Here is a 115,343-nt window from a genome sequence, read left to right on the forward strand (position 1 = left end):
ATCGCTTGGCATTGCGCCCTGCATACTATGCCAGATGGCTCCACTCTCTTTACCGTAACTGCGTACGCAATCCATCACCTGATCGTACATCCTTTCATGGCACAGGGTAGAAAGCTTGTTATAAAAGCTGAGAGCCAGCTTACGTGCATCCGGGTTAGAAAAATAATAACGGCCAACGCGCGTATAGAGCCCTTTCAAGCCATTAAGAATCAGACCATAAATCGGGTTGCCAGAAGCAAAAGCCAGACCACGGAAGATTTCGTAATCGAGATGATTGAATGCATCTGCTTTATCTTCAACCTGCGTGGCTTTCGCCAGCACTTCCTGCGCCTGCTCCGGGTGGTTACGCACCGCAGCCCGGATAAAAATAGAAGCAATATTGGTACGCACGGCAAGTAGGTTATCGATCAGTTGTGGGACACTGTTATGATCGAGACGGGCTAAAGTTTCCAGAATATTAAGGCCAGACGTTTCCCAAAAATTGTTTACTTTGGTCGGTTTGCCATGCTGGATGGTCAACCAACCATCACGAGCCAATCGCTGTAAAACCTCACGCAATGTGGTGCGTGTCACACCAATCAGTTCTGAGAGTTCACGTTCCGCGGGCAAAATAGAGCCAGGGGGGAAGCGATTATTCCAAATACTTTCAATAATATATTCTTCCGCGAAACCGGCAGGACTCTGCGCCTTTATAACCATGTGTTTGACGTTCCGTAGCGACAATAAGCTGTAATAGTAATTGGCAGATCATACCAGATCACCGAGGCATCACATAGCAGGAGAAAAAAACATTAAACGAAAGTGTGCATAAGCTGGCAAAAAATATGCGATAACACCGCACTGCAGAAATTTCTGCCATAAAACACACCTTGGATTGCATCCTACCCGCAGCGATTGCTAGGGTATATGCCTGTCATACTTCAAGTTGCTTGAGAGTTGGCTGCACAACTGTCACCTACAAGCAACTCGAATTATTTTGGGTATAACGCGTTAACTCTCTTGAAGGTTTTGCGAAAACAGCATGGATATGACAATACGCTCAGCATTAGTAAAAAATTTCCTCGGCTCTTCCCCCGATTGGTACAAGCTGGTCATCATCAGTTTTCTGGTGATTAATCCACTAGTGTTCTTCCTGATCAGCCCGTTTGTTGCGGGTTGGCTATTAGTGATCGAATTTATCTTCACGTTGGCCATGGCCCTGAAATGCTACCCATTACAGCCTGGTGGTCTGTTAGCCATTGAAGCTGTTGTGATAGGTATGACGAGCCCCGAGCACGTCAGCCAAGAGATTGGCAACAATCTGGAAGTCCTGCTGCTGTTGGTGTTTATGGTGGCTGGCATCTATTTCATGAAGCAGTTGTTACTGTTTGTGTTTACCAAGCTGTTGCTCAATATCCGTTCTAAAATGTTGCTGTCGTTGGCATTCTGCGTCGCTGCCGCCTTGCTTTCCGCCTTCCTTGATGCACTGACGGTGGTTGCCGTCGTGATCAGCGTTGGCACTGGATTTTATTCTATCTACCATAATGTAGTCTCCAAAGGTGCCGACAATAATCTTGACGTCAGCGACGATAGCGCCATTGACAGCCCTGACCACAAACAGACGCTGGAGCAGTTTCGGGCCTTTTTGCGCAGCCTGTTGATGCACGCTGGTGTCGGCACCGCGCTCGGTGGCGTTATGACCATGGTGGGTGAGCCCCAGAACCTGATTATCGCCAAAAGTGCTGGATGGAGCTTTGGCGAGTTCTTCCTGCGGATGGCACCGGTTACCCTGCCGGTATTTATCTGCGGGCTACTGGTTTGCCTGTTAGTGGAACGTTTTGCCGTATTTGGTTATGGCACAAAGTTACCAGAGCGCGTGCGGGACGTGCTGAAAGAGTTCGATCAGAAAGCTACAGCCAAACGCAGCCGCCAGGAAAAAATGAAACTGGTAGTGCAAGCCTTGATTGGCATCTGGTTGGTGATTGCGCTGGCTTTCCATCTGGCAGAAGTCGGCTTGATTGGTCTCTCGGTGATCATTCTGGCCACCGCTCTGTGCGGCATCACCGATGAGCACGCCATTGGCAAAGCATTCCAAGAAGCCCTGCCCTTTACGGCCTTACTGACGGTGTTCTTTACCGTCGTAGCGGTGATCATTGAACAACGGCTGTTTACCCCAGTGATCGAGTTTGTTTTGCAAGCAGAGCCTTCCGCGCAGCTTTCTCTGTTCTACCTGTTTAACGGCCTGCTCTCTTCAGTATCTGACAACGTTTTTGTTGGTACGGTCTATATTAATGAAGCCCGTGCGGCGCTGGAAAACGGGACACTTTCAGCCAAACAGTTTGAAATGCTGGCGGTGGCCATCAATACCGGCACCAATCTACCTTCGGTGGCCACACCAAACGGCCAAGCCGCGTTCCTGTTTTTGCTGACTTCAGCGTTAGCACCTCTGGTACGCCTGTCTTATGGCCGCATGGTGTGGATGGCACTGCCTTATACGCTGGTCCTGACGTTGGTCGGCCTGCTCTGCGTGCAGCATACGCTGGCTCCAGCCACTGATTTACTGGCGCAATGGCACTGGCTGACTCAGCCATCGCTTGACGCACTGGCAGCGCCCACGGCACATTAACCGCCATCATCCCCTGCGGCCAGTGACTATTTTTCACTGAATGACGTTCAGATAGCTGGCAGCGGGGATGAATTGGTTTACACTGCCGGTTCAATTGCTTACTGCATGGAAGAACAAATATATGTTGCAATTCTTTAACCGTTGCTCACAGGGGCGCGGTGCTTGGCTGCTGATGGCCCTGACTGCTTTGGTGCTGGAGTTGGCTGCTCTCTATTTTCAGCACGTAATGCTGCTGCAGCCTTGTGTGATGTGTATCTATGAACGCGTCGCGTTGTTCGGGATTTTCGGAGCCGCGCTGCTGGGTGCAATCGCCCCCAAGACGCCGTTGCTGCGCTATGCGGCTATTTTGCTGTGGATATACAGTGCCTGGGCTGGCTTACAGTTGGCCTGGAAGCACACCATGATCCAGTTACACCCCTCACCGTTCAATACCTGTGATTTCTTCGTCAGCTTCCCGTCCTGGTTGCCGCTCGATAAATGGGTGCCAACCGTATTCCACGCTTCAGGCGATTGTTCTGTGCGCCAATGGCAGTTCCTGTCTCTGGAAATGCCGCAGTGGTTAGTGGGGATCTTTGCTGCCTATCTGTTGGTTGGCGTGTTGGTACTGCTCAGCCAATTTGTTCGCCAGCGTCGCCGGGATCTATTTGGCCGCTAAAAACGCCCTTCAGCAAAAATGGTGCCTTTTTAGGCACCATTTTTATTTACACGCCTATGATTGCCAAACCGCTTCACATCAGGTGTGAGTGAAAAAATAAACGAGCACAATCAGCACTCCGGCTACGGCAAACAGACGTACCATCTTCATCATTGAATTCTCATTACTGAACGGGACTAGCCGACAAACTACCTAACATTGTAGCCAAAAAGAAGCTTACGTCGGGATTTGTAGCGTAATTTACATAACATTAAGTTGTGTTTTCCCCAATCCCAGTCAAGCGGCAAAAAACGAGCTTCGATGAACCTGCTCAGCCATCCTCGCCTACAAGCAACTCGAATTATTTGGGGTATATAAGTTGGTAGGAAATATGTTTCTGAAATGTATTTTTTTAATATTCACTGATATAAAAGAACCACTTTTATTCATTGCATATATGTGTTTCTCAAGCCGATTAAGATTAAACTTAATAAGTACGACTAATAAACCGCTCTAAAACTAACCTTAAGCTATTTATTTATAGCATTATTTACTCTTTGTTTAATTTCGTCTAACAGTTATGTTTATAAACCGCGTATCATGTAGATAAATACCAGACTGTTTTTCACCACATCGAGCCCTATCTCTTAGACAGATGGCCCCTGTGAGAAAGGCGTGTACTTTCGTGAGGGAAAAATGCCAGAAAATGAGATTAATCGGGAATCCGCCATCGTAACGCTTCCTTATCAGGATTGGAGTGCAACGTCACCTTCATCTATAGACGCCGTTGCCGCACTTGAGCAGGGTAAGGTGCTGTTTTTCCCTCATTTGGCCTTTAATCTGACCGAAGCTGAGAAAACGTTGCTAACCCCCGAGTTAGTTGATCCTAAACGTAAAAATATCAGCTATCAGCCAGAGCAACAAAAATTGACCGGTGTCGCCATTGAAGGCAAGCACGAAGCCGTGCAGAAGTTGCTGGCTCGCCATCATAGGGCCTGCCAGGCATTAGTGCTCTCGATCTTGCCTGAATATCGCCATACGCTGCATACACCAACCAATAGCCTGCGTCTGCACCCTATTTCCGCATGGAAGGCCAGCAACTCATGGCGCAAGGATGACACCCGCCTGCATGTCGATGCTTTCCCTTCACGCCCTAATTACGGTGAGCGTATTCTGCGGATTTTCACCAATATCAATCCCGCAGGTGAAAATCGCCACTGGCGTGTCGGTGAGCCGTTCCCAGAATTGGCACAACGCTTTCTGCCACGCCTCGGGCGCTACTCCCCTTTCATCAGTTGGTTGCAGGATAAAGTCGGCATTACCAAAACCCGTCGCAGCCATTACGATCATCTGATGTTACAGATGCATGACGCGATGAAAGCCGATCTGGAATACCAGAAGAATGGGCCACAGCAGGCTATTGAATTCCCGCCGGGCAGCAGTTGGATTTGCTTTTCCGATCAGACACCGCACGCCGCCATGTCTGGGCAGTTTATGCTGGAGCAGACGTTCCTGCTCCCAGTGGCTGCGATGAAAACACCGCAAAATTCACCACTGAAAGTGTTGGAAGCGCTGCTGCACAAACCGTTGATTTAGCTTGTGCCATGATGACTGTTCAGAGAAACGCGAACCTGTCAGTGGTTACTTGGCCCAGCTAGGTTTGTTCAAAATGTGATCCTGCCAATCCACAACTTCGCTTTCGTGTACGGCGATATGACGCACGGTAATACGTTCACCGTGCATCGCCGACTTTGAGCCGCTGATCAGTGGGTGCCACGGATAAAGGGGCTTGCCCTCGCCAATCAAACGGTAAGCACAGGTGAGTGGCAACCACTCGAACGTCGTCATGTTTTCACGCGTCAGCTTGATGCAGTCCTCTTCCAGTTCAAACCGGCGCTCATAGTTACGGCATTGGCAAGATTTGATATTGAGCTGATCGCAGGCAACGTTGGTGAAATAGATCTCATCGGTATCTTCGTCGATCAGTTTATTCATGCAGCATTGGCCACAACCGTCGCACAGCGATTCCCACTCTGCTTCAGACATTTCTTCCAGCGTTTTCTGCTGCCAAAAAGGGAGTTGTGACATATCTACATCCAAAATAGGTAAATGAATATACCCTTCATACTTCAAGTTGCTTGGGTATAGAACACCTGCAAACAGGTTTAGGCGGGCACTATATAGGCACTCACAGCAAAAGGCCACTTTGATAACCAACGCGTTATCCGTTGTTGTAATGATTCTGCCTGCAACAATGCATGTTGCAGGCGGCAAGGAATCAAATCACCCGGGTACTGAGTGCTTTGCCATTAAGAGAAATCTTGAGCATATCGCCAGAAACCATCGGCCCGACGCCCTGCGGTGTACCCGTGAGAATAATGTCACCTGCCCGCAGGGTGAAAAAGCGGCTCATATAAGCAATCAGCGGCAAAATAGGCGTAATCATATCACGGGTATTACCCTGCTGACGCAATTGGTCATTGACGCTCAGCGACAGCTCAGCATTTTGCGGATCGCCAAACTCCGCTACCGGAATAAAACCAGAGATCGGGCAAGAACCATCGAATCCCTTGGCCTTCTCCCACGGTTGGCCTGCCTTTTTGAACCCGGCCTGTAGCTCACGCAAGGTCAAATCCAATGCCACACCGTATCCGGCGATGGCCCGCGCCACGCGATCTTCATTAGCCTGCTTCAGCGGAGTACCGATCAGAACCGCCAACTCAACCTCGTGATGTACCGAGCCCAAACCTTTCGGGATCGCTACCGGTTGGCGAATATCACACAGCGCCGTTTCAGGCTTGATAAATACGACCGGTTCAGGCGATGCCACACTGCCCATTTCCTTAACATGATCAGCATAGTTGCTTCCGACACAGACCACTTTATTTGCCGGAAAATCGAGCAACGAACCTTGCCAGTCTCTATGTTGATACATACACCTCTCCCAACCACAGTGTCATGGCCTGGCGTCTAAGCCCGCCTCGAACGGCGAACCACCCCAGGCCTCCTTTATGGCATCAGGCATTATCCCAACACCAATCGCGAAGTAATACGAGCATGTACTCACCTGCCACTATCCTATACTAAAAATCTGTTGAGGCTTATTTCTTCGTCTCAGACAAATGCAGGTTTAATAAATTTTCTACCGGTGGAGGAAACTGCAGATAAAACCCATCCTGTTTCAACGCTTCTTTCACCGCTTCAATATCTGCCGAGGCTAATCTCTTGCGTTCATCGAGGGAAAGCATCATCGCAAACTGAGGCGTCCCAAAACTTTTCATCAAATCTTCCGGCACGCGAGAGAAATCGTCTTTTTTTTCGACATAAAGATAAGTTTGATCACGTTTTGGGCTTCTATAGATCACACAAAGCATTTTTTTAACTCTATTTAATTGAGGCAGCGTCTTGCCTGGATATAACTCTGACTATAACATGCTTATAGTACTTCGGAATATCGCACCCCGAGTGGTATTCCGGGGATTTAAAGTTGCTGAGACTGAGTCAGGATAGATGTCACAATCGCCAATTGAGCTAAAAGGCAGCAGTTTTACCTTATCGGTTGTTCATTTGTATAATTCAGAACCCGAGGTAATACGTCAGGCACTGCAAGAAAAGGTGGAGCAAGCTCCCGCTTTTCTTAAAAATGCCCCTGTTGTAGTCAATGTTGCTACGCTGAACGGCGATGCAAACTGGAAAGCACTTCAACAGGCTGTCACGGCTGCCGGTTTGCGCGTGGTCGGTATCAGTGGTTGCAAAGATGAACGGCAAAAACGGGCTATCGCCCGTGCTGGATTGCCATTACTGAATGAAGGCCGAGGGCAAAAAATAGCCCCTGCCGCCGCAGCACCATTGCCAGACAATACCCCCGCCAAAACGCGTATCATCAGTGCTCCTGTCCGTTCCGGCCAACAGATTTATGCCCGCAACAGTGATTTGATCGTTACCAGTAGCGTTAGTGCTGGTGCCGAATTGATTGCCGATGGCAACATTCACATTTACGGCACCATGCGTGGCCGTGCACTGGCTGGCGCTTCTGGCGATGCTCAGTGCCAGATTTTTTGTACGCACCTGGGTGCAGAACTCGTCTCTATCGCAGGGCAATACTGGTTGAGCGATCAAATCCCGCCCGAATTTTTCGGGCAGGCAGCGCGGCTCAGCCTGTTGGATAATGCTTTAACCATACAACCTTTAAATTAAGCCCTTTTGACAAGGAATCCATTTCATGGCACGCATTATTGTTGTTACATCGGGTAAAGGGGGCGTTGGCAAGACCACATCAAGCGCGGCGATTGCTACCGGCTTAGCCCAGAATGGCAAGAAAACCGTAGTGATCGACTTCGATATCGGTCTGCGCAACCTTGATCTGATCATGGGCTGTGAACGCCGGGTAGTTTATGATTTTGTTAACGTTATTCAGGGTGATGCCACGCTGAATCAGGCGTTAATCAAAGATAAGCGCACCGAAAACCTCTACATCCTGCCCGCTTCACAAACGCGTGATAAAGATGCACTGACCCACGAAGGGGTTGAGAAAATTCTCAACGAACTCGACGAGATGGGATTTGAATTTGTCGTGTGTGATTCTCCGGCAGGTATTGAAACTGGCGCGCTGATGGCGCTTTATTTTGCCGACGAAGCCATCATCACCACTAACCCGGAAGTGTCTTCAGTACGTGACTCTGACCGTATCCTTGGCATTCTGGCTTCCAAATCACGCCGTGCCGAAAAGGGGGAGTCGCCCATCAAGGAACACTTACTGTTAACCCGTTACAACCCTGGCCGTGTCAGCCGTGGCGACATGCTGAGTATGGAAGATGTGCTAGAAATCCTGCGTATTCCGCTGGTTGGCGTCATTCCAGAAGATCAGTCTGTATTACGCGCCTCTAACCAGGGTGAGCCTGTTATTCTTGATAATGAGTCAGACGCTGGTAAAGCTTATGACGATACCGTTCACCGCCTGTTAGGAGAAGAACGCCCATTCCGCTTCATCGAAGAAGAGAAGAAGGGCTTCCTGAAACGCCTTTTTGGGGGATAAACCATGGCTTTGTTAGACTTCTTTCTGTCCCGCAAAAAATCAACAGCCAGTGTAGCCAAGGAGCGGCTGCAAATTATCGTCGCAGAGCGTCGTCGTGGGGACAGCGAACCCCACTATCTGCCTGATTTAAAACGCGACATTCTTGCGGTAATTTGTAAATACGTTCAGATCGACCCTGAAATGTTGCATGTACAGTTTGAACAGAAAGGGGATGATATTTCGGTACTTGAATTAAACGTAACACTACCGGAATCGGAAGAAACACCTAAATGATCGCAGCGCATTAATTACCCCCTGTCTATTTCCGCAGGGGGTAACTGTATATATATACATGCGTGAAGTTGGCAATTAGAATAACGGTTTATCTCCTGCAAGGCCCGTTATCCCATAATCTGAAGAGATTATTTGAAGCAGTTTTACACGTCCTACTTCCTTATTCCCAAGAATGGGAGCAGACCAGAAACGCGCCTGCCCTCATGTTCCGGTTAACGATTAGTAATTCTTTAGAATATCCTGCAAAGGTGCAGCCAATAAGCTACCACGCCAGCCACTGATTAACTCCGACTGACTCTCGCTGCCTTTCAGTTTCCAGTGCCAGTTCAGTAATTGGTTAATCTGGCGACGTGAAGCCAATAATTCGCTGCTTAAACCGCTCTTTTCACTGACTTCAGTGATGGCTGCTTTGATCTCCTTGAATACCTTCTTATAACCCGGCTGATCGATCAGGTTAGCGATAGGCTCAGGCAAGGCAGACTCATCAAGCGCGTTAGCTTCGGCTACCAATGCCAGCAGCGTTTTGCCATGGTAACGAATCTCTGGCCCGCTCAGCCCCAGTGAGTCAAGTTCCCCTAGCGACGTTGGCATATAGCGGGCAACGGCCCACAGGTTCTCTTCACGCACCACAAAGTTCACCGCCAGATCACGCTCACGAGCCTGGCGCAGACGCCATTCAGCCAGTTTCTGCAAGCAGGCTAACTGACGCGGTCGTAATTGCCAGGCATTGGTGATTTCGCGGTAGGCCAATTCAGGGGCCAAACTTTCACTGCGGCGCTGGCATAACAGTAGACATTCATCATGCGCAGCCGCCGTGCAGCCCGCTTGTTCCGTCTCTTGTACTAATTGCTTGGCCATGGGCAACAGATAGAACACATCGGCTGCAGCATAAATGCACTGCCGCTCCGTCAATGGGCGCGCCAACCAATCAGTGCGAGATTCGCTTTTATCCAGATCAACCTGCATATACTCCGCCACCAGCTTGGCAAAGCCGCAAGACAGTGCATGGCCACTAAACGCGGCCAAAATCTGGGTATCAATCATGGGCGTCGGCAACGTTTTAAAGGCGTTGAGAAACACCTCCAAATCTTCGCTGCCAGCATGCAGGAACTTCACCACGCGGTTATCGGCCAATAGATCGATAAATGGCTGCCATTGTTTGATAGGGAGTGGATCGATCAGAGAGAGTTGTTCACCGTCGTATAACTGGATCAGGCCTAACTGCGGATAGTAGGTACGCGTTCTTACAAACTCAGTGTCCAGCGCAATCTGGTCATGGTTTCTCGCCTGCTCGCAGACCTGCTGCAAGCCAGTATCGGTAGTGATCAACTGATAATTCAAAACGTCATTCTCTTTATCGTTTACCCACGAACCTGCATGAAGGAAATGGGTATTTCATGAATCATACACAACAACGCCGGTATTAACCGGCGCTGTTGATCAGGAGTTGTAACGACATCACCTAGGCAGCATCAACCGCTGCTGGTTTTTTTTGTTCGTCACGCAGTTCTCGACGCAAGATTTTACCGACATTCGATTTCGGTAGCTCGTCTCGGAACTCAACAATTTTTGGCACTTTATACCCGGTAAGATGACGGCGGCAGTGAGTCAACAACTCCTCACTGGTAAGCGAAGCGTCTTTCTTCACTACGCAAATTTTCACCGCTTCACCAGATGCCCCGCTCGGCACACCAATCGCCGCACACTCAAGGACTTTCGGATGCTGGCTCACGACATCTTCGATTTCATTCGGATAAACGTTGAAACCAGAAACCAGAATCATATCTTTCTTACGGTCAACGATGCGAATAAAACCCTCATCATCCACCGTCACGACATCGCCAGTGGCAAGCCAACCCTCTTTCAACACCTCATCGGTTGCATCCGGCCTCTGCCAATAGCCTAACATAACTTGTGGTCCCTTGACCCAAAGTTCACCGGCTTTACCAGCAGGAACATCTTTACCCTCATCATCCACTAAACGAATATCTGTAGAAGGCACCGGCAGGCCAATACTACCACTATAGTGCTTCAGATTGTGTGGATTCCCTGACACCAGCGGTGAACATTCGGTCAAGCCATATCCTTCCAGCAAATGCTTGCCCGTCAGTTTCTCCCACCGTTCGGCCACCGCTTTCTGCACCGACATCCCACCACCGACTGACAGCCGTAACGAAGAAAAATCGAGTTTCTGAAAATCCTCATTATTCAGCAACGCATTGAACAGGGTATTTACCCCGGTCATGGCCGTAAACGGATATTTGGCTAACTCTTTCACCATTCCAGGGATGTCGCGTGGGTTAGTAATCAGCAAGCTGCGCCCACCCAACTCCACAAACAGCAAACAGTTCACCGTTAAAGCAAAGATGTGATACAGCGGCAGCGCCGTCACCACCAGTTCTTGCCCATCACGCAGCAAAGGTGCATAGGCCGCCTTGGCCTGCGCCAGATTGGCCTGCATATTGCGATGGGTCAGCATCGCGCCTTTGGCTACGCCCGTGGTCCCACCGGTATATTGCAAAAAGGCCAGATCGGTGTTGACGACATCCGGCTTGACGTATTGCAAGCGGCGGCCTCGCTGTAATGCGCTCCGAAAGGAGATCGCGTCTGGCAGATGGTATTTGGGCACCAAACGCTTGATATATTTCACCACAAAGTTCACCAGCGTGCCTTTGGCGGCTGAGAGCTGATCGCCCATACGCGTCAAAATAACGTGTTTCACCTGCGTTTTGAACACCACTTTTTCCAGCGTATGGGCAAAGTTGGATACGATCACAATGGCGCTGGCACCGCTATCGTTCAACTGATGTTCCAGTTCACGCGGGGTATAGAGCGGGTTGACGTTCACCACCACCATCCCGGCACGCAGAATACCAAACAGAGCGATCGGATATTGCAGCAGATTTGGCATCATCAGGGCGACACGATCACCCTTCTGCAGCCCCAGCTCATTTTGCAGATAGGCAGCAAACGCCCGGCTACGCTCCTCCAATTTGCGAAAGGTCATCACCTCCCCCATATTGATGAACGCGGGTTGATCTGCATAACGTGTCGCTGCATTTTCAAATACTTCAATCAGTGATGTGTAGTGATCGGCATCAATCTCTGCCGGAACATCCGCTGGGTAACGTTTTAACCAGACCTTATCCAAGCTATTACTCCTGAAATTTTTGCTAATTATTATTGCAGCCCCCGAGTTACGGCCGGGCTTTAACAATATTTTAACTCAGCGTACCAGTTTGAGTTTTAAACAATACTCAGGTTGCGATATAGGTCACTAATTGCTAATTCCCGCTTGCGCAGAAAACATAAGGCGGCTTGCAAGCCGCCTATCAGAATGACCAAATTTAGGGTACAACCAAGGTTTGTATCCGGGCTGGCCCTGGATTGTACCAGCCGGGGCCACCACCCCAGCCCGGGCCCCAAGGATCATGACGTGGGCCCCAAGGCCCCCATGGCCCCATCGGTTGCGGAGGCATAACAACCTGTTGAGCGATACGCCAACGTTTGAAACCCGTCGCATTCATCGTGACAAACCGGTATGGGGTCATGCCAATTTTGCCTTCCTGAACGCCGGTAATCGGCCCCACCACCGTGATCAACTGCCGATTGAAATCAACCGGATCAAGGAAGCCGTTAACCGAAGCCAGCAACCGACCTTGCGAAGGTTCCCCTAAAATAGGGCGCGCACCGCTATCCAGCGGCACGGCAGCGATCTCCAGTACCGTCCGACCACGCTCATTGGTCATGGCAACGACCGTACCGCCAAAGCGAGCTTCAGCACCGATAAACAGTTTTGGCGCATTCTGCACGGTAGAGAGTTGATCCACCGGCGTTGCACTCGTTCCCTGAATAGCGTCTGGAATGGTGATACAGCCGGAGAGTGCCAACACACTACTAGCAATCGCCAGAGTTAATAGTTTTTTACTCAAAGTGCGGGTCAGCATCGTCGTAATCTCCTGAATTGGCGGTAACTTCTAATGGCATTCCTTAGCGCAAGCTGCAGGTGGATATATTTCCGACATCAGCGACAACACTATAATAATAGTACAATTATTCGCGTCCAGGCAGTTTCTTCCAGGTCACTTCATTGCGCAGATAAGTTGGCTCGGCATTTTCAACGCTCACTGCCAGGCCCTGCTGCCAGGCTTGCAACGCCAACGGCAACATATCTTCAGCCTGTGGCAACAGCATCTGCCCGTCCGCCAGGTTGATGGCTGCGCCTGCGACCAGATCAGGATAAGTTTGCCAACCGGTGCCGACATGAGCCCAATTGCCCTGCAAACCTTGCGCACGTGCTAATGCCTGTGGCGGTGACAACACCGCTTCGCCTTCGCTCTCTGACCAGCGGCCATCCTGCTGACGCTCGAATTGCCCCCAGTAAACCTCTCCCATTCGCGCATCGATCGCCGACAGCACGCGCTGCGCGCCGGTCATCCGCCAAGCACCTTGAGCCATGGTTTGCAAAGTAGAGATCCCGAGCATCGGAAGATCGGCTCCCAACGCCAAACCCTGAGCAATACCAATACCGATACGCACACCGGTAAAGCTGCCCGGCCCACGGCCAAAGGCCAGAGCATCGAGTTGCGCCAGGGTTAAGCCGGATTCAGCCAATATCTGCTGCACCAAAGGTAAAATGCGTTGGGTGTGTTCGCGTGGACACAGTTCGAACAGAGCGTGAATTTCGCCCTGATTCCAGATAGCGACAGAACATGCTTCCGTCGCCGTATCGATCGCTAAAATTCGCGTGGACATGCCAAACCTCAGGCGGGAAAATTCAGTGGTTTCATACAGGGCGCGCATTGTAGCACAGCCCCGAAGTCACGCCTATCGGCTAGCACTCCGCCTTGAGGAAGGCAATCGCCTGCGCCAGATCGCGGGTACGCGGTGTCGGCGGCAAACTGTTGAGGAACACTTCACCATAAGGGCGCATCACCAACCGATTGTCACAAATCACCAGCACACCACGATCGTCGGTATCACGAATCAGGCGGCCTACGCCCTGTTTCAAGGTGATCACGGCATCTGGTAGCTGCACATCGTTGAACGGATCGCCCCCACGTAAACGGCAATCTTCAATGCGTGCTTTCAGCAACGGATCATCCGGCGAGGTAAACGGCAACTTGTCGATAATGACACAGGAAAGCGTATCGCCCCTGACATCCACCCCTTCCCAGAAGCTGCTGGTAGCCACCAGTAACGCATTACCCGCTTCAACAAACTGCGCCAGTAACTGGCCTTTGCTGGTTTCTCCTTGTAACAGTACTGGCAGGGTCAGCGTGGCGCGGAACTCTTCTGCCAGTTCGCGCATCATTTGGTGTGAAGTGCAAAGAAAGAAGCAGCGCCCCTGATTGGCTTCGATCAACGGCCGCAACATGCGCGCCAACTGCCGGGCACCACCGGGTTGATTCGGCGAAGGCAAAAAACGTGGCACACACAGCAGTGCCTGATTGGCGTAGTCAAACGGGCTAGGTAATAGCAACGTCTTGGCTTTATTCAGCCCCAGACGTTCGGTAAAGTGCCCCATCTGCTCGTTAACCGACAGCGTCGCCGAGGTAAAGATCCAACTGCCCGGCTTCTCGTCAAGCATCTCACGAAAACGCTCGGCAACCGTCAACGGAGTCAGCGCCAGCACAAAGTGACGCGAGTTACATTCATACCAGTAGCTGAACCCCGGTTCATTGACCTCTTTCAGCCGTTTGAGACGGGTTCGATATTGCGTCGCACGTTCAAACGCGGCATCCAGCAACGCCGAACGACCGAGGGAAAGTTTGACTACGTCGTAACACAGTTCCAGCGCGTCATCGAGCAGCACCAGCGCCCGCTGAACGTTTGGTTGCGCCAGCACTTCACGCAAGTTGCCGCGAAAGCCTGGATCTCCCAACGCTAAACGGAAATCCTGCGTGCTTTGGCTGAGGCGATCGGCGCTTTTTTGCAACTGCGCCATGTCGCGCACTTCGGTGCGGTAAGCAATAGTGATATCTTTCGCCAAATCGAGCAGTTGGCGGCTGGTGAGTTGCTTGCCAAAATACTGGCTGGCAATATCCGGGATCTGATGCGCTTCGTCGAAAATCATCACATCGGCTTCCGGAATCAGTTCGGCAAACCCACCCTCTTTGACCACCATATCCGCCAGGAACAGATGGTGGTTCACCACCACGACATCAGCATCCATCGCACGGCGACGCGCCTTGACCACAAAACACTCTTTATACAGTGGGCAGTCGCTGCCAAGACAATTGTCGTTGGTGCTGGTCACCAACGGCCAGACAAAGCTGTCTTCCGCCACATCGCCGCAGGAACTGATATCCCCTTCTTCCGTTTGTGACGACCAGCTACGCAAGCGCACCAGATCAACCAGCGTTTGCCCCGCCAGTTCACCGCCAGCCATCGATTGCTGTTCGAGACGCTCCAAGCACAGGTAGTTGGAGCGCCCTTTCAGCAGCGCCAGTTTACCTTTATATTTTAATGCCTTAGCGACGGTAGGGAGATCGCGCGCATAAAGCTGGTCCTGCAACGCTTTAGAGCCCGTAGAAATAATCACCTTGCGTTTGGAACGCAGCGCCGGGGCCAGATAGGCATAGGTTTTGCCGGTACCGGTACCCGCTTCAACCACCAGTTCTTGTTTAAAATTGATCGCTTCCGTTACCGCTTCTGCCATCATGCGTTGCGGTTCACGGGGTTTGAAACCTTTAATTGCCTGCGCCAATGCGCCTTCTGGTGCGAAATCGTCAGCCACGCTATCTCTCGTTCAGGATTATTCAGGGCTGATTATGCCAAGCCTGCCATGTCGCTACCATCGACTTTATCAACGCACACATTTTACAGTGGCTGTGTTACCCTCGTGCGATTGCTGATAGGGAGATAATTAAATGAATATCGAACGTATTGATCCGGCACATCGCTGGTCCGAAGCCGTCATCCACAATGACACCATTTATTACACCAGCGTACCGGAAAACCTTGATGAGGATGCCATGGCGCAAACCGCCAATGCGCTGGCCGCTATCGATATTTTGCTGACTCGTGTGGGATCGGACAAAAGCCGGGTGTTGGATGCCACCATTTTCCTGGCTGATAGCGATGATTTTGCTGCTATGAATGCCGCCTGGGATGCCTGGGTGGTTGCAGGCAGTGCGCCAGTGCGCTGCACCGTGCAGGCTAAACTGATGAACCCGAAATTCAAAGTCGAAATCAAAATTATCGCGGCGCTGTAACGAAAAGCCGCAGGCGTTAAACCTGCAGCTCAGATCACTGACAAAGCCCGTTATTAGGGGAACGTGCCGAAGGGGTCGTAACGGCCCCTCGGTGCGCTAGACCCGAGTATCTCGGGCTTGAAGACGACGTTGTCATCAAACCTGCGGCATTCACTCTTAGGCCAGTTTGATCATCACCATACCCACCAGCAGCAACGCCAATCCAACCCAGCCTTTGGCATTTAAACGTTGCCCGAACAGAATCCAACCTGCCGCGATAGTGGCGGCGATCCCAAAACCACCCCACAGCGCATAGGCGACCGACAGATCGATCCCCTTAACCGCCTGTGCCAACGCGCTGAACGCCCCAAGCACCGAAAGCAGAGACAGCAACCCCAGCCAAACTCGGCGAAAACCATCCGACATTTTCAGAAAAATGTTAGCAACAATCTCAAGTACGATCGCCAGCGCCAAAAACCCTATGTGATACCATTCAAGCTGTTGCATGGTGATCACCTCGAGGGCTGACCTGTTTTCGTGCTTTGCGGGTACCGGATTTCACCAACAGAATCCCAGCAATCAAGGTCACTAACCCCAGCACTTTCAACGCAGAAATCGGCTCATCAAATAACATCACGCTGAACAGCGTAATAAACAGAATACCAATCCCCTCCCACAGGGCATAAGCCACGCCCAGCGCCACGCGTTTTACCGCTAATGACAGCATCACATAGGAACCGGTAATCATCACGTACATCACAATATGCCCGCTCATGCCCCCACTGACGCTGGCATATTTCATAGATAAGGTGCCGATAATTTCAGCAACGATGGCAAAGCCTAAAAATATCCAATAAATCATCATTTTTCTCCCAAACGGCGAATAGCGCACGCTAAGGCGTATTTACCCCGATGTATCTCGCTAAACAGGCGCACAGCGGCGCTTGAGGCGCAGAGATCCCTGGGGATAAACCTACCCTAATGCTGTAAAAACATTTGCCCGGTTACGCCAGGTAAACAGGGATAAAACCTGTCATCAGCACCGGTTAAGGGGAAAAGACGCTATAGCTCGCTGCACCAGTGATGTTCACTGGCAAGGATCGCTGAAAGGAAAAGTTGGCAAGTAGATGTTCTGAGGGTGGTTCCGTTAAATTTCATCATAATTATTCTCTATCTTCAGCCGCACACCGTGCGATTTGCCCAATATCCTCATCAATGCAGTATTTTAAACTGAGTTATTTTTACCATAGTGAAAATGATAAAGCAAACCGCCATTTTCACAACAATCAGCAAAAAATGGGTTAAAAATAAGAATGTTAATGGGTTAAAAAATGAGAGAAAGCGCGCTGTCTGTTCCCCGGCAGGCTAGCGTTTCAGCGGCCTGTGCTAGCAGAGAAACCTGATTCGCTGGCTGCTAAAAACAGGCAGCACAGCATTTTTGAGCACCCAGCGCGTTAAGGCAATAAAACGTTACTGGAGGAGACTTATCCGGCGTTTTTGAGGCTCAGCACCTCGCTTCTCAAATCAATAAAGTTTTCATAGACTTGATCCGTAGAGAGGTTATTGACATGATTGTCCATCGCTTCCAGCACGCGCGATGGCACTTGCCAAGGCCCCCAGTGGTAGCCCTCATTAGTACCAAACAAAGCAATCACCGGCTTACCAACCCCTGCGGCGATATGCAGTGCCCCGCCGTCGCTGGTCACGATCTGGTCGCATAACGCCATCCCCGCCATCAGTTCACGTATATTGTTGGTTCGGTACGGAACAAGATCGATATCACTGCAACTTCTGACAACCAAATCGGCTTTTTCATCATCACCAGGGTGCAAAGGGTTATCGCTCGAACCCGGTGACCAGAAAAGAATGATTTTGCAACGTTCGCGTTTAGATAGGCGATGCGCGAGTTCAATAAAGTGCTCCACCGGCCATCTCTGATTGGCTTTCCTCGAACTGATTTGCAGGCCATACACTGGCAACCCATTCTGATTACCGATTCTTTTAGCCGCCTCTGCAATTTCCACCGGGTTAAGATACAGCTCAAGCTTGCCGGGTTGCGATTCACAATTCAGGGGTTTCGCTAACTGGACCAACTCCTCAACAAGATGCATTTGCTGACGGATATAGGGGAGCCGATCGGTAACAATGGCAGGAGCATCCTCACCGATCGTGATAATGCGTTTTGCTCTGGAAATCCGGGCCCAGCTTAGGGCTCTCTTGTTCCAGTTCCCGGCGATAATGGCAACGTCATAGCCTGCTCGCCAAATCTGAAAGGTGGTTTTCAAACGGTGCACAAGCGCGCCAATTTTGGCTTTTAGTGACGCTTCATGATGCGACTTCGTGTAATGATAGATGTTGCTAACACGCGGATTTCCATCCAGCACAGGCATGTTATACGAGTTGACCAGCACGTCGACTTGATATTCTTTGGCCAACATGGCAATCAAGGGGGTCGTCAGAATCAGATCGCCAATATTTTCTCGCCGAATTAGTAAGACTTTCATCAATCATCCCTTTAGTAAGCAAACTGCGTTTATCAGGCCTAATCAAACAAGCCACAATTAAAATTACCATCGCCGAGAGTGCCTGTAATTATATTCATGCTTGATGTGCTATTCGGCGGGTAAAAAAATGCCAATCACGCTGGATTGGCATCGACAAGACAAAACTCGGTTTACGCGCTAGCGCCTTTGACCGCTTCACGTGCCAATTCGGTAATACGTGCGTAATCACCTTTTTCCAAGGCGTCTGCTGGCACCAACCAGGAACCACCGATACACAGCACGCTTTTCAGGGCCAGATAATCGCGGTAGTTATTTGGCGTGATGCCGCCGGTCGGGCAGAAACGGATCTGCGGGAATGGGCCGCCGATTGCTTGCAGTGCTTTAACCCCGCCGTTGGCTTCTGCCGGGAAGAATTTGAACTCACGCAGGCCATGATCCATGCCCAGCATCAGTTCAGAAACCGTGCTGATACCTGGGATCAACGGGATGCTGCCAGCGGTCGCCGCCTTCAACAGGCTATCGGTCAAACCAGGGCTGATAGCGAACTGTGCACCGGCTTCGGTGACTTCATGCAACTGCTGGGTATTAATCACTGTCCCCGCGCCAATAATGGCATCCGGCACTTCTTTGGCGATTGCGCGGATTGCATCCATCGCGCAGGCAGTACGCAGCGTAACTTCCAGTACGCGTACGCCACCCGCAACCAGCGCTTTAGCCAACGGCACCGCATGTTCCAGTTTATTGATCACAATAACCGGAACGACTGGGCCTGCCGTCAGGATCTGTTCTGCGCTGGTTTTCCAGTTTTTCATCGTCATTCTCTCCACTACTTTCGGTTTGTGTATGGCACGCCCCTGCCACAGGGCTCCGCATCAGTGCGGATTCCGACCGTACCGCTAGCCCGCCTGAAGCGGGGGTAAAAAAACCGGCAGACAGGCTGCCGGTAGATACTTTATTCGAACTCGTTCCAGGAACGGCCATCGCGGGTGATCATCGCGACAGAAGCCACTGGGCCCCAAGTCCCAGATTGATAAGGTTTTGGTGCTTCGTTATCGGCTTTCCATGCATCCATAATGGAGTCCACCCATTTCCAGGCTTCTTCTACTTCGTCACGGCGCACAAACAGTGCCTGGATACCGCGCATGGTCTCCAGCAGCAAGCGCTCGTAGGCATCCGCTACGTGCGCCTGATTAAAGGTTTCCGAGAAGCTCAGATCCAGCTTGGTGGTTTGCAGACGGTGCTTGTGATCCAAACCTGGCACTTTATTCAGTACCTGGATTTCAATCCCTTCGTCCGGTTGCAGGCGGATCGTCAGTTTGTTCTGCGGCAACTGCTGGTATGAATCACTGAACAGGTTCAGCGGTGGATTTTTGAAATACACGACCACTTCCGAGCATTTGGTTGGCAAACGCTTCCCGGTGCGCAAATAGAACGGCACACCCGCCCATTGCCAGTTGTCGATATCCACACGGATGGAAACAAAAGTTTCGGTATTGCTGCTCTTGTTAGCGCCTTCCTCTTCCAGGTAACCCGGCACCTTTTTGCCCATCACAAAGCCTGCGGTGTATTGACCGCGCACGGTCGTTTCACGAACATTGCTCTGGTTGATACGGCGCAGCGAGCGCAGCACTTTCACCTTCTCGTCACGAATACGGTCAGTGGTCAAATCAGCCGGCGGTGACATGGCAATCATGGTCAGGATCTGCAACAGGTGGTTCTGGATCATGTCGCGCATTTGCCCAGCCTGATCGAAATAGCCCCAGCGCCCTTCAATCCCCACTTCTTCCGCCACCGTAATCTGCACATGATCGATGGTGCGGTTATCCCAGTTTGAGGCAAACAGCGAGTTGGCAAAACGCAGAGCCAGCAGATTCAGTACCGTTTCTTTCCCCAGATAATGGTCGATACGATACACCTGACATTCGTTAAAATATTCCGCCACCTGATCGTTGATCACGCGGGAAGAGGCCAGATCGGTACCGAGCGGCTTCTCCATCACCACGCGCGCAGGCTCTTTATTCAGCTTGGCTTCGCCTAGCCCTTTGCAGATCGCGCCAAAAGTGCTTGGCGGCATGGCAAAATAGTTAATGGTGGTACGATGTTTCTGGTCCAACATTTTACCCAGGTTGGCAAAATGCTTACTGTCATTCACGTCCAGATTGCAAAAATCCAGGCGTGCACTCAGCGTGGCCCACAACTCTTCGTTCAATTCTTCTTTTAAGAAGGTGCCAAGCGCTTCTTTGACCACCTTGGTGTAGGCTTCTTTATCCCACTCGGCACGGCCTACCCCGATAATACGGGTATCCGGGTGGATGTGACCGGCTTTCTCTAATTGGTACAGGGAAGGCAGCAGTTTACGACGCGCCAAATCGCCTTTCGCGCCGAAAATAACCAGGTCGCATGCCTGGGCTGTAGAGGTTACCGCCATGTTCATCTCCTCGTTGCAGGATATTTGTAATTTTCTTACATTACTAATGTACTCTCTTTGACTACGGCCAGTAAACCCGGATAAAAAACAGAAAAAACCCCTATAAACTGCGTTGATAACACCGGCATGGCGCGAAGGCTGCCAGTAACAGAAGGATCTGTAATTTTCTGTCTTTTTTGACGATCTTTTACCATTATGAAAGTTAGACACAGGTCATGTTCTGATGAAAAAAACCAGCTTCTCCCTGGTCGACACTGCCAACACTTACCGGCACGTAGTATATTTTCACCAAATCTGACATTGATTTCTCCTTTGAATGAAATCGACAAACCCTATGAGTGACTCTCGTTATATGAATACGCTGGAAAAAATCCAGAGCCATCTGGAACTCCTGAGCAAATCTGAAAGGAAAGTCGCCGAGGTGATTCTAGCCTCTCCACAAACCGCCATTCACTCAAGCATCGCCCGGCTGGCCAAGATGGCCGATGTCAGTGAACCTACGGTTAACCGGTTTTGTCGCCGCCTTGATACCAAGGGTTTCCCGGATTTTAAACTGCATCTGGCTCAAAGTCTGGCTAACGGCACCCCCTATGTAAACCGCAACGTAGAAGAAAATGACAGCGTCGATGCCTATACCAGTAAAATCTTTGAATCTGTGATGGCCAGCCTGGATATGGTAAAGACCCATCTCGACATCGCCGCGATCAACCGTGCGGTTGACCTGCTGACCCAGGCAAAAAAAATCTCTTTCTTCGGTCTAGGTGCTTCGGCTGCAGTAGCGCACGACGCAATGAATAAGTTTTTCCGCTTCAATATTCCAGTGGTGTACTTTGACGACATCGTGATGCAACGCATGAGTTGCATGAACTCGGCGGAAGGTGACGTTGTTGTTTTGATCTCACACACCGGGCGTACCAAGAATCTGGTTGAGATGGCCCATCTGGCGCGTGAAAACGATGCCACGGTCATTGCGATTACTTCTCGTGATACTCCGCTGGCTAAAGAAGCTACCCTGGCGTTACTACTCGATGTGCCGGAAGATACCGACGTGTATATGCCAATGGTGTCACGAATTGCTCAATTAACGCTCATCGACGTGCTGGCAACCGGATTTACTTTGCGTCGAGGCGCTAAATTCAGAGATAACTTGAAGCGTGTCAAAGAAGCTTTAAAAGAATCACGCTTTGATAAAGACATCGTCATTAGTAACAGTTTTGATTCATAACGGATTTGAAAACCGCAGTTAAGGGCAAGATTTTAAACGGCGGAATTTAAAGTTGTACCGTGCTTTTACACTCATAAGGATAGCCTGAGTGAAACATCTGCCCGCTAAAGTAGCTGTTCTCATCCAGTTTCGTTATCCTAACGTTTAGCAACACCAATATTGGCTTTACCAGTCAACGGAGTAATACATGTCCAGACGGCTCAGAAGAACCAAAATCGTTACCACACTGGGTCCGGCTACTGACCGCGACAATAATCTGGAAAAGATCATTGCCGCTGGTGCCAACGTAGTTCGGCTTAACTTTTCCCACGGCAGCGCAGAAGATCATCAGATTCGTGCCAATAAAGTGCGCGAGATTGCTGCCAAACTGGGGCGTCATGTCGCTATCTTAGGCGATCTTCAAGGGCCAAAAATTCGCGTTTCCACCTTTAAGGAAGGCAAAATATTCCTTAACGTCGGTGATAAATTCCTGCTTGACGCTAATCTGTCAATCGGTGAAGGCGATAAGGAAAAAGTGGGTATCGACTATAAAGGTCTGCCTGCCGATGTGGTGCCAGGTGACGTCCTGCTGTTGGATGATGGCCGCGTACAGTTGAAAGTGCTCGAAGTGCAGGGCATGAAAGTGTTCACCGAAGTGACCGTCGGCGGCCCGTTGTCGAATAACAAGGGCATCAACAAACTGGGCGGTGGTCTCTCGGCGGAAGCCCTGACCGAGAAAGACAAGGCCGATATTATTACCGCTGCCAAAATTGGCGTCGATTATCTGGCGGTGTCTTTCCCACGTACCGGCGAAGATCTGAACTATGCCCGCCGTCTGGCACGCGACGCTGGCTGTAATGCCAAAATCGTTTCCAAAGTCGAACGTGCTGAAGCGGTAGCCACCGACGAAGCGATGGATGACATTATTCTGGCTTCCGACGTGGTGATGGTTGCGCGTGGCGATCTGGGTGTAGAAATCGGCGATCCTGAACTGGTCGGTATCCAGAAGAAACTGATCCGCCGCGCCCGTACCCTGAACCGTGCCGTGATCACCGCCACCCAGATGATGGAATCGATGATCACCAACCCGATGCCAACCCGCGCCGAAGTCATGGACGTGGCGAACGCCGTTCTGGATGGTACCGATGCGGTGATGTTGTCTGCCGAAACGGCGGCTGGGCAATATCCTGCCGAAACCGTCGCGGCAATGGCACGTGTCTGCCTGGGTGCGGAAAAAATCCCAAGCATCAACGTTTCCAAGCACCGTCTGGATGTGCAGTTCGACAATATCGAAGAAGCGATCGCCATGTCGACCATGTATGCGGCCAACCACCTGAAAGGGGTAACCGCCATCATCGCCATGACCGAATCGGGGCGTACCGCGCTGATGATGTCACGTATCAGCTCCGGCTTGCCGATCTTCGCCATGTCTCGCCATGAACATACGCTGAACCTGACCGCTCTGTACCGTGGCGTTACGCCGGTCTATTTCGGCAGCCACAGCGACGGCGTGGTTGCCGCCAATGATGCCATTGCTCGCTTACGCGACAAGGGTTTCCTGGTTTCCGGCGATTTGGTACTGGTCACCCAAGGTGACGTGATGGGTACCGTTGGCACCACCAATACCACCCGAATTCTGCGCGTAGAATAATTACGCCAGCGCTTCCAAGGCCAGTCGGCTAAACCTGACTGGCCTTTTGTTTTCCCATTTTTTACGCCAAAACCCCCTATCGCCTCTGGAGTGCTTTTCATGCTGCATCAACATCACCTGCAACAACGGTCAGAACCCCCCGAAGTGCTGGAGCTGGATGGCCAACAGTTGGAAAACCTTGACGGAGTGGATCTCTCAGGAACTGCCCTGCAAAAGATCAGCTTATATAACAACAGCCTGACAACCTTTCCAGCGCAAATCGTTAAGCATCGTCATCTGAAGGTGCTGAATATTTCCTGCAATAAGATCACCTCGCTGCCAGCGGAGATTGGGTTATTAACGCAATTGGAGATGTTTGATTTCGGCCATAACCAAGCGAGGAGCGTTCCTGAAGAGATAGGTGCGCTATGCAGATTACACTATCTGTACCTGAGCGATAATATGTTCAGCGATCTGCCCGATTCAATCAGGCAGTTACAGGCGCTACGCTACCTGAACCTGACCGACAATCAACTGACCACCATACCGGCCAGCATATTCTCACTGCATGCCTTGCAAGAGTTACGTCTTTACAACAATCAAATTACTGCCATCCCGCCAGAGATCGGCCTGTTGTGCCAACTGCGTGAATTGCATCTGATGAATAACCGCATCGAAACGCTGCCCGCCGCAGTGGCGCAACTCCACAGCCTTACGGCGCTCGATCTGGAAAACAATGCTGTCTCTCATCTACCAGATGAGTTTTGCCAACTGCCAAACCTAACCACGCTGAATCTACGGTTTAACCAACTGACGCAACTACCTGATGACTTTGGTGCTCTGGACTCGCTGGTCTCGTTGGATCTGCGTGCTAATCATTTAAGCTCGCTGCCACAGAGCATGGTGAAAATGAAAAATCTGCGTCGGCTGGATTTGCGTTGGAATAACTTTAGTCACTATCCCGACGTGCTCGAGCGCCTGATTCAACAAGGCTGTATGATTCATTTATAAATTGCAGAAAGCAAAAAGCCGAATGGCGAACCTTCGGCTTTCAGCAAATAGGTCTATACCCGTCATACTGCCAGTTGCCTGGGTGTTGGCAGGTCCTTAGCGATATAAATCGTCGCGCGTGTAAGGCTCAATCTCCCCTTCTTTACGCGTTTTCAGCAACTTCAGGATCCAGGTGTATTGCTCTGGATTCGGGCCAACCAGATTCTCAACTTCTTCATTCATCCGGCGCGCGATGCGTTTGTCATCGGCTTCGGCCAGATCGTCCATCGGTTCACGGATATAAATATCCAGCATGCTGGTTTTACCATCATACACCGGGAACAATGGCACAATCGCCGCCCGGCATACCTTCATCAAACGCCCCACGGCTGGTAAGGTCGCTTTATAGGTGGCAAAAAAGTCAACAAACTCACTGTGTTCAGCACCGTGGTCCTGATCCGGTAAATAGTAGCCCCAGTACCCTTGACGCACCGAACTGATAAAAGGCTTGATGCCATCATTGCGCGCATGCATGCGGCCACCAAATTTACGGCGGACGGCATTCCACAGATAATCCACCAGCGGATTGCTCTGATTATGGAACATCGCAGCCATCGGTTGACCACGGGCAGCCATCAGCATGGCGGGCACATCTACCGCCCAACCGTGTGGCACCAAAAAGATGACATTGCGGCCTTCCTGGCGAATCTTATCCAGCACCTCTTCACCATGCCAACGTACTCGCTTAAGCACTTTTTCCGGCTTGGTGCACGCCAGTTCAGCCATCAGAATCATCGACTGCGGAGCGGTCGCGAACATTTCATCAATAATATGTTCACGCTGGCTTTCCGGCACTTCCGGCAGACAATAAAACAGGTTGATACGCGCACGGCGGCGGGCACTTTTAGCCACTTTCCCAACCAGTTTACCGATGGCACCTAAAACCGGATCGCGCATACGCGCAGGGATCAGAGAACACCCCGCCATCAGCCCAGTCCCCAGCCATACTCCCCAGTAACGCGGGTGGAAAAAGGCTTTCTGGAATTGTGGAATAAACTCTACGTTCGATTTTTTTTCGTTTTGCATGTGGTAACTCTTAACTCAACGCTCTCAGCATAGCCATAATTGCAGGCAATTATTTTGCAAGCTACACCGAACGGGCGCCAATATAAAAAAGTATCGGCCCAAAATCAGGCCGATGACTGTTCAAATCAAAAATGGCTGGAAATCCTAGTCCAGTTGCAACTGTGGCACCACTTCTTTCACTTGCGCCAGATAGTCGCTGCGATCTTTGCCGCTCAAACCCTCGGAACGCGGCAGCTTTGCCGTAACCGGGTTCACCGCCTGCTGGTTGGTCCACAGTTCATAATGCAAGTGCGGGCCAGTAGAACGGCCTGTATTACCAGAAAGCCCGATACGGTCGCCACGCTTAATTTTTTGCCCCGGCTTAACCAGCGCCTTCTTGAGGTGCATGTAACGGGTGGTGTATTGGCGACCATGGCGAATAGCTACATAGTTACCGGTGTCACTACCGTATTTGGCAGCAACCACTTCACCGTCCCCCACTGCCAACACCGGAGTGCCGACCGGCATGGAGAAATCGACACCTCTATGCGGTGCCACACGCCCAGTGACCGGATTCAACCGGCGCGGGTTGAAGTTGGAGGAAATACGGAACTGTTTCATGGTCGGGAAGCGCATAAAACCACGCGCCAAACCAGAGCCCTGACGATCATAGAATTTGCCATCCTCGGCGCGGATCGCATAGTAATCTTTGCCACCGCTGCGCATACGCACGCCCAACAGTTGGCTTTGTTCGCTTTTGCCATCAAATTCTTCACGCGACATCAAGACGGCAAACTGGTCACCCTTGCGCAGCTTGCGGAAATCGAGCTGCCACTGTAGCGCTTTGGTCACGGCATTAATTTCTGCCCGGTTGAGGCCTGCCGCAGAAGCGCTACTGACAAAGCTGCCATTGAGCTGGCCGCTCAGCACGCTGTTACGCCATTCCCCTTTCAGGGTTTCCTTGGATTCTTTAAAGCCATTGCCTACACGCTCATAAGTGCGCGTCTCACGGCGGGAAATCTCCCAAGTCAAACGCTGCAGATCGCCAGCATCATTCAATGTCCATGACAGTTGCTGGCCTATCTTCAGGTTACGCAGATCGCGGTTTTGCGAAGAGAGCAAGGTGATGTCCGACATTTCGATACCATACTGGGTCAAAATGCTGCTTAGCGTATCACCGGTAGAAACCACGTACTCGTGCACACCTTCTTCACCGGCGACCTTCTGGTCCAGCTCATCCTGCGGGATGTCATCATCGGGGGTAGGCTGTTCGACATCTATGGGTTCGCTGGCCTCTGGTGCCAGAGAGCGTACCTGGTTAGATTCTAACTCAACATTTTTAGCAATAGGGGTATGTTCTGGGTGATAAACCGAAGGCCGCCAAACGGCGACGGCCAAGGTAACGACTGTCAACGACCCCAGCATAACGCGGTGGGGTCGAGGCAGATTGTTATACGCCAGAGCGATAGTTCGGACTATCTTCTGCACTCAATAATATCCTTATGATCTTTACTTCAGGCAGCTCACGTACTGGTTAGACAGGGCTGTCAGGAAATCTCCATAGCTGTCTTTCCCCAGTGCGATGCCGCTACCTAACGGGTCCAGCGTTCCAGAACGCACTTTGGTACCCTTGGCAACGGCATTGATTACGGCTGGCCTGAATTGTGGCTCAGCAAAAACACAGACTGCTTTCTGCTCAACCAACTGTGTTCGAATTTGATGTAAGCGCTGCGCTCCAGGCTGAATTTCGGGGTTGACGGTAAAATGGCCCAACGGGCTCAAGCCAAAGTGTTTTTCAAAGTAGCCGTAAGCATCATGAAAAACAAAATATCCCCTACCTTGCACAGGCGTAAGCATCTTAACAAGATTTTTGTCGGTTTGCGCTAGCTGATCCTCGAACTGGCGCAAGTTTGCGTCTAATTTGTCCTTCTTTTGCGGCATAAGTTCCAACAATCTGTCGTGAATCGCGATCGCAGTCACTTTTGCCACCTCCGGCGACAGCCAGACATGCATATTATATTCACCATGATGATGGTCATGACCACTTTCATTCGCACTGTGTTCATGTTCATCATCGTCGTCACCTTTCATCAGCAACGGCTGTACGCTGGCCAGTTCAGCAATCGATAACTGCTTGTTGGCAGCAACCTGCGTCAACGGTTTAGCCAGAAACGCCTCCAGATCCGGGCCAACCCATACCACCAGTTCGGCTTCGCGCAGGCGTTGAATATCCGACGGGCGCAGAGCGAAGTCATGGGGCGAGGCACCATCTGGCAACAGCACTTCCGTTGACGTTACCCCATCAGCAATTGCTGAGGCGATAAAGCCCAGTGGACGAATTGAAGTCACTACCGCCGCCGACGCGTGACCGGCCATCATCAACACACTGGTAAGCAGTGCACGCTGTAACCATTTATTTTTCTGCATCATCATGAGTAATCCCATCGTTTTCAAACAAGGAGCGTGATATTATAACATTCGGTTAGTTCTGCAAAATGTAATCACAACATGTCCACATTGACGACGCTTAACAACATTTCAGTCACTTTTGATACCCGACGCGTTCTGTCGAATATCTCGCTCAAGCTGCAACCAGGCCGCATTCTGACGTTGCTCGGGCCCAACGGGGCGGGCAAATCCACGCTGGTGCGCGTGGTGCTTGGCCTGATCTCGCCCACAGAGGGGTCGATTGAGCATCAGCCCAATCTGCGCATCGGCTATGTGCCGCAAAAGCTGCATCTTGATGCCACGCTGCCTCTGACCGTCAGCCGCTTTATGCGCCTCAAACCCGGCGTCAAACAGGCCGATATTCTACCAGCATTGAAACGCGTTCATGCCGCTCACCTGCTCGAACAGCCGATGCAAAAACTTTCGGGGGGCGAAAATCAGCGCGTTTTGCTGGCGCGCGCACTCTTGAACAGCCCACAATTGCTGGTGCTGGATGAACCGACTCAAGGGGTTGACGTCAACGGACAACTGGCGCTGTACGATCTGATCGATCAGTTGCGCCAGGAATTAGGATGCGCTGTGCTGATGGTTTCCCATGACTTGCATTTGGTGATGGCAAAAACCGACGAAGTGCTGTGCTTGAACCAGCATATCTGCTGCTCAGGTACGCCCGAAGTGGTCTCCATGCACCCGGAATTTATTGCCATGTTTGGCAACCGTGGAGCGGAACAACTGGCCATTTATCGCCATCACCATAATCACCGTCACGATCTGCAAGGCAGAATTGTACTGAAAAAATCCGGGGGCCGTGGGGCATGATCGAATTGTTATTACCCGGTTGGCTGGCAGGGGTGCTGTTGGCTGCCGCTGCTGGCCCGTTGGGATCTTTTGTGGTCTGGCGCAAGATGTCTTACTTTGGCGATACCTTGGCACATGCTTCGTTGCTTGGTGTGGCTTTCGGTTTGCTACTGGACGTGAACCCGTTTTATGCCGTCATCGCCGTCACGCTGTTGCTGGCGCTGGTGTTAGTGTGGCTGGAACGTCGCCCTCAGCTTTCCATCGATACCCTGCTCGGGATTATGGCACACAGCGCGCTGTCGCTCGGGCTGGTCGTCGTTGCACTTATGTCAAACGTGCGAGTCGATCTGATGGCTTATCTGTTCGGGGATTTGCTGTCGGTCACCATGAATGATATCTGGATGATTGGCATTGGCGTGCTAGCGGTATTACTGGTGCTGTGGTGGCAATGGCGTGACCTGCTGTCGATGACCATCAGCCCGGAAATGGCCCACGTTGACGGCGTCAATCTGGCGCGCGCGCGCACGATTCTGATGTTGGTGACCGCCTTGACCATCGGTTTGGCGATGAAGTTTGTCGGCGCACTGATCATTACTTCGTTATTGATCATCCCTGCCGCCACTGCTCGCCGTTTTGCCCGCACGCCAGAGCAAATGGCGGGTTACGCGGTCTTAGTGGGGATTATTGCTGTCACTGGTGGCCTGACGTTCTCAGCCCTTTATGATACACCAGCCGGGCCTTCGGTGGTGTTAAGCGCTGCGGTGCTGTTTGTCCTGAGCCTGTCAAAAAAACAACGGGCATAAGATCGAATGCAGGGCGCATTATTGCGCCCTGAACGCTTTCCTAATTCTCTTCCCGCGCAATGCCAAAGTGCTTATACGCATGATTAGTCGCCATACGGCCACGCGGCGTACGTTGAATAAACCCCTGCTGGATCAGGAAAGGTTCGATAACGTCTTCAATCGTTTCGCGCTCTTCACCAATGGCTGCCGCCAGGTTATCTAGCCCCACCGGGCCACCGTTGAACTTGTCGATAATCGCCAGCAACAGTTTACGGTCCATGTAGTCAAAACCTTCAGCATCGACGTTCAGCATATCCAGAGCCTGCATCGCCACGGCACCATTGATGACACCGTTAGCGCGCACCTCAGCAAAGTCACGCACCCGGCGTAATAGGCGGTTGGCGATACGCGGTGTTCCACGTGCGCGACGTGCAATTTCATGCGAACCATCCGCAGACAGATCTAACCCAAGGCAACTGGCACTGCGCGATACGATATGCTCCAGATCGGCCACCTGATAAAACTCCAGGCGCTGCACGATACCAAAACGATCGCGCAATGGTGACGTCAGCGAACCGGCACGGGTGGTGGCACCGACCAGGGTGAACGGTGGCAGATCGAGCTTAATTGAGCGCGCCGCCGGGCCCTCACCAATCATGATATCCAGTTGGTAATCTTCCATCGCTGGATACAGCACTTCTTCCACTACCGGTGAAAGACGGTGAATTTCATCAATAAACAGCACGTCGTGCGGTTCAAGGTTCGTCAGCATCGCCGCCAAATCGCCAGCTTTTTCCAGCACCGGGCCTGAAGTAGTGCGCAAATTAACGCCCATCTCGTTGGCGACAATATTGGCCAACGTCGTTTTGCCAAGCCCTGGCGGGCCGAAGATCAAGAGATGATCCAAGGCATCGCCGCGCTGCTTTGCCGCCTGAATAAAAATTTCCATCTGTTCACGCACATGCGGCTGACCAACGTATTCCGTCAGCAGCTTGGGACGGATTGCACGATCCAGAACCTCTTCTTCACTGATCGGCTCGGCAGAAATCAGGCGGTCTGCTTCAATCATTTTCTACTCCTTGCCTTAGAGTGCCGCCCGCAAGGCGTCGCGGATCAAGGTTTCGCAATCTGCGCCCGGTTTGGCGACTTTACCAATCATACGGCTGGCTTCCTGTGGTTTATACCCAAGAGCGACCAGCGCAGAAGCCGCTTCGGCTTCCACATCGATTTCTGCGGCTTTGGCTGCGGTGGCGGGCAGGCTGATTTCACTGTTGCTGTTGAACAGATCGCCGTTCAATCCTTTAAAGCGGTCTTTCATTTCGACCACCAAGCGCTCGGCGGTTTTCTTGCCCACGCCCGGCAACTTCACTAATGCGGTGATTTCTTCACGCTCTACCGCGCTGACAAATTGCTGCGCAGACATGCCGGAAAGGATCGCCAAGGCCAGTTTTGGCCCCACACCGTTCACTTTGATCAATTCGCGGAACAGCGCACGTTCCTGTTTATCATTGAACCCATACAGCAATTGCGCGTCTTCACGCACCACGAAGTGGGTAAACACGATCGCCTGTTGCCCCAGTTCCGGCAGCTCATAGAAGCAGGTCATCGGCATATGCACTTCATAACCGACGCCATTGGCTTCCAGCAACACCAGCGGCGGTTGCTTTTCCAGAATAATTCCTCTGAGACGACCTATCATTACCCCTCCTGAATGGATCCTGTGCTGGTAGTGTTTGGCCACTACACAATGTGGTAAAGCTTATACCATAAAAAAGGCTGGATGAATATCCAGCCCGAGCTTCACATATAACGCTATTATTTCAACCGACCACGCGCCAGATCCAACCGCCCTGCACTCACCCGCAGCACGTTCTGGCTGAGATGACAGTGAGTAATGGCAATCGCCAGCGCATCGGCGGCATCAGCCTGCGGGTTGGCGGGCAGTTTCAGCAAGGCACGCACCATATGCTGCACCTGAGCCTTTTCTGCCGCACCGGTGCCGACCACCGTCTGCTTCACCTGGCGCGCCGCATACTCAAACACTTCCAGGTTCTGGTTCACCGCAGCCACAATCGCCACACCGCGTGCCTGCCCCAGTTTGAGCGCAGAATCCGGGTTTTTGGCCATAAATACCTGCTCAATGGCGAAAAAGTCCGGGCGGAACTGGGTGATAATCTCACTGACACCGGCATAAATCAGCTTTAACCGCGTCGGCATATCGTCAACCACGGTGCGGATACAGCCACTGGCAACGTAGGTCAGTTGGCGGCCCTGCTGGCGGATCAGGCCATAACCAGTAACGCGCGAACCGGGGTCGATACCCAGTATGATCGCCATTGTTACCACCACCCTGCGTTTAATCTTACCTGGCGCTGCCAAAAGACAGCGCCATCAGTCACCGGCATTACAGCGTAGCGGCGATCTCGTCAGAGATCTCACCGTTATGGTAAACCTCCTGCACGTCGTCGCAATCTTCCAGCATATCGATCAGACGCAGCAGTTTAGGCGCAGTTTCTGCATCCATATCGGCCTTGGTCGATGGGATCATAGAAACTTCCGCCGCTTCCGCGTTGAACCCGGCAGCGGTCAGGGCGTCTTTCACTTCACCCAGATTTTCCCAGGCAGTGTAGACGTCGATCGCGCCATCGTCGTAGGTCACGATATCTTCGGCACCGGCTTCCAACGCCGCTTCCATTACCGTATCTTCATCCAGACCCGGTGCGAAAGTAATCACGCCTTTTTTAGTGAACAGGTAAGCAACGGAACCGTCAGTACCCAGATTACCGCCGCACTTGGTGAACGCATGACGCACTTCTGCCACGGTACGGTTACGGTTATCACTCAGGCACTCGATCATCACCGCCGTGCCGCCAGGGCCGTAACCTTCGTAAATGATGGTTTCCATATTGGTATCATCATCACCACCGACACCACGCGCAATCGCACGGTTCAGCGTATCGCGCGTCATGTTGTTGGACAGCGCTTTATCGATGGCCGCACGCAGACGTGGGTTAGAACCCGGATCGCCGCCGCCGAGCTTGGCGGCAGTGACCAACTCACGAATAATTTTGGTGAAAATCTTACCGCGCTTGGAATCTTGTGCTGCTTTGCGGTGTTTGGTATTGGCCCATTTACTATGACCTGCCATACAAATATCTCCAAAAAGAACTACTGGTTACACCCGCCATCTTCCAAGTTGCAGGCGTATTAGCTTGCCTGCAACTCGAATGATTCAGGGTATAGAATGGATCACAAACTCTTCAATCGCCTGCTGATTGCTCCACGACTTGGTCAGTTTGGCGGCGTCCGCCACTTCAAGCCATTGGTAGGCATGGTGTTCGGTTAATACCGGATCGCGTTCTTCGGGCAGAGCCAAACAGAACCAGTGCTCTTTATTACGCGTGGTTCCGGGCGCATAGCGATGCCGCAAATGAACGAAGAGTTCAAACTCCACACAGCGCTGGCAATCAAGCAGCGGCAAACCCTCTGCGCCGACGTCGATGCCAATTTCTTCGCTGACTTCACGCTGTGCAGCATGCAGCGGTGACTCACCTTCTTCCAGGCTGCCGGTCACCGACTGCCAGAAATCAGTATCATCACGCCGCTGTAACATCAGCACCCGGCCACTGGATTGCGCATAAATCACCACCAGAATCGACTCGGGCCGCTTATAATTCATCACTCGCTCTCTTGCTCGCTCGACGCTTTCTTCACTACGCTGATCGCCAGCTCCTGCAAAGATGCCGGGTTGGCAAAGCTTGGAGCATCGGTCATCAGGCAAGCTGCCGCCGTAGTTTTCGGGAAGGCGATCACGTCACGGATGTTTTCCGTGCCAGTCAGCAGCATCACCAGACGATCCAGACCGAAAGCCAAACCCGCGTGCGGTGGTGTGCCGTACTTCAATGCATCCAGCAGGAAACCAAACTTCTCGCGTTGCTCATGCTCGTTGATACCGAGGATGCCAAACACCGTCTGCTGCATTTCACTGCGGTGAATACGCACCGAACCACCACCCACTTCGTAGCCGTTCAATACCATATCGTAGGCGTTGGCAATGGCGGAAACCGGGTCTTTAGCCAACTCTTCCGGGCTCATATCGCGTGGCGCAGTGAACGGATGGTGCATCGCCGCCAGACCGCCTTCGCCATCCTCTTCGAACATCGGGAAATCCACCACCCACAGCGGTGCCCAACTGTCGAGCTTGGTCAGCCCCAGATCGCGGCCCAGCTTCAGACGCAGCGCGCCCATTGCATCGGTCACAATCTTGATGCTGTCAGCACCGAAGAACAGGATGTCGCCGGTTTGCGCATTAGCGCGTGTCAGCACCGCTTCCAGCACTTCTGCACTGAGGAATTTGGCGATTGGGCTTTGTACACCTTCCATACCCGCCGCACGATCGTTAACCTTCAGCCATGCCAACCCTTTGGCGCCGTAGATGTTAACAAAAGCACCGTATTCATCGATCTGTTTGCGGGTCAACTGCGCACCGCCCGGTACACAAATCACCGCCACGCGGCCTTTGGCATCGTTCGCTGGGCCGGAGAACACTTTAAACTCAACCTCTTTCACCAGATCGGCGACGTCCACCAGTTCCAGCGGGTTACGCAGGTCAGGTTTGTCGGAGCCGTAACGGCGCATGGCCTCTGCAAAGGTCATGATCGGGAATTTACCCAGATCCACGCCCTTCACGTCCAGCCACAGTTCATGCACCAGTTGCTCCATCACTTCACGCACCTGATCGGCGGTCATGAAGGAGGTTTCCACGTCGATCTGGGTGAATTCAGGCTGACGATCGGCACGCAGATCTTCGTCACGGAAGCATTTGACGATCTGATAGTAACGATCAAAACCGGACATCATCAGCAGTTGTTTGAACAACTGTGGAGACTGCGGCAACGCGTAGAATTTGCCTTTATGCACCCGGCTAGGCACCAGATAGTCACGCGCCCCTTCTGGCGTGGCTTTGGTCAGCATCGGGGTTTCGATATCAAGGAAACCGTGGTTGTCCATAAAGCGGCGCACGAAGCTGGTGATTTTGGCACGGGTTTTCAGGCGGTCGGCCATTTCCGGGCGACGCAGATCCAGATAACGGTATTTCAGGCGCGCTTCTTCGGTATTGACCTGGTTGGAGTCCAGCGGCAACGGTTCGGAACGGTTGATGATCTCCAGGCCGTGCGCGAACACTTCAACTTCACCGGTCGCCATATCTTGATTGATCTGGCTGTCTGGGCGGGCGCGGACGGTGCCGACGATCTGGATGCAAAACTCGTTACGCAGCTCGAAAGCCTTATCGAACGCCGTTTTCTGATCGGGATCGAAAAACACCTGCACGATGCCTTCGCGGTCACGCATATCGATGAAGATCAGGCCGCCCAGATCGCGACGACGGTTGACCCAACCACATAAAGTGACTTCCTGGCCGACATGGGCCAGATTCAACTGCCCGCAATATTCAGTACGCATACGCTATCCTTTTGACACTTAAGCCGACTCCGCCGGAGTATTGCATGATTGCTGTTGTCCGCACGGCTGTTATCTATACCCGCCGCAGCATGATCGCCCGTGCACAACCAGCACTTGCCCTCTGGCTGAAACGTGAAATCCCTTGGTATAGGTCGTTGGATTAAAGATCGATGAAAAAAGGCGGTCATTATAAAGGAAATTCATGCGCCAGATAAGTGCGAACACCGCATTGTTGCAACGCTATACTTTTCAGCATTGGAGTTGTAGGGTGTCTTTGTTCGCAATAACACATTAGTTAACAAATCTCCCATTAACTTAACGCCACTTTTTCGCGTAGCCTCACACTCGCATTGCTGCCCGGCCATGAGCTCATGCGCCTGCCAGCATCAATTGCATTAACTATGAGACGGACCCCAATGTTGAAACTTGACCCTCAATCCACCGCGTTAGTACTTATTGATCTGCAAGATGGCATTCTGCCCTTCGCCGTAGGCCCACACAGCGCCCATCAGGTCGTCACCCACGCCGCTCACCTGGCAGGCCGTTTCCGTGCTTTAGGCGCACCGGTATTTCTGGTACGTGTCGGTTGGTCAGACTCGTTTGCCGAAGCACTGAAACAACCTGTCGATAAACCCTCTCCTACTCCGGTCGGCGGCCTGCCAGATTCGTGGTGGCAATTCCCACAAGAATTGGCGGTCAGTGACAGCGATATCCTGATCACCAAACGCCAGTGGGGCGCGTTCTATGGCACCGATCTCGATCTGCAATTGCGCCGTCGTGGGATCAAGTCGATCGTGCTGGGCGGTATTGCCACCAACATCGGTGTGGAATCCACCGCGCGTAACGCCTGGGAACACGGCTATGAACTGGTAATTGCCGAAGATATGTGCAGCACCTACAGCACCGAGATGCATCAGTTTGCCTTCGACAACATCTTCCCGCGTATTGCCCGGGTACGCAGCACCAGCGAGATCCTGACGGCGCTGTAACCTAGTGTAAAATCTGCTAGATTGTGACTTGGCAAAAAACAGGGAAGACAACAGATTGATATATATCGGATTGCCTCAGTGGCAACACTCAGCCTGGAACCGTATCGGGCTGCGCGATCTGGCAGATTACAGCCGTTATTTTAACTGCGTGGAAGGCAATACCACTTTCTACGCATTACCGAAGTTGGAGATAGTCCATCGCTGGCGCGATATGACTAACGATGATTTCCGTTTTTGTTTCAAATTCCCGGCAGATATCAGCCATAAAGCCGCGTTGCGCCACTGTACTGATGAGATTCAGGCATTCTATGATTGTCTGAACCCAATCCATTCACGCATCGGCCAGCTTTGGCTGCAACTGCCTGCCGCTTTCAGCCCTGAGCACTTGCCCATTCTGTGGCAGTTTTTCGACACCCTGCCAAAAGCCTTTACTTACGGGGTAGAAGTGCGCCATACGGCGTTTTTCGCGAAGGGTGAGGACGAGCTGGCACTCAATCAAGGGCTGCATCAGCGCGGGATCAATCGGGTGATTCTGGATAGCCGCCCGGTACACAATGCCAAACCAAACACCGCAGCCGTCCGTGATGCACAACAGAAAAAGCCCAAATTGCCGGTACACGCGATCGTCACTGCCGATAATCCGCTGGTACGTTTTATCGGCGGAGATGTGCTGGACGACAATCTGCGCTGGTTTGCTCCCTGGCAACAGAAACTCCCGCTCTGGCAGCAACAGCATCAGCCTTATCTGTTCATTCACACGCCAGATAACGGTGATTCACCGCAACAGGCGCAAAAAATCTGGCAACAGCTATACCAGACTATTCCGAATTTACCCGCTCCACCGGACTGGCCTGAACAGAATGCCCTGTTTTAGCCAATAACATTGGTTTTTTCATCGCGACAGTCCCCATAATGGCGGTTATCATACTCGTGGCCTGATTTAGTTAGGAAATGGAGTTAAAAATGGTAAGCGCACTCTACGTTGTGCTTGGCGCATTGTTGTTGATCAAACTCTCCTTTGACGTAGTCAGATTAAGGATGCAGTACCGTGTCGCTAATGGTGACGGTGGCTTTTACGAACTGCAAACCGCGATCCGTGTCCATGGCAATGCGGTAGAATACATCCCTATTGCTACCGTTCTGCTGGTGATTATGGAGATGAACGGTGCCGAGGTGTGGATGATCCATATTTGTGGGCTATTACTGATGGCTGGCAGACTGGTGCACTTCTATGGTTTGCGCAACCATGAAGTCAGTTGGCGCCGTTCGGGAATGGCGGCCACCTATACTTCGTTAATTCTGATGGTCATCGCAAATATTGCCTATCTGCCTTGGGAACTGGTGTTCAGCGTACATTAACCCTGAGTTCCGATGCGGCGTTTGAAAGACGACGGGTATGGATTATTTCCCGTCTTTTTCTGGTAGTATACGCGCCTTCGAATTCTGACCTGATTTGCCGTTATGCCAAACCGCGATACTCTTTTCTCCGCACCGATCGCCAAACTGGGCGACTGGACCTTCGACGAACGCGTTGCCGAAGTTTTCCCTGACATGATCCAGCGTTCTGTGCCCGGTTATTCCAATATCATCTCGATGATTGGCATGCTGGCCGAACGCTTTGTCCAACCGGGCAGCCAAGTGTATGACCTGGGTTGTTCGCTCGGTGCTGCAACGCTGTCGATGCGGCGAAATATCAACGTGGCGGGCTGCAAAATTATTGCCGTCGATAACTCACCGGCGATGGTGGAACGCTGCCGCCGACACCTTGATGCCTTCCGCGCCGAGACGCCGGTTGAGGTGGTTGAAGCGGATATTCTGAACATCAATATCGAAAATGCCTCGATGGTGGTGCTGAACTTTACTCTGCAATTCCTTGAGCCCGCCGATCGCCTGCGCCTGTTGCAACAAGTGTACCTTGGGCTGCGGCCCGGCGGCGCGCTGGTACTGTCGGAAAAATTCAGCTTTGAAGATAACGACGTAGGTGAACTGCTGTTTAATATGCACCATGATTTCAAACGTGCTAACGGCTACAGCGAGCTGGAAATCAGCCAAAAGCGCAGCATGTTGGAAAACGTGATGCTGACCGATTCCGTAGAAACCCATAAGGCGCGGCTGCAACAGGCAGGGTTTGAACATGCCGAAGTCTGGTTCCAGTGCTTTAACTTTGGTTCGTTGATCGCCCTGAAATCAGGAGAAGCCGCATGATTGAGTTTGGTGATTTTTATCAGCGTATTGCTAAAGGGCCACTCAGCCATTGGCTGGATACCCTGCCCGCCCAAATCAGCGCCTGGCAACGTGAATCGCTGCATGGCAAGTTCAAGCAGTGGTTCAACTCGGTAGAACACTTGCCTGAACTGAACCCGACGCACCTCGATCTGCTGCATGGCGTACGGGCAGATATGGAGCAACCGCTGTCGCCTGGCCAGCTCGAGGGGATAGAGAAAATGCTGCGCACCCTGATGCCGTGGCGCAAAGGGCCATTCTCTCTGTATGGTATTGATATCGATACCGAATGGCATTCCGACTGGAAGTGGGATCGCGTGTTGCCGCATATTTCTCCGCTGGCTGGCCGCACCATTCTCGATGTCGGTTGCGGTAGCGGTTACCACTTGTGGCGCATGGTGGGTGAAGGGGCCCATCTGGCCGTGGGTATTGACCCGATGCAACTATTCCTCTGCCAGTTTGAAGCCGTGCGGAAACTGTTAGGCGGCGATCAACGGGCTCACGTACTGCCGCTCGGTATTGAACAACTGCCGGAACTGGCGGCGTTCGACACTGTATTCTCCATGGGCGTGCTGTATCACCGTCGTTCACCACTGGATCATCTGTATCAGTTGAAAAACCAGCTGGTCGCCGAAGGGGAATTGGTGCTGGAAACGCTGGTAGTGGAAGGCGATCGTCATCAGGTGCTGGTACCGGGTGATCGCTACGCGCAGATGCGTAACGTTTACTTTATCCCTTCAGCAGAAGCGCTGAAATGCTGGCTGGAAAAATGCGGCTTTGTTGACGTCAAAATTGCGGATATGTGCCTCACCAGCACCGAAGAGCAGCGCCGCACCGGTTGGATGACCAGCGAATCCCTGGCTGAATTCCTTGATCCAAACGATCATAGCAAGACCATCGAGGGTTACCCAGCGCCACTGCGCGCGGTATTAACCGCGCGAAAACCCTGAATCAAACCCAGCACAGACATAACGTCTGTGCTGCCTGCCTTAAGCTGCCGATGACTGCTGCACCCTCTCTTGCTTAGCCGTTAACGGTTGCCGGTGATATCCCCATATTCCTTTGGCGAAAATAGTGCAGGCGGTAATCACCGCCGGAATCGCAATAATGGCAAATACTTGCGTGAACTCCCATCCCCAGGCCAGCATTTGTGCTCCGGCAAAAGCGCTCAGAATGGCACCAGTACGGCCAATACCGTGCATCCAACTGGAACCGGTAGCGCGTGCTTCGGTGGGATAATAACCCGCAGAAAGCGCATTCATGCCGGTATTAGCACCGTTCAGGCAAAAACCGCAACCGAACGCCAGCAACCCCAGCAAGATCTCACTGTGAGCCGCCAAGCCGATCGACAGAGTAAAAGCCGCCCCTACCAGATAAATACACCCCAGCGCCCGATGCGGGTTGACTCTGTCCATCATCCAACCGGCAAACAGGGAACCAAAAGTCCCCCCAGCTTGGTACAGCGCAGTGATCACCGCCGCCTGTGCCACGCTGAGGCCGATCTCTTTTACCAGCGTTGGCAACCAACTGCCCAACAGATAGACCAGAAACAACGCCATAAAGTAACCTATCCACAACATTACGCTGCCAAACCGGTAATCACGCGAGACAACCACCCGTACCGCCCCTTTGCCTACCAGCGGCGGTAACGTAAAGCGGGTTTCTGGATGGGTGCTGCCCGGTGCCAGCTTTTCGACGATCTTGCTGATACGTTGGGTGCTGGCGCGCTTGGTCACCAAAAATCGCACCGATTCCGGCAATTTCAGCAGCAATAGCGGCACGCTTAGTAATGGCAAAACGCCCCCTAGCAACAGCAGAGAATGCCAGCCAAAACGTGGAATCAACCATGAAGCGGCAAACCCACCGATCGCCGCCCCAAAGGTAAAGCCACAAAACACCACGGTAATCAGGAACGATCGCTTTTTCTCTGGCGCATATTCAGAGATCAGCGTGCCAACATTGGGCATCGCCGCCCCCATGCCCAACCCGGTCATAAAGCGGAAAAAGGTCATCTGGTCGATATTCTGCGAAAAGGCCGTGATGATGGTCCAAAAGCCAAAGAAAAATACGCTATTGATGATAATCACCCGGCGGCCTAAGCGATCGGCCAGCGGGCCGGAGAACAAGGCCCCGAGCGTTAACCCGACCAGCGCGGCGCTGATCACCCATCCCAATTGGTGGTTAGCCACTCCCCACTGTGCTTTCAACTCCGGCGCGATAAAGCCCATCAGGGTGATGTCGAAACCATCCAGCGCTATCACAATAAATCCCAAGCAGATAATCAGCCGCTGAAACCGCCCTAACGGGCGCTGGTTGATCAACTCCCTTACATCTATCTCGTTTGCAGCCACAATATTTTCCTCCGTACTTTCGGCTATGCCGCAGACGTTGCTCATCATGAACAGGGTAGAATCCTTCTCCACGCCGTTGAGTCATGCGCCAGCGAACGATGATAACAGCAGCAATCAAATGGGCGATTATCGCCCCCTGATGCGCTTATCGTACCTAGAATGTAAGAACTCACACGGATGCTAGCAATGGGAGAATACGATAATTCGGGCGGTTATCGAACTATTTGGTACATTTTAATTGTGTGAAATTAGCACAATAAATAGTTAATTCATTCCTTAATGTATTGAAATAATTAAATTTAAAATACCATTTCGACTATACTTAACACCCAAAATTCAAGTAAAAATATTGTTGCAAATATGTGAATCTCATCATATCCAGTGGGTTACAGCTCTACTCGCCTCTTGGTTTTACCTTTGATAGTCGTCACAAATCCCATACCTGACGTTTACATAAAGAACCATATGGTTCATTTTATGATAACAATGATTATCTGGCTAACCCTTAAGACCATTGGAGCTCACCATGAATGCGAACACCCATTTGGCCACATCGCGCCCACCGCTTTATCTGCTGGCACTGTTAGGCAGAGATATCCAAGGCTCTCTTTCTCCTCAACTGTACGAACTTGAAGCGCGCCGCCAAGGCTTGCGTTGCAGCTACCAGTTACTGGACTTTACCCAACGCGGTTGGGGGGCTGAAGCGCTGCCGGATGTCTTGCGCAGCCTGGAAACCCTCGGTTTTACCGGTTGTAACGTCACTCACCCATTCAAGCAGCAAATCATCCCTTATCTGGATCAACTCTCACCTCAGGCTAGCGCGATTGGCGCGGTCAATACCGTCCTGTTTCGCCACGGCCAGCGCATCGGTCACAATACTGACTGCCCCGGTTTTATCAGCCATTTCCGCCGTCACTTGGCTGATGTGAATATTGAACGCGTGCTGCAAGTCGGCGCTGGCGGTGCTGGCAGCGCCAGCGCCTATGGCCTGTTGGAATACGGCGTCAAGCATCTGGCACTGTACGATCGCGATACGGCACGCAGCGAAGCGCTGTACCAACAGTTGCTGCTGCATTTCGGCCCCGAACGAATCAGCATCACCGACAACCCGCAGCAGGCATTGGCTGACAGCAGCGGTCTGGTGCAGGCAACGCCGATCGGCATGAGCGGCCACCCCGGTGTGCCCATCAATCTTGACTGGTTAACGCCGCACCATTGGGTCGCCGATGTGATTTACGTTCCAAGAGAAACCGAACTGGTGCTGCGCGCACGCGAAAAAGGCTGTCGGGCGATTGGCGGCGACGGCATGGTGGTATTCCAGGCCGCTCAGGCATTTGAGCTTTACACCGGTTTGCCACCAGACCGCGAACATATGCTGGAAATTTTTCAACAGGTTTGCGTTAGCAATGCCTGAACCGCAGCTACCCCTGGCGCATCGCCGCCAGGCGTGCTGCGCCGTTGACCACACCGTACTGGCTATAGCCACCACGTCTTTCCAACAGTTCAAAAAAGAAACACCCGCCAGTGAAAGGTTGGGTGTAAACATGCAACAACTCCCCCCCTGCCGGATCGCGGTCGTAAAGAATATGGTGCTGCCGCAATTGAGCAACAAACTCCACGTCCAGACTGAAGCGGGTTGCCAGATCGTCATAGTAGTTATCGGAAATACTCAGCAGTGCAACGCCATTTTGCCTGGCGGCAGCCACTGCCTGAAAAATGTTGGCCGTGGAGAAAGCCACATGCTGCAACCCGCTACCGCGATAGGCTTCTACAGTGCGCGCGCTGAGCGTATCCAGGCTTTGCGACGCATTCAGCGGTAAGCGGATACCGTTACACTGGGTGTGCAACGCCTTGCTGCGCACCAGCCCGTAAGGATCGGGCAGCAACTGTTCGACATCCGCCTGCATCCCCAGAACGCTGCGCAGGAACATCACCCAGTTGTCCAGTGCGCTGGCGGGCATCGCCAAGGCCAGATGGTCGACCCCTTCCAGGCGTGGCTCAGGTGCGGCAAGCTGGGGGCGCAGGCGAAAATCATCCTGGTAAACGTCGCTGGTCTGCTCACTAAACAGGTAGATCAAGCTGCCATCTGGCATACAGAGCGCAGGGATCTCATGCTCATTAGGGCCAACCTGCCCTTGATAAGACGGATAGGTAAAATCTTTGGCGCGCTGCAACAGCGCCTGTGGGCGCTCGCTACGGCAAGCCACCGCGCATAACGAAGCGCCGTGCTGCTCATGGTAACCCGCAGCAAAAGAATCGGGTTGCTGGTTAAGCACCACTCGAACACCACCATTCTGGTAAAGCGCCACACGCTTGGAACGATGGTCGCCACAATGGTTAAAGCCCAGTTGCCCCAGCCAGCGCGCCAATTCATCCGCCTCTGCCGCGTTAACCGCAAACTCCAGAAACTCGATCGCCTGACGCTGTGGTAACGGCGCACTGCTGAATATACCGGGCTCGATCCGCCCCAACGCCGCCTGTGCTTGCTCTTCCAGCAGTAATAGCGAGCGCAGACCATCCTGTGCCGTTGCGCTGCTGGGAGCCGCGCGGAAACCGTCATTAAATACTTCTAACGACCACGGGCCATCGTAGCCTTTGCGCAACAGCGCTGCGGCAAAATCCACCAGCGGTAACGCACCTTGGCCGGGGAAACAGCGGAAATGGCGGCTCCATTCGATGACATCCATGTTCAGCCACGGAGCGTCTGCCAGTTGTAGAAAGGCGATCTTTTCCTGCGGAATATCGTCCAACCGATCAAGAGTGTCGCCTAAAGCCAGAATATGGAAACTGTCCAACGCCAGACCCAAAGCCGGGCTGTCAACCGCCTTCACCCGTTCCCACGCCTGCCGATAACGCTTGACGTGCTGGCCCCAGGCCAAGGCTTCATAGGCCACCACGATCTCCTGCTGTTGCGCCAAATCAGCCAACTGCGCCAAATCCTCCACCTGCTGCTCGAATTGACCGGAACTGGTTGGCGAAACGTTGCTGCACAGCAGCATGCGATCGCATCCCAGTTCGTGCATCAGCGCAAACTTGCGCCGCGCGCGCTCCAGGTTGCTTGCCATCAATGAACGTGGAGCCCCTTCAAAGTCGCGAAATGGCTGGTACAACGTAATCACCAGCCCCAGATCTTGCGCACGCTGGCGTATTTCTGCTGGCTTGCCCGGAAAGTAGAGCAGATCGTTTTCAAAAATTTCTACGCCGTCGAAACCCGCAGCAGCGATCGCTGCCAACTTCTCCGGTAACGTACCGGCAATCGATACCGTTGCTATTGAACGCAGCATAAGATTCTCCGTTGTGACCCAAGTACCATCTGATATCGAAAATGTACCAAAAGGTTCACAAAGTCAAACTGGTTAAAAATGACGTTAACAACCCCTTAACAGAGATCACAAAATAACCAGGGCGAAGGTTGTATTAGCACGAGACGGCGGTTACTCTTAGCGGGTGTTCCCTCAACTGCCAACCTCTTGATGTTAAAAACAATCGACTCACCAAGCGGCAAACGCAAAAACGATCCCCAAGGTTTGAAACTGCGCATCTTTACTGGAGCATTGCTGGAATTCGCTGAATTCGGCCTGAAAGGCGCACGTCTGGAGAATATTGCCCAACAGGCAGAAACCACTAAACGCATGGTGGTTTATCACTTCAAGAACAAAGAAACGCTGTATCTGGCGGTACTGGAGCACGTTTATCAGCACATCCGCGATCATGAATCCGGGCTGGCGTTACATACTTTGCCACCGGCAGAAGCCATCGTGAAACTGGTGGAAGAAAGCTTTAATTACCACGTCACACACCCAGATTTTATTCGGCTGATTTGTATGGAAAACATGATGCGCGGTAAATACATCAGCCAATCTCCGCATATCCGCGAGCTCAACCAGAGTGCTCTCACGCTGTTGGAAGATATTCTGGCGCGTGGTAAAGCCAAACAGCTATTTAATGATGAAGTCACCGCCCACGACGTTCACCGCCTGATCAGTAGCCTGTGTTTCCACCATGTCTCTAACCAATATACTTTCAATACGCTTTTTGAAAGTAACCAGTCAACCGAAGAACAGATTGCTCATCATCGGAAAATGGCTGTGGTCGCCACAACCCGTTATCTATCGCGATAAATTGAGTCATTGCCGGTGCTAATGCAGCTATATTGCATTACCTTAGGTTATGTAAACGGTTTGTAAAATTCACTTTAATGTAACAACTCCTCGCTTATACACTGCCAAGGTTCAGCCCATTATGGGCTTACCTTTCACCCTAAGCATAAGGAGTGCCTATGAGCAGTAGCGAACTGTATCAACGTAATCGCGATCGCCATCCGCCAGCCTACTCGCCCGAATACAAAAGCAGCGTTTTGCGTTCGCCGCGCAATGCCCCGATCTCACTGCAAAATTCGCTTTCCGAGATCACTGGCCCGGTGTTTACCAGCAACGAGCTCGGGCCGTTAGATAACGATCTGATCCTGAATTACGCCAAGCAAGGCATGCCGATTGGCGAACGGATCATCGTGCACGGTTATGTGCGTGACGAAAACGGCCAGCCGATGCGCAATACGCTGGTTGAGGTGTGGCAGGCCAATGCCGGTGGCCGTTATCGCCACAAAAAAGATCAGTATCTCGCGCCGATCGATCCCAATTTTGGCGGCTGCGGGCGCATGCTCACCGACGATAAGGGTTACTACGTTTTCCGCACCATCAAACCCGGCCCCTATCCCTGGCGTAACCGTGTCAACGACTGGCGTCCGGCGCATATCCACTTCTCTCTCTCCGGTGATGCCTTTGCACAGCGGTTGATCACGCAGATGTATTTTGAAGGCGACCCGCTGCTCGCTCAGTGCCCTATCGTGCGCTCAATCAATGACGATGATGCCGTGCGCTCACTGATTTCAGTGCTCGATAAATCCGCCTCTGTGCAGCTCGATAGCCTGGCTTATCGTTTTGACCTGGTGCTGCGCGGGCACCGCGCAACGCTGTTTGAAAACCGCTTACAGGGGAAAGCCTGATGTTGAAAGATACCTATTTGCTGGAAACAGCGTCACAAACCGCTGGCCCTTATGTGCATATCGGCCTGGCTCCTCACGCCGCCGGTTTCGACATTTTCGAGAACAACTTCGGCCCGGTGCTGACCAACGCCGAAACCCAAGGCGAACGTATCCGTATTGAGGGCCGCGTGTTCGACGGCAGCGGTACGCCGCTGCGCGATGTGTTGCTGGAAATTTGGCAGGCCAATGCCGCCGGGCGTTATCAACACCCGCAAGATCATCAGCACGAAAAAAGTCTGGATAATCACTTCCGTGGCTGGGGGCGCGCCTGTTCTGATTTCACCAGCGGGGTTTATGCCTTTGACACCATCAAACCCGGCCCGGTCACTGGCCGCGACGGCAGGTTGATGGCACCGCATGTTAATCTGTGGATCGTGGCGCGCGGCATCAATCTGGGGCTACATACGCGCATGTATTTTTCGGATGAAGAAGCGGCGAATCTGGCCGATCCGGTACTCAACCTGGTCGAGCAGGAAATACGGCGCAATACGCTTATCGGGCATAGAAAAACGACAGCAGAAGGTACGCTTTACCAGTTCGACATTGTGCTGCAAGGGGAAAATGAAACGGTATTTTTCGATGTGTAAACCGCAGATCGGTCAAGCCCGTTCATAACGGCAGAAAGATGAGTTACTCTGCCGTAACCTTGATGACGGAGTGGCGGCGTGATAGACAACAACAGCATTTTTACCCAGCGTATTCGTCTGCGCCATATCCACTGCTTTATCGCCGTCGCCCGGGAAGGTTTCCTGCACCGGGCGGCGGAATGCCTGAACCTGAGTCAACCCGCGCTCTCAAAAACGCTCAGCGAGTTGGAAACCCTGACCGGCGTCACCCTGTTTGATCGTGGCCGCCACGGCGCACGGTTGACGGCGCAGGGCGAAGTGTTTCTGGCTCATGCCCAGCGTATTATGGCGGCGCTGGCCGACGCTGGCGATGTGCTGGCGCAACAGGCACAAGCCTTGCCGCCGCCGCTGCGCGTAGGCGCACTGCCCACCGCCGCGTTAGGCGTGCTGCCGCCGGTCATCGCCCATTTTCAGCAGGCTCATCCTCATTTACGCATTCAGGTCACCACGACGCACAATGCTGCGCTGCTGGCACAGTTACAAAACGGCGAGCTGGATCTGGCGATTGGCCGCATGGCCGACCCACACCTGATGAGCGGCTTGCTGTTCGAACTGCTGTTTTTGGAAGAGTTGCAGATCGTTGTGCACCCCAAGCACCCGCTGCTGAGTGCAACCTTGACGCTGGAAAATGCTCTGCGCTACCCGCTGGTTGTTGCCCCTAAAGGCACCGTTCCACGCCAGAATGCCGAAGCCCTGCTGGCCGCCAGCGGCCTTTCCCTACCCGCCCAGCGGGTGGAAACCTTGTCACCTTCGCTGGCGCGGCGGCTGACTCTGCAATACGACTACCTGTGGTTTGTGCCTTCCGGCGCAGTACAGGACGATCTGGCTGCTGGCAGATTGCTGCCGTTGCCGTTCAGCGGGCCCGGCATCTCAGAACCGGTAGGGATCATCCTGCGTAATCAGGATCATGCGAGCGGCGCGTTGCCAGAGTTTATCACTGCGGTGCGCCGCGAAGCGTTGGGCAAACCATCCTAACTGTTTAACCCGCCGTGCTATCCATTTCGGCAAACACGGCTTCTGCCAAATGAAACGCTGCGTTGGCAGCGGGTAAACCACAGTACAGCGCACTTTGCATCAATACCTCTTTTATCTCTTCGCGGGTGACGCCGTTGTTGAACGCCGCCCGCAGGTGCATACGCAACTCGGCCTCGCGGTTGAGAGCAATCAGCATCGCGATGGTGATCAGGCTGCGGGTATGGCGCGCCAAACCGGGGCGAGTCCAGATCTCCCCCCAAGCGTAACGGCTGATAAAATTCTGAAACTCCTGGTTGAGCGGCGTCAAATTGCTCAACGTGCGGTCAACGTGGGCATCCCCCAGCACTTCGCGGCGCACCGCGATCCCCTGCTGGTAACGCTGTTCATCGTTCATGATTGCTCCTTGGTGGTGAGAATTGATTGATGCTGTTCCTGGGCTCGTGCCAAAACCTGCTGGATAAATACGGTGGCGCTGCCTAGCGCATTGACCGGATCGAGCAACTCGGCCAGTTGTTTACCCTCGAGCCGCTTAAGCACCTGTTCATCCCGCTCCAGTACCGCCAGCAGCGACAGATTTTCTGCCTGCGCACGCTGGCAGGCCTGTTCGATATGCCGATGAGCATTCAAACGCCCCATCGATTCGCCCAGCGCCATAGTGACCGCCTCCGCCAGAATTAACCCACCGGTCAGCGCCAGATTATCCGCCATACGCTCAGGGAACACCTGCAGGCCGTCGATCAGCGGCACGCTGGCCGCCAGTGCCCCGGCACTGAGCATGATCAGTTCCGGTAGGCTTTCCCATTCAGCATGCCAGCCCCCCAGGCCGCGCTCGTGCTCCTGCAGCATCGCCTGATACAGACCACTGACCAACGCCGGAGCGCGCATCGCCGCTGCTAGAATCACCGTGCAGGACACCGGATTACGCTTGTGCGGCATGGTGGAAGACCCCCCGCGCCCTGCACTCTGCGGTTCGGCAACCTCAGCAATTTCGGTCTGGCACAGCAACGAAATATCACGCGCCATCTTGCCCAACGTTCCCGCCAGCCCGGCATACCAGCCCGCCACTTCCAGCAGGCGATCGCGCTGGCTGTGCCAAGGGGTGTCAGCCTCCGTCAGTTGCAAGCGTTGCGCCAACAACGTCGATACCGCTTTGCCCTTCGCCCCTAGCGAATTCAGCGTCCCGGCGGCACCGCCAAATTGCAGCACCAGCACACGTGGCAGCATCTGCGCCAACCGCTGGCGATAACGCAGTAATGCGTCGAGCGTGCCTGCCAGCTTTAGCCCTAACGTCGTGGGCAACGCCTGCTGCATCCAGGTCCGCCCCACCATCAGCGTTTTACGGTGCACACTAATCTGGCGCACCAGAACTGCAATCAACTGTGACAATTGGCCATCGGTCTGCGCTAACGCGTTACGCAGTTGCAGCACCAACCCGGTATCAATCGCATCCTGGCTGGTTGCCCCCCAATGAACAAAGCGCGCCGCCTGCGGATCCTGCTCAGCGACCAGCGCGGTCAGTTGCCGCACCAAAGGGATCGCCAAATTGCCCGCCTGTGCCGCCGCCGTGGCCAGCGCGCCAGCATCCAACAACGCACTTTGGCAACGGCGAGTGATGATTTCTGCCGCTGAATAGGGAATCACACCGGCTGCTGCCTGTGCCTGAGCTAATGCCGCCTCGAAATCCAGCATCCCTTGTAAAACCGCCGCATCACTGAAACAGCTATTGATCGCGGAAGGCCGTAGCAACGGTGTCAATAATTCCATCCTCTCTCCTTTTTTATCCATTCAGGGCAAGGCATTAACGTTAGCCTTGCCCGGCAAACAGCGTCAAGGGCGATTATCGCTATAGCGTGCGTATATCGCACAAAGTGTGCGATTCAATTGATTTACCATCATATTCTGTGATCAAAACAGGATTTTCACGCGCTAACCTGCGCTCAACAAACCGTAATGGGCGATTATCGGATACACTGTGCGAAATCAGCAAAAACCAGAAGGGACTGACCATGACTCGCCCGCCATTTACCGATGCCCCGTCCGAAGACCACCGCTTTGTGGCTGGTAGCAGTAACGATCCGTTCAAAGGCGATCCGAACTTTATGACCTCGCTGGCGCGCGGGCTGGAGGTGATCCAGGCATTTACTCCGCAACGGCGCTTGATGTCGATCTCGCAAATCAGCCAGAAAACCGGCATCCCGCGCGCTGCAGTGCGCCGTTGCCTGTATACGCTCAATAAATTAGGCTTTGTCTACGCGCAGGACGGCAAAAACTTTGAGTTGCGCCCACGCATCCTGACGCTTGGTCATCCTTATCTGGCCTCGACCCCGCTGGCTAAAGCCACTCAGCCAGTGCTGAAACACATCAGCCAGATGCTCAACGAATCCTGCTCAATCGCTACGCTGGACGGTGACGATATTCTGTACATTGCCCGCGCCTCCAGCTCACGCATTATGAGCATCGATCTGGATATCGGTAGCCGATTACCTGCCTTTGCCACATCAATGGGCCGGGTACTCCTCGCCCATCTGCCACCAGAAGAACTGAACAGTTACCTCCGGCGCGTCAATCTGGTGCGCTACACGCAGCACACCCTTACCAACGTTAGCCACCTGAAAGAAGAGTTGAAAAAAGTCCGTACCCAAGGCTACGCCATCAACGATCAGGAGTTGGAGATTGGCCTGCGCTCGATTGCCGTGCCACTGATGGCGACTAACGGCAGTGTGAGTGCCGCCTTGAACGTTGGTGTGCAGGCTGGTTTAGTGCCGATCAGCGAGCTGACGGAGCGTGTCTTGCCGGTGCTGCGCGACGCCGCGCAAGAGCTTTCGCTGCTGTTATCCTGAGCCATCTCGCAGCCCACATCAGCGGCGAGATGGCCGTAACCGATTAAAAAGGCAGGCCGACATAGTTTTCTGCCAGCATGGTCATGGCACTGCGCGATTTGACCATGTATTGCAACTCAGAAAGTTGCAGCCGCTGCTGGAATGAACTGCTCTCGCGCTGGGTATGCAGCATATTCGTCATCCACCAGGAGAAGTGTTCGGCACGCCATACCCGTTGCAGAGCCTGCTCACTGTAAGCATCAAGATGCGCCCAGTTGCGTTGGCGATACAGGCTTTCCAGCGCTTGGGCCAGCAAGCGCACATCGGCCAATGCCAGGTTTAGCCCTTTCGCTCCGGTTGGCGGCACAATGTGCGCTGCATCACCGGCCAGCAACAGGCGCTTATAGCGCATGGGCTCGGTCACAAAACTGCGCATCCCGACCACGTTCTTTTGGAAGATCTTTCCTTGCTTTAATGACCAACCGTCATGGTTTTCCAGCCGGGTTTCCAGTTCGTGCCAAATCCGGTCATCAGACCAATCCTCAACCTTTTCCTGCGGATCGCACTGAAAATACATGCGCTGTACCTGCGCAGAGCGCGTGCTGATCAGGGCAAAACCGCGCTCATGGCGGGCATAAATCAATTCGTCACAAGAAGGAGGAGCCTCCACCAAAATACCAAACCAGCCAAAGGGATAGACGCGGGTATAATCCTTACGCAGACCGCCCGGCATCGCGGCCCGGCAGATGCCATGAAAACCGTCACAACCAATAACAAAATCGCAGCTAATAATATGGTCTTCATCAAGGTGTCGGTAATGGATCTGCGGGCGAGCACTCTCCAATTGCTGCAGCGATACCTGTTCCACGTCAAACAGCAACTGCCCTTGCGCTGCCTGCCGCGCCGCAATCAGATCTTTCAAGACTTCGTGCTGGGCATAAACGGTGATTTCTCTGTCGGTCAGTTCGGTTAAATCAATACGATGCTGAACCCCCTCGAATGCCAGCCGGATCCCTTGATGCCTGGCCCCCTCACGCGCCAAACGCGCTCCCAACCCTGTCTGGTTGAGCAAGTCGACTGTCCCTTGTTCCAGCACGCCAGCACGAATGGTTGACTCCACGGCGTGTTGACTGCGAGCCTCCAGCACCACAGATTCGATCCCCTGCAGGTGCAACAAATGAGAAAGCATCAAGCCAGCAGGCCCGGCCCCCACAATCCCTACTTGTGTTTGTCTATGCACAATATTCTCCTTATTGAGCCTTGTTCAAAGAGCCAAGCAGTGCAGGTTCTCTGAGCGAAAAATGTTTAACCATCAACGCCAGCGCGGCGACCAATGCCGGGATCGCCAGCAGGGTAAAAATCACGCTGAACGACAATTGCAGTTGCATCAGTAATCCCCCGCTCATCGCGCCAAGAATGCCACCAAAACGGCCAATACCCAGCATCCAGGCGACCCCGGTGGCACGGCCATGGGTCGGATAAAAACCGGCTGCCAGAGCAGGCATCGATGACTGCGCCCCGTTCATGCAGACGCCAGCGACAAACACCACGAACGCCATCAGCAGCGGATTGGTATTGACCAAACCAATGGCAAAGACGAACAAAGCGGTGAGGAGATAACCAACTGCCACCACCTTATGTGGATTGATGCGATCCATCAGCCAACCCATAACCAGCACCCCAATCCCACCCCCCAGAGGAAACAGCGCGGTAATCAGAGAGGCCTGACGGATCGAAGCCCCCGTTTCACGGATCAGCAGCGGCAGCCAACTGGTCAACAGGTAAAAAATCAGTAACCCCATAAAATAGGTGAGGCACAGCATCAGAGTGCCGCGCAGGTAATGCGGAGAAAAAATCACCCTCAGCGCAGATTGTTTCGTTTTTCCGCCCTGTTCATTCAGCGTAAAACGCAGTGGAGCCACCCACTGCTGCGGTGAGATACGGTTCAGCACCGCCGTAATACGCTCCGCCGCATAGCCATGCAGCACCATAAAGCGCACGGATTCAGGCAATGCGACCATTAATACCAGAGCCAGCAACAGTGGGGCCACGCCCCCCAGCACCAACACGCTTTGCCAGCCAAAGTGCGGGATCAACCAGGCAGAAACAAAACCGCCGAGCGAAGCCCCCAAAGGAAAGCCGCAGAACATCAGGTTCACCATCAGGGCTCGGCGGCGTTCGGGAGCATATTCAGACATCAGGGTCGCAGCATTGGGCATCGCGGCACCCAGCCCCAATCCGGTCAAAAAACGTAGCGGAGTCAGTATCGACAAGTTGGTTGCGAACGCCGTTAACAGGCTAAAACCACCAAATACCAATAGCGAGAGGATCAGTACCTTGCGGCGGCCAATACGATCCGCCAGCGGCCCGGCGGTTAAGGCCCCCACGGCCAGACCAACCAGTGCCGCACTCATCACCGGGCCCAGCGAGGTTTTTTCAATCCCCCACTCCTGCACCAGCGAAGCCGCAATATAACCGACGATCGCCGTGTCAAAGCCATCCAGGGCAACCGTTAAAAAGCACATCACCAAAATTAACCATTGGTAGGGTGAGAACCGGCTGTTATCGATCAGTGCCTGAACATCAATAGTGTTTTCATGTGGCATAGAGCGCTTCCTATGTGGGTTGAGCGACTGTGACCATTAGGGAACGCGAGGTCAGAACCTGAGAATCCCTTCTTTCATGTGCGATAATCGAACCACAGTTCGTCAATCGCCTTTAAAGAAAAACACTGACGCCAATAAGTTTCAATATTGTTAAATAAATTACTGTGCGAACACCGAACGGAAGCGTGGGGATTTATCTCTATTTTATTTAAAATCAAAATGTTGAAATTTATTTCTCAACCTGGGTGAATCAGGCTTATGTGACGTAATTAACATTACATTAATAATCCACACGCTTAATATGAGGGCAATTAATTTTTTAGCCAAAGATAGGATTAGGGGATGGGCAATCACCTCAGAATTAAGTGACATTGTCACTATTAATTACCGTTCTGCAATTAAAAGTTACATTAATGCAACCTGCAAATCATAAGCAACTGAGGATTATTAACTAAAATAAAAGTGTTGGTATCGCGCCAACACCAGTGAATGTTTGATAACTTAGCCCTGAGCACCTCTACCCTGTTCAGGGCTTTTTTTGCCTGCCAGCAAACCAATCAAGCCATTGTTATAAAAAGCAAGTTATCAACCGACGGTTGCCGCTCTACAGCCGATCAATAGCAAGCCCCCTCTCGAAACAACGGTCCGGCGGCCCGATTAGCTCGCGCCGTTATTTTAAGAGCATTCCTAACCAAAGAGACCAGCAAGATGCACGTTTCTAAACTATGCTCTGGTTGTAGGTAATATCAGACAAAATAATAAATAAATTTTTTAACGCCTCGCCCTGGACGATCATCCCTAAACAGGGCTTTTTTTTGTCTACTCGTCGTGATTATCATTTATTGAAGCTTATTGACTGCAATAAAAAGAAAGCCCCAACAACTTATTGGGGCCAGATAATTGCAGTTACACAACACGCTCAAGCCGTTGGGCTAACCAAAGCCAGCGCGTTCTTCATCGCTTCTACCATTTCGCCGTCCACACAGTAATGGCTGAACTCATCAAACTCGCTGTCGGAACACATGGTCACCCCTGCTTTACGGTAACGCATGGTGGATGGTACCCAGTGCCCGGAAGAGCTGTGCAACTCCTGAATACCGATATCAACAAACTTGTGCAGGTTGCTTAACCGCACACCGGCACCGGCCATGATCACCGGCCCTTGGCTGGCCTGCAGCAGATTGCGTAACAGTGGCAGCCCCAGCTCCGCATTTTGCTGTTGCCCTGAGGTAAGAATGCGAGCTACCCCGAGTTGCGTTAACTGCTCCAACGCCACCAGCGGACTTTGGCACATATCAAACGCACGGTGGAAAGTCACCGCCATCCCTTCGCTCAGTTTCATTACTTCACGCATACGCGGCAGATCGATATGCCCTTCGCTATCCAGCATGCCGACCACTACCCCTGCAAATCCCAGATCGCGGATACCAGCAATGTCATTCTTCATGATCTCGAAATCGACCGTGCTATAGCAAAAATCCCCACCTCGCGGGCGAACTATCGGATGAACAGGGATCTTTACCCGTTCCCGCACCTGCAGCAGTGAACCATAACTCGGCGTCAGTCCCCCTTCGCTCTGGCTGGCGCATAGTTCGATACGATCGGCACCTGCTTGTTCCGCCGTTATCGCACAATCGACGCTATAGCAACAAACTTCTAATTTCATTATTGTCACCCCAAAAAAACGGCTAAAAACGCTACAGCAGTTGATAGACAAGTCGCTATAGTGACAGGATTTATCACACAGGTTCAAGGCAGTAACTATGACATTCAATTTTGATCAATGGATAGACCGCAGTCACAGTGACAGCGTTAAGTGGGGCAAATATCGCGATCGCGACATTATTCCACTTTGGGTTGCCGATACGGACTTTCTTTCTCCGCCTTGTGTGATCAACGCCTTGCAGCAGCGCGTTGCACATGGTGTTTTCGGCTATGGTCACCCATCCCCGGAACTGGGTCACGTTTTTATCCAGCACGTGGCAGAACGCTACGGCTGGCATATTTTGCCTGAATGGCTGGTTTTCTTGCCTGGATTGGTTTGCGGGCTGAACTTATGCGTGCGGGCTTTCACCACAGAAGGCCAAGGAACTCTCGCCCCGTCACCGATTTATCCGCCTTTCCGCCAAGCAGCAAAACTCGCGGGCCGCTCGCAGTTGCCAATCCCGCTGCGGCTCGATCATCAGCGTTGGGTTATGGATCTCAACAGCGCAGAGGCGCAACTTACGGGCCAGGAGCGCTTGTTGATGCTCTGCAACCCGCAAAACCCCGGCGGCACCCTGTATCGCCGCGAAGAACTGCTGGAGCAGCATGAGTTTGCCCGTCGTCACGATCTGATCGTCTGTTCGGACGAAATTCATTGCGATCTGCTGTTAGAGCCCGGCTTGCAGCATATTCCGTTTGCCAGCCTGAATGATGATGCGGCGCAGCGCAGTATCACGCTGATGTCACCGTCAAAAACCTTCAACATCGCTGGATTAGGGGCATCAATAGCGATCATCCCTAACGATAACCTGCGCTTACAGCTATGCCGGGCACGCAGCGGCATTGTGCCAGGAGTAGACGTACTGGCGCTGGTTGCCGCGCAGGCGGCGTATGGTGGTGGGCAAACCTGGTTGGATGAACAGTTGGATTATTTACGGGCCAACCGTGATGTCGTGTTTGAGCGCATTAACAAGATGCCCGGTTTACGCTTGCACCCGGTAGAAGCCACCTATCTTGCCTGGATCGACTGTAGCGGATTGCCCGTAGACAACCCACATGCTTTCTTCGAACAGGCCGGAGTGGGTTTAAGCCCTGGGCTGGATTTTGGCGATCGCCGTTTTGTGCGCCTCAACTTCGGCTGCCGACGTGAACTGTTGACCACAGCACTGGATCGCATGGGGCAGGCGGTCAGCCACCTCAGCACAGACTAAGCCCGTTCGCTGGCCACAATGTCACGGATAGAGTACGGGTGGAATTTGATGGTGATATTGCCATCCGTCAGCGCCAACGTTGGGTTCGGCAAACGCTCACCCTCGCCTTTTGGGGCACTCTGCTTCAGCTTGATCCCCGGTAGCAGCAGTGCCTCATCCGCGAGACAGTCTAACGCCCGCGCATACAGGGTAGCCGGATCGCCACCCAGTACCAGTTCGACATGTTCCCATCCTTCATGCGGATAGCGCTTTTCACCGGGATAAGGCAGCTCAACACAGTCAATGAGCCACGGGCCCATCTTCAATGGTTCGGCAAGATCGAACAGGCAGATAGTGCGGCCATTGATTGATGCTTCTGACAGCAAAGCACCGCACCGCAATAACCCCTGACGCCAGCGATCTGCCGTGCTGTTCTGATGGCAGCGCAGCGAAATATGGTCGGCACTGAAAGCTGACAAATCGAGGTGCAGCTTTTCCGCCAGTTGTGTCAGCGCCTGTTCAAAGCGCGGTAAATCCTGCACCAAATCGTTAAGTTCGGTCATCGACAGCAAAGAGCTCATAGGTTGCTTAACTTCTCCAAATATAAATAACGGGCACGACAATTTAAACAGAACCAAGAATTTACGAGATTAATCTTGAAATTCATAAACTTAATTGCCAGTGCCAATTTATTACGATAGTGTGAATCCATATTTAACTCTGGTAGATAAATATGATCCTTCTGTGCATCGCCATTGTTCTGATCATTATTGCAGTTTATGCAATATACCGTCATTACAAAATACAGCGCTATGGCACGTCGCGTTCCAGCCGCCGCCATAAAAAACGTTAGCCCCTAGCCTGTTCCCTGCGCCGCTTTTCATCACCTTTCGTCGCCCAGCCCTCAGCAACTGCTGACGCGCTGCCTCTGATCAGATACAATTACAGGCTGTTTTGTGGTTAGCCGCCCCCACTGGCGCGGTGTAAAGGCCACCATTGAATCTGGAGGGGCGTGCCATGCGGCCCTCGTTTGCATTTAAGGTAACCCGGTGAATATTCAGGCTCTTCTATCAGATAAAGTCAGCCAGGCGTTGATTGCTGCAGGTGCACCTGCAGATTGCGAAGCACAAGTTCGTCAGTCAGCGAAAGCGCAGTTTGGTGATTATCAGGCTAACGGCGTTATGTCCGTGGCAAAAAAACTCGGTATGCAACCACGACAACTGGCAGAAAAAGTGGTGCAACTGCTGGAACTGGGTGATATCGCCAACAAAGTGGAGATCGCAGGCCCTGGTTTTATCAATATCTTCCTCAACAGTGCTTGGGTTGCCCGCCAGACCGATCGCGTTCTGAGCGCCCCTAAACTCGGCATTGCCCCCGTTGAGCAGCAAACCATTGTTATCGACTACTCGGCACCCAACGTGGCGAAAGAGATGCACGTTGGCCACTTACGCTCCACCATCATCGGTGATGCTGCTGCGCGTACCCAGGAGTTCCTCGGCCATAAAGTGATCCGTGCCAACCATGTCGGTGACTGGGGCACCCAGTTCGGCATGCTGATCGCCTACCTGGAAAAAATGCAGAATGAACACGCCAGCGAAATGGGCCTGTCAGATCTCGAGCAGTTTTATCGTGAAGCGAAGAAAAATTACGACGAAGACGAAGAGTTTGCCCTGCGCGCCCGTGGCTATGTGGTGAAACTGCAAGGCGGTGACGACTACTGCCTGAAGATGTGGCGTAAGCTGGTAGACATCACCATGGCGCAAAATCAGCTCACCTATAACCGACTGAATGTCACCCTGACCGAAGATGATGTGATGGGTGAAAGCCTGTACAACGCCATGCTGCCGGGCATCGTTGCCGATCTCAAAGCCAAAGGGTTGGCGGTAGAAAGCGAAGGCGCGACCGTGGTCTTCCTCGACGAATACAAGAATAAAGATGGCGATCCGATGGGCGTCATTATCCAGAAAAAAGATGGCGGTTACCTGTATACCACTACCGATATCGCCTGCGCCAAATACCGCTATGAAACGCTGGGGGCCGATCGCGTCCTGTATTACATCGATTCGCGCCAGCATCAGCATTTGATGCAAGCCTGGACTATTGTGCGTAAAGCCGGTTACGTGCCAGACGCGGTCACGCTGGAGCACCACATGTTTGGCATGATGTTGGGTAAGGACGGCAAGCCGTTCAAAACCCGTGCCGGTGGCACCATCCGGTTGTCGGATCTGCTGGATGAAGCCATCGAGCGCGCCAGCAAATTGATCGCTGAAAAAAATCCAGACATGCCTGCAGAAGAAATGCAAAACGTGGCTAAGGTCGTTGGTATCGGTGCGGTGAAATACGCCGATCTGTCGAAAAGCCGTACTACCGACTACATCTTCGATTGGGACAGCATGTTGGCCTTCGAGGGCAACACCGCCCCTTATATGCAATATGCTTACACCCGCGTCGCTTCGGTATTCAAACGTGCAGGCGTTGATGAAAGTGATCTGACCCTGCCGCTGGTGATGACCGAAGAGCGTGAAATTGCGCTGGCCACCCGTCTGCTGCAGTTCGAAGAAACCCTCACCGTAGTGGCTCGTGAAGGGACTCCACATGTGATGTGTACTTACCTGTACGATTTGGCCGGGTTATTCTCCGGTTTCTACGAACATTGCCAGATCCTGAACGCCGAGAGCGAAGAAACCCGTCAGAGCCGCCTGAAGCTGGCGTTGCTGACCGCCAAAACGCTGAAAACTGGCCTGGAAACCTTGGGGATCGACACCCTCGAGCGCATGTAAGCCAGAAGAGGAATACAAAAAAGGTCGCTGTTCGGTAGCGACCTTTTTTATTTACGGCGCAAATAGCAGAATTACGCGACCCGACGGGCAAAATCTCGTGGCCGAAAACCCAATATCCCCAGCACTGCGAAGTAGGCCACCACGCCTGCTACCACCACCACTGCCAAGCGCAGCAAGCGCGCCAACATAGTGCCCTGATCCCAGGCGGGCATCAGCCACATAGCACCGATTAGAACTGCGGCCATCGCCACCACCGCCGCCACCAGCTTGATCAGGAATATCGCCCACCCTGGCTGTGGCTGGAAGATTTTCTGTTTGCGCAATTGCCAATACAGCAATGAAGCATTCAAACAGGCCGCCAGACCAATCGACAATGAAAGCCCGGCATGCTTGAGCGGCCCAATAAACATCAGGTTCATGACCTGCGTCATGATCAGAGTAATAATGGCAATCTTCACCGGGGTTTTGATGTCCTGACGGGAATAAAAGCCCGGTGCCAGCACCTTCACCACAATCAGCCCCATCAGCCCAACGGAATAGGCAACCAACGCTCGTTGAGTCATTGCGGCGTCAAACGCACTAAATTTACCGTATTGGAACAAGGAAACAACCAATGGCTCGGCCAGGATCCCTAACGCAATCGCGCTCGGCAGCGCCAGTACAAAGCACAGACGCAACCCCCAATCCATCAAGCGGTTATATTCCTCCTGATTGCCGCTGGAGAAACTTTTCGCCAGTGAAGGCAGCAGAATAGTCCCCAACGCGACACCCAACACACCAGAAGGGAACTCCATCAGGCGGTCGGCGTAATACATCCAGGACACCGAACCGGACACCAAAAACGACGCAAAAATGGTGTTGATAATCAGCGAGATCTGACTGACCGATACCCCAAGGATCGCAGGCCCCATCTGGCGCATCACTCGCCATACCCCTGCATCCCGCAGTTTCAAACGCGGCAGCACCAGCATGCCGATCCTCTTGAGATGCGGTAACTGATAACCCAGTTGCAACACGCCGCCCACGACCACGGCCCAGGCCAGCGCCAGCACAGGCGGATGGAAATAAGGCGCGGCAAACAGCGCAAAACCGATCATGCTGACGTTCAGCAACGTCGGCGCAAAAGCCGGAATAGAGAAACGGTTCCAGGTATTAAGGATCGCCCCCACCAGCGAAGCCAGTGAAATCAGCAGGATATAGGGAAAAGTAATACGCAGTAGCGCCGAAGTCAGGGCAAATTTATCCGGCGTATCGGTAAAACCCGGGGCGGTAATGTAGATCACCCACGGAGCCGCCAGCATCCCCAGTACCGTGACAATTGCCAACACCAGCGTCAGTAAGCCAGAAACGTAGGCCACAAAGGTACGGGTCGCCTCTTCCCCCTGCTGGCTTTTGTACTCCGCCAGAATAGGCACGAACGCCTGAGAAAACGCCCCTTCGGCAAAAATGCGTCGCAGCAGGTTCGGCAATTTGAACGCCACAAAGAAGGCATCGGTGGCCATCCCGGCCCCAAAAACACGCGCAACAATGGCATCACGTACAAAGCCCAGCACCCGCGAGAACATCGTCATAGAACTAACGGCGGCCAGTGATTTTAGTAGATTCATGTGGTTTTTCTGATGAGTACAACGTGTAAATATTAACGCCTGCAGCAGCAGGCGTCAGTTGAATAGCGCATCCCTTTATGACTTGAAGTTGCCGGTAAGCAACAGCTCCAAGCACTGTAGGCATAGTCTACGGTGCCACCGGAGTAATAGCCAGCAGCCTATGTTACATGGCGTTACGCAGCATTTTCTCGATCAGCCGCTGCGCGTAGATCGCCTGTTCACCCGCCGTTTCCGGGGTGGTCTGATTGCTGACCGACTGGATAAAGTGCTGCACGGCACCGGTAAAACCACGCTGGGCCAGCGTGGTTTGCCAACCTGCCGCCGGTTGCTCAACCACGCCTTGAGGATCTTCCCGCAGCCACTGACGCATATCATTCACCTGGTAAACAGCCCCGTCGCTCACCGCATAGACGCTTTCGCGCTGGCTGCCTGCCCGGCGATGCATACTGGTAGTGACCAGCCTCTCCCCACAGGCAAAATGATGTTCAGCGTAAACCATTTCACCCGCTTCGTTGGCACGCAGGCTGCCGCTCAGCAAGTTCCCGGTACCGCCCCCCAACCACAACGCGGTATCCACCACGTGCAGGTAGTCGTCCAACAACGTGAAGCGCAGATCCCGTGGCCCGACGCTGTCTGCACGGTGTTTATCCATGCGGATCGAGGCAGGTTGGTGCATTTGCTGTTTCAGTTGGCGGTATAACGGCGCAAAACGCCGGTTGAAGCCGACCATCAGCATTTTGCCGCGTTTGTCCGCCAACGCGAGCAACTGTTCCGCCTGCTCCAACGTTTCTGCCAAGGGTTTGTCCACGTAAACGTGTACACCGAGTTCAAGCAACTCGCTCACCACGGCAAAATGGCTGGCGGTGCTACTGTGTACAAACACCGCATCACATTGCTGCGCCAGGCTATCGAGCCGCGAAAAGCAAACCATGCGGTAACTGTCGCAAACCTGTTGCGCCTTTTGCTGGTTCGGAGAGAAACCCCCAACCAGTTGCCAGTCCAGCGCGTGGCTGAGGATCGGCAGGTAGGCTTTTTGCGCGATCCCACCAAGGCCAACCACACCGATGCGTAATTTACTCATCTTGCCCCCGTGCCAGCAGCTGTGCCAATTGCTGTTTCAGCGCTGCCACTTCCGCTTCCAACAGAGCGACTCGCTCACTGAGCTCACCGTCAACGACGGGTTCAACCTCATCAGGAGCCTCTTCGATCTGGCCGCTGAATAAGTGCATAAATCGGCTTTCCCGTTTGCCAGGCTCACGCGGCAAGCGCACCACAAACGGGCCATCTTCGCGCGTAGTTAGTTGCTGTAAGACATCTTCAACTTCACTGACATCGTTGAACTCGTGCATCCGGTTGGTGCGGGTGCGCAGTTCACCCGGCGTCTGCGCCCCACGCAGTAACAGCGTGGCAATCACAGCCAACTCAGCCGGTGCAAGTTTCAACTGGCCGAACTCAGAATTACAGAAGCGGTGTTCATATTTCACCACTCGATTACCAAAACCGCTTAGCGTGCGAATAAAATGCTTTCTCAACAGCAAATCCAGAGTCTGCTGGACTTCACTTTCCGACAGTTCCATGACCGGTTCACGGTTGGTTTTTTGGTTGCAAGCCAAGGTGATGGCGTTTAACGAAAGCGGATATTGATCGGGCGTAGTAACCTGTTTCTCTAGCAGGCAGCCTATCACTCGGGCTTCTTTAGCACTCAGTTCATATTTCATCTACGGCCTCAGCGTGGCGAGGGTTGCCATTCTTTATTGGTTAATGCGGTGAGAACGTGATCCTGCCACCGCCCGTCAATCAGCAGATAATCTTTCGCATAACCTTCACGTTCAAAACCCAGCCGGGTGAGCAAAGCTCCGCTGCGTTGGTTATGCGGCATATAATTGGCCATGATGCGGTGCATCCGCTGCTGCCGCTGCATATAACGGATAGCGGATTGCAACGCTTCATACATCAGCCCCTGCCCTTGCCATTTTTCCCCGAGGGAATATCCCAAAAAACAGGCATGGAACGAGCCGCGCAACACGTTGCTGAAATTGGCAACGCCACGAACTTCATTCTCATCAGGATCCAGCAGGATAAAATAGTAGGCATTGCCTTGCTTTTGCAGCTCGGTAATCATGCCTAACCGCGCCTGCCAGCCTGAAGGGTAGCAATGGCTTTCGTCCCGTAACGGCTCCCAAGGTTTGAGGAACGCCCGGTTGGCAGCATAATACTCAGCCAGCCGATAGGCATCACGCTCATGAACGAGGCGGACGACCAGCCGGTCAGTGGTAAGGCGTACTTTTGGTGATGCAGAGCGATAGCCAAACATCATTTCTCCCGCGATCAGGACGGTTCGATAAGAAGTATTGATTGGGTGAGCCTGTGAATTATTACCGTTGGTGCTTTCACCGCCCCGGTTGCTCATGTTCAACAGCCGACGCAGAACCGCACTTGCCCTTGTTCACTATAACCGTAGCCGACCCGGCAGGTAAAACCCCTGTCGTTCAGTAAATAAGCAATCAATCGTTTTGTCCGTTTTTTTGGCTGGTTTTGCCACTCACGTAACGTATTGACGATGAAAAAATATTATCTACGTCCCCCTATCAGTATGGAGACATTGGGGGGAGAATATACGGGTTGTGGTTTTCTCCTCCTCTTCTTATTGCTCGTGGTGAAACATGTCGTTGGTAGCGCAAGCTCGGAGCTTGGGTAAGTATTTTTTATTGTTTGATAATCTGTTAGTGGTTTTAGGCTTTTTCGTGGTCTTTCCACTGATTTCCATCCGTTTTGTCGATCAACTTGGCTGGGCTGCCCTGGTGGTCGGCATTGCGCTGGGCCTGCGCCAACTGGTTCAACAAGGGCTGGGGATTTTTGGCGGTGCTATTGCCGATCGTTTTGGTGCCAAACCGATGATTGTCACTGGCATGTTGCTTCGCGCGGCAGGTTTTGCCACCATGGCAATGGCCGATCAGCCTTGGTTATTGTGGTTTTCTTGTGCGCTTTCAGCCATTGGCGGCACGCTGTTCGATCCCCCACGTACCGCGTTGGTGATCAAATTAACCCGCCCGCATGAGCGTGGCCGGTTCTTTTCTTTGCTGATGATGCAAGACAGCGCCGGAGCAGTGATTGGGGCCCTGATCGGCAGTTGGTTGCTGCAATATGACTTCCACTTTGTCTGCTGGGCAGGCGCAGGGATTTTTGTGATGGCTGCGGGCTGGAACGCCTGGCTGTTGCCAGCCTATCGCATCTCCACCGTTCGTGTGCCGATGAAAGAAGGCATGATGCGCGTATTGCGTGACCGCCGTTTCCTCATCTATGTGCTGACCTTAACCGGTTATTACATGCTGTCGGTTCAGGTCATGCTGATGCTGCCGATCATCGTGAATGAAATTGCCGGTTCACCGGCAGCGGTGAAATGGATGTACGCTATTGAAGCGGCCCTGTCGCTGTCATTGCTTTATCCACTGGCGCGCTGGAGTGAAAAGCACTTCCGGCTGGAACAACGCCTGATGGCCGGTTTGCTGCTGATGACGCTCAGCCTGATACCGGTCGGGCTGGCGACCAGCCTGCAGGCCGTCTTTACCCTGATTTGCTGTTTTTATTTGGGTTCAATTATTGCAGAACCCGCACGTGAAACCCTGAGCGCCTCGCTTGCCGATCCACGGGCGCGTGGCAGCTATATGGGTTTCAGTCGTTTAGGTCTGGCTTTGGGGGGTGCGCTGGGTTATACCGGCGGTGGCTGGATGTATGACACTGGGCGAGCGTTAGGCAGGCCGGAATTACCCTGGTTCCTGCTCGGGCTGGTAGGGTTCATCACGCTATTTGCCTTGTATTGGCAGTTCAACCCACGCGCCGTTGCCCCAACGCCCAGCGTAAACGAGAGCTGACACCAAAAGCCTGATAAATCATCATGATGGCTATAATAACCTGACAACAGGAGCAAACATGAAACTGTTTATTTATGATCATTGCCCATTCTGCGTAAAGGCCCGCATGATTTTCGGCCTGAAAAACCTGCCAGTACGTTTGGTGACGCTGCTTAACGATGACGAAGCGACGCCCATCAGTATGATCGGCCAGAAAATGGCACCGATCCTGCAAAAAGACGATGGAAGCTACATGCCTGAGAGCATGGACATCGTACATTACATCGACAACCTTGACGGCAAGCCTCTGCTGACCGGCGCGACCAACCCGGCCATCGCCGAGTGGTTGCAGCACGTCAGCCGCTATACCCTCAAGCTGTTGTTGCCGCGTTTTGCCAATGCCGATTTCGAAGAGTTCGCCACTGACAATGCGCGCCGTTATTTCAGCGATAAAAAACAGGCAGCGATCGGCGACTTTGCTACCCATCTGGCAGACAGTGCGGACCTGATTGCGCTGCTGGATAGCGATCTGGTCAACCTTGCAGCGCTGATCCAATCCCCAGAAGCGGTTAACGGCACTCTTTCTACCGATGATATCAACCTGTTCCCGCTGTTACGTTCACTGTCGATCGTCGCTGGCGTTACGCTGCCAGACAACGTGGAAGCCTACCGTAACCGAATGGCACAACGCAGCGATATCCCGTTACTGCTCGATATGGAGCAGTGATTGTTCTGTACCCAAAATAATTCGAATTATTTTGGGTATTAGGGTATATAGCATTTCCGTTAGCAGTTTTACGAGGCACGAATGAAGAAGATCCTGATGGGCGCTGCTGCCCTGATATTTGCTGGTGTGCTTACCGGTTGCAATCAACTGGCGCAATACAGCGTCAGTGAACAAGAAGTGAATGACTACCTGCAGAAGCACAACAATTATCAAAAACAGCTCGGTGTACCTGGGTTAGTCGATGCCAATATCGTTTTGACACAGTTACAAAGCCAGATTGGCCGCAGCGAGCCGGGTAAAGTGGTGCTTTCTGGCAATGCCAAAGTCAACATCACGTCGATTCTTGGCCCACAGGAAGCAGAATTGCAGTTATCGCTAAAAGCGCAGCCGGTTTACGATCGCGAAAAAGGCGCTATCTTCCTGCGGGAAATGGAGTTGGTGGACTACAAGGTTCAACCAGAGAAAATAGATACGGTGATGAAAGCGCTCACGCCTTACCTGAGCCAGTCACTGAAAGCCTATTTCGATCAACAACCGGTTTATGTCCTCAACCCGGATAACAGTAAAACAGAAGCGCTGGCGCGCAAATTGGCCAAAGGGTTGGAAGTGAAACCGGGCCAATTGGTGATCCCGTTCACTGACTAACCTTAATAAGGCGCAGTATTCAACATTTACTGCGCCTTTAAACATCACTCTTCTTCGTCTGAACCTGCGTCTGCCTGCTCATAGTCCGCTAACTCGTCGCGCATCGCCGCAATCGCATCACGGGTAATCAATGCCAAAGTGCGATAGAAACCGCTGGTGGCATGCGCTTCCACCTTGCCCAGAAAACGCCCACACCACGGCAGCAGAAACTCATCAAACAGCGTGATTTGCGCCTGCGCTTCGTCTTCTTGCGATTGATCTTCCAGCCAAGAAGCTGCCAGCAAAAGTGAACCGAAATGATCGGCAGGGGCTTCACCCAACGGCATGCCACGCTGTTGCAGGAAAACGCGCACTTCGGCTTCGTTGCACCCTTCAACATAGGCAGAACGGAATGGCGGCACACTACACTCACTGCCAACAAACATCGCATTGAAATCAGCGGCCAACTGAGGAGCCTCACACTGCTGCTGCAGGCGTACCAACAGTTCGTCCTGCTCCAGTGGCCAATGCTGCTGAAGTTTACCTTCTTTGATCAGGGTAAACAGCGGTAACAGCAACGGATCCTGCGGTTGGCGATAAAACAGCGACCCCAGCACCCGGCAGACAACGGAAAACTCATTCATAATCAAGCCCTATTCAATACGGAAAATTTGCCGTGACGATGTCACAGATCCGCCAGTTCCGCAATCGCTGGCTTGCCACGCTGCTCAAGAAAATTCAGCAAACGACGCGGTGACACATTCAAGACACGCCCCTGCGGGAAATTCACCTCTTGAATAATACGTTCACAGTGTTCAAATTGCCCCAGTGAGAAAGCCACATGTGAATCAGAACCCAGCGCCAGCCAGCCCCCAGCATCACGCACCGCTGCGGCCACGGCCCGGCAATTGGCTTCGCTACCTTTGCGCGAATGCGTAAATGAAGAATTATTCAGTTCCAACGCCACCTGATACTTCGCAGCCGCCGCAGCAACCGCAGCAATATCAATGGGATACTTAGGGTTACCCGGATGGCTGATGATATGCACATCTCCCTGCGCCATAGCGGCAATCATGGCTTCGGTATTGGCCGCCTTACCTTGCGGCGCAAAAACCGGCTCATGGAACCCGGCAATAATCAGATCGATTTCATTCAGCATCGGGCCGGTGCAGTCGATATCACCTGCCAGATTCTTGATGTTGGCTTCGATACCACGCAGGATCCCGACGCCATCCACCAAACGCGGCCAGACTCGCATATTCATAAAGTGCCAATAATGGGGCGCATCGGCCATGTCCGGCCCGTGGTCGGTGATGGCAAACAGCGTGATGCCTTTTTGCTTCGCCTCTGCAATATAGTCATGCAAAGTGCTGTAAGCATGGGTACTGGCGACGGTATGCATATGTAAATCAACGGGGTACATTATTTTTCCTTGTTATGTGCTTACCTATATTTATAGGGTTGCCAGGCACGGTGGGCCGGTCTGTTTCATCATAGCAGTTAACGCTGTCATCAGCAGCGCGAGCGGGAAGCTATCAGTAGCCAAGCTGAAGATCAACCAGACCCGTAGGTGCTTTGCCCGCCTCAAGCGCCAGGATATTAGCCGCAATTTGGTCCATTGCCTGCTCGGGTAAGGTAATGGCAGAAATATGCGGGGTGATAGTGACTCGCGGATGATGCCAAAACGGATGTGCTTGCGATAGCGGTTCGTTAACGAACACATCGAGCGTTGCCGCAGCGACTTGCCCCTGTTCAAGCGCCCGCAACAGATCGTTTTCCACCAGATGCGCCCCTCGCGCCAGGTTGAGCAAATAAGCCCCTGGTATTAGTTGCGCGAACAGTGAGCGATTAAGGATCCCCACCGTTTCCGGCGTATTAGGCAACAGGTTGATCAGCAAGCGCGTGCCAGCAAGAAATGCCGTTAACTGTTCCTTGCCAACAAAGCTCTGTACCCCATGAAGTTGTTTGGCGCTACGGCTCCAACAACGCACCTGAAAGCCAAACTCCACTAACTTTTGTGCCACGCTTTTGCCCAACACGCCCGCACCGAGAATACCGATGGTGAAATCACACTGCTGATAAGGCTCCAGCGGTACCCAGCGTTGTTGCTGTTGCTGCATGAGATACTCATCAAAACGACGGAAATAGCGCAAGACGCAGGCCAGCGCATACTCCTGCATCTGCTGAGCCATACCGCTGTCCTCCAGGCGCATTAATGGCACACCGTCAGGCAGAGTACCGGGGTGTTGACGCTCCTGCGCAAGAATGGCATCAACCCCCGCACCCAAAGCAAATACCCCTTTCAGATCGCGGCGGTTGGCCAGCATCTCATACGGTTGCCGCCATACCAGCGCATAATCTGCCGGATCTTTATCTCCTGCTCGCCACTGCCGCACATTAGCCTGCGGTAGGCGCTGTGTCATGCCCGCCAACCACTCCTGAGCTGCAAAGAAGGGATGATAAAAGATGATATTCATTGCCTGGTTCCTTGGTTAGTGCTTGTTCCCTCAATTAACGCAGAGCTTGCCCCTGCCGAGGATTAAATTACAGATGATCGTGCGTCAAATCAGCAGATTGCTGCAAGTTTAGCTAAACGCGCTCCGCGATGTAAGAAGAGTATTGACGCTTGGAAAAGATTCTCCTACATTAGCGCCCATCGACAGCGTAATCGTTGCCGATGACAATATGGTGAGGTGTCTGAGTGGCTGAAGGAGCACGCCTGGAAAGTGTGTATACGCGAAAGTGTATCGAGGGTTCGAACCCCTCCCTCACCGCCATATTCGAAGAGAAAGCCTGAATTCACGTTCAGGCTTTTTTGCTTTTATATTCCCCGTACTGGGAGGGGTGAGAACCCTCGACAGGGTTCGACAAAATGGCACCGCCATTTTGGACGGCCAAATGCCGCCCGCAGGGTGAGCGCAGCGAATCAAGCCCGACCTCACCGCCATATTCAAAGAGAAAGCCTGAATTCGCGTTCAGGCTTTTTTGCTTTTATATTCCCCAAAAGAGAGGGGCGAGAATCCTCGACAGGGTTCGACAAAATGGCACCGCCATTTTGGACGGCCAAAGGCCGCCCGCAGGGTGAGCGCAGCGAATCAAGCCCGACCTCACCGCCATATTCAAAGAGAAAGCCTGAATTCACGTTCAGGCTTTTTTGCTTTTATCTTCCCCGTACTGGGAGGGGTGAGAATCTAAACCACAGCAGCCTGACAGCTTTCACGCAGTATGCGCAGAATACTGTCTGCACCGCTGCGATTGGGGTTGATCCTGATCATGCGCTGTTCCAGGCTGGGATCGGCCTGGCGGAAAGTGCCGGAAACCCGATAAAACAGAGGTGGGATCTCATACTTGGACTCAGCGCCAACAGGGTAAGGCAATGCCCCCAGTTGCTGCGCGTGCAGCAACACAGCCTCGGCGATCGGTTGATGAAACTCCACCAGCAACACTTTAGATTGCGCATTTGCCAGCAACGCCTGTTTTATCTGTGGTATTTCGCCCTGATTCAAGCGGTGCACCAATTCTTCATTCACCCGTGCCTGAACCGCATGCATAACCGGGGCGAACGTCAGCCCGCGCAACACCGCCATCGCCTGAAACCCTTGGATCTGGCTACCGCCAGAATACATGTTGTTGCGAATGGCGCTGATGGCCTGCTGCTGCCCCACCACTACACCAACCCCCTCAGGGCCAAACAGCTTAAAGCTGGAGAAGGTCGATAACGTTGCCCCTTGTTCGCAACCAATCTTCGCCACTTTCATCACCGCGTAGTTATCATCAACCACCGATGGGATCGCCAGTTGGTTCAACTGATGGATAACCGCCCCCAAATCATAGCTATCATCAATTTTCTGACGGGTATGTTGCACCAACGCGGCCACCGGGCGGTGCTCACGCACCGCTTGGGCAATCTGCTCCGGCTGATTGAAATCAGCCCGGATCAAGCGTAACCCCATTTGCTCAATAATCACCTGGCTGGTGGGGTAAATGGGCGCATCGTGGATCAACAGGCTGTCACCGCATTTAAGCAACGCTGCCAGCCCACAGCGGATCGCGCCAGTACCGGCACCACTCACCAGCACTGCGGCTTCGGCAGCAAAAAACTGGGCGATAACCGCTTCAACCTGCCGAGTTATTCTGGGCTGATTAAGCCCAGGCGCGAGCCCCAAATCCCCTTGGGTCAAAAACTCGGCCCCGGGGAAATGACGGCAGATGGTATCCACCAGCCGGAATTGGGCCTGCTGAGCCTGCTCCATATCCATGCTGGTGAGTGGAAAAGTCCTGATCATGCTTCACCTCATGCGGCAATCAGCCAATGCCGACAATCTGAATAATGTTGGCCAGAATGCCCACGATGATCGTGGCAATCGGCCCGATAGCCATCTCGACCAGTGGCCGCTTCGACGTGCGGTTCAGCAGATAAAGCCCTGCCACCACCATAAAGCCCATGCCCGGCAGGATAGCGTTTGAGGCAATCATCCCCCCAACCAGCAACGACACTTCCAGCATCTTGGTGATCGCGGTACGGATATGGTCACCACAGGCTTTGACGCCAGGGTATTTATCCAGCCCGATCGCGATTTTGGTCAGTAACTGGATCTCCATCAGCATAATGACGCAGCCCGCAATAAAGGCTATCCACGGGTTATTGGTCGCCAGACCAGCAACGAAGACAAACTTCATCCCATCGGGGCTGTAAACGCCTGTCGCAATGGCGGTCATGCCCACCAAGGGGACAAAACTGATGGCACGTGCCAGCGCCACCAACATCGCACTGGTTTGCTCACCATGGGCCATCAATTGCAGTGATACCGGCCCTTCTGCCAGCAGGCTGAAGGACATGGTTGCCGCCACCGCCGTCAGCCCGCCGCTCAGCACCAGCAGCCATTTATTCTTCTGAATACGTTCGATACGGCTGGAAAACAGCCCCACCAGCATTTCATTCGCCCCTGGTTGTTGGCTGTCGGTCGGCTGTGCCGGGCGTTCTTTCATGGCAAAGTAGAACATGGCGATCATGGAAAGCAGCAGCGCGCTGCCATTGGGATCAAGCTTGACAGGGTTGGCAATCAAACCACCAAAGCTGAGGTTGCCGACAGCCTGTGTGGCAAGATACCCCACTAGCGTTGCCAGCAGCACCCAGATCCCTTTGCGGTAACCATATTGATAACCCACCACAATAGCCGGGAACAGGGCGAAACAGGCCACAATAGGATCGCCCACTTTGCCCAGATTACTCATAAAGTTTACCGGCATATGGCTGAAGAGCTCGACCACCGAACGTAACCCGGTCAGCAAAGCAATCGCGTACAGCGCGCCAATCACGCCAGACAACACCAACCCTTTGCGGCTGTCGGCACTCCAAACGCCGATAACATCAGTCCCGAGCAGCAGGCTATGCACCAGAATAATCGGTGCAGTGAGAGAAAACGGCAGCCCGAAGCCGATAATCAGCCCAAAGCTCAACGCAAAACTGGTGGCCGCCAGTGCCTTGCGGCTCATGCGCCCTTCCAGATATTCAGGCATCAGCGGGCGCAAACCATCATGAAATACTGCAATCCCCCGGTTAGCCATCATGGCGGAAATCGCCCCGATCAGCGCCAATAGCCCTGCTTTAGTCGGGTCGATCTCAAGCAGTCGCATTAAAAATGAGTGTTCCATGGCAACAGCCTCACAAAGAGAACAGCGTGTTAATGATCACCGGCACCACCGCATCAATGTCTTGCCCCGTAAAGCCGAAAGCAATCTTGCCCGCTTTAATGCAGGCGGCGATCTCCTCGTCGGACAGGATCTTGCCTGGCATGCCCACAGTGGCGCATTTATCCATGCCGATAATGGCGATCGCCATCGCCAGCGCGCCGCCACCTCCGGTATTGCAGGCACCCAGATAGATATCGGCCTGCCCGCTTTTGATGCTCATTGCAGCTTCGATATCGTTCATAATGCTGATAGACGTTGCTTTCTCACCAGCAAAACGGCGTACGGTATCGGCAATTTTTTCTTTTTCGATCTGGCCACCAATTACAAATTTCATCTATTTTTCCTTTTTATTCAGTTAACTAGCGGTATCCTAACAATGCCCGTTACAGCTTGAATGACGATGGGCAGCTATCAGTTAAAAAATCGAGCCGGGTTATCACGCAACATCAGGTCGACATCACGTTGCGACAGACCGGCTTCAAGCAACATCGGCACAAAGGTGTGCAACAGATAGGCGAAGCCGATCCCACCGTTGCCCTTTAAATGGGAACGCCGGGTAATATCCATTGAGAGCATCACCTGTCCCAGTTGGCCGCGCTCAGCAATCGCTTTCAGCATCGCCACCCGTTTGCTGTCGGGGTAATAGTTGTTTTTGCCGATGGTATCGAACTGCACCCAGGCACCTTGGTCCAAAATCGGCAGAATGATGTCCAGGTTGTCGGTAAGATCGCAGTGCCCGATCACAATGTGTTCGGCAGGCACACCAAAGCGTTGCAGCAGTTGTAACTGCTCATAGCCCATGGTGCTGAGGGTGGTATGGGTCGATATTGGCCTGCCCGTCCGTTGATGGGCCTGAGCGGCAGCAGCAAACACTCGCCGCTCGTCATCAGTAATTCTCCCTCGGCTGGAGCCAATTTCTGCGATCACTCCGGCTTTCATCGCCGTGCCATCAATGCCATGTTCAATCTCGCTGCACATTTCCGCCGCAATTTGCGCTTCGCTGAGTTGTGCCAGGTGTGCAGGATAGAATGCCTGCTGGTAATAACCGGTAGAGGCGATAATGTTCATCCCGCTGTCCCGCATCAATGCCTGTAAAAAATCGGCATTACGCCCCATGTAACGGTTGGTCATTTCCACAATGTTGCGCACCCCGAGTGCGAACAGTTCACGCATTTCCTGGCAGATCAGATCATATTGACCCAACTTACAGTCGAGATCGTTTTTGCCACCGGAGAGATCAATATGCAGATGTTCATGCACATAGGTGTAACCGGTGTCATCGATCCAGCGTTTCGCGTTTGTCATAGCGTGCTCCAGTGCCGATCGTGCGGCCTGATGAGTGGCAGGAATGAGCGGCCATTCTGCGGGGCGGGAGCATGGAAGAAATCACAGACGGTGGCACCAATATCCGACAGCGTGCTGCGTAACCCCAATTCCCCGGCAGACGCACCTTGGCGATAAACCAGCAGTGGCACCTTTTCCCGCGTGTGTTTACTGTGGCCAATCGTTGGGTCATTGCCGTGATCGGCTGTGACGATCAGGCAATCCTCTGCGGCTAAACTCAGTAATATCTTCTCCAGATAACCATCCACCAGTTGCAGGCGATCGAGGTAACGCTCCACGCTCTGGGCATGGCCAGCAAGATCGGTCTCCTGAATATTGGTGCAGATAAAACGGTCCCCCGGTTTCTGCAATTCAGCGAGCGTGATGTCCAAGATAGTCTGGCTATCCACCAAATCCTGATAGCTGGTGCCATGCGGGTTATCTACGATATCGGCGACCTTGCCGATCAGTACCGTGCTGATGCCTACCTGGTGCAATTTCTGCGGCACCTGTACAGCAGCATCGACGCCATACCCCATGTGCTGCACCTGAAACCCCTGCTCATAGGCACCCGACGCGGGGGCATTAATGCCGATGTACTGGTCTTGCCGACTCTCTGCCGCCCGGTGGATGCGTTGGTTGTCGCCAATCAGCCCGCCAAAGGCAATCACCCGGGCCACCTTGACCTGCTCGCGCACCATGCGGCCAATTTTCTTGACCTCGTCGAACGGGATCTGCGTCAGATTGGCGGTCACATTAAATACCAGGCCTGGATCGGCCTCGATATTGTCCCCCACCGCTACCGCCTCATTCACCCACAGGTATTGCAACCGCTCACCGATACGCATTACTGAGTAGCCTGCCTGTTGCAAAGCCGCTTCGACCGAATCGATTACCGATGAAAAAGGAATACACAACGGAGCTTGTGGTTGGGTACCCATGATTTCCTGGTGCCCCATAAAGGTATCGCCCCCTTCATGCTGAAGATTGGCGGTGCCAAACAGCGCGCTGGCGCAAGGCTGCATGATATTGGCTTGAAAACCCAGAGCATTAATCAATCCCAGCCGTTCCAGCGTTGGCAAACGGATCTCAGGATAGGCCTGCAAAATATGGCCACAGGTATTGGCACCCATGTCCTGAGGCCGTTCCTGCGCAACATCTTCCATGGCACCAACGCCGAAGCTGTCAATCACCAGAACCAGAAACTTAGCCATTACAGCCCCCTTTTTTCACCCGTCCCTGGCTGTCGTAAACGCCTTCCAGTTTCGGTTTATCTGTAGCAATGCCAGAGACCAGTGCCACATCGCTTCGAGTGACAAAAATCTGGGTGCGAAAGCACATGAAAACCGGGCTGCCGATGGGATATATTCCTTGCAGACCAATGTGATAATCGATGCTTGACTCATTCTGCGGCTGCACGTTTGCAGCCAACAGTGAACCGCCTGGCTCTGAGCCGACCAAGGCATGAAGCACGTGGCCCCGGCGATAATAACCACCGCCATAGCAATAACTGTTACCGGCAAAATGGTGAGAAACCTCGGTGAGATAAAGCATGGCGATCTGCTCTGGCTGATCGCCTTTGCTATTGGCTGGCATGGTGCCGGTCAGCGCGTGGCCAGGCTCAGTATGGGTCGCGCCATGCTGTGCCAGCAGCGGCAGCGTGGTGCAACTGGCTGCAGAAGGGGCGTTGATCTGCCGAATCTCAAAGCCACATTGCCGTAGCTGTTGGCTGGCCTGCAGCAGGGTTTGCAGGTTAGGCGTCGGTAAGGTCTGCTGTTGTTGTGGATCCCACAGCAAGCACGGAAAATGGGTTACCCCTTGTAACCGTAGCCCCGGCATAGCGGCAATTTTCGCCGCCACCTCTGGCAGTTGCTCCAGCACAAAACCGGCCTCTTGCCCGGGATAAAGGAGATCGCCCTGCGCAAACACTTTCAGCATAACCGGTTGCACATAGTCCAGCCGCTGAGCCTGCTCAGCAATTTTCGCCGCTTTCTCCAGCGAGAAAACGGTGATCACCTCAGGCCGCTGTGCCAAGATCTGCGGGATCAGTTTATCGGGGATCTGGACCAGATGCCCCACGTGGCACAGCGGGACCCCGGCGGCGGACAGGTTCTGCGCCTCGCGAAAATCCACCGCCACTACGCCACGATAACCCAGTGCCACCAAACGCTCAGCCAACCAAGGGTTACGGCCAATCTGTTTGGTCATAAGGTAGAGTTCAATGCCGCATGCCTGAGCCACCTGCAACAGTTGGCGGGCATTGGCAAGTACCCTATCAACATCAATCACATAGGTATCGGGCAAGATAAGCCCCTGAGCCCATAATTCCCTGGCTACACCAATCATCTTGGGGTTTTGCTTTTGCAGTGCGTTAATAAACATATTTTCTCTTCTGCAGCCCTGACGATAATGATCGTTTTATATCTTCATTATTATGAATATTTAACCCATAAAATAAGATCTCAGTGCGGGTTGTGCGCCTGTAGCAAACTATAGAGATTCGCCAACAGATACCCTTCTTCATTGGGATGGGGTTGATGGCCCGACACCTGCAACAGATCCTGATGAATGAGCAAAACTTGCGGATAGATTTCTGCCTCGCAAATCTCACGTTGCAGCTCTTCATCCAAAGCCTGAATAACAATATTCTGCTTTGAACGCATCAGGGCACTGGCCATATGGGTCAACGCCATCACCCCCTGCTCATTACGCACCGGAATAGACCAACGGTTGTCCAATGCGTCAAGCACCCTCAACATGCCATCGCGTACTTCGCTATCAATCACGCCGCCTTGGCAAAGCAGCTGGAATCGTTGTTCCATATTCATCCCTCAGTAAACAGGCCTTATCTCACCCGCAACGACGCGTTGCTGGTGGAACAACAGGCTTTGTAGATCCACCATGGTGTATAACAACTGCTGCGTTTGCACATCCTGATAGCGGGTCAGGATCACCGCCTCTGATGCGCTGGTAAAGCTCTCATCGCCGCTGAGGGGTTCGGTCATCAACCCCAGGCGGGTTAACTCTTCATCGTCGTTCACGTTCCAGATCGCGGCATCAATATCACCGCAGATAATCTGTTTCAGGCATTCATGGTAAGAGATATCAACCAAGGTAATCGCCTGCCCAACAAAGAATACGTCGGTCATGATCTTCTGATCCGCAGAGGCATTGTCTATCCCGACCCTGCGTATACCATCCCGTTCGCCAAGGCGATAAATCAGCCGGTGCTGCTCCGTGTAACTGTGTTCCCCCAACGACAACGCAATCTGCACCTGCTGTTGCTGCACATAACTTTCTGCGGCCAGTTTTGAGGTCACCGCCAGATCGTAAAGCCCGTTCAGCAGGCACTCAATGCGGATATCCGATCCCCGCATATGGGCAAAATAAAAAGGAATCTCTGCAAACTGGGCTTTTAACCCGCTGGCTAATCCTTCATAGATCCGGGTATAAGGCAGTGGCATGGCACAAACAACGTTGCCGATATTCGCATGCTTGAGCAGTGCCTTATGATCGGCGGCGATAATAAAACTGCCATTGCGCCCACGGCGTTCAACGGCTATCGCCCCAGCTTGTTCAAGGCTTTTTAACGCCCCTTGCATCAGGCCCACGGATAAACCACTTTCTTTAGCCAGGGCATCAATAGTTTTCAGCCTGCAACCGATCTGCTCAGTCAGCAGATAGCGGGCCAAGAACGCTTGGGCAATCCCCTCTTTTTTAATAAATTTATGGTTCATTTTGCACTTTGCCGTTTGATTAGTTTTATATTCATAAAAATGAATATAAAGGTCAACGCGAGAAAACTAAAAACCGGAGAGGTGTCACATTAGGGCCGCGTTCACGCCTTTTTAGCCCAAGGGCAATAAAACAAGTTAGCGCGCCAGCATTTTTGCCATATTAATCGCCTCGATAAGCTGCTGGCGATTGACTCGCGGTGAATTACCGTCTAAAAGACGCTGCCACAAGCCAATTGCCCGTTGATAATCTGCCTGCATGAAAGCGTCCGCAGCCAACAGCATCAAAGCTGATACTTCGTCTTTGTCTATCTTGAGGGCTTTTTCGATATAGCTGGCCGCCTGCGGCGTGAGATGTTGCCCGGCCTGGTAATAAAGCACCGTCGCCAGCGCGGAATACAGCTCAGGGTTGCTGCCCCGCAACGCCAATGCCTGCTGATAAGCTTTGAGTGCCGAGTCAAAATTATCCGTGTAGAGATAATATTCACCCAATTGCGCCCATAGCACACTGTCTTGCGGAGTTTGGCGGAGTTTTTGCTGGAGCTGAATCAGTTGCTTCTCAGTCTGCTGTGGTGGGGTGAGGCTCTGCACCTGCTGCTGAGCCAAGAGGTTTGCCGGGCGACCGCTGGCAAGATACAGGCTAACCGCGATCATCAACACCAAACCGATACACAGCAGTTGAAAACGGTGCGGTTTCATCGCTTGCTCCTGCTGCGCCACAGTACCAGCACGATCGTCAACAGCATCAGCGGCGGTAATCCCCACAGGATCAGCGTTGAGGCTTCTAACGCCGGTTGATAGCGCACAAAATTACCGTAGCGCGCGGTCATAAAACCCATGATCTCGCTTGCCGTTTTACCCTGCTCTGCCATGGCAAAAACCTCATGACGCATGGCAACCGCCGCTGGTGCATTCGACTCCAACAGGTTCTGATTCTGGCACTGCGGGCAACGTATTTTAGCCGCCACCGACAAAGCCCGATCTTGCACGACTGGCGAGGAGAATGCCCAGGTATCAACCACCTGCGCCCATAACGGCCATGCTAAACCGCACAGCAACAGTAAAGTGGCTAATCTGCGCATGGCTTCCTCCTCTGCCAACTTGCGGCCAACACGCCGATGATCATCAGTGCGCCGCCCCACCAGATCCAACGGATACCGGTCTGCACATAAAACCGCATGGCGTAGCGATTCTCTCCGCTCTTTTCCCCCATCACCACGTACCAGTCGTGTAACAGGCCCCAATCAATGCCCGGTTCAAACATCTGCTGTCGACGCGCGGTGTAAAAACGCCGTTCAGGCCGGAGTTGGCTCACTGCGTTCCCTTGCTGTGAAACCTCAATCACCGCCTGCTCACTGGTAAAGTTGCCGTGCGCCTGCAGTTCGATCGAGCGAAACGCGAATTCATAACCCGCCAGCGTCACCGTTTCCCCTACCGCCACATTCTGGCTGATCTCATGCTTTTGCAACGTGGAGCACAGGATCCCCAAAGCCACCAACAGCACGCCACTGTGTGCAATCCACTGCGGGAGTTGGCGGCGGAAGCCACTCAAACACATCAAGATCAGCGCGAGTAAACCAAAAGGCAGCAGAACCAGATTGAAGTAAGGCGCACCAACGGAAATCTGCCCCCAGCCGAATAGCCGGTATAGCATCGGGTAGAGCGTGCCAATCAGGACGATCAGTGCGGCTGAACTGAACAGTAACAAAGCTGCCAACAGCACAGAGGGAGCTGGTGGCACAGGCCGCTCACCACGGTGAGCACGCAAGGCGTAGATCAGGAAAGAGGCTCCACTCAGGAACACAAACAGCACAAACAACGGTAACGCCCGCTGTTCATCCAGTGCAAAAGCATGCACCGAGAGCAGGACGCCGGAGCGCACAATCAAGGTTCCCAACAGGCTGAGCACAAAAGTCGCGAGCGTGAGCAGCAGCGACCAATGCCGCAACCCGCCAGTGCGCTGGCTGACGGCCAAACTGTGCAGCAGCGCCGTTGCCGTCAACCAAGGCAGTAAAGACGCGTTCTCTACCGGATCCCAGAACCACCAGCCGCCCCAGCCCAGTTCACTGTAGGCCCACCAGGAACCCAGGATGATCCCGGCAGTGAGAAAGCACCAGGCAGGATTGGCCCAACGCTGGCATTGCCCGGCAATCTGGGCGCTAAACTCACCGTTGAGTAAAGCCGCCAACATCAATGCGCTACAGACGGCAAACCCGGCATAGCCGAGATACAACAAGGGTGGATGCAGGATCAGCCCGATGTGTTGCAGCATCGGGTTCAAATCGCGCCCTTCAACGGCTGGGGGGAAAATGCGGACGAAAGGATCGGAAAACAACAGTATGAATACCAGAAAACAGCCGATAATCAGCGCCAGAATAGCCAACGTCCTACCCGCCAGCGGATCCTGCGGTTTACTGCCCAGAGCAAAGCTGGCAGCCCATCCGCTTAGGCACAGTAACCAAAGCAGCAATGAGCCTTCGTGGCCGCCCCACAACGCCGCAGTTTTAAGCCAGCCAGACAGTTGCCGGTGCCCATGCTGGGCCACATACATCACAGAAAAATCATCGCGTAAAAACAGCAGCAGCAGAATAGCGAATGCCAACGCCACCAGCGTAAATATCGCCAGGATCCAGCCGCGCACCGGCAATCGCACTCTACGCGCAAACAGCGTCACGCCAGACATCAGCAATGACGCTACACAAGCCAGCAACAAAGCACCAAAACCCAACTCGGGTAACCACAACAGCACGCTTACCGCCTTATTTCGCTGCCAACGTTATTCAAGCGACCGTCATTTGCCCGGCATACAAGATGAAATAGCGCAGCAGCAGCACACCACACAGGCTGCTGCCGCTGATCAGCAGGATGTGAGATTGTGCCTTGCCCCAGCCTAACGCTTTCAACAACAGCGGAAACAGGAGCCCGATGCCCACCACGCCCAACCAGAACCACCAGGCCCAGAACCCGCCGCCCAGCGCTGCCGACAGCGCACGTAACTTGCCGTCATCCCCCAACCCCAGGCCGATAAAGAAAGCGGCCATCAGGAAAATTTCCAGCCAGACCACCGGGGTTTCTACCCGGTGCAGGAAACTCACTTCCTTGCCGTGTAAATCCGCCTTCGGGCCAAAGACAAAGGCTAACAGCGCCACCGCGATCCCGGATGAAACCCCCGAGAGCAAAAACAGTGCCGGTAACAACGGATTATTAAGCATCGGGTAGGATTTCAACGCGGAAAGCAGGAACCCGGTATACGCCCCCAGCAACACGGCCAGCACTATCAGCAGTGTTTCAAGCGGGCGCAAGAATGGCAGCAAGCGCGCCAACAGGTTGGGGATCAGCGTCAACTTCGGTAACCAGCGCTGCTGCAGCGCAGCCACTTCGTCACGGAAGATCAGCGCCAGCCAGATCACCAGCACCAGCGTATACACCTGAAACAACATGACGCCCATCGACATCACCGAGGTGAAGCTGTAATGAAACATCAGTTTCCAGAAGGTCCACGGGCGCGTCAGATGGAAAATCAGGATCACCAACCCCAGTACGATCGAACTGGGGGCAATCCACAAGGTTGTACGCATGATACGGCTGCGAGAAGTGCCCTCGCGCGGATGGTAACGGCGCAGCAGAATGCTCAAGGTCACCAGGCCAGCAGAAATCCCAATCAGAAACAGGTAAATCGCGATCGGCCAGTCCCAGACTAGAGAGTCAAAATGAAACGCAGAGGTCATTGACTTATCTCCCCATATTTAAAAGGCACGCGATACACTTTTGGCCGGGTACCCAGCGCAATTTTGTAGCGGTAAGTCGTGGTCTGCCCCAACAGACGCGAGATCTCACTGTTGGGATCGTCGAGATTACCAAAGGTCAATGCCTGGGTCGGGCAAGACAGCACGCAGGCCGGTTGTTTGCCCTGGCGCAAATTGGTTTTGCGGCAAAAATCGCATTTATCCGCCGTTTTGCTGACCGGGTGAATAAATCGCACCCGATACGGGCAGGCAGCAATGCAATATTGGCAACCAACGCAAAGATCGGGGTTAACATCGACAATCCCACTGGCCGCATCGCGGAATGACGCCCCGGTTGGGCAGACATCTACGCAGGGTGCGTCGTCGCAATGCTGGCAGGAGTGGCGGAAAAATCGGTACTTAACGTCAGGAAAGTTGCCGATCGGATCGCTGCGGATAATCGTCAGGCGCGAAACACCCTCTGGCACCAAGTTGACCTCCCGGCAGGCATCCATACAGGCAGTGCAGCCGATGCAGCGTGACTCGTCATGCACCATGCCGTAGCGCACACCATTCACGTTCATCGTGCGCGCCAGCACTTTTTCCGCAGCAACCGACGTCACCGCCAAAGCACCTATACCGGCAATAAAACGGCGTCGTGAGCAGCTCATGGCTGCTCCTTACCCAGCCGCACGGCTGCTGGATTAAATGCCGGATCATCCTGTTGCTGACGGTGGCAATCCACGCAGATCTGTATCCGCCCTTTATCACTCAAGCTCTGCATTTTATCCTGCTGTGGATGTAGCTGATGGCAACTGGCGCAGGTGACTTTAGCCAGGTGAACATCATGCGGCCAAAACGCTTTTTGCAGCGCCTCGGGCAAATGGCAAGACATGCAGACGCTATTTTGCGTTTCCACACCATACATCGGCTCATTGAAGCGCATCACATCTTTCACCCCTTCACGGTGCAGCGGTGAAGGATTGCCGTGGCAGTTAGTGCAAGTTACCGGCAGCTGGTTATTCGGGTTGATAGCATCAGCATGCTTGCCATGCATGGCACTTTGCTGCGGCTTGTGGCAACGCAAACAGGCATCATCGGGGTTACGTTGTAACGTTACCTCGGCACTTTTCGGTTGCACCACTGGGCTATCCGTCTGGGCTGATACCGGTAATACTGTCAGCCAAAGGCTGCAAGCCAGCACCCCGGTAGTTAATAACGAACGCAGTACGTTCATATTCACTCCATCTCTTTACGCCCCGCGCACGGGGCGGTAGGGTTATTGGCTGAGTCGCCCGGCTTTACGCGCCTGCTCATCCCACTGCGGTACCACCGTCTTGAGGAATTCCTGCTTTTCAGCATTGAGCTGCGGCATATCCATACCCAAGGCCAACTGTGCTTTTTGCTTGGTAGAAATATCCGGCAACGGGATTTCGTGGCTGATGCCTTTGGTCGCCAGCAAACGAGCCAGTTTGGTGCGGGCCTGAGCAGCCTGATCGAGTGCGGTGCCCAACACCCGCAGCGCAACGTCCGGGGCGTGCATCTGGATACCGTGTGACGCAATGGCATAATCCCAGCGCCATTGCGCATGGCGGATATCCAGCAGGATCGGTTTCATCTCAGCTTCGGTTGCACCCGCATCCCACGCGGCTTTCGCTTCAAAGTGTGCATGCACCAGTTGATCTTCAACCTTCAGCTTGATCTCAGTGATGTCTTTTTTGCGCTTGGCCACAATCCCTTGCAGGCTGGCTTTATCCTGGGTATGGCAGGTGGCACAGGTTTTCTCAAAGTTATCGAATGGGTTGCCGATTTTATGATCGGTATAGATTTTGCCTTGTGCGTTTTGCACTTTCGGCATGTGGCAGTCGATACAGGTCACATTGTTCTGGCCATGAATGCCCACCCGCCAGGTTTCATATTCTGGATGCTGGGCTTTGATCATAGGCGCTTTGGACAACGGATTGGTCCAGTCTGAAAACGCGATATTGTCGTAATAGGCTTCCATATCATCGACGGTCGTGCCTTTATCCCAAGGGAACTTCACCGCTTTATCTTTGCCATCAAAATAGTATTCAACGTGGCACTGCCCACACACCATGGCTTGCTGATCGAGACGCCCCGCTTTATCAAACGGCTTGCCGATTGCCTCCATCGCCCGGGCAGCGTAGGGGCGAGAAAGCGTCAACGCCGGTTTGCCCTCGGCAAATTCTGCTGAGGCGGTATTATGGCAATCCGCACAACCGAGGTTGTTGACAATTTCCGGGCCGCCGCGAGCCCATTTGCCATGGAAATACCCCTCTTCACCCTGCTCGTTGATCATTCTGGCTACGTCAGGGCTTTTACAGCTCCAGCAAGCCATCGGCAGTGGCCCATCTTCGGCGGTTTTCGGCGCACCCGTGCGCAGCGTCTCACGCACATCGGTCAGCGCATAGGAGTGACCGCGTGGTTTGTTGTAATCCTTGGCAAATGGATATCCGGCCCAGAGGATCACCAGACGCGGGTCTTCTGCCAAGGCATCAACCTGCTCAGACTGCTCTGACGTGGCTTTCCATGATTGGTATTGATCGGGGTGAGGCGTAGCGAACTTTTCGTTTTTGGCTTCGATCTTCTGCGGCACTGGGGCGTTGGTGGCATCGGCTTGCACCGCAAGCGAAACAAGACCAGCACAGATCCCTGTCAGAAGGACTGCAAATATATTGCTTACCTTAGTCATAAGCATCCCATCCATTTAGCCCGCTTGGTAGCGACGGCTTAATTAGTTATTAGATCCACGAAGGACATATTATCGGTATTGCACGCCCGCTATGGATAACATAAGCCCTATAAAAATTGTTGTCTTTAATCAAGTTAAGAGGGCTAATTGAAAACTTCGATTGATTTTTGTGAGGTAACGCAAGATGACCGGATAAACATAATTAGAAAGGAAATACGTTAGTTCAAGCAGAGAGCCACAGCATAAAAAATAATTTATATATATCAGTTGGTTGAGAATTAACGGCCCCAAGGTTTATGGGGCGTTAATTTTGTATTACATTATTTTTTCTGAATATCACCATAGATGTAATTATTACATATTCACCCATCAGGTTTCGCGCTTCTTAAATTCCTCATAGCGGAAACACATATCACAAGACATAAGAAACTCATTATGCCAGTGCCAATAAACGTGTAAAAAACAATAACCCATAAGAGGTAATAAACAGAATGAAAAGTAGACTTCAAAGGGTACAGCCAAATTTAATAACGCCAATATAATACTGACGAAAGCAATCCATCCAAACTGGATCACCGACAAGAACAGCATTCTGACCATGAACGGTATTCTATACAGTGAGTTGAAGGGCAGAGCTGGGGAGAAGTTGAAATCAACCTCCTTTAGAAACATGCGCCCAAGAAATATATATCTCTTTGATAAATAAACAAAAATAAGATTAACCGCCAAAACAATAGCACAAAGGATCAGCATGGCAATCATCAGCTTCGCAGAGAAGAAACCGTTGCTTAAAGAGAAGTCTGGGTTAGTTTTTAACGGGCTGATTGATAGCAGATTGATTGCCGTGCTTAACAAAATATAGTCACTGACATAGCGATAGAGGCTGCTGTACTTCACCACACTCGGAACGGCATTGATCACCTGCTTGATGTAGATCGGCCTGACGCTTCTGTACACGCAGTAAATAAACAGTGGTGATATGAGAAACAGGCAAAGGACGCTGTAAAGTGCAGACGGTAACAGTAAACTCAGCTTAACGATCAGCCAAAATACCAGAACAGACATTGTGCTGATAACAATTGGGCGTGAGAGGAAAGCTTCAAATTTTAAACATGTTTTACCTGAAAAACGGTCAATATCAACACGTCCGATCACATAACTATATGCCCAATAGGCTTTTAAATCATAAATAATATTAAACAGTGTGATTGCCAGAATCGCACTGATTAACCACGCATCATGGTGCGTGACAGAGTAGCCATTATTTCTCCAATAGAACCCCAGCACAATGAACAGGAGCAAATAGAAAAAGGGAACCGTTCTTCTATCCTGGAAACGGATAAATGTTAAATAATTTGGGATCATGAGACACCACTACATGTTTCAATTTTTCTGCAATGCAGCGACCTATCCGGTGAGAAACGGTTGAAGTCATTAAGGATATGCGCCAAGTAAGGTTTACTACTCACCTCGATGAACAACAGCGGGGATGCATTGCCCAAAAAACGCTCCATTGATTCCGTCCACTTCACCGTATGCGTCAAGTGCAGTGATAAATTCCGTTTAATCAATTCAGGATCCGTTTCTGGTGTAGCAGTGACATTCATGAGGACGTCATGCTGTGGCTGTCTGATTTCTATACCTGATAAAAAATCCTGCATCCGCTGAACACCTTCGGCCATCAAACGAGTATGCCAAGCGCCGCTGACCCCGAGTTTGGTGGTGTCATAGCCGAGATCAATTAATACCTGGGTGAAATCACGCAATGCAGTGGGTGTACCGCCAATGACTTGCTGGCGATGGCTATTGTCACAACTGATATCCAGTTCAAGACCAGAATTTGCAATCAGGTCAGACAGGGTACTGTAATCCACCGATTTCACTGCCAGCATGGTGCCTTTGTTGACCTTGCTCAATTCATCCATTAGCTGGGAACGGAAATGGATCATTCTAAAGAGATCTTCCAGCGTAATCGCGTCAGCGGCATATAAAGCCGAATATTCACCCACACTGTGGCCGCAAGATCCCACTACCAGAGCATCTTCCAACTTATCGCGACACAAAGTGTAAAGTGTTGCATTGATCGCCGTCACCGCCACCTGCTGATTGGTGGTTTGTACTAACTTGTTCATTGGTCCTTTTAAACAAAGACGCCGAATATCAATACCTGAAACGTCACTGGCACAATCCCAAATTCGTTTGGTGGCGCCATTAAGCCCCCATAAATCTGAGCCCATGCCAATCGTTGGGTTACCCTGACCGGCAAAGAGAAAAGCGACTGATTGTAATTTATTAGAGTCCATATAAAACCTTAAAAATGATATTTAAAACCTAAATAACTGCCAATAGTTTCGCCAAACAGGCCAAATTCAGAATCCTGATTGCCGAAAGCGGTATAAACACCGGTGTACATTTCCAGTTTCTTGTCCAGTTTTTCCAACGGCTTATTATAGGTGATACCGAGTAGTGAACTTTTGTCCCTCATATTAAGCACAATAAATGACTGTATGCTGGATTGATCGTTCATAAGAAAACTGGCATAGGTATTAAGATAGTGTTTGCCTAGAAAATATCCTTTATTCGAGGTATTGCTAATTTCTGCAGCCATTAAATATTTATAAGCATCAAATGCCTGATCCAATAATGCAACCTTCGCTTCCTGATTGAGAAATCTGATTAAATCCGTCTGCTTCCTCCATTCTGCAGCAGAGTATCCTTCACTCTGAAAATAATATTCGACACCAAACTGACTAAAGCGATCTGTCGTATATTGTAATCCGAGCGCCAACTCAACGCCGTCATCATTACTTGTAGTGTAAAGATCGGCAGGAAATGCATAGTGCTGTACCATTTCCGCTTTTCCTGTCTCCAGGTGCCGCCACTGTTGGTTAAAATGGTAAGCCAACTCAGCATTGATGGCGAATTGAGGCGAATAGTTATAACTGTTTGAAAATGCCACCGACTTTGAGTCACCCAACATCAGATTCATTGACGGTGTATGCTCGCCAAAGCGGTAATCCGTGTAAGAGATCATGTAACGTTCATTGGCGTTAGAACGCTCAGTCGCAGACCAGTTACTGGAAGACTCATAGCGTTTATCAATTTGGGTCAACTTTGGCGAGACAGATAAAGATAACGACTGCTTCTCTGTATCTTTTGATATTACAGCCCCCCAGAAAGATTCTGAGTATGCCTGTTTCATTGAATAATCATAAATTCGGCTTGGTTTAAAGCCCGAATAATAATTATTCATTAAGCTCGCTGGGGACTGTAGATAGAATAAGCCACTTTTTGACCTGAGCTTGCCCAAATCCCCCCTGACATTATCAGAAACGGCGTAAGAGAGCTTTAGCTTATCGATAAGCAACCTCAAATGGTTATCATCTTTTTCAAATGAGTCAACATCCTCGTGCGGATAATAAGCCAGCCCATACAGAGACATATCCAAATCAACTTTTTCTTCAATAAGATGACAAACACTGTCATATTTAAGCACCAGATCGTTGTAAACATTATTGGCGGTGTAAGGATTTTTTCCATCTATCCGCCAGATAGACAGCGCTTTGTTGGTGTAAGACACCTGCCCTAATAACATCATATCAGGCGAGCAGGATGCCAAGAGTTTGGCTGGAAACAGCCACACTGCCAACACTAGCAGAGGGAAAAGTTTCAATTCCCACCTCGCTGAATATACTCCTTGGTGAAATGGAATAGTGGCAGAGATTCATATCTGACATCACTGTATTCCATAACAGAATAACCGTTGCCGGAACGTGCATCCACGATAACAATTTTCGCGGGCCGTTCTCTGCCTAACAGGTACTTATAATCTTGATAGGCGACTTCTTTGATGAGTTTGTCATCCAACGAAAAGTAAAAAGCTTTATAGGGATGATAGCTCTCTTTTTCAACCAGATAGGTGACTTTCGGATAGGTGATTTCTGGTGATTTTCGTTCTAGTGCCAGCTTGTAACAAACCAGGTTTCCACAAGGCTCTTCACCCAAAAGGATCGAGTTATAGGCATATTCAAAGTTAGTGACAATCACATCACCGTTTGAAATCTGGCCTAATAACCGCTGCTGACGAGAGATCGGCATTGGGCGTCTCAAGCCTGGTGTGTAAAACCATAAATCATACCAGTCGGATAGCATCATCTTGCCTTTATCCCGAGGTGGGTAGACAAATCGACTCAGGGACCGCGCATCTGCTTCAATACCATTTCCAGGCTTTAGAAATCGCATAGAGATGTCTAGAATCTGCTTGCGAATAGGTTCACTTTCTTCTGGTTTAAATTCTTTAATGGTTACCGTATAACGAAAAGGCATGTTCGGTGAACGAACTTCATCAGACTTCTTAATGATCTCCAATGCCGCTATATCTACTGTACTGGCTGTATCTGCCCACGTCATAGATGAAAATAAAAGCGGACCTATAAATACCAAAGATAAACGTACTTTCATGGAAATGCCCTTATACAAATTTAAATGCATCAGCTATGTTAAGTTTGGATGCACGAACTGCTGGAATGATTGATGCCAGTGATGACGTCAGTATGGGAAGTACAAACGTTATCCAGATTAAATCGAAGCTATCTGTTTTTATGAAGGCGGTATAACCCTGTGTTTGCCCCGGTGATGGAGGCATTGCGATACCATTTAAATTAATGACACCGGCAATGGCAAAGCCAATCGCCAGGCTACCAATAGCGCCGATTGCCCCAATGAATATGCCTTCCAGCAAAAACAACTTTGTAATGTGCCTTGGCCGCAGGCCGATAGCCCGTAATGTGGTGATCTCTCGAGTTCTTTCCACAATATTCATTGTCATAGAATTACTGATCATAAATATAACAATCAGAGCAACGATAGCCTTAATAAAGAAGTAGATACCCGACAACAACCCTTCAACCTGCTGATAAAATATCGACAATTCTTTCCACGATTTAACCATCAGTGGTAACTGCTTATCTGCGATAAACTTATCCAGTTTTGCCCGAAAAATATCCAGATCAACGCCATCATTCAGCAAAATGACAACCTTACTGACGCCATCGGTATCCATAATACGCTGTGCCGTTTGTAAGGGCATTTTAATGGCAACATCATCATAGTCCTTGATGCCGGACTCAAAAATACCACGAACGCCAAGCGACAGAGCACCTTGCCCACCTTGCGTATTCACCACTAAAACATCTAGCCAATCTGAATAGTTGGCGTTCAGCGTTTTAGCCAAACCACTGCCCAGAGTGACTTCATTATGTTTAATACGTGATAAATCACTGCCTGAAATCAGTTTATCGAATGAACCGAGCTTCAGAGAAGCCAGCGGTTCAACACCCAGTGCCGCAAAATAGCTCGAGGTTTCACTCTCATATTGCGAGACAATACCGGTAAACTCCAACTGCCCTGAGATCGTGGAGATATCTTGGGATAACTCACTGTCATTCAAAAGATCTGACTTCAAGGTGCTGTAGTTTTCTATAATGCTTTTACTTTTATTCGATGTCTCAAAGTATGATTTATCATAAAGTTGAATATGGCCAATGTTAGTCCTGACCGTTTGCTCTTTCAGTATCCAGAATGAATAATCGATAAATCCGCCATAGAGAAATATCGAAACACCGCCCAAAATAATAGCAATAATCGTAGAAAGTGAGCGTCTTTTATGTCTGAATAAATTAAACAAGGCGAATTGCGCATCCTGCGTTCGGAAAATAGCACAATAAAAGACGAAACATAAGATCATAAAAACAACAATACTGGTTAAAAGCAGCGTACTGAACATTTATTCACCTTTCACTAAAGGTATGATAATTTGTGTCACTTCGTTGATATCCCACTCAGGAACATCATCAATGCTATAAGGTAATAGTTTTAATTGACTCAGCTCTCCCTTCTTCATTTCTGACAGCAGCGCCGCTGCCTGACTATTTTTCTTACAGCTATGCAATGCTCTGTATTGCATATAGTTAATGTGAAACATCATATTACTATCGAAATTTTCTTTCAGTAAGGTATTGGTGTCATGTAGCGTCACGACGCATCGCCCCAACTCTGCAGGCAAATAGGCATCAACACGCGCCCTTAAATAGCGCACACGCGGGTTATTTTCATGAGTATCGACAGCTTCATCCAGATAAAAAAAACCGAGCTTGGCAAACTCAGAGGCTTTAACGTAATCGTTCACTGTTTTGAAGTGGCTCGCTAATTTCAGCATACCGTAGGAGTAGAATATTAATGAGGAAACATTTTTTTGACGTTCATACTCATCGAATAATGAATCTGTGACTTGTGCTAATGCGCCAGGCTGTGTTGGGAAGCCTCTCTGTAAAATAGTTTCTACCACCGATGGCTCCGTGCGTTGAGCATAGGCCGGTGCAAAAAAAAGACATGGCATCAAGAGTAACAGAATATACTTATTTAACAGAATCATAAACCAGCTCCCCATCCTTGATTTCTATAACACGTTTAGCTCTATTTTTGAGTTGGGTCGAATGTGTTGAAACAATAAAAGTGGTTTTTGTTTCCTGGTTGATTTCCATTAACAAATCCAAAATGGCCTCGCCCGTTGCAAGATCTAAATTACCGGTAGGTTCATCGGCAATAATCACCCCAGGACTATGGGCTAATGCTCTGGCAATCGCCACACGCTGTTGCTGCCCGCCAGATAATTGCCCTGGTTTACGTTCGACAAGATGATTAATCCCCACCCTGTCGAGGTAGTACAATGACAACTCTTTAGCTTGCCTCTTATTATAATCTCCATTTAAAACAAGCGGGTAATAGACGTTATCAAATGCACTGAGAACGGGAATAAGATTGAAAAACTGAAAGATAAACCCAAGGTGTTTACTTCTGATAAACGACAACTGTTCTTCATTCAAGTCATTCAGCGCTTTATCGAGAAATATTGTTGACCCTGATGTCGGTTTGTCAATGCCAGACAAGATATTCAGCAGTGTACTTTTCCCGCTCCCTGATGGGCCACACAAAGCCAGGAACTCACCCTTTGCTATTTCAAAATTGATATTTTTGAGAGCATCAACTTTACTTGCATCCCAACCATAGCTCTTGTAAATATCGATTAAGAGTATTGCCGGCAATTCCTTGATTTTGTTCGCCATAGGTCCTTCCTACTAATCTTAAACTAATACCAGGTATCGAAATAGTTATAACCACCGAAGTTATCACGCACAATTGTTCTCATTTTCCCCTGAGAACAAGCATGTTGCTCTAGATATATCCAACTCAGAGCAGGTGAAAGACAACCACTGCCACCGTAGATATCAATGAGATTGATGGCCTTTGCTTCAGAAGCATGCTGTTTATTGTTATTAATAAGTTCCCGCATTAGCGCATTTTTCCTTAAGCAGGCAAAGGAAATCAGATCAATATCAGGATCTTTCTTTAGTAACTCGGAACGTAAATTTGCATCACTTCCTGGGATAAAATAATCACCACAGCTCACCTTAAGGCCGCTCTCACGGTTGCTAAAAATAAAGCAACCAACCCGCTCAACGGACAGGTTCATCTTGATATCTTTTTCTTTATTTTTTTTATCTACAACGATATCCTCTTCAGAGAAAACCAACACCGGTACTGCACGGTACGCTGCACAAATCACTACGTTGTCAAAAACACCCCAATTTAAATAATCCTGTGCAACGCGCATTGCCTGCATTAAGGATTGTTTCTCCCCTCTCATTTTGCAGGTAAAATCTTTCACTGAAAATTTCTTTACCAGATTCTTAGGCAGAGTATCAATCATTGAAGTATGTAACGCACTGGAGATATCTTCGAAAGGCCCAGACTCCCCCCAAGAATCTACATAAATGAAAGCCGTGCGCGATCTCATTAGCAACATACGCTCTTTGGCGCTGAGTTGTTGTAAAGCAGCCTCAGAAGCCTGTTCCATAGAGTCGATATACTCTTTATAGGAAGGCTTCCGCATCATTTCTCTGGCATAAGCATCTTTTAGAGTACCAAATCGTTTAAACCCCCATCCATGAGCATAGGTTGATTTAAGCGCCTTATTATACATGTGTGATTCCCACACATTCAGCCAGCATGGATAATACAGGTAAACGTTCGCTTCAGGTTCAACGATTGAAAATGAAGATAAATACATTATGTTTTTCATATCAGATTACGTATAAATACACCCAAAATAATTCGAGTTGCTTGTAGGTGGAAACCGAGTGAATCCCCAGGAGTTTACTCAAGATGGTTCCTGGGGTGAGTGACAAATCTGCTTGGCAGATTTGAACGCTGCTTGCAGCGGCCCCGAAGGGGCGAGGCCCAGTATGGGCCGAGTAACGCAGTCAACACCCAAGCAACTTGAAGTATGAGGGGTATAGTCATTATCAGACATGATTATACCGATAATGGAACCATCAACGCCCAAGCCAAGTTTTAACAGGTGCTTTTTATTATGTTTTATCACCCCATCATTCATTAGCACATGCTGAGCAATATTTTCTCTTATTGCCCCCTCGCCTACGGGTGAAAATAACTCACCATGACGTAATGAATAATGGCCAATAATTAAATCGACGATACCTGAACCCGTAGCGACATAACCGATTTGGCCTTTATAGGCCAAAATAGGAACAGAACTATCGCCTAACAGCGAACGGAGTGCCTGAGATTCTGCTTTATCACTCGCCTCGGAGCAATTAGCGTGGGGAATAATGGCACACAAGTCTTCACAGGTGACGTTAGCTTGCTCCATGACATTGCTCATTACCTTTACCAAGTTACTGGCAAATTGAGTTGGGTCATTACTTCTGCCAGTGCTGGTTTGCGTGTAGGTTGACGTCAGTTTGATCCCTCCAGGGGCCTGCCGGGCATTACGGTGCCTGGCACTTTCCAGAAGCAAAGTGGAGAACCCTTCGGAGGGCAAAACACAGTTGCTTTCCTCACCGAAGGGCTGTATTAACTCACCTTCCAGCATTGATTGGCTTTCCAGAAAATAGATATCCTGCGTTTTGATCTCTGAACAGTTAATCACCATCACCAGATCAATGGTTCCGCTCCCTATTGCCTGAATGCCCAAGTGCACCGCAGACAGTGATGAATTACTAGTACAGTGCATATTGGGCGGCATAAATTTCAAGCGATATTTTTTCGCAATGTTATATGCCAGTTTGTCCTGCGATACTTTAGAAATATGTAAGTTCTGGATCGATTTAGTGAGTTTTACATCCTCGATGTCGTTATGGTCATAAAAAGAGGCATAATCGGCCACATCAACTCTTGCGCCTAATCCGGTGAAATAAACTCGGACGTTATCACCCGATAAGCAATGCTGATCCAGCATTGCTTTTTCGAGAGATCGAACAATCAAATCACAGACCAAATTAAAAATGCTATCATACTCATGTACTAGCTTAGCGGCGAATGCATTGTTTTTTAATCCGTATACCTTTGCAGCTTCATCCGTATCAAACCAATGTGCTTTATTGACACGTTTCCCTTGCTTAATATTATCAATTAACCTGTCGCTATCTTTTGCAAACGGCAAACACACGCTGTAGCCCGATATAATAGTCGCGTTATCCAAAACATTATCCCTTTATAATAAAAGCATAATAGTTCCCACCTTCAGTAGCACCAAGCAGCAATACATACTTAATAACTTTCTTCAGCGGTTCACGAACAAAATTAATGCGATCGTCACAGAAATCCCGGGTATATGGAACAGCAGGAATAGCTTGTTTCTTAATACAATCAATAAGTACCGCGAGATTCAGCAAACCTGCTGAAGACTCCACAAATCCAAAGTAAGCATTGTAGTTAACCACCGGTACCTCTGAGTTACTCTGGTGAAAAGTGTTAAAAATAGCGTCAATTTCAATCTTCGCGCTCTCTTTAGCACCATTACTCGTGCCACAGACCAAGTCGATATCGCCAGCCGTAATACCTGCATCAGCAAACGCTCGCTCAATGGCCAGAGACATCGCGCCAGCTTTTTCATCAAACTGCGAAGCATCGAAATAGCTATTGTTATTGGACTTGCCATAGCCAATGATTTCGGCCTGGATCTCAACATCACGTGCTTGAGCCGCATCCAGATCTTCCAGTAACAGCATGCACGAACCTTCACCCGGTACGAAGCCTTTCGGATCCTTACCGTAAATCTGGTATTCACGCGCATCAGATGTCATGCGGATTTTTTGCGTTACTGCATCCATATACAGCGACATGGAAGGGAAATACTCATCGGCACCACCGACGATCACTTGGGTCTGTAACTGTTGACGCACAATTTCATAGCCGTAAGTCAATGCCCCCAGCGCGGCGTTTTCGCCCGTTGCCAGCGTTGTCGTATAGCCTTTGATGCCTTCGGAAATCGCACAGAATGTGGCAATCGAATTCATCAGAGAACCAGGAAACTCCGACGTGCGCACTTTTCTTGGATCAGGTTTCAGGCTCTGCAGATATTTATAAGTTGTCTCCTGAGGGCCTCTGGACATCCCCATAATAAAGCCCAATTCTTCGCCATCCTTTTTGATTTTGCGTTTAGCGTGGTTCAGTGCTTCCATTAACGCAATCAAGGCAAAGGTGCCGCCACGGGTTGCTTTACGAGAATCATATCGGCGCAAATGCTTACGGGGTTCCAGGTTCATAATCTGGAACGTTTTAAAGTCTGCTTCATTCTCAGGCAACGTCTGCTCTAATATGGTGTGATCTTCACCCAACAGTTCGTCGAACTGATGAGTTTCTGTCAGCACGCCCAGCAATTCTTTAACTTCTAATAACGTGTCTTCGTTGAATTTAACTGAGCCTAGCTCGATAGATTTGTCGTTCGCCCAAATGTAATCAAGGATTTCGTTAATGCTGTGCCCAATGGCAGAGACGGCACCAATACCAGAGATAGCGACACGTTTGGCATCATAAACCGTCTCTGGGGTAAAGCCGGGTTTGGTACTTACAATCATGCAGCAGTTATTTCCGCCAAACGCATAATTGTTTTTCATGAAAATGTTGGCTTCTTTAGCTCTGAAATCGTTTGGTATATAATCCAGATCGCAATTCGGTCTTGGAACAGTGAAATTAAGCGTTGGCAATAATTTCTTTTCTGGCAGCGTTACTAGACAGGCAATTAATTCGACGATCCCTGCTGCACCAATGTTGTGACCAAAATAAGACTTAGTAGAACTGACAGGAATGTTTTCAGCATTAGGAAACGCTTTTTTCATTGCCAATGTTTCGATTCTGTCATTCGCCTCTGTACCCGTTCCGTGAACGTTTACGTAGTCTATCTGCTCTGGCGTAACCCCTGCATTCTGCATGGCCTTCAGCATGACCTGTACCGCACCGTTCGCCCGTGGGTCAGGCCCGGTTTCGTGGTAAGCGTCACAAGAGGTCGCGTAAGACAGGATCTCACCGTAAATAGTCGCGCCACGTGCAACGGCATGCTCATATTCTTCAAGCACGATTGCACCCGCACCCTCGCCGATTGACATACCTGAACGCCCAGAGAACGGTGTGCAAGAGTCAGAATGCATAACGTTTAAGGCATAAAAACCGGCAAAGGTCGGAAGATAAATCGGCTCCGTTCCCACAGCCAGCATGGTTTTACTTTTGCCATTCTGAATGTAGTCAAAAGCCATGCCAACAGCGTTGGGGCTGGCTGTACATGCTGTCGCAACCAGTTCCATCCCCCCTTTCAAGCCCAGTAACGTAGAAACGCTTGAACAACACGAAGAGAAACCGCCGGAATACCTGGCTTTCTTCAATGAGAAATCCTGAATGCGTTGTTCAAAGAGAGGCAGAAACGCTTCTGTACCCGCAGATGAAACGCCAACAATAAGCCCAGTGTCGTCAAGAATGGTTTGGTTATTAACCAGCTTCGCCTGTTCTAACGCATCTTTACTGACTTTGTATGCCCAGAGTGCGGCATTGTCGAGTGAGGCGACGATGTCATCAGGAATATCAGAGTAATCTATTTGGTGTAAGACTTCGGCAGCCCGTGCCTTATCAAACCACTGGGAAAAACGCTCACTGTCAGTAACACCACATTTCTTACTCAATAACGCCTGTTTGAAACCTTCGATATTATCTGCCAATGACGATAATATTCCCATCCCAGTAATTACGACTCTTTTCCTATTTGTTTTCATTTCCTGACCTGTGGATATAAGTTTATTAATTTTTCCTGACATTGTTCATTCAACGTAACAAATGTGCTGTTGAGCCAACCAAGAAAATCTATTCGTATACCATAAATAATTCAAGCTACCGAAGCTGACGCCCGGGCAACGTGAAATGTGATAGGTACATATATTATTTTTCAGGTTAGGCTATGACTAACCTGAAAATTTTCACTCACTAAAAAATCACAATGCACTCTTGGATTTCGACGAGTCAATATAACTATGCTCAGTTGGATTCACCAACAGACTGAAGTTATAAATGAACGGAACATTGTGCGTTTTAGCTACAACCAGACCATTTTGGGTCTTAATGTCAAAGCCTTCAATATCGGAGTAAGCGAATTCATTGTTAATCAGCGCAAGAGCAATAAATGATTGCAGCGCCGGTGAGTAAATCCCTTTAACAATCACACCGACTTCTTCACCATCCACCAGTACTTTATCGTTAGCAGAAATATCCGCACACTCAGCCAGAGGGAACATACCGACCAATTTACGTTCAGTCCCGATGCTAGCAAGCTCTTGTACCGCTGATTTACCGATAAAATCATCTTTATCGTACTGGATCGCCCATTGCATCTGTAATTCAACAGGATTGTTGGAATATCCTTCATAAATGGCAGGCTCCCAGCACGGATTCTCAACACGAACGATTTGTTGATAGTCTAATCCGCCCGTTTTCAGGTCGAACTTTTCGCCACTTTCCAATAACTGATTCCAGACGTTGGCCAAGGCATCTAACTGCCCTATCATGAGATAGGCAAATTCACCGTGTTTACCACAACGAAATGCCATCAGTCCATCGTCAGTATTCATGTATTCCTGATAAGGCAAACCAACAATGTCAAAACCATAAATTCCTGACAGTAGCTCCCATGAATAAGGGCCTTCAAGCTGAATAGCCCCCCAACCCTGGGTATCCATAGATTTGATTTCAGGGACTTCCTGAATATCCAGATCTGGACCGCTCTCTAAAATGCAGTTCAGTCTCTCGATGATGTCTACGGAAGACAGATTTTCAGAAAGCAGATAATAGCCTTCATCGGTGCACAAGACGTACACATCTCCCCACAGAGTTCCATCTTCGTTCAAGAGAAGCGAATACATTCCCTGCTCATCACGAATAATAGAAACGTCAGCAGACGTCATATGATTTACCAGTGACCAGGCATCATCACCCATAACGCTAACGATTGACATATGGGAGTAATCAACCAACAGCGCATTTTCTCTGGCAGCTTTGTATTCCACTTCAGGGCTGTTGTAAGACGACGGAACTGTCTTCCCGTTGAAAATGCCCATTTTAACGTTCTTTTCTAAATGTAAGTCATGAAGAGCGTTCATATAAAAACCTATACTCTTTAATTTAAATAATTAATGTTTATTCTTGTTCTTCAATACAAAAGAAACTAGGTTATTAATGCTTCTCATATAAGAAGGATCATCACTTTCGCTAACCTGAATACCGAATACTTTATCCAGCAAAACCAGGATTTCGGTTGCATCAACAGAATCCAGTTTCAGGCCATTACCAAAAAGTGCAGTGTCATCATCAATTTGAGACTCTTCTTTTTGAATGTTAAGCCTTTGGATGATTTCCGTTTTAATGGTGTATAAGACCGCTTTGCGCTCTTCAATATTTTCTCTGATCATTTTAACAATACTCCCATCGTATTTTTGTTATTTAACTTGCCTAAAGTTTATTATTGTGCCCTGACTTATCAACTTTTTACCAACATGAGCCGATACCGAATAGTGTTTAAAACCATTGTTATCAGAGAACGTCAGTTTACTTATGACTTCAATCGTATCCCCTGGATAAGCGATATCTTTGAATTTTAAATTTTGTGCTGCTAGCACACCGCGCACCTGAGACCTGCGTGTACGAATAATATTCAACATATTTTCATCATGAATCTTTGAATGAATATTACATAAATTCCTCAACTCTTCACCGTAGGTATCTTTGTAGATATCACAGATATCGGTTAAGAAAGAGAAGTACTCGCTTGCTTGGCCAAATATTTCAGAAATGATAGCCCCTGGCATGATAGGATCATCTGGAAAGTGACCAAGCAAATAAGGCTCGTTATAAGTGATGTGTTTAATAACTTTCACGAAGCCGTTTTCACCATATTTATAGTCTGAAATGCTATCGACCATCATCAATGGTTGGCGCCAACCTCCCATTTCCAAGAAAACTTTAGGAGGGATTGAGTATTGATTGTTTCTGGACATAAATCACCGCATGACCAAGCCACCATCAATTACGATGGTTTGGCCAATAATATAACTGGAAGCAGAAGAGCCTAAGTAGACAATGGTATTGGCAACTTCTTCACACGTTCCTAAACGTTTCTGTGGGATAGACGCAACGATACTGCGGACAACCTGCCTTGAGACCTTTTTTACCATTTTGGACTCGATCATCCCGGGAGCAACAGCATTCACTCTCACCCCTCTTCCAGCTAGTTCTGCAGCCAAAGTACGGGTAAACCCGAGCAGAGCCCCTTTTGATGCGCTGTAGTTACATTGCCCAACGCTGGGGATAATGGCCGCAATAGAAGCAACATTCACGATAGCCGCGTTATCGGATGCCCTTAATAACCGCAAAGCCTCTTTGGTCAACATAAAGGTGCTGAGCATATTGGTATCAATGACCGTATTAAAATCTTCATAACTCATTGTCGCAAACAAACTGTCTTTAACGATGCCTGCATTATTTACCAGCACATCGATATTTTTTGCCGTATCGGATAAATGGTTACATAACTCTATCACCGCGTTTCTATCAGCCAGATCGCATTGCAAAATACTTAACTTCTCACCATGCGGATGAGTGTTTTTCAAATCTTCTAATTCAGAAGAATTTGATTTATACAACGCATAAACCTGGCATTGCTGTTCCAAGAATTTGCTACAAACAGCTAACCCAATATCACCACTTGCACCTGTGACCAAGACCTTTTTGCCAATCAGATCGTTATATTTGTACATAGTTACACTCTAACCAATTTAGTTCAAGAAATAATAGTGACCGCAATCGCATGTGTACGACAATGAGAAATACTTAAAGATATTTTACTAATACCCCTTTCTTCCATTACTTTTTTTAACTTTCCCTTTAAGGAAAAATAAGGGCAACCATATTCATCATGCCTAATTTCAATATCTTGAAATGTAATGCCATCTCTGAACCCTAAGCCTATCGCTTTAACAATAGACTCCTTGGCCGCCCAAAAGCCTGATGCCCTTTCATAATCGAGGTCATCTATATTAATTTTAGCAATCTCTTCTTCGGTAAAGACGCGTGTTAAGAACAGTATCTCCCCACGGCAGATCACATTCTTTATCCGTTCTACCTCAACGATATCAGTACCGACAAACATTATTACCCCTAACTATTTAAAGCTGATGGTAGATACTAAAGTTTATATTTAACTTATCCAAGGCTAACTCTTTCGGATATGTCAACGGTGCAGATAAAGAGAAGTCATAGCCTAAAGAATTGATGTTACCTTTCAATCCTGTGGCAGTACCTAATAGGTTTTTCTTATTATATACACCGACTGGATAAACGTCACCCCATATCTGCCCATAATCTACACCTAAATACCACTCGATATTACTGATACCTGTAATGATATTGAAATTATTCTGGATGTGAAATCCTTTATCACCGTTAAGTTCCGCACTATTTTCAAACCCACGAACACTCCATCTATTGCCAATCGAGAGTTGATCTTGCAGAGTCAATGCCCCAGGTGAATACTGTGAGCCTAACTTAGCATCATAATATGCATTGATTGGTTTTATGTTAAGTAATTTAATGTAGTTCAGATCCAAATTGAAAATATGGTTTTTTGAACTGACATCACCAGATTTCATGTCTGGCGTTTCCTCAGCACCAAGCCAAGGCAAAAATCGCTGATAAGATGCGGTGGTATCAAGCGCCGAACCATTAAAGTTTTGCTTATAGTTCAAGCCAAACTTAACGTTCGTCATCTCTCTTTTTTGTAACTCTAGCTGAATATCATTCAATGTATAGTTCACTTTTCTTTTTGATAATTCAGCACTGGCAGCTACTTTTTTGTCCTGATCGCGGTAAACAATCCTCGAACCTTTTAAGCTAATATACTGACTTTTGCCAATATATTTGAGATCGAGAACTTCATCGCCAATCTTTTGTTTGGATTCGCTATTGCTGTAAAACAACTCATAATCCCAATAGCCATTCGGTACCGAGTAATATGTACTAAAATTTTTATAGCCACCATTTACGCGCTCAGTATTTGTTGTTCCTGAAACGTAAAATATGTCATTCATTTTAGCCTGATTATAGGAGTAAACAGCGCCCCCAGCCAATATCTTGCCGGTACTCTTATCTCCCCAGTTATTCAACCAAGTTTTGGCGTTCCAGTTCTTCTTGCCACTGGTGTTAATAATGACATTGCTGTAGCTGTTTTTATTACCTGGCTCTATATTAACCTTAACGTTAAGATCGGGAGCTCTTTGCAACACTTCCAAACCTTGCTCAATATCCCTGATGTTCAAGATATCATTCGCTTTGAAAGGCAATATCCATTCTATTATATTGTGTTCTTTAATTACTACCCTTTCTATTCTGCCAGGGATCACTCTCAACACCAACTTCTTCGATGATAAATCTTGATCAGGCAACTCTACGCGAGATGTCACATAACCAGATTTAATCATGTAGTCTTGCAGATCTCTTGCCAGTGTCTCTATGCCGACAGAACCTAAGCAACGCCCGGCTACATTCGTTTTTATTTTTTCAAAAAATGCTCCTTTCATGAAATTGTCTTCTATAACAACTTCTTTTATTTCAACACAGTGTGTTTCAAGTGGAAGCGCTAAAGCACTCACTCTGTTATCGTCTGAGTTAGAAAAAACATCCTTTTTGGCCACTTTATTTTTTTGCCGGATACTTTTATCTATGTCGTCCTGTGCTTTAATTAGTCTGCTTAAATCATCTTGCGCGACAACCGGGCTGTTGCAACAAAAAGCAAAAAAAACAAGCAGATATTTAATTCTATTTTTCATAACTCTAATTCTAGTTGATAAAAGCAGCATCTCTGCTGCTTTTATTTTATGATTTAATTAGAAAGCAACATCCGAACCAATTAATTTACCTCTGTTCGTAACCTTACCAGCATTCAATGCCAATCCATTACGAGCACCTAAAAAACCAGTATTTGTGTTTTGAACGCTTTTGCCGGTGATGCTGGCAGTGCCTTCAGTAAACATGTTACCAGAGTTATAAACTTCACCTGTTGATGTTACCGTCAGCTTATTATTAGCGACCAAGTTGCTGTAGTTGGTGACGCCAGCTTTAGCATTAACCTCTACTTCATTTTCAGAGAAGATGGTGTTCCGGTTATAAATCGCTCCATTAGAAGTTAACGAAACGTTATTTTTTCCAGAGATGAAACCGTAGTTGGTAAAATTATTGGTGACATTCAATGTCAGATCTTTATCAGAAGAGATAATACCTGTGGCATTGTTGTCGATAATTTGACCAGAGCTATAGTTACTCAGTGACTTGGCATCAATATTCAGATTTCCACCGGAATGGATAGTTGAATAGTTATTGTTCAGTGACTCAGCCTTAAGAGATGTACCTGTTTTAGAGATCAGCAGGCTTCTCTCATTTGACAGCGTTCTGGTTGCAGCCAAACCTAATGATCCGGCTTCAGCGATAATGCGGCTGTTGTTGTTGTAAATATTATTGGCAGTAATATCTACAGAACCTTTGCCGATAATCCCACCTTGCTGATTAGCCATACCCAAATAGAGGCCAAAATCTCTACCGAAATTGTTGGTGTTATTGTTGGTCACGTTACCTAACGTGTTGATTGTTAAGTTCTCACTTGCAACCATTAAAGCCACATCATTATTAACTTCGCCAGTAGCATTGATATTGATGTTTTTACCTAACATCATGCCACCATGGTTGTAGATGCGCTGCCCCTTCAGGTTCAGTGTTCCTTCTTCAGAAGAGAAAGCACCGATGCGGTTTTCGATAGCCCCTTTGGTCGCTTCAACATTAATGTCACCCTTGGCAACAATAGCGCCAGTGCCGTTGTTCAGACTATTAGACTGAATTGAGATCTCTTTAAGAGACTGAATTTTCCCACTGCCATTGTGAATATGGGAATTACTCAGAATACCGATGTTGCCAGAAGAGATTATCTGCCCGTTATTATCTAACCAACCGGACGAGATTTTAATGCCACCTTCTCCAGCAATGATGCCCAGAGAGTCCTCACTTGCAGTATCAGCAGACTTGGTCTGGTTATTCCACAGCGTTCCTTTGGTGGCATCAATGCTTACTTGACCTGTTGCTGAGCGAATTCGCCCCCCCGTGTTATCAACATAACCGTTACTCGTCATGTCCACATTTTGGTAGGCATCAATAGTGGCATTGTTATTGTTAACAGCCGAAGATTTGGTACCAATATAGTAGCCTTTGATTTGGCCATTTCTGTTATTAAGATGCCCTGTTTCCAAAAGTACAACTCCGGCTTCTAGACCGACCGTTTTACCTTTACCAGAGTTAGTCAGGGTTCTGCCGTTAGTATTGATGCTCAGTACACCGGTTGCTGCCGCTTTACCGTTGGTGTTATTAAAATCACCGCTGCTGATCGCAATATCTCCGCCAGACATAATATTGCCGGCACGAGAGTTGTTGATCGTATTTTTATTAGTGTCGATATAAATAGATTTATCACTAATGATCTGACCAGTGACGTTATCGATATCACCAGCCAGTTTCATGCTGATAACATCCGACGACATGATTTTAGCATTGGTGTTGATTAAGCGCCCTTTGGTATCGATCTGGATACCACCACCGGCAGCCAATACGCCGTTATTTCTAACACCAACACCATTTTCGGTACTGACCAGAGAAATTTTACCCGCGTACATACCACCAAGTTTAGCAACGTCTAAGCTGTACCAACCTCTTGAACCCGTGGCACTGACGCTGCCTGTAACCTGATTGTTCGTATCTACGTAGTTATTACCGACTACGACAGCCAGATCCTGACCAGACGCATTCACAGTGCCATTAATCACCGCTGAACGTGTCAGGATCGCAGTAGGTGAGTCATTCAACAACTGGCTCTCGACCTTGATGTCGCCACCGTTGACAGAGAAACCTTTTAGCTGGCCGTTTTGCATATCCGGCGTACCCGTGGTCAGCGTCACTTTGTCCGTGTTAATAAATCCACAACTATTACAGGTGATGCCAGACGGGTTAGCGACGATCAACTGAGCTTTGTCACCAGCCACTTCCATAAAACCGTTCAGATTACTTCTGTTTCTGGACTGAACTTCATTTAGGATGATTTTTGCACTGCCCGACGCCAGGTTGCTGTTACCACCAATCTGACCCGCCAAATGAGTGCTCGCCCCATTTTGGCTATTGTTGAAAATCAGGCCTTCTTTACCAACATCCAACTTGTCGTAGATATTGTGGGAAATGCCATTCGCATTGGCTTGGTTGATATTAACAACCGGTACACCGCCAACAATATTTGCAGTGCCATTTTTCAAACTGACATCAGCATGCGCTACCATCGGCAAAGAGAGCAGGATTGATGCCGCAATAGGGCTGAGTTTTACTAATCCACGTTTTTGTTGCTTAATTTCCATTTTTACCTCTAATGAGAGTCTTACTACTTATTGGTTACACTTAAAAATCGGCTTGTGAGCCCGATTCAGTGTTTGGTATATACTTTGCTTTTTTGATTCTTATTGGTAAGCAAAGAATGACGTCGGTTTTCCTCATTGCAACAAGCGCAATGGCATGCTCCGAAGCAAACATTCCGCTGCGGTGATTCAGTTTTATTGCTGTTACTTTTCCAACTCAGCTTCCGTTATAAGACTCAAGAGCTGAGATTTAATCAGACAATAGTGGCATAGCTATACATGGCTCCAGATTCCACACGGAGTCTAAACATCAGCCGCCATACGGTCTTCAACATCAGAAGAATTCCTAGCAGAATAATTAGCCAGTAATTCCTAAGCGGAGATTGAAATCGTTATCTGCTGTAAACCGATGGACAATGGCCATATGTGTAAAGCACAACAAATTCCTGGCGGCATTATGCGTATATGAACGTATCCGTAAACGGTTTAGCACATATTTTCGGTCCACACAGCACAATGCCTCTAATAGAGACAGGTTGGCTCTGCGTGCACATCTTAAAAAGACTAAAATTATTAGCCGATCGCTGACATAACTAAACGGATATCACGACCAACACATTACTGGTTTCACTAAGCCCCTTTCGGTAAACGGCTATCCATTTCTTTGGTTTTAGGGAACTCTTGCATAATGCAATTCAGATCTTGTTTAAATGCTTAAGTGGCATCTTTTCCAGCACAGGGAAAAATGTACAACGCAACTCCGTTGCAGCCAACATAACTATCAGGAAATAGTCACTGCGAATACGGCAGCCCTGAAAAAACAGGTTGCTATATATCCAAGGCCGCTCGTTCGTCAATTCAATATGATGGGGAGGATCAGAAATACTGCTGGTTTTAACAGGTTGCGGGTTCAACATCTGATTTGGAGATTTCTCCAAAGAGCGGATATCGATTTCAGAACATGTAGTGATACACTGCATGTCGTTTTTTTCTTGATACCGCAATGAGGTAAACCGGTAACCCAATTTTGCATGAAGGTTGCCGTATAACTTGCAAAGTACCGTTGCACTTTCGATCTTTTGAAAAAAGATATCGATAAGCTTGCAAAAAAAATCCCTTCTGGTATTCACCATTGAGCCTTACTCCCTGTTTTATATACCTAATATCCTGCCCAGCATAAAACCACGGCTTGCTTCTACTGGTATTGGCGCACAAAAAACCTCAATAGGGGCCAACGTGATGCAACAACTTTTCAGTGCATCACGATTTATTCAATAAACTCTTTTTGTGACCCTTAGTTTATTTTTCGATCACCATCCATAATCTTTTTATATAATCCAATGCCTGCTAAGAAAAATAAAGTTATTTTTGATTTATGGATAATCTTTAGGATTTAGCAATGATTTATTTTCCTAATTATTATTTTAATCGTGCTTTTACCTTGATTTAACGATCGCATTTCCTTTAAATCAACCACCGAAAATCCAGCTTATTTATAGCATGAAAGATCTGTCTGGATTTTCAAGCAAAACGGTAGTTCTCTTTAGCAGAGAACAAGCGATAAGTGTAAACAACGTGTTTTACAACCGCCGCCGTAAACACTTAATTCTGGGCCATCTGACCCCGATAATGATGAAATAGCGGCATAACGAGGTGGGAGTAAACGCTGAGATAGATCACTGTAAGTTATAATGATAAGAGGATACTCTATAACCTTTATAAACAAAGAAGAAGCCTCTCTTTACTAGCAAAATTCGCCATCATTAAGGCACATTTATAAAACTCAACCCTATTTACTCCTCCCATTTTCTTAGTAATGCTTCGGCAATGATTACCCACGGTCAGCTCTGAACGGTTCATGATCTTAGATATGTCTTGAATGTTATGCCCCTCGCCCACCAGAAACATAATTTTACTTTCTGTCGTTGAAGGCTGCAGATGTTTTTTCAGACCGAAATCTTTATAAATATCAAGATCTTTCATTGGATGATAATTCAATTTTGCAATATGCAAGATACGTTTCATTTTTAGCGCTATTTCTGTAAGACAGGCATCTTGATTCTTAAAAGGAATATGTACTGTCAGTTTGTTGCCTTTTACATAGTGCCGTTTTTCGCAACATCTTGTTTTATCGAATATATTTACGGTAACCATAAGGTCAGAAAAGATAATATTTGCCTTGTCGATACTGTGCGAAAGTGATGCATCGTCTATGAGTGCATAGTTTTCTTCATATTGTTCAATTAGACGATTAAGTCCATGTAAGTAATAATTATTATCACTTGCAATAATTATATTTAACATCTTTATATTTCCTTATAAATTACTTTCCTGCAGGTGTTCACTTCTTCCCATAAAAAAGATATTATTATCCATATGCGGCTGAACATAAGATTCGACACGACTTAATATACCAATGAACCTACATGACTATTACTCTATCTACATAGCCTGTTAATACATGACTCTCATTTTTTGCAGGCTTTCCTTTATGACTACCGCTGCTATGACCATACATAAAAGCGCAAGATTATTTATACATGCCATTGACCAAGAAACTATAGCAATACTCTAATAACATTTAAGATAAAATAAAGGTTTTCATTATTACATACACAATTTTAGGATTTTTTAATGACCCATTATCTTATTTCTTACAGAGTAAAGATCAACATGCTGATATCACCATCACCGAACCCAGGGTTATGCCAAAAAAATCAAAAACCAGTACTATAATCGTATAATAGCTATATACCCCTCTAGCGAAGGGCAGAACTGTACTGCCTGCTCATCTCTATTTGGCTGCGATATTAACGTTTACTGGAAGTAGCGGATTGATTGTCTATCAAAGGCGGAGGTTGTTGACGCGAGGTATTTCTTTCATCTCTAGCCGTTGATATGGCAGAGAGTTTGAAGGAGGTCAGATAACTATTGATTCTTTTAAGTCCATCGCCGGATATACCGTACTTTCTTGCTACCGTCTTAATGTTAGCACCCAGAATATAACCATTGATGGTTCTAAGATTGGAAACAGACGCCATAGCAGGAGTAAAAGATAAACTTAAAGGAAAAAACAATTGAAACAAGATGTTAGCCCAAGTGACAGCTTTGTTATTTACAAAACGTTCACATTCAACCAGAAATTTCCGATGAACGGGTGTTTTGCATGATTTTGTCCAGAAATAGTGGCGCATTTACCGTTATACCTGCCAGAAAAAGAATGAGGAGAAAGTTACTCGATAACATTTAATATGGCAATGATGTGAGGACAAAATTGATTGACCTGAATTGAAATAAAAAAGCAGAGTTAATGACCAAATTAATGGTAATGGTTAGCATTATACAACAAGATAGATGGTCAGCTTGGATTATACGATCATAAACTTTACTTTCTTTAGGATTATTCCCCGCTTTAAATGCGGTGTTTTTTTTACAAAACTCTACAAAAAAATTTTTATAATGTTTGAATATTGTGTTTTTTTATGAAAAAAATAAACAATTTAAAATCAATTCACCCATAAAAATTAACAGCTTGTTACATTTCAACATTCAGTATTTGACAATACTTCGCCATACATCGGTGATAATTTGAGCAAAAAGTGGAATGCACGACGCTTATTTTAGTAAACAAGGTATGCAGTAGCTAACTCTGGAGAAAGCGGTATTTACCCAAACTTGTTTTGCTGCACTTTGCAGCAAAGCGGATACGCCTTAACCATCCAAATCAAAACCACGAAAATATTCTTGACCGGCTCACTGAGTCTCCCTATAGTTACGCCCCGTTGCACTAAGTAACAAGCAACAAAAAAAACGGTGAGGTGTCTGAGTGGCTGAAGGAGCACGCCTGGAAAGTGTGTATACGCGAAAGTGTATCGAGGGTTCGAACCCCTCTCTCACCGCCAAATTTAAAGAGAAAGCCTGAGCGAAAGTTCAGGCTTTCTTGCTTTTATATTCCCCAAAAGAGAGGGGCGAGAACCCTCGACAGGGTTCGACAAAATGGCCTGCCATTTTGGACGGCCAAAGGCCGCCCGCAGGGTGAGCACAGCGAATCAAGCCCGACCTCACCGCCAAATTTAAAGAGAAAGCCTGAGCGAAAGTTCAGGCTTTCTTGCTTTTATATTCCCCAAAAGAGAGGGGCGAGAACCCTCGACAGGGTTCGACAAAATGGCCTGCCATTTTGGACGGCCAAAGGCCGCCCGCAGGGTGAGCACAGCGAATCAAGCCCGACCTCACCGCCAAATTTGAAGAGAAAGCCTGAGCGAAAGTTCAGGCTTTCTTGCTTTTATATTCCCCAAAAGAGATATTCTTACAGCCTACGTGTTGACCTAATCCCTCACAAGATTGGTCACTCAATCCTGAAAGTCGGTTAAGTGTGTGAAGCGAACATATAGAATGGAAAACAAAGCCATCTCCTTAAACAAGCGCCGAAAGACTGGCAGATGACCAACCGCATAAACCGGCTATCGGTCCTACACGCAATGATGGCAAGATGATCATTATTAGAGAATTAACGACATCCGATGTTCGCCGTGAGGCACAGCTGAATGCCGTACATATACAAATAGGGAGTGTATGGTTTCGATCCAGATGGGTGGTGAGGACAAGACCACGAAGATTAGCGGCTGGGCGATTTACTGGAGCGACAAGTACGAAGCCCTGCAACTAACCTGCTACTACCCCTCCAAGAAAACTTACACGCGCCCGCTCAGCGACTGTTGTGTTTCTCCCACCCGCGAGTTGGGTGAAATGTTGCTAACCAAACCCGGTAGCACAATCGTCACACCCATTGCCAAAGCTACGATCTACGGCGAGCGATATGCCGTCGTGCACTATCCGGACGCCAACAAGCCTTATGTTTACAAAATGGACAGCATCGGTTTTGCCACGCCGACAGCGATGAAGGACGCGCCAGTCTTTCACTATTTCTCGGTCGTAGCGAATGCCCGACAAGAGCACGCCGAGTCGAAGACTGACCGTGAGACCGCCGCCAATGTCGTGCGCCAGTTGGAGAAACTGTCCCCCAGCGCCGACACCGCCTTGCAGGCCTATTGTACGGGGCGTAACGGCACCCTGACGCCGGGCCAGGGGTTGATCTATCCGTTCGGGCTAAACGAGAGCCAGTTCGCCGCAGTCGAGCAAGCCTTCCTCGCGCAGGTTAGCGTGATCGAGGGCCCGCCGGGAACAGGCAAGACCCAGACCATCCTCAACATCCTCGCCAATATCCTGCTGCGTGGGCAGACAGTGGCAATACTGTCCAACAATAATGCGGCGGTGGAGAACGTCTACGAGAAACTTGAGAAATGCGGCCTGGGCCACCTGATAGCCAAACTAGGCAACCAGGACAACCGCAAGGACTTCTTCGCTGACCTGCCGCCTTGGCCATCGAGCGAACCCAACCCGGCTCCAACGCTGGACGAGATTCAAGCTTTGCTGGCCCGCTTGAGGCAGCACTTGCACGACCACAATCGGGCGGCGCAACTGCAGGTCGAGATCGATGAGCTAACCATCGAGCGACGCTACTTGCAGCAGTGGCAGGCCGACAGCGGCATACAGGCTGCCAGTTCGCTAGACAGGTACGGACTGTCTCCGCGCAAAACCGCGGACCTGATGGCCTACCTGACCCATCTAGGTGAGCAGCGCATCCGCCTCAAGGATCGCATCGAGCTGCTGTTCAACTTCAGGATTTTCCGCACCAAGCCCTTCGGTCAAGGCGATGCGCGCCTTTCCATCTTTCACGCCCTGCAGATGCACTATTACGACAAGGCGTTGCAAGACAGGGAAGTAGAGTTGCAGGCGTGCCGCGAATCGCTGGCACGCGGAAATTTCACAGCCTTGCTAGATGAATTGAAAACGGCATCGATGCGTCATCTGAAGCAGCAGTTACAACACCAAGCGCCGCCGTCGAACAGCTTCGATGCCAAAACGTACCGTCAACAGTTCGACGCCTTCGTTCAGCGCTTTCCCATCCTAGGCAGCGGCACGCACTCCATCGTCAATTCGATCGCGCCAGGAGCAATCCTCGATTACGTGATCATCGACGAGGCCTCGCAGCAGGACATCGTGCCGGGCATTTTAGCGCTGGGTTGCGCGAGGAATCTGGTCGTCGTCGGTGACAACCGCCAGTTAGCGCACATACCCGTGGCACTGGGCCTGCAGGCCCCCGCCGAGGCCTACGATTGCGAGCGCTACAGCCTGCTCGATTCGTGCATAAGTGTGTTCAAGGATGCGCTGCCGAGAACTCTGCTGAAAGAACATTACCGCTGCCATCCCAGAATCATCCAATTTTGCAACCAGCAGTTCTACGACAACGCGCTGGTACCCATGACGGAGGACAAAGGCGAAGCTCCACTGCGCCTGATCGTGACCGCCAAAGGCAACCATACCCGCCAGAACACCAACCTGCGAGAGTTGGACTCTCTGCTCAAACTGCTCAACGACGAGGGTGAGCCGGTCGCACTGGACGATGACGGTCGCGGTTTCATTGCACCGTTTCGGGCACAGGTCAACCTTTCCGGCAAGCATCTGCCAGCGGATTTCGTCAGGGACACCGTGCACAAGTTCCAGGGCCGAGAGTGCGACGAGATCGTTTTTTCCACCGTGTTGGACAAGAAGCGCTACAACCAAGAGCGTACACGCCTGGATTTCGTCGATGACCCACGCATGATCAATGTCGCGGTGTCGCGGGCCAAGCACCGTTTCACCCTGGTGACGGGCGACGACGTGTTCACCGGCAACAACGGCCACATCGCAGCCCTGATGCGCTATGTTAGTTACTACGCGCAAGAGGAGCAGATCGTGCGTGCTCCCGTAGTATCGGCATTTGACTTGCTGTATCGAGAGTTTGACCTATCTTTGGCGCGCTTGGACGCCCGCTTGCAACGTGAAGACTCACGCTACAAGTCCGAGCAGATAGTGGCGCAACTGCTGCGCGAGGCGCTGTCCGCCCCGGCGTGCCAGTCGTTGATGTACCACGCACAGATCAAGCTGGATCAGGTCGCATCACCGAGTAACCCGGATTGGACAGACCGCGAACAGGCCTTCATGGTACGCGCCAGTTGCGATTTCGTGATCTATTTCAAGGTAGGCAAAATCCCGGTGGGAGTGATTGAGGTCGATGGCGGCTCTCACGACCGGCCCGACCAAGCGGCGCGGGACGCCTTAAAGAATGGCATCCTAGCGAAAAGTAGCATTCCCATTCTGCGCCTGCGTACGGTCGAGAGCCGTATCACGGAAAGAATCGGCAATTTTATCGCCCAGTGGGCCAGCCCGACGCCTGGCGTATAAGGCGGGATTGATCTGTCCAGACCCGGCCAGAAATGGACATTTAAAAATCAAGTCGAAACAGATGGCATGCTTAGACTAATAGGTTAAAATAGCCGTGCACGGCAAGATTATTATCATCTTTTGATACATACAAAAATATAATCATGAATAAAAGTTATTATTTCGAAAGTAAATATAAGAAATGGTCCATTACAGTCGTGATATACATCATTATGGGCGGATGGTTCTGGTATATGTTGTGGGCATCAAGTATCTCCCATAATACCATTTTACAAAAATCGGTGCCTGAATGGATAACGTATATTTCTTTTGGTGCATTGATTGGAAGCTTCTCTTTTATACACGCTTTTTATCTTCGCACTTTTAACAAAACATTAAAGTATCTTTGTAATGCATTTCTTGGCGGTTTTTGCCTGGGATTTGTATTGAGCTTAAACTGTTACGATGTCTATGTTTATCTCTTCCCAGACAAAATAATTGGCTATGAATCTGAATATGAGGTTGTCTTTCCAGGGCCATCGAGAGGTAAGCATGGGCATTGTGAAGCAGGTATCTGGTTAAAAGATCAGAACACCACCAGATGGATACAGCTTTGTACAAACAAAGAATTTCTGCGCAGCCATCGAAAGCAAGGAATGACAGGAGTCTGGGTAACAGCTCGTGTAAATAAAATTGGAACTTACATTGTGAAATACGAATTTATTTATATTTAAATGAAACAACCTGGAGATATTACAATCGCTTAGGCCGCCATCTTTTTTTGCGCCTGTGAAAATAAATGATAGCCAAAGTCAGCTCCTCGCTCATAGCGGCCCTATAACGCAGGGCGAACTCATGAATGTTTATTGAGCAATAAATGCATGCAAAACAAACGTAATTAGATCATTAAGCGCACAGTGGTAGTTCTAAACTGGCTCTGTATGACTGTATACCGCCATGAGCGAAAAGCGGAAGTTATCTTTTCGCGTCTGCACGATATACCTGCCTGACATACTCAGTTGTATTTACCATCTATAGTGCTGTTGCAATTCGATTATAACGATAGAGGTGCCGCTATATAATACTCTCTAATATCTGCTTTGCATGAAGGTATTCGTAAGTCGTAACTTCAATCCTGTTGTTACTAAGATCGTTAAAATATACGGACATCGACACATCATGGTCACTGACGGTGAAAGAGATTTTTTTATCCCTGAGGATCGGTATCAACTCGATGAATGCTGATGCCCCAATGCTGAAAGCTATTGTATGGCCAGGGTGCTGATATTCTCTTCGAAACAGGGAAAGCGATGCTCCGTTATTTCTTATGACCAATGGTCCTCCCTGTTCAAACCAGAAGTACAACGAGTTATCACGGGAGAAACCAAGAACCTCGTTATACCAGTGTTCTGCCTGCTTAACGTCTTCGACGTATACGTGTATGTGATCAATCTTAATTATCTTCATAGCGCAGCTCCCTGATTTTTTATCGGAAATATACTCTAAATTATCTTTGATAAACAACCTGCAAAGCATATGGCAACATGACATTTGCCATGACCCACTATGGCACATATGTAACAATAGTTTTGATCTAATAGGGCGATAAAATGAATGAGTTATAGAGAGATTAATAACTTAAGGGACTGGTTCCCCGTTGATTAGTACCCCCATGAGTTTGTAATGTCCACTTCCGCCCTGACTTTACCATCAACTCCGGTTAGCCCAACCTACCAATCAAGGTCATCAGCTTAGGTTGCCAATATTCCCCAAAAGAAGAAAAAAGTCATCATCCTCAATTACGACTCAATACAAGTTTTAGGCCCGCAATCGCGAAGCAGCACGCTAATAGCGCATCAAGCCCACGGCAAATTCGACGATAAAACGCGCTCATGACGGCGGTAGAAAACAACAATGCATAGCCGCAGAACACCACCACGCAAATAGCTGCACAACCGAGCATAATCATGGGCAAAATAGAGGCTGCCAGGCCCGGTTTGAGCGCAACGGACATGATAGCCACCCAAGTGAGGATAGCTTTGGGGTTGCCAACGTGCATCAGTATTCCCTGACGGAACAACCTGCCATACGCGACTCTCTCATCACTGGCCTTAAATTCGGGGGCATCAGAGCGATACAGTACGGACCTACCGGATTTAAATGCCAACCATAACAGATACAAACCGCCACCGATTTTTAAAACAAACAGTAATTGTGCGAAAGTCGCCAGCACGGTTAGTACACCGCAAGCTGCCAGCAGGGCCCACAACATAGAACCACTAATAACACCACCAGCCAGCGCCAATGCGGCACCACGGCCCTTTTTCATTGCCGTACCCATAATGGCCATGTTACTTGGCCCAGGGCTGGCAGTTGCGACAACGTAAGTGGTATAAATAAGAATTAATTCGTGCGAAAGTGCCATGTTTTTCTCTACGATAGGGTTGCTCTTTCCCCATGTTATAACGACTCTCGCAAGAATTTCCACGCCCATCGCCTATTTGGATCATGGGGACGTTGGCAAAACATCCGTTATGGCACAAAGTGAACAGTCTGATAGGTCGTCAGGCCTGCTATGAGCGAGAGTTGAAGTTAACATTTTATATATAGGGGGCTTTGTGCGTACTCGACCAGCATCTCGGCTAATAGTTCTTTCACCTGAAAATCACGTCTTGCTCTTTAGTTTCTGCCATAAAGATGATGCGTTGAGTGGAAATGCATACTGGGCAACTCCAGGTGGGGGACTTGAACACAATGAATCTTACGAGCAGGCGGCTTTGCGCGAATTATTTGAAGAGACGGGGCTAACAAGAACAACAGCAGGACCGCAGATAGCATCCAGAAACTTTAAAATGATGCTACCAAGTGGTGAGACTGTTCTTGCCGAAGAACGTTTCTTTATTATTAATACTGATAAATCAGATATTGACCGTTCGAGATGGACTAGCAACGAAAAGAAAGTCATTCGAGAGCACCACTGGTGGACAATTGAAGAACTGAGACATACCAATGAAATAATCTTTCCACTCGATTTGATCATTGACATAATTGAAAAAATTTAATTAGCTCCCCTGCATCGAATTTATTCAAATGACCTCGGTGCCCTCTACTGGCACACAGTAGTCTGAGCTAATACAAGTAAATGATATAAGGCTTTCCCTCGTAGTGTTATGTAATACTACGCTCATCAATTGGCTTACACTTTTTATTCACACCCAAATAGAAATGTTATTTTATAAAAGATGCATAGCCAAGGGGAGTCCAGAGACTTCCGAGCCGCTAGTCATTATCGTGTTTCGTGGTAAACCGCCTCAATATTGTACCCGTCAGGATCAAGGATAAACGCGGCGTAATATCCGTGGTGATACTGAGGCCTGTATCTAGGCGCACCATTATCTTTTCCACCGGCCTGGAGGGCGGTAGAGTGGAATGCGTTCACTTCCTTTTTGTTTTTTGCACTGAAGGCAAGATGCGTCCGGGGCGTGGCGGGCGTCCCCTGAGTGATCCAGAACGCACCTCCCGGATCTGACCCGTCATCGGGTTTTGCAGGACCAAAACCTACCGCTTTATTCGGGATTTCAAGCCGTACGATATGCCCAAGGCGTGCCAGAACACGTGTGTAAAACAGTTTACTGTCTTCAAGATTGGTGACGCTGAATCCGGTGTGATCAATCACTTTTATACTCCTGTCAGCAAAGAAGAGTATGCAGTAAAACATTCAATCACCGGGTGATGTTTGATTTGGCATAAGAACAGGTGATTATGTCAGTGCTATACCCAAAATAATTCGAGTTGCTTGTAGGCAGCAACCGAATGTCACCGCCTCCCCTCTAGCTCACTTTCTCGGCTTATCCGGGCCAAACATGCATTAAGCGGTAAAACCTTCACTTATCCCCTCTCCTTGGGGAGATAACTCGCGGCCCAAGCGGGTTGTCAATCGCCGTGATAATCTCTGTTTTGATACAAATCTAGGTATCTATCCGCAGAAAGAGGTATGGTATCTCTCAGTTATTCGAGACGGACCTCATCTGGCCCGCCATTCCTTTCTCTTTCCTAGATTTGGTTTGCAACTTAGATGAAAACTCACGAAATTAACGGTATTCGCCCTTTTAGCGCGCTAATTGACGCCTGTTGGCGGGAACCCTACTCACTTCAACGCCTGCTGAAAGATGCGATTGCCGGGGTAACCGTCGGTATTATCGCCATTCCGCTGGCAATGGCACTGGCGATTGCCAGCGGCGTTCCGCCACAATACGGGCTTTATACTTCCGCAATTGCTGGCATCGTCATTGCCGTCAGCGGTGGCTCACGCTTTAGCGTCTCTGGCCCTACCGCCGCTTTTGTCGTTATTTTATACCCGGTTTCGCAGCAGTTCGGGCTTTCTGGCCTGTTGATTGCCACCATGATTTCTGGCCTGTTCCTGCTGCTGATGGGGTTGGCACGCCTCGGGCGGTTGATCGAATATATTCCGCTGTCGGTCACGCTCGGTTTCACCTCCGGGATTGCGATTACGATTGCCACCATGCAGGTGAAGGATTTCTTTGGGCTCGCCTTGGCCGAAGTACCGGAGAATTACGTCGGCAAAGTCTCTGCGCTGCTGCACGCGCTGCCCAGCCTGGACTTTGGTGATACGCTGATCGGCGTTGTCACTCTGCTGATTCTGGTTCTCTGGCCCCGATTGGGGTTGCGGATACCCGGTCACCTGCCCGCTTTGCTGGCAGGCACCGCGATCATGGCGATATTGACCCTGTTTGATCATCAGGTCGCCACCATTGGTTCCCGTTTCAGCTTCCAACTGGCCGATGGTAGCCAGGGCCAGGGGATCCCGCCGATTCTGCCGCAGTGGGTCTTACCCTGGGATCTCCCCGCCAGCGGCGGCAAGCAGATCGAACTGAGTTGGCATCTACTTTCCGCGCTGCTACCTGCGGCGTTCTCGATGGCGATGCTCGGGGCTATCGAATCACTTTTATGCGCAGTAGTGCTGGATGGCATGACCGGCAAAAAACACCATTCCAACACCGAACTGATTGGTCAGGGGGCAGGCAACATTATTGCACCGTTCTTTGGCGGTATTACCGCTACGGCGGCAATTGCCCGTTCCGCCGCCAACGTGCGTGCCGGGGCAACGTCGCCAATCTCGGCCATCATTCACTCCTTGCTGGTTTTGCTGGCTTTATTGGTGCTGGCACCTTGGCTGTCTTATCTGCCGCTGGCTGCGATGGCCGCATTGCTACTGATAGTGGCGTGGAACATGAGTGAGGCGCACAAGGTGATTTATCTGCTGCGCCGGGCACCGAAAGACGACATTCTGGTGATGTTGTTGTGTATGTCCTTGACGGTGATGTTCGATATGGTGATCGCCATTACCGTCGGTATCGTGCTCGCTTCGCTGCTGTTTATGCGCCGCATTGCGCGCATGACGCGTTTGAGTGAGCTGAGTGCAGAAAATGGCATTCTGGTGATGCGCGTCAACGGGCCACTGTTCTTCGCCGCTGCCGAACGTATCTTTAGCGAATTACTGTCGCGCAGCGAGAATTATCATACCGTGGTGCTGCAATGGGATGCGGTGCCGGTGCTTGATGCCGGTGGGTTGCACGCTCTGCAACGCTATATCGACACCTTACATACTGGTAAACAGTTGGTCATTACCGACATTCCCTTCCAACCGTTGAAAACGCTGGCGCGCGCGCGTATGCAACCCATCGAAGGGAAATTGCATTTCTACCCTACGCTGCCAGAAGCGCTGGCCGCACTTGCCACGCAATAAACAGAAAGGCCCGACAGATTGCCGGGCCTCTTCGCTGGATTTACCACCACAATTTAGTTGCTGGTATCCAGTTCAGGGAAGCTTTTCACTAGATCGTCAATAGCCTTCATCTGCATCA

At 50.3% G+C, this 115,343-nt stretch carries 109 protein-coding genes and 2 tRNA genes (2 of these 111 cut by a window edge); 34 read left to right on the plus strand and 77 right to left on the minus strand.

Annotated elements, in window-relative coordinates:
• On the minus strand, positions 1-699 hold the 5' portion of the coding sequence (gene fadR / locus IV04_RS06580) for a fatty acid metabolism transcriptional regulator FadR (protein ID WP_037398977.1). 21 nt of this gene lie to the left of the window's left edge; 699 of the gene's 720 nt are visible here — the first part of the coding sequence; it begins with the start codon at positions 697-699; its stop codon lies beyond the left edge, outside the window.
• Positions 700-1,021: 322 nt separating this feature from the next.
• Here fadR and nhaB point away from each other — a divergent pair, with 322 nt between their 5' ends.
• The 3 genes from nhaB to IV04_RS06595 all read left to right on the plus strand — a co-directional run bounded on the left by nhaB (position 1,022) and on the right by IV04_RS06595 (position 4,835).
• Positions 1,022-2,605, plus strand: coding sequence for a sodium/proton antiporter NhaB (nhaB, locus tag IV04_RS06585; RefSeq protein WP_037398975.1), 1,584 nt, complete (start codon positions 1,022-1,024; stop codon positions 2,603-2,605).
• A 121-nt stretch (positions 2,606-2,726) separates the two neighbouring features.
• Positions 2,727-3,260, plus strand: a complete 534-nt coding sequence (gene dsbB / locus IV04_RS06590) for a disulfide bond formation protein DsbB (protein WP_037398973.1) — start codon at positions 2,727-2,729, stop codon at positions 3,258-3,260.
• A 675-nt stretch (positions 3,261-3,935) separates the two neighbouring features.
• On the plus strand, positions 3,936-4,835 hold the full coding sequence (locus IV04_RS06595) for a Kdo hydroxylase family protein (protein WP_037398972.1): 900 nt from the start codon (positions 3,936-3,938) through the stop codon (positions 4,833-4,835).
• A 45-nt stretch (positions 4,836-4,880) separates the two neighbouring features.
• Here the strand turns inward: IV04_RS06595 and IV04_RS06600 are convergent, their stop codons facing one another.
• The 3 genes from IV04_RS06600 to IV04_RS06610 form a co-directional block, all read right to left on the minus strand.
• A complete protein-coding gene (locus IV04_RS06600; protein WP_037398970.1) occupies positions 4,881-5,327 on the minus strand; it encodes a YcgN family cysteine cluster protein in 447 nt (148 codons plus the stop codon).
• 190 nt (positions 5,328-5,517) lie between these two features.
• Positions 5,518-6,174, minus strand: coding sequence for a fumarylacetoacetate hydrolase family protein (locus IV04_RS06605; RefSeq protein WP_037398966.1), 657 nt, complete (start codon positions 6,172-6,174; stop codon positions 5,518-5,520).
• A 166-nt stretch (positions 6,175-6,340) separates the two neighbouring features.
• On the minus strand, positions 6,341-6,613 hold the full coding sequence (locus IV04_RS06610) for a YcgL domain-containing protein (protein WP_037398963.1): 273 nt from the start codon (positions 6,611-6,613) through the stop codon (positions 6,341-6,343).
• A 136-nt stretch (positions 6,614-6,749) separates the two neighbouring features.
• On the opposite strand from IV04_RS06610, the gene minC reads away from it, so the two are divergent.
• The 3 genes from minC to minE are packed head-to-tail and all read left to right on the plus strand — an operon-like array spanning position 6,750 to position 8,547.
• Positions 6,750-7,436, plus strand: coding sequence for a septum site-determining protein MinC (gene minC / locus IV04_RS06615; RefSeq protein ID WP_037398959.1), 687 nt, complete (start codon positions 6,750-6,752; stop codon positions 7,434-7,436).
• Positions 7,437-7,461: 25 nt separating this feature from the next.
• Positions 7,462-8,274, plus strand: coding sequence for a septum site-determining protein MinD (gene minD / locus IV04_RS06620; protein WP_037398956.1), 813 nt, complete (start codon positions 7,462-7,464; stop codon positions 8,272-8,274).
• 3 nt (positions 8,275-8,277) lie between these two features.
• Complete coding sequence (gene minE / locus IV04_RS06625; protein WP_037398954.1) at positions 8,278-8,547, plus strand: cell division topological specificity factor MinE; 270 nt, start codon at positions 8,278-8,280, stop codon at positions 8,545-8,547.
• Positions 8,548-8,766: 219 nt separating this feature from the next.
• Here minE and rnd read toward each other — a convergent pair whose 3' ends face one another.
• The 5 genes from rnd to IV04_RS06650 all read right to left on the minus strand — a co-directional run bounded on the left by rnd (position 8,767) and on the right by IV04_RS06650 (position 15,286).
• Positions 8,767-9,888 carry a ribonuclease D gene (gene rnd / locus IV04_RS06630; protein WP_037398952.1) on the minus strand — a complete coding sequence of 374 codons (1,122 nt, stop codon included), beginning with the start codon at positions 9,886-9,888 and terminating at the stop codon, positions 8,767-8,769.
• 121 nt (positions 9,889-10,009) lie between these two features.
• On the minus strand, positions 10,010-11,698 hold the full coding sequence (gene fadD / locus IV04_RS06635) for a long-chain-fatty-acid--CoA ligase FadD (protein ID WP_037398950.1): 1,689 nt from the start codon (positions 11,696-11,698) through the stop codon (positions 10,010-10,012).
• 196 nt (positions 11,699-11,894) lie between these two features.
• Positions 11,895-12,494: a Slp family lipoprotein gene (locus tag IV04_RS06640; RefSeq protein WP_037398947.1), complete on the minus strand. Its 600-nt coding sequence runs from the start codon at positions 12,492-12,494 to the stop codon at positions 11,895-11,897.
• A 106-nt stretch (positions 12,495-12,600) separates the two neighbouring features.
• The gene (gene tsaB, locus IV04_RS06645; RefSeq protein ID WP_037399993.1) at positions 12,601-13,302 is read right to left on the minus strand and encodes a tRNA (adenosine(37)-N6)-threonylcarbamoyltransferase complex dimerization subunit type 1 TsaB; all 702 of its coding nucleotides are present in this window, start codon (positions 13,300-13,302) and stop codon (positions 12,601-12,603) included.
• A gap of 79 nt (positions 13,303-13,381) precedes the next feature.
• Positions 13,382-15,286, minus strand: coding sequence for an ATP-dependent DNA helicase (locus tag IV04_RS06650; RefSeq protein ID WP_037398945.1), 1,905 nt, complete (start codon positions 15,284-15,286; stop codon positions 13,382-13,384).
• Positions 15,287-15,419: 133 nt separating this feature from the next.
• On the opposite strand from IV04_RS06650, the gene IV04_RS06655 reads away from it, so the two are divergent.
• A complete protein-coding gene (locus IV04_RS06655) occupies positions 15,420-15,764 on the plus strand; it encodes a RidA family protein (RefSeq protein WP_037398942.1) in 345 nt (114 codons plus the stop codon).
• Between the two features lie 156 nt (positions 15,765-15,920).
• Here IV04_RS06655 and mdtI read toward each other — a convergent pair whose 3' ends face one another.
• The 5 genes from mdtI to zwf all read right to left on the minus strand — a co-directional run bounded on the left by mdtI (position 15,921) and on the right by zwf (position 20,675).
• Positions 15,921-16,250, minus strand: a complete 330-nt coding sequence (gene mdtI, locus IV04_RS06660; protein ID WP_037398940.1) for a multidrug/spermidine efflux SMR transporter subunit MdtI — start codon at positions 16,248-16,250, stop codon at positions 15,921-15,923.
• Positions 16,237-16,605 (minus strand): multidrug/spermidine efflux SMR transporter subunit MdtJ, encoded by a 369-nt coding sequence (gene mdtJ / locus IV04_RS06665; RefSeq protein ID WP_037399990.1) that lies wholly within the window; start codon positions 16,603-16,605, stop codon positions 16,237-16,239. The genes mdtI and mdtJ overlap by 14 nt, the downstream gene beginning before the upstream one ends.
• A 622-nt stretch (positions 16,606-17,227) precedes the next feature.
• Complete coding sequence (locus tag IV04_RS06670) at positions 17,228-18,247, minus strand: glycosyltransferase family 9 protein (RefSeq protein ID WP_037398938.1); 1,020 nt, start codon at positions 18,245-18,247, stop codon at positions 17,228-17,230.
• A gap of 170 nt (positions 18,248-18,417) precedes the next feature.
• Positions 18,418-19,059: a bifunctional 4-hydroxy-2-oxoglutarate aldolase/2-dehydro-3-deoxy-phosphogluconate aldolase gene (locus IV04_RS06675; RefSeq protein WP_037398935.1), complete on the minus strand. Its 642-nt coding sequence runs from the start codon at positions 19,057-19,059 to the stop codon at positions 18,418-18,420.
• Between the two features lie 140 nt (positions 19,060-19,199).
• On the minus strand, positions 19,200-20,675 hold the full coding sequence (zwf, locus tag IV04_RS06680) for a glucose-6-phosphate dehydrogenase (protein WP_037398932.1): 1,476 nt from the start codon (positions 20,673-20,675) through the stop codon (positions 19,200-19,202).
• A gap of 352 nt (positions 20,676-21,027) precedes the next feature.
• On the opposite strand from zwf, the gene IV04_RS06685 reads away from it, so the two are divergent.
• The 3 genes from IV04_RS06685 to IV04_RS06695 all read left to right on the plus strand — a co-directional run bounded on the left by IV04_RS06685 (position 21,028) and on the right by IV04_RS06695 (position 24,520).
• Positions 21,028-21,900, plus strand: a complete 873-nt coding sequence (locus IV04_RS06685) for a MurR/RpiR family transcriptional regulator (protein ID WP_037399987.1) — start codon at positions 21,028-21,030, stop codon at positions 21,898-21,900.
• 187 nt (positions 21,901-22,087) lie between these two features.
• Positions 22,088-23,530 carry a pyruvate kinase gene (gene pyk / locus IV04_RS06690; protein WP_037398929.1) on the plus strand — a complete coding sequence of 481 codons (1,443 nt, stop codon included), beginning with the start codon at positions 22,088-22,090 and terminating at the stop codon, positions 23,528-23,530.
• Positions 23,531-23,629: 99 nt separating this feature from the next.
• The gene (locus tag IV04_RS06695) at positions 23,630-24,520 is read left to right on the plus strand and encodes a leucine-rich repeat domain-containing protein (RefSeq protein ID WP_037398927.1); all 891 of its coding nucleotides are present in this window, start codon (positions 23,630-23,632) and stop codon (positions 24,518-24,520) included.
• A gap of 96 nt (positions 24,521-24,616) precedes the next feature.
• On the opposite strand, the gene lpxM is transcribed toward IV04_RS06695, so the two are convergent.
• From lpxM to znuA, 3 genes are all read right to left on the minus strand, one after another.
• Complete coding sequence (lpxM, locus tag IV04_RS06700; RefSeq protein ID WP_037398924.1) at positions 24,617-25,585, minus strand: lauroyl-Kdo(2)-lipid IV(A) myristoyltransferase; 969 nt, start codon at positions 25,583-25,585, stop codon at positions 24,617-24,619.
• Between the two features lie 144 nt (positions 25,586-25,729).
• Positions 25,730-27,052: a murein DD-endopeptidase MepM gene (gene mepM, locus IV04_RS06705; protein WP_037398921.1), complete on the minus strand. Its 1,323-nt coding sequence runs from the start codon at positions 27,050-27,052 to the stop codon at positions 25,730-25,732.
• A 21-nt stretch (positions 27,053-27,073) separates the two neighbouring features.
• Positions 27,074-27,994: a zinc ABC transporter substrate-binding protein ZnuA gene (gene znuA, locus IV04_RS06710; RefSeq protein WP_037399984.1), complete on the minus strand. Its 921-nt coding sequence runs from the start codon at positions 27,992-27,994 to the stop codon at positions 27,074-27,076.
• 78 nt (positions 27,995-28,072) lie between these two features.
• On the opposite strand from znuA, the gene znuC reads away from it, so the two are divergent.
• Positions 28,073-28,831 (plus strand): zinc ABC transporter ATP-binding protein ZnuC, encoded by a 759-nt coding sequence (gene znuC / locus IV04_RS06715; RefSeq protein WP_037398918.1) that lies wholly within the window; start codon positions 28,073-28,075, stop codon positions 28,829-28,831.
• A complete protein-coding gene (gene znuB, locus IV04_RS06720; protein WP_037398914.1) occupies positions 28,828-29,613 on the plus strand; it encodes a zinc ABC transporter permease subunit ZnuB in 786 nt (261 codons plus the stop codon). Before znuC ends, znuB begins: the two co-directional genes overlap by 4 nt.
• Before the next feature lie 40 nt (positions 29,614-29,653).
• Here the strand turns inward: znuB and ruvB are convergent, their stop codons facing one another.
• The 6 genes from ruvB to aspS form a co-directional block, all read right to left on the minus strand.
• Entirely contained in the window at positions 29,654-30,661 is a 1,008-nt protein-coding gene (ruvB, locus tag IV04_RS06725; protein ID WP_037398913.1) for a Holliday junction branch migration DNA helicase RuvB, read from the minus strand.
• 15 nt (positions 30,662-30,676) lie between these two features.
• Complete coding sequence (gene ruvA / locus IV04_RS06730) at positions 30,677-31,291, minus strand: Holliday junction branch migration protein RuvA (protein ID WP_037398910.1); 615 nt, start codon at positions 31,289-31,291, stop codon at positions 30,677-30,679.
• 116 nt (positions 31,292-31,407) lie between these two features.
• Complete coding sequence (gene ruvC / locus IV04_RS06735; protein WP_037398908.1) at positions 31,408-31,929, minus strand: crossover junction endodeoxyribonuclease RuvC; 522 nt, start codon at positions 31,927-31,929, stop codon at positions 31,408-31,410.
• A 67-nt stretch (positions 31,930-31,996) separates the two neighbouring features.
• Complete coding sequence (locus IV04_RS06740) at positions 31,997-32,740, minus strand: YebC/PmpR family DNA-binding transcriptional regulator (protein WP_037398906.1); 744 nt, start codon at positions 32,738-32,740, stop codon at positions 31,997-31,999.
• An 84-nt stretch (positions 32,741-32,824) separates the two neighbouring features.
• Positions 32,825-33,271: a dihydroneopterin triphosphate diphosphatase gene (gene nudB / locus IV04_RS06745; RefSeq protein WP_037398904.1), complete on the minus strand. Its 447-nt coding sequence runs from the start codon at positions 33,269-33,271 to the stop codon at positions 32,825-32,827.
• On the minus strand, positions 33,271-35,055 hold the full coding sequence (gene aspS, locus IV04_RS06750) for an aspartate--tRNA ligase (protein ID WP_037398902.1): 1,785 nt from the start codon (positions 35,053-35,055) through the stop codon (positions 33,271-33,273). The genes nudB and aspS overlap by 1 nt, the downstream gene beginning before the upstream one ends.
• Positions 35,056-35,471: 416 nt before the next feature.
• On the opposite strand from aspS, the gene IV04_RS06755 reads away from it, so the two are divergent.
• The 5 genes from IV04_RS06755 to cmoB all read left to right on the plus strand — a co-directional run bounded on the left by IV04_RS06755 (position 35,472) and on the right by cmoB (position 39,217).
• Positions 35,472-36,044: a hydrolase gene (locus IV04_RS06755; RefSeq protein WP_037398901.1), complete on the plus strand. Its 573-nt coding sequence runs from the start codon at positions 35,472-35,474 to the stop codon at positions 36,042-36,044.
• A gap of 58 nt (positions 36,045-36,102) precedes the next feature.
• Positions 36,103-36,918, plus strand: coding sequence for a DUF72 domain-containing protein (locus IV04_RS06760; RefSeq protein ID WP_152562831.1), 816 nt, complete (start codon positions 36,103-36,105; stop codon positions 36,916-36,918).
• An 89-nt stretch (positions 36,919-37,007) separates the two neighbouring features.
• Positions 37,008-37,403 carry an MAPEG family protein gene (locus tag IV04_RS06765; RefSeq protein ID WP_037398897.1) on the plus strand — a complete coding sequence of 132 codons (396 nt, stop codon included), beginning with the start codon at positions 37,008-37,010 and terminating at the stop codon, positions 37,401-37,403.
• A 102-nt stretch (positions 37,404-37,505) separates the two neighbouring features.
• The gene (gene cmoA / locus IV04_RS06770; protein ID WP_037398894.1) at positions 37,506-38,249 is read left to right on the plus strand and encodes a carboxy-S-adenosyl-L-methionine synthase CmoA; all 744 of its coding nucleotides are present in this window, start codon (positions 37,506-37,508) and stop codon (positions 38,247-38,249) included.
• Positions 38,246-39,217, plus strand: a complete 972-nt coding sequence (cmoB, locus tag IV04_RS06775; protein WP_037398891.1) for a tRNA 5-methoxyuridine(34)/uridine 5-oxyacetic acid(34) synthase CmoB — start codon at positions 38,246-38,248, stop codon at positions 39,215-39,217. The genes cmoA and cmoB overlap by 4 nt, the downstream gene beginning before the upstream one ends.
• Positions 39,218-39,256: 39 nt before the next feature.
• On the opposite strand, the gene IV04_RS06780 is transcribed toward cmoB, so the two are convergent.
• Positions 39,257-40,663: an aromatic acid/H+ symport family MFS transporter gene (locus IV04_RS06780; RefSeq protein WP_051916712.1), complete on the minus strand. Its 1,407-nt coding sequence runs from the start codon at positions 40,661-40,663 to the stop codon at positions 39,257-39,259.
• 481 nt (positions 40,664-41,144) lie between these two features.
• Here IV04_RS06780 and IV04_RS06785 point away from each other — a divergent pair, with 481 nt between their 5' ends.
• Entirely contained in the window at positions 41,145-42,032 is an 888-nt protein-coding gene (locus IV04_RS06785) for a shikimate dehydrogenase (protein ID WP_037398888.1), read from the plus strand.
• A 7-nt stretch (positions 42,033-42,039) separates the two neighbouring features.
• Here IV04_RS06785 and IV04_RS06790 read toward each other — a convergent pair whose 3' ends face one another.
• On the minus strand, positions 42,040-43,902 hold the full coding sequence (locus tag IV04_RS06790; protein ID WP_037398885.1) for a bifunctional sugar phosphate isomerase/epimerase/4-hydroxyphenylpyruvate dioxygenase family protein: 1,863 nt from the start codon (positions 43,900-43,902) through the stop codon (positions 42,040-42,042).
• A 189-nt stretch (positions 43,903-44,091) separates the two neighbouring features.
• Between IV04_RS06790 and IV04_RS06795 the strand changes: the two genes are divergently transcribed.
• The 4 genes from IV04_RS06795 to pcaQ all read left to right on the plus strand — a co-directional run bounded on the left by IV04_RS06795 (position 44,092) and on the right by pcaQ (position 47,263).
• The gene (locus tag IV04_RS06795; protein ID WP_037398883.1) at positions 44,092-44,739 is read left to right on the plus strand and encodes a TetR family transcriptional regulator; all 648 of its coding nucleotides are present in this window, start codon (positions 44,092-44,094) and stop codon (positions 44,737-44,739) included.
• A gap of 158 nt (positions 44,740-44,897) precedes the next feature.
• The gene (gene pcaH, locus IV04_RS06800) at positions 44,898-45,623 is read left to right on the plus strand and encodes a protocatechuate 3,4-dioxygenase subunit beta (RefSeq protein ID WP_037398881.1); all 726 of its coding nucleotides are present in this window, start codon (positions 44,898-44,900) and stop codon (positions 45,621-45,623) included.
• Entirely contained in the window at positions 45,623-46,249 is a 627-nt protein-coding gene (pcaG, locus tag IV04_RS06805) for a protocatechuate 3,4-dioxygenase subunit alpha (protein ID WP_369794876.1), read from the plus strand. Before pcaH ends, pcaG begins: the two co-directional genes overlap by 1 nt.
• Before the next feature lie 81 nt (positions 46,250-46,330).
• On the plus strand, positions 46,331-47,263 hold the full coding sequence (gene pcaQ / locus IV04_RS06810; protein WP_037399974.1) for a pca operon transcription factor PcaQ: 933 nt from the start codon (positions 46,331-46,333) through the stop codon (positions 47,261-47,263).
• Positions 47,264-47,267: 4 nt separating this feature from the next.
• On the opposite strand, the gene pcaC is transcribed toward pcaQ, so the two are convergent.
• On the minus strand, positions 47,268-47,657 hold the full coding sequence (gene pcaC / locus IV04_RS06815; RefSeq protein WP_037398873.1) for a 4-carboxymuconolactone decarboxylase: 390 nt from the start codon (positions 47,655-47,657) through the stop codon (positions 47,268-47,270).
• Positions 47,654-49,027, minus strand: a complete 1,374-nt coding sequence (locus IV04_RS06820; protein ID WP_037398872.1) for a 3-carboxy-cis,cis-muconate cycloisomerase — start codon at positions 49,025-49,027, stop codon at positions 47,654-47,656. The genes pcaC and IV04_RS06820 overlap by 4 nt, the downstream gene beginning before the upstream one ends.
• Positions 49,028-49,269: 242 nt before the next feature.
• Between IV04_RS06820 and IV04_RS06825 the strand changes: the two genes are divergently transcribed.
• Positions 49,270-50,103, plus strand: coding sequence for an IclR family transcriptional regulator C-terminal domain-containing protein (locus IV04_RS06825; RefSeq protein ID WP_051916707.1), 834 nt, complete (start codon positions 49,270-49,272; stop codon positions 50,101-50,103).
• Between the two features lie 43 nt (positions 50,104-50,146).
• Here the strand turns inward: IV04_RS06825 and IV04_RS06830 are convergent, their stop codons facing one another.
• The 3 genes from IV04_RS06830 to cutC all read right to left on the minus strand — a co-directional run bounded on the left by IV04_RS06830 (position 50,147) and on the right by cutC (position 54,357).
• The gene (locus IV04_RS06830) at positions 50,147-51,322 is read right to left on the minus strand and encodes a 4-hydroxybenzoate 3-monooxygenase (RefSeq protein ID WP_037398870.1); all 1,176 of its coding nucleotides are present in this window, start codon (positions 51,320-51,322) and stop codon (positions 50,147-50,149) included.
• 10 nt (positions 51,323-51,332) lie between these two features.
• Entirely contained in the window at positions 51,333-52,688 is a 1,356-nt protein-coding gene (locus IV04_RS06835; RefSeq protein ID WP_037398869.1) for an aromatic acid/H+ symport family MFS transporter, read from the minus strand.
• A gap of 919 nt (positions 52,689-53,607) precedes the next feature.
• Complete coding sequence (gene cutC / locus IV04_RS06840; protein WP_037399968.1) at positions 53,608-54,357, minus strand: copper homeostasis protein CutC; 750 nt, start codon at positions 54,355-54,357, stop codon at positions 53,608-53,610.
• 94 nt (positions 54,358-54,451) lie between these two features.
• Here cutC and IV04_RS06845 point away from each other — a divergent pair, with 94 nt between their 5' ends.
• Positions 54,452-55,603: a MalY/PatB family protein gene (locus IV04_RS06845; protein WP_037398867.1), complete on the plus strand. Its 1,152-nt coding sequence runs from the start codon at positions 54,452-54,454 to the stop codon at positions 55,601-55,603.
• On the opposite strand, the gene IV04_RS06850 is transcribed toward IV04_RS06845, so the two are convergent.
• Positions 55,600-56,163, minus strand: a complete 564-nt coding sequence (locus tag IV04_RS06850; RefSeq protein WP_037398865.1) for a VOC family protein — start codon at positions 56,161-56,163, stop codon at positions 55,600-55,602. The two genes, IV04_RS06845 and IV04_RS06850, sit on opposite strands and share 4 nt — an antisense overlap.
• A gap of 468 nt (positions 56,164-56,631) precedes the next feature.
• Here IV04_RS06850 and argS point away from each other — a divergent pair, with 468 nt between their 5' ends.
• Entirely contained in the window at positions 56,632-58,362 is a 1,731-nt protein-coding gene (gene argS, locus IV04_RS06860; RefSeq protein ID WP_037398861.1) for an arginine--tRNA ligase, read from the plus strand.
• A gap of 71 nt (positions 58,363-58,433) precedes the next feature.
• Here the strand turns inward: argS and murJ are convergent, their stop codons facing one another.
• From murJ to rimJ, 4 genes are all read right to left on the minus strand, one after another.
• Positions 58,434-59,969: a murein biosynthesis integral membrane protein MurJ gene (gene murJ / locus IV04_RS06865; RefSeq protein ID WP_037398860.1), complete on the minus strand. Its 1,536-nt coding sequence runs from the start codon at positions 59,967-59,969 to the stop codon at positions 58,434-58,436.
• A 163-nt stretch (positions 59,970-60,132) separates the two neighbouring features.
• Positions 60,133-61,050, minus strand: coding sequence for a Gfo/Idh/MocA family protein (locus tag IV04_RS06870; RefSeq protein ID WP_037398859.1), 918 nt, complete (start codon positions 61,048-61,050; stop codon positions 60,133-60,135).
• Positions 61,043-61,687 (minus strand): YceH family protein, encoded by a 645-nt coding sequence (locus tag IV04_RS06875; RefSeq protein ID WP_037398857.1) that lies wholly within the window; start codon positions 61,685-61,687, stop codon positions 61,043-61,045. The genes IV04_RS06870 and IV04_RS06875 overlap by 8 nt, the downstream gene beginning before the upstream one ends.
• A gap of 8 nt (positions 61,688-61,695) precedes the next feature.
• The gene (gene rimJ, locus IV04_RS06880) at positions 61,696-62,283 is read right to left on the minus strand and encodes a ribosomal protein S5-alanine N-acetyltransferase (RefSeq protein WP_037399965.1); all 588 of its coding nucleotides are present in this window, start codon (positions 62,281-62,283) and stop codon (positions 61,696-61,698) included.
• Between the two features lie 349 nt (positions 62,284-62,632).
• On the opposite strand from rimJ, the gene mdtH reads away from it, so the two are divergent.
• From mdtH to IV04_RS06895, 3 genes are all read left to right on the plus strand, one after another.
• Complete coding sequence (gene mdtH / locus IV04_RS06885) at positions 62,633-63,841, plus strand: multidrug efflux MFS transporter MdtH (protein WP_037398854.1); 1,209 nt, start codon at positions 62,633-62,635, stop codon at positions 63,839-63,841.
• Positions 63,842-63,899: 58 nt separating this feature from the next.
• Complete coding sequence (grxB, locus tag IV04_RS06890) at positions 63,900-64,547, plus strand: glutaredoxin 2 (RefSeq protein ID WP_037398853.1); 648 nt, start codon at positions 63,900-63,902, stop codon at positions 64,545-64,547.
• Between the two features lie 81 nt (positions 64,548-64,628).
• Positions 64,629-65,192, plus strand: coding sequence for a lipoprotein (locus IV04_RS06895; RefSeq protein ID WP_037398851.1), 564 nt, complete (start codon positions 64,629-64,631; stop codon positions 65,190-65,192).
• 44 nt (positions 65,193-65,236) lie between these two features.
• Here the strand turns inward: IV04_RS06895 and IV04_RS06900 are convergent, their stop codons facing one another.
• The 3 genes from IV04_RS06900 to ghrA form a co-directional block, all read right to left on the minus strand.
• A complete protein-coding gene (locus IV04_RS06900) occupies positions 65,237-65,815 on the minus strand; it encodes a molecular chaperone (protein ID WP_037398849.1) in 579 nt (192 codons plus the stop codon).
• A 41-nt stretch (positions 65,816-65,856) separates the two neighbouring features.
• Positions 65,857-66,594, minus strand: coding sequence for a phosphatase (locus tag IV04_RS06905; RefSeq protein WP_037398847.1), 738 nt, complete (start codon positions 66,592-66,594; stop codon positions 65,857-65,859).
• A gap of 112 nt (positions 66,595-66,706) precedes the next feature.
• A complete protein-coding gene (gene ghrA, locus IV04_RS06910) occupies positions 66,707-67,648 on the minus strand; it encodes a glyoxylate/hydroxypyruvate reductase GhrA (RefSeq protein WP_037398845.1) in 942 nt (313 codons plus the stop codon).
• 210 nt (positions 67,649-67,858) lie between these two features.
• On the opposite strand from ghrA, the gene IV04_RS06915 reads away from it, so the two are divergent.
• Positions 67,859-67,948, plus strand: a tRNA-Ser gene (locus tag IV04_RS06915).
• 414 nt (positions 67,949-68,362) lie between these two features.
• On the opposite strand, the gene IV04_RS06920 is transcribed toward IV04_RS06915, so the two are convergent.
• From IV04_RS06920 to IV04_RS26015, 35 genes are all read right to left on the minus strand, one after another.
• The gene (locus IV04_RS06920) at positions 68,363-69,454 is read right to left on the minus strand and encodes an aminotransferase class V-fold PLP-dependent enzyme (RefSeq protein WP_037399963.1); all 1,092 of its coding nucleotides are present in this window, start codon (positions 69,452-69,454) and stop codon (positions 68,363-68,365) included.
• A gap of 22 nt (positions 69,455-69,476) precedes the next feature.
• Positions 69,477-70,826 carry a YhfT family protein gene (locus tag IV04_RS06925; protein ID WP_037398843.1) on the minus strand — a complete coding sequence of 450 codons (1,350 nt, stop codon included), beginning with the start codon at positions 70,824-70,826 and terminating at the stop codon, positions 69,477-69,479.
• Positions 70,827-70,836: 10 nt separating this feature from the next.
• Positions 70,837-71,199 carry a DUF2620 domain-containing protein gene (locus IV04_RS06930; RefSeq protein ID WP_037398842.1) on the minus strand — a complete coding sequence of 121 codons (363 nt, stop codon included), beginning with the start codon at positions 71,197-71,199 and terminating at the stop codon, positions 70,837-70,839.
• A gap of 77 nt (positions 71,200-71,276) precedes the next feature.
• Positions 71,277-72,170 carry a phosphotriesterase-related protein gene (locus IV04_RS06935; protein ID WP_037398841.1) on the minus strand — a complete coding sequence of 298 codons (894 nt, stop codon included), beginning with the start codon at positions 72,168-72,170 and terminating at the stop codon, positions 71,277-71,279.
• Complete coding sequence (locus IV04_RS06940; protein ID WP_037398835.1) at positions 72,167-73,402, minus strand: phosphopentomutase; 1,236 nt, start codon at positions 73,400-73,402, stop codon at positions 72,167-72,169. The genes IV04_RS06935 and IV04_RS06940 overlap by 4 nt, the downstream gene beginning before the upstream one ends.
• On the minus strand, positions 73,395-74,570 hold the full coding sequence (locus tag IV04_RS06945; protein ID WP_037398832.1) for a YhfX family PLP-dependent enzyme: 1,176 nt from the start codon (positions 74,568-74,570) through the stop codon (positions 73,395-73,397). The genes IV04_RS06940 and IV04_RS06945 overlap by 8 nt, the downstream gene beginning before the upstream one ends.
• Positions 74,571-74,650: 80 nt before the next feature.
• Positions 74,651-75,010, minus strand: a complete 360-nt coding sequence (locus IV04_RS06950; protein WP_037398829.1) for a hypothetical protein — start codon at positions 75,008-75,010, stop codon at positions 74,651-74,653.
• Between the two features lie 9 nt (positions 75,011-75,019).
• Positions 75,020-75,925, minus strand: a complete 906-nt coding sequence (gene yhfZ, locus IV04_RS06955; RefSeq protein ID WP_037398826.1) for a GntR family transcriptional regulator YhfZ — start codon at positions 75,923-75,925, stop codon at positions 75,020-75,022.
• 135 nt (positions 75,926-76,060) lie between these two features.
• Positions 76,061-76,621, minus strand: a complete 561-nt coding sequence (locus IV04_RS06960) for a tetratricopeptide repeat protein (protein WP_152562828.1) — start codon at positions 76,619-76,621, stop codon at positions 76,061-76,063.
• Positions 76,618-77,004 carry a cytochrome c-type biogenesis protein CcmH gene (locus IV04_RS06965; protein WP_037398821.1) on the minus strand — a complete coding sequence of 129 codons (387 nt, stop codon included), beginning with the start codon at positions 77,002-77,004 and terminating at the stop codon, positions 76,618-76,620. Before IV04_RS06965 ends, IV04_RS06960 begins: the two co-directional genes overlap by 4 nt.
• Entirely contained in the window at positions 76,992-78,671 is a 1,680-nt protein-coding gene (nrfE, locus tag IV04_RS06970) for a heme lyase NrfEFG subunit NrfE (RefSeq protein ID WP_037398819.1), read from the minus strand. The genes IV04_RS06965 and nrfE overlap by 13 nt, the downstream gene beginning before the upstream one ends.
• A gap of 31 nt (positions 78,672-78,702) precedes the next feature.
• On the minus strand, positions 78,703-79,650 hold the full coding sequence (nrfD, locus tag IV04_RS06975; protein WP_037398817.1) for a cytochrome c nitrite reductase subunit NrfD: 948 nt from the start codon (positions 79,648-79,650) through the stop codon (positions 78,703-78,705).
• A complete protein-coding gene (gene nrfC, locus IV04_RS06980) occupies positions 79,647-80,318 on the minus strand; it encodes a cytochrome c nitrite reductase Fe-S protein (RefSeq protein ID WP_037398815.1) in 672 nt (223 codons plus the stop codon). Before nrfC ends, nrfD begins: the two co-directional genes overlap by 4 nt.
• The gene (gene nrfB, locus IV04_RS06985; protein ID WP_037398812.1) at positions 80,315-80,884 is read right to left on the minus strand and encodes a cytochrome c nitrite reductase pentaheme subunit; all 570 of its coding nucleotides are present in this window, start codon (positions 80,882-80,884) and stop codon (positions 80,315-80,317) included. The genes nrfC and nrfB overlap by 4 nt, the downstream gene beginning before the upstream one ends.
• 42 nt (positions 80,885-80,926) lie before the next feature.
• Positions 80,927-82,366, minus strand: coding sequence for an ammonia-forming nitrite reductase cytochrome c552 subunit (gene nrfA / locus IV04_RS06990; RefSeq protein WP_037399960.1), 1,440 nt, complete (start codon positions 82,364-82,366; stop codon positions 80,927-80,929).
• A 363-nt stretch (positions 82,367-82,729) separates the two neighbouring features.
• The gene (locus IV04_RS06995) at positions 82,730-83,725 is read right to left on the minus strand and encodes a hypothetical protein (protein ID WP_037398810.1); all 996 of its coding nucleotides are present in this window, start codon (positions 83,723-83,725) and stop codon (positions 82,730-82,732) included.
• Positions 83,722-84,663 (minus strand): ACP S-malonyltransferase, encoded by a 942-nt coding sequence (locus IV04_RS07000; protein WP_037398808.1) that lies wholly within the window; start codon positions 84,661-84,663, stop codon positions 83,722-83,724. Before IV04_RS07000 ends, IV04_RS06995 begins: the two co-directional genes overlap by 4 nt.
• 8 nt (positions 84,664-84,671) lie before the next feature.
• On the minus strand, positions 84,672-86,033 hold the full coding sequence (locus tag IV04_RS07005) for a hypothetical protein (protein WP_037398806.1): 1,362 nt from the start codon (positions 86,031-86,033) through the stop codon (positions 84,672-84,674).
• On the minus strand, positions 86,030-86,770 hold the full coding sequence (locus tag IV04_RS07010; RefSeq protein WP_231566276.1) for an outer membrane lipoprotein-sorting protein: 741 nt from the start codon (positions 86,768-86,770) through the stop codon (positions 86,030-86,032). The genes IV04_RS07005 and IV04_RS07010 overlap by 4 nt, the downstream gene beginning before the upstream one ends.
• Positions 86,771-86,831: 61 nt before the next feature.
• Positions 86,832-88,145: an ABC transporter permease gene (locus IV04_RS07015; protein ID WP_037440702.1), complete on the minus strand. Its 1,314-nt coding sequence runs from the start codon at positions 88,143-88,145 to the stop codon at positions 86,832-86,834.
• Positions 88,146-88,793, minus strand: coding sequence for a hypothetical protein (locus IV04_RS07020; protein ID WP_037398800.1), 648 nt, complete (start codon positions 88,791-88,793; stop codon positions 88,146-88,148).
• On the minus strand, positions 88,777-89,484 hold the full coding sequence (locus IV04_RS07025) for an ABC transporter ATP-binding protein (RefSeq protein WP_037398797.1): 708 nt from the start codon (positions 89,482-89,484) through the stop codon (positions 88,777-88,779). Before IV04_RS07025 ends, IV04_RS07020 begins: the two co-directional genes overlap by 17 nt.
• Before the next feature lie 23 nt (positions 89,485-89,507).
• Positions 89,508-90,488, minus strand: a complete 981-nt coding sequence (locus IV04_RS07030; protein ID WP_037398795.1) for a hypothetical protein — start codon at positions 90,486-90,488, stop codon at positions 89,508-89,510.
• Positions 90,489-90,578: 90 nt separating this feature from the next.
• Entirely contained in the window at positions 90,579-91,922 is a 1,344-nt protein-coding gene (locus IV04_RS07035; protein WP_072010843.1) for a beta-ketoacyl synthase N-terminal-like domain-containing protein, read from the minus strand.
• Between the two features lie 4 nt (positions 91,923-91,926).
• Complete coding sequence (locus IV04_RS07040; RefSeq protein ID WP_072010844.1) at positions 91,927-94,485, minus strand: beta-ketoacyl-[acyl-carrier-protein] synthase family protein; 2,559 nt, start codon at positions 94,483-94,485, stop codon at positions 91,927-91,929.
• 216 nt (positions 94,486-94,701) lie between these two features.
• Positions 94,702-95,862 carry an aminomethyltransferase family protein gene (locus IV04_RS07045; RefSeq protein ID WP_037398790.1) on the minus strand — a complete coding sequence of 387 codons (1,161 nt, stop codon included), beginning with the start codon at positions 95,860-95,862 and terminating at the stop codon, positions 94,702-94,704.
• 30 nt (positions 95,863-95,892) lie between these two features.
• Positions 95,893-96,171, minus strand: a complete 279-nt coding sequence (locus IV04_RS07050; RefSeq protein WP_037398789.1) for a phosphopantetheine-binding protein — start codon at positions 96,169-96,171, stop codon at positions 95,893-95,895.
• A 27-nt stretch (positions 96,172-96,198) separates the two neighbouring features.
• Entirely contained in the window at positions 96,199-96,756 is a 558-nt protein-coding gene (locus tag IV04_RS07055; RefSeq protein WP_037398788.1) for a 3-hydroxyacyl-ACP dehydratase FabZ family protein, read from the minus strand.
• Positions 96,757-96,759: 3 nt separating this feature from the next.
• Positions 96,760-97,515 carry an SDR family NAD(P)-dependent oxidoreductase gene (locus IV04_RS07060; protein ID WP_037398786.1) on the minus strand — a complete coding sequence of 252 codons (756 nt, stop codon included), beginning with the start codon at positions 97,513-97,515 and terminating at the stop codon, positions 96,760-96,762.
• A 23-nt stretch (positions 97,516-97,538) separates the two neighbouring features.
• Positions 97,539-97,907, minus strand: coding sequence for a holo-ACP synthase (gene acpS / locus IV04_RS07065; protein ID WP_037398783.1), 369 nt, complete (start codon positions 97,905-97,907; stop codon positions 97,539-97,541).
• A gap of 16 nt (positions 97,908-97,923) precedes the next feature.
• Positions 97,924-99,582: a ShlB/FhaC/HecB family hemolysin secretion/activation protein gene (locus IV04_RS07070; protein ID WP_037398782.1), complete on the minus strand. Its 1,659-nt coding sequence runs from the start codon at positions 99,580-99,582 to the stop codon at positions 97,924-97,926.
• Between the two features lie 57 nt (positions 99,583-99,639).
• A complete protein-coding gene (locus tag IV04_RS07075) occupies positions 99,640-102,198 on the minus strand; it encodes a filamentous hemagglutinin N-terminal domain-containing protein (RefSeq protein ID WP_051916709.1) in 2,559 nt (852 codons plus the stop codon).
• A gap of 692 nt (positions 102,199-102,890) precedes the next feature.
• Positions 102,891-103,328, minus strand: a complete 438-nt coding sequence (locus IV04_RS07080; RefSeq protein WP_037398779.1) for a hypothetical protein — start codon at positions 103,326-103,328, stop codon at positions 102,891-102,893.
• A 583-nt stretch (positions 103,329-103,911) separates the two neighbouring features.
• A complete protein-coding gene (locus IV04_RS07085) occupies positions 103,912-104,499 on the minus strand; it encodes a LuxR family transcriptional regulator (protein ID WP_051916711.1) in 588 nt (195 codons plus the stop codon).
• A gap of 506 nt (positions 104,500-105,005) precedes the next feature.
• Positions 105,006-105,389 (minus strand): hypothetical protein, encoded by a 384-nt coding sequence (locus IV04_RS26015; RefSeq protein ID WP_152562829.1) that lies wholly within the window; start codon positions 105,387-105,389, stop codon positions 105,006-105,008.
• Between the two features lie 618 nt (positions 105,390-106,007).
• On the opposite strand from IV04_RS26015, the gene IV04_RS07090 reads away from it, so the two are divergent.
• From IV04_RS07090 to IV04_RS25095, 3 genes are all read left to right on the plus strand, one after another.
• Positions 106,008-106,097, plus strand: a tRNA-Ser gene (locus IV04_RS07090).
• A 670-nt stretch (positions 106,098-106,767) separates the two neighbouring features.
• Complete coding sequence (locus tag IV04_RS07095) at positions 106,768-109,479, plus strand: AAA domain-containing protein (RefSeq protein WP_037398777.1); 2,712 nt, start codon at positions 106,768-106,770, stop codon at positions 109,477-109,479.
• A 143-nt stretch (positions 109,480-109,622) separates the two neighbouring features.
• A complete protein-coding gene (locus IV04_RS25095) occupies positions 109,623-110,192 on the plus strand; it encodes a hypothetical protein (protein WP_037398775.1) in 570 nt (189 codons plus the stop codon).
• 340 nt (positions 110,193-110,532) lie between these two features.
• Here IV04_RS25095 and IV04_RS07100 read toward each other — a convergent pair whose 3' ends face one another.
• Both IV04_RS07100 and IV04_RS07105 read right to left on the minus strand, forming a co-directional pair.
• Positions 110,533-110,925, minus strand: coding sequence for a VOC family protein (locus IV04_RS07100; protein WP_037398771.1), 393 nt, complete (start codon positions 110,923-110,925; stop codon positions 110,533-110,535).
• Between the two features lie 328 nt (positions 110,926-111,253).
• A complete protein-coding gene (locus tag IV04_RS07105; RefSeq protein ID WP_037399951.1) occupies positions 111,254-111,883 on the minus strand; it encodes a LysE family translocator in 630 nt (209 codons plus the stop codon).
• A gap of 193 nt (positions 111,884-112,076) precedes the next feature.
• On the opposite strand from IV04_RS07105, the gene IV04_RS07110 reads away from it, so the two are divergent.
• The gene (locus tag IV04_RS07110; protein WP_037398768.1) at positions 112,077-112,520 is read left to right on the plus strand and encodes an NUDIX hydrolase; all 444 of its coding nucleotides are present in this window, start codon (positions 112,077-112,079) and stop codon (positions 112,518-112,520) included.
• Positions 112,521-112,744: 224 nt separating this feature from the next.
• On the opposite strand, the gene IV04_RS07115 is transcribed toward IV04_RS07110, so the two are convergent.
• On the minus strand, positions 112,745-113,134 hold the full coding sequence (locus IV04_RS07115; RefSeq protein ID WP_037399948.1) for a VOC family protein: 390 nt from the start codon (positions 113,132-113,134) through the stop codon (positions 112,745-112,747).
• Between the two features lie 399 nt (positions 113,135-113,533).
• Here IV04_RS07115 and dauA point away from each other — a divergent pair, with 399 nt between their 5' ends.
• Positions 113,534-115,225 carry a C4-dicarboxylic acid transporter DauA gene (gene dauA, locus IV04_RS07120; protein WP_037398765.1) on the plus strand — a complete coding sequence of 564 codons (1,692 nt, stop codon included), beginning with the start codon at positions 113,534-113,536 and terminating at the stop codon, positions 115,223-115,225.
• Positions 115,226-115,278: 53 nt separating this feature from the next.
• Here the strand turns inward: dauA and kdsA are convergent, their stop codons facing one another.
• A protein-coding gene (gene kdsA, locus IV04_RS07125) for a 3-deoxy-8-phosphooctulonate synthase (RefSeq protein ID WP_037398762.1) crosses the window boundary here: on the minus strand, positions 115,279-115,343 show its 3' end. The gene runs 790 nt beyond the window's last position; the window shows 65 of its 855 coding nt (coding positions 791-855); its start codon lies beyond the right edge, outside the window; its stop codon occupies positions 115,279-115,281.

Origin of the sequence: Serratia sp. Ag1, assembly GCF_000743355.1 — a bacterium.
Taxonomy (GTDB): domain Bacteria; phylum Pseudomonadota; class Gammaproteobacteria; order Enterobacterales; family Enterobacteriaceae; genus Chania.

Excerpts from the sequence above, each read along its gene's own strand:
- nhaB (WP_037398975.1), top strand. The coding sequence starts at position 1,022 with ATGGATATGACAATACGCTCAGCATTAGTAAAAAATTTCCTCGGCTCT.
- dsbB (WP_037398973.1), top strand. The coding sequence starts at position 2,727 with ATGTTGCAATTCTTTAACCGTTGCTCACAGGGGCGCGGTGCTTGGCTG.
- IV04_RS06595 (WP_037398972.1), top strand. The coding sequence starts at position 3,936 with ATGCCAGAAAATGAGATTAATCGGGAATCCGCCATCGTAACGCTTCCT.
- IV04_RS06600 (WP_037398970.1), bottom strand. The coding sequence starts at position 5,327 with ATGTCACAACTCCCTTTTTGGCAGCAGAAAACGCTGGAAGAAATGTCT.
- IV04_RS06605 (WP_037398966.1), bottom strand. The coding sequence starts at position 6,174 with ATGTATCAACATAGAGACTGGCAAGGTTCGTTGCTCGATTTTCCGGCA.
- IV04_RS06610 (WP_037398963.1), bottom strand. The coding sequence starts at position 6,613 with ATGCTTTGTGTGATCTATAGAAGCCCAAAACGTGATCAAACTTATCTT.
- minC (WP_037398959.1), top strand. The coding sequence starts at position 6,750 with ATGTCACAATCGCCAATTGAGCTAAAAGGCAGCAGTTTTACCTTATCG.
- minD (WP_037398956.1), top strand. The coding sequence starts at position 7,462 with ATGGCACGCATTATTGTTGTTACATCGGGTAAAGGGGGCGTTGGCAAG.
- minE (WP_037398954.1), top strand. The coding sequence starts at position 8,278 with ATGGCTTTGTTAGACTTCTTTCTGTCCCGCAAAAAATCAACAGCCAGT.
- IV04_RS06640 (WP_037398947.1), bottom strand. The coding sequence starts at position 12,494 with ATGCTGACCCGCACTTTGAGTAAAAAACTATTAACTCTGGCGATTGCT.
- tsaB (WP_037399993.1), bottom strand. The coding sequence starts at position 13,302 with ATGTCCACGCGAATTTTAGCGATCGATACGGCGACGGAAGCATGTTCT.
- IV04_RS06655 (WP_037398942.1), top strand. The coding sequence starts at position 15,420 with ATGAATATCGAACGTATTGATCCGGCACATCGCTGGTCCGAAGCCGTC.
- mdtI (WP_037398940.1), bottom strand. The coding sequence starts at position 16,250 with ATGCAACAGCTTGAATGGTATCACATAGGGTTTTTGGCGCTGGCGATC.
- mdtJ (WP_037399990.1), bottom strand. The coding sequence starts at position 16,605 with ATGATTTATTGGATATTTTTAGGCTTTGCCATCGTTGCTGAAATTATC.
- IV04_RS06670 (WP_037398938.1), bottom strand. The coding sequence starts at position 18,247 with ATGAAAGTCTTACTAATTCGGCGAGAAAATATTGGCGATCTGATTCTG.
- IV04_RS06675 (WP_037398935.1), bottom strand. The coding sequence starts at position 19,059 with ATGAAAAACTGGAAAACCAGCGCAGAACAGATCCTGACGGCAGGCCCA.
- zwf (WP_037398932.1), bottom strand. The coding sequence starts at position 20,675 with ATGGCGGTAACCTCTACAGCCCAGGCATGCGACCTGGTTATTTTCGGC.
- IV04_RS06685 (WP_037399987.1), top strand. The coding sequence starts at position 21,028 with ATGAATACGCTGGAAAAAATCCAGAGCCATCTGGAACTCCTGAGCAAA.
- pyk (WP_037398929.1), top strand. The coding sequence starts at position 22,088 with ATGTCCAGACGGCTCAGAAGAACCAAAATCGTTACCACACTGGGTCCG.
- IV04_RS06695 (WP_037398927.1), top strand. The coding sequence starts at position 23,630 with ATGCTGCATCAACATCACCTGCAACAACGGTCAGAACCCCCCGAAGTG.
- lpxM (WP_037398924.1), bottom strand. The coding sequence starts at position 25,585 with ATGCAAAACGAAAAAAAATCGAACGTAGAGTTTATTCCACAATTCCAG.
- znuA (WP_037399984.1), bottom strand. The coding sequence starts at position 27,994 with ATGATGCAGAAAAATAAATGGTTACAGCGTGCACTGCTTACCAGTGTG.
- znuC (WP_037398918.1), top strand. The coding sequence starts at position 28,073 with ATGTCCACATTGACGACGCTTAACAACATTTCAGTCACTTTTGATACC.
- znuB (WP_037398914.1), top strand. The coding sequence starts at position 28,828 with ATGATCGAATTGTTATTACCCGGTTGGCTGGCAGGGGTGCTGTTGGCT.
- ruvB (WP_037398913.1), bottom strand. The coding sequence starts at position 30,661 with ATGATTGAAGCAGACCGCCTGATTTCTGCCGAGCCGATCAGTGAAGAA.
- ruvA (WP_037398910.1), bottom strand. The coding sequence starts at position 31,291 with ATGATAGGTCGTCTCAGAGGAATTATTCTGGAAAAGCAACCGCCGCTG.
- ruvC (WP_037398908.1), bottom strand. The coding sequence starts at position 31,929 with ATGGCGATCATACTGGGTATCGACCCCGGTTCGCGCGTTACTGGTTAT.
- IV04_RS06740 (WP_037398906.1), bottom strand. The coding sequence starts at position 32,740 with ATGGCAGGTCATAGTAAATGGGCCAATACCAAACACCGCAAAGCAGCA.
- nudB (WP_037398904.1), bottom strand. The coding sequence starts at position 33,271 with ATGAATTATAAGCGGCCCGAGTCGATTCTGGTGGTGATTTATGCGCAA.
- aspS (WP_037398902.1), bottom strand. The coding sequence starts at position 35,055 with ATGCGTACTGAATATTGCGGGCAGTTGAATCTGGCCCATGTCGGCCAG.
- IV04_RS06755 (WP_037398901.1), top strand. The coding sequence starts at position 35,472 with ATGTTGAAACTTGACCCTCAATCCACCGCGTTAGTACTTATTGATCTG.
- IV04_RS06765 (WP_037398897.1), top strand. The coding sequence starts at position 37,008 with ATGGTAAGCGCACTCTACGTTGTGCTTGGCGCATTGTTGTTGATCAAA.
- cmoA (WP_037398894.1), top strand. The coding sequence starts at position 37,506 with ATGCCAAACCGCGATACTCTTTTCTCCGCACCGATCGCCAAACTGGGC.
- cmoB (WP_037398891.1), top strand. The coding sequence starts at position 38,246 with ATGATTGAGTTTGGTGATTTTTATCAGCGTATTGCTAAAGGGCCACTC.
- IV04_RS06780 (WP_051916712.1), bottom strand. The coding sequence starts at position 40,663 with ATGAGCAACGTCTGCGGCATAGCCGAAAGTACGGAGGAAAATATTGTG.
- IV04_RS06785 (WP_037398888.1), top strand. The coding sequence starts at position 41,145 with ATGAATGCGAACACCCATTTGGCCACATCGCGCCCACCGCTTTATCTG.
- IV04_RS06790 (WP_037398885.1), bottom strand. The coding sequence starts at position 43,902 with ATGCTGCGTTCAATAGCAACGGTATCGATTGCCGGTACGTTACCGGAG.
- IV04_RS06795 (WP_037398883.1), top strand. The coding sequence starts at position 44,092 with ATGTTAAAAACAATCGACTCACCAAGCGGCAAACGCAAAAACGATCCC.
- pcaH (WP_037398881.1), top strand. The coding sequence starts at position 44,898 with ATGAGCAGTAGCGAACTGTATCAACGTAATCGCGATCGCCATCCGCCA.
- pcaG (WP_369794876.1), top strand. The coding sequence starts at position 45,623 with ATGTTGAAAGATACCTATTTGCTGGAAACAGCGTCACAAACCGCTGGC.
- pcaC (WP_037398873.1), bottom strand. The coding sequence starts at position 47,657 with ATGAACGATGAACAGCGTTACCAGCAGGGGATCGCGGTGCGCCGCGAA.
- IV04_RS06820 (WP_037398872.1), bottom strand. The coding sequence starts at position 49,027 with ATGGAATTATTGACACCGTTGCTACGGCCTTCCGCGATCAATAGCTGT.
- IV04_RS06825 (WP_051916707.1), top strand. The coding sequence starts at position 49,270 with ATGACTCGCCCGCCATTTACCGATGCCCCGTCCGAAGACCACCGCTTT.
- IV04_RS06835 (WP_037398869.1), bottom strand. The coding sequence starts at position 52,688 with ATGCCACATGAAAACACTATTGATGTTCAGGCACTGATCGATAACAGC.
- IV04_RS06845 (WP_037398867.1), top strand. The coding sequence starts at position 54,452 with ATGACATTCAATTTTGATCAATGGATAGACCGCAGTCACAGTGACAGC.
- IV04_RS06850 (WP_037398865.1), bottom strand. The coding sequence starts at position 56,163 with ATGAGCTCTTTGCTGTCGATGACCGAACTTAACGATTTGGTGCAGGAT.
- murJ (WP_037398860.1), bottom strand. The coding sequence starts at position 59,969 with ATGAATCTACTAAAATCACTGGCCGCCGTTAGTTCTATGACGATGTTC.
- IV04_RS06870 (WP_037398859.1), bottom strand. The coding sequence starts at position 61,050 with ATGAGTAAATTACGCATCGGTGTGGTTGGCCTTGGTGGGATCGCGCAA.
- IV04_RS06875 (WP_037398857.1), bottom strand. The coding sequence starts at position 61,687 with ATGAAATATGAACTGAGTGCTAAAGAAGCCCGAGTGATAGGCTGCCTG.
- rimJ (WP_037399965.1), bottom strand. The coding sequence starts at position 62,283 with ATGTTTGGCTATCGCTCTGCATCACCAAAAGTACGCCTTACCACTGAC.
- mdtH (WP_037398854.1), top strand. The coding sequence starts at position 62,633 with ATGTCGTTGGTAGCGCAAGCTCGGAGCTTGGGTAAGTATTTTTTATTG.
- grxB (WP_037398853.1), top strand. The coding sequence starts at position 63,900 with ATGAAACTGTTTATTTATGATCATTGCCCATTCTGCGTAAAGGCCCGC.
- IV04_RS06895 (WP_037398851.1), top strand. The coding sequence starts at position 64,629 with ATGAAGAAGATCCTGATGGGCGCTGCTGCCCTGATATTTGCTGGTGTG.
- IV04_RS06900 (WP_037398849.1), bottom strand. The coding sequence starts at position 65,815 with ATGAATGAGTTTTCCGTTGTCTGCCGGGTGCTGGGGTCGCTGTTTTAT.
- IV04_RS06905 (WP_037398847.1), bottom strand. The coding sequence starts at position 66,594 with ATGTACCCCGTTGATTTACATATGCATACCGTCGCCAGTACCCATGCT.
- ghrA (WP_037398845.1), bottom strand. The coding sequence starts at position 67,648 with ATGAATATCATCTTTTATCATCCCTTCTTTGCAGCTCAGGAGTGGTTG.
- IV04_RS06925 (WP_037398843.1), bottom strand. The coding sequence starts at position 70,826 with ATGGAACACTCATTTTTAATGCGACTGCTTGAGATCGACCCGACTAAA.
- IV04_RS06930 (WP_037398842.1), bottom strand. The coding sequence starts at position 71,199 with ATGAAATTTGTAATTGGTGGCCAGATCGAAAAAGAAAAAATTGCCGAT.
- IV04_RS06935 (WP_037398841.1), bottom strand. The coding sequence starts at position 72,170 with ATGACAAACGCGAAACGCTGGATCGATGACACCGGTTACACCTATGTG.
- IV04_RS06940 (WP_037398835.1), bottom strand. The coding sequence starts at position 73,402 with ATGGCTAAGTTTCTGGTTCTGGTGATTGACAGCTTCGGCGTTGGTGCC.
- IV04_RS06945 (WP_037398832.1), bottom strand. The coding sequence starts at position 74,570 with ATGTTTATTAACGCACTGCAAAAGCAAAACCCCAAGATGATTGGTGTA.
- IV04_RS06950 (WP_037398829.1), bottom strand. The coding sequence starts at position 75,010 with ATGGAACAACGATTCCAGCTGCTTTGCCAAGGCGGCGTGATTGATAGC.
- yhfZ (WP_037398826.1), bottom strand. The coding sequence starts at position 75,925 with ATGAACCATAAATTTATTAAAAAAGAGGGGATTGCCCAAGCGTTCTTG.
- IV04_RS06960 (WP_152562828.1), bottom strand. The coding sequence starts at position 76,621 with ATGAAACCGCACCGTTTTCAACTGCTGTGTATCGGTTTGGTGTTGATG.
- IV04_RS06965 (WP_037398821.1), bottom strand. The coding sequence starts at position 77,004 with ATGCGCAGATTAGCCACTTTACTGTTGCTGTGCGGTTTAGCATGGCCG.
- nrfD (WP_037398817.1), bottom strand. The coding sequence starts at position 79,650 with ATGACCTCTGCGTTTCATTTTGACTCTCTAGTCTGGGACTGGCCGATC.
- nrfC (WP_037398815.1), bottom strand. The coding sequence starts at position 80,318 with ATGAGCTGCTCACGACGCCGTTTTATTGCCGGTATAGGTGCTTTGGCG.
- nrfB (WP_037398812.1), bottom strand. The coding sequence starts at position 80,884 with ATGAACGTACTGCGTTCGTTATTAACTACCGGGGTGCTGGCTTGCAGC.
- nrfA (WP_037399960.1), bottom strand. The coding sequence starts at position 82,366 with ATGCTTATGACTAAGGTAAGCAATATATTTGCAGTCCTTCTGACAGGG.
- IV04_RS06995 (WP_037398810.1), bottom strand. The coding sequence starts at position 83,725 with ATGATCCCAAATTATTTAACATTTATCCGTTTCCAGGATAGAAGAACG.
- IV04_RS07000 (WP_037398808.1), bottom strand. The coding sequence starts at position 84,663 with ATGGACTCTAATAAATTACAATCAGTCGCTTTTCTCTTTGCCGGTCAG.
- IV04_RS07010 (WP_231566276.1), bottom strand. The coding sequence starts at position 86,770 with ATGACGTGGGCAGATACAGCCAGTACAGTAGATATAGCGGCATTGGAG.
- IV04_RS07015 (WP_037440702.1), bottom strand. The coding sequence starts at position 88,145 with ATGTTCAGTACGCTGCTTTTAACCAGTATTGTTGTTTTTATGATCTTA.
- IV04_RS07020 (WP_037398800.1), bottom strand. The coding sequence starts at position 88,793 with ATGATTCTGTTAAATAAGTATATTCTGTTACTCTTGATGCCATGTCTT.
- IV04_RS07025 (WP_037398797.1), bottom strand. The coding sequence starts at position 89,484 with ATGGCGAACAAAATCAAGGAATTGCCGGCAATACTCTTAATCGATATT.
- IV04_RS07030 (WP_037398795.1), bottom strand. The coding sequence starts at position 90,488 with ATGTATTTATCTTCATTTTCAATCGTTGAACCTGAAGCGAACGTTTAC.
- IV04_RS07040 (WP_072010844.1), bottom strand. The coding sequence starts at position 94,485 with ATGAAAACAAATAGGAAAAGAGTCGTAATTACTGGGATGGGAATATTA.
- IV04_RS07045 (WP_037398790.1), bottom strand. The coding sequence starts at position 95,862 with ATGAACGCTCTTCATGACTTACATTTAGAAAAGAACGTTAAAATGGGC.
- IV04_RS07050 (WP_037398789.1), bottom strand. The coding sequence starts at position 96,171 with ATGATCAGAGAAAATATTGAAGAGCGCAAAGCGGTCTTATACACCATT.
- IV04_RS07055 (WP_037398788.1), bottom strand. The coding sequence starts at position 96,756 with ATGTCCAGAAACAATCAATACTCAATCCCTCCTAAAGTTTTCTTGGAA.
- IV04_RS07060 (WP_037398786.1), bottom strand. The coding sequence starts at position 97,515 with ATGTACAAATATAACGATCTGATTGGCAAAAAGGTCTTGGTCACAGGT.
- acpS (WP_037398783.1), bottom strand. The coding sequence starts at position 97,907 with ATGTTTGTCGGTACTGATATCGTTGAGGTAGAACGGATAAAGAATGTG.
- IV04_RS07070 (WP_037398782.1), bottom strand. The coding sequence starts at position 99,582 with ATGAAAAATAGAATTAAATATCTGCTTGTTTTTTTTGCTTTTTGTTGC.
- IV04_RS07075 (WP_051916709.1), bottom strand. The coding sequence starts at position 102,198 with ATGGAAATTAAGCAACAAAAACGTGGATTAGTAAAACTCAGCCCTATT.
- IV04_RS07080 (WP_037398779.1), bottom strand. The coding sequence starts at position 103,328 with ATGGTGAATACCAGAAGGGATTTTTTTTGCAAGCTTATCGATATCTTT.
- IV04_RS07085 (WP_051916711.1), bottom strand. The coding sequence starts at position 104,499 with ATGTTAAATATAATTATTGCAAGTGATAATAATTATTACTTACATGGA.
- IV04_RS26015 (WP_152562829.1), bottom strand. The coding sequence starts at position 105,389 with ATGCGCCACTATTTCTGGACAAAATCATGCAAAACACCCGTTCATCGG.
- IV04_RS07095 (WP_037398777.1), top strand. The coding sequence starts at position 106,768 with ATGGTTTCGATCCAGATGGGTGGTGAGGACAAGACCACGAAGATTAGC.
- IV04_RS25095 (WP_037398775.1), top strand. The coding sequence starts at position 109,623 with ATGAATAAAAGTTATTATTTCGAAAGTAAATATAAGAAATGGTCCATT.
- IV04_RS07100 (WP_037398771.1), bottom strand. The coding sequence starts at position 110,925 with ATGAAGATAATTAAGATTGATCACATACACGTATACGTCGAAGACGTT.
- IV04_RS07105 (WP_037399951.1), bottom strand. The coding sequence starts at position 111,883 with ATGGCACTTTCGCACGAATTAATTCTTATTTATACCACTTACGTTGTC.
- dauA (WP_037398765.1), top strand. The coding sequence starts at position 113,534 with ATGAAAACTCACGAAATTAACGGTATTCGCCCTTTTAGCGCGCTAATT.